This is a genomic window from Oceanicaulis sp. HTCC2633 (assembly GCF_000152745.1).
Lineage (GTDB): Bacteria > Pseudomonadota > Alphaproteobacteria > Caulobacterales > Maricaulaceae > Oceanicaulis.
Map to the genome: position 1 here is coordinate 1813327 of NZ_CH672428.1, position 110951 is coordinate 1924277.

The window sequence follows — 110951 nt, forward strand, 5'->3', positions numbered from 1 at the left end:
GAATGTAACACCGTAGAGCGGTGCGAATACAGAACGCCCTTGGGGTTTCCTGTAGTCCCGGAAGTATAGCAAAGGCTGGATGCATCATTCTCATCGACATCCACCCAATCGGCGTTTTCGTCGCCCGAGGCCAGGAAGTCCTCGTAGAACACAAGTCCGGGGATTTTTCTTGCTGCTTTTTCATCACGCACGGACATAAGAACGAAGGTATCGACAGTCGTCAGCTTCTCCTTGATCCCCTCAATGATCGGCAGGAACGTCTTGTCAAAAAAGATGACCCGATCTTTCGCGTGGTTGATGATATAGACAAGCTGTTCCGGGAAAAGGCGCGGATTGATCGTGTGACATACCATTCCACAGCAGGAAATGCCAAAGTAGCATTCTAGATGCCGCGCATTGTTCCACGCGATCGTCGCCACGCGATCCCCTTTGAAGAGCCCCATCTTTGTCAGCGCCGAGCCGAGCTGCCGGGATCTGTCAGAAATACCTTTCCAGTTCGTCTTAGTCTTTGTGCCATCTGTTTCCACCGACACAATCTCGGTGTCGCCGTGGTAGCGAGCTCCGTGGTCGATCAGTGAATGAATGGTCAGTGGCATAGCCATCATCTGTCCGCGCATTTGGCTTCCTCTTCAGAACTTGAATTTTGGGTTGGAATCGTGCCGTTCTGAAACTGCTCGAAGCTTCTTACAATAAACCCCATCGCCCCCTGACACCGGACTGTTTTTCGCTTTTCATCATAAAGTTCAGGCAACTGAACGACTCCTGTCAAAAATACGCACCTGCCCCAGAATGATCTCGGCCGCATTCTCAGCGATGACCATGGTCGGGGCGTTTGTGTTGCCGGCGACAAGGCTTGGCATGATGGATGCGTCCACCACTCGCAGCCCAGATACACCGCGAACTTTTAGTTCCGGATCTACAACTGAAGCCTCGTCCGCACCCATTCGGCATGTGCCAACCGGGTGATAGATTGTTTCTGCGCTTTCCCGAATGAATGCCGCAATCTCATCGTCGGTCTGTACGGATTTGCCGGGGTGCACTTCGTATTTGCTGTGCGCAGACATTGCCGGAGCTTCGAGGATCCTGCGCCCGGCTTTAAAGGCCGCAATCATCGTTTTCATATCTTCCGGATCCCCAAGATAATTCGGCTGAATCAGAGGATCGTCCATCGGATCCGGGCTTTTGAGGCCAATATAGCCGCGGCTCTTTGGCAAAAGATCGCAGATGTGAAGCGTATAGCCATAACCAAAAGCGATCTTGCGGCCATGATCCTTCAGATATGTGGGCAGGAAGTGAAACTGAACATTCGGCCTATCGCGGTCAGGGGACGACTTAATGAACCCACCGCTTTCCGCAACATTTGACGTGAGAAACCCTTTACGTCTGAAGATGTAGGAAAACAAACCACCAATGCCACGCGGCAGAAAGCTGGGCGCGACACCGATCGGGCGCCGTGAGCTAGCAGCATGCATAATCGTTACATCGAGGTGGTCGGCCATGTTCTTGCCCACCTCGGGAAGGTCGTGAACGACGGCTAGACCATGCCGTTTAATTTCTTGGGCATCCCCGATACCTGACAGAAGGAGAAGTTGAGGCGAATTCACGGCCCCGCCAGACAGGATCACCTCGCCGCCGGCATTGAGACGCAGTTGGCGATATTCGCCGCCCTGCCGCAAGGTGACACCCGTTGCGGACTTTTCTTCCATGACGACGCGGGTCACACGGGCGTCGGTGATGACTTCAAGATTGGAACGGGACTCAGCCCCCCGCAGAAAGGCTTGCGCCGAACTCCAGCGCCTTCCGTCCTTTTGCGTGACCTGGTACATGCCCAGCCCCTCTTGCGAACCGCTATTAAAATCGCCGTTGTGAGGAATCTGCAATTCACGCCCAGCCTGTACGAAATCGCGGCTCAAAGGGTTCACGGTTTTCAGCTCGCTCACGGAAAGCTCGCCGCCCTTACCATGACTATCGGATGCTCCGAACCGATGGTTGTCTTCGATCCGCTTGAACAGGTCTGTCATGCGGTCCCAGCCCCAGACATCCGTGCCTGCCTCGGACGCCCAGTAGTCGTAATCGGCCTTGTGCCCGCGGATATAGACCATGGCGTTGATGGACGACGACCCGCCCAGTGTTTTGCCACGAGGCCAGAACAGTCTACGGCCATTCAAATGTTCTTGTGGTTCGGTATCGAATGCCCAGTTCAGCTTTTTGCTATTGGCCAACAATGCGATCCCCACTGGCATGTGAATCAGGGGGTTCTTATCCTTTGGGCCCGCTTCGATAAGCGCGACGCGTTTTGCCGGGTTTGCAGACAACCGGTTGGCCAGAACGCAACCGGCGGATCCGGCGCCGACGATGATATAGTCGTACATTTCTTATCTCCCTATTGGTTCCGGGCGGCTGTTATCCAAGCACCCGGACCACGATGTTTATGAGGCGGCGTACAAAGCCCGTGTAAGGCGGGAAAAGCATGTGCGTAATCGAATGCTTTTCCTCCAGCACAGCTTTTTCATGCGAAAATGCCTTGAAGCCATATTCCCCATGGGCCGCCCCGATGCCGGAGTTGTTGACGCCGCCAAATGGCAGGTTCGGGTGCAGGAAATGCACAACAGTAAGGTTTACGCCCACCGCGCCCGAAGAGGTGCGCGTGATAATCTGGTCAGCGAAGTCCTTGCTTTTGTCGAAGATATAAAGAGCAAGGGGCTTGGGGTTTGCGTTGATCTTGTCGATAACTTTGTCCAGATCAACATATTCGATGATCGGCAAAATTGGCCCGAACAGCTCTTCCTGAGTGATTTCCATATCATCCGAAACCTCGGAAATCAGCGTCGGGGCAACGAAGTTCTGGCCCGCATCGGTCTGACCGCCCTGAAGGATACTTGCGCCTTTGGCACGGGCATCCTCGATCAGGTTGCGCAGCCGGTCAAAATGCCTATCGTTCACGATCCGGCAATAGTCGGGCGTTGCTTTTTGTGCCTCGGGCGTTTTCCCATAGACCCGACCGATCTCGGCCTGAAGCGCGGTCTTGAACGCGGCCGATACATCGCGGTGCACATACACATGATCGGGGGCGATACAGGTCTGACCGTTGTTTGAGAACTTGCCCCAGACGATGTTTCGCGCGGCCTTTTTGATATTGGCGTTGGGCCCGACGATAGTGGGCGACTTGCCACCAAGTTCCAGAGTGACCGATGTCAGGCTTTTTGCCGCCGCCTCCATCACGACCTTGCCGATCGCCGGGCTGCCCGTGAAGAATATGTGGTCGAAGGGCAGTGACAGAAGCTCCTGGGAAACCAAGGCATCGCCTTCGATGACCTTGACCAGATCCGGTGTGAACGCCTCTTCCACGATGTCGGTGATGACCTGGGCCGCATTCGGTGTCATTTCGGACGGCTTGATAATGGCGCTGTTGCCGGCCGCGATTGCCGAAACCAGCGGCCCGAGCGAAAGATTCACCGGATAATTCCAGGGCGCGATGATCAGGCATACACCCTTGGCCTCGGGGCGAACCCGTGCCTTGGTGCCAAACACCCCCAAAGTGGCGCGCGCCCGTTTGGGGCGCATCCACGACTTCAGATGGTGTTTGGTGTGCCGGATTTCCTGAAGCACAGGAAAGATCTCGGTCAGTTTCACTTCTTCGGCGGGTTTGCGAAAATCAGCCGCGCAAGCCGCGATGATTTTGTCCTCGTTCCGTTTGACGGCCTCTGCCAGGCGGTCCAGCTGTGCGATACGTGCCTTGCGGTCAAAGACCGCCCGCCGGGCAAGTTGTGCTCGAATCTGGGTGTCAAACGCCGCTCGGATGTCATCGGCACCGGCTGTTTTGGCGGGAAATGAGGCAACCTGATTCATGTTCACGCTCTTATTTTTCTTCGTAGAGGACATAGTCCTCTTTCGTGGCACCACAGTCCGGGCAGCACCAATCATCGGGGATCTGGCTGAACAAAGTTCCCGGCGGAAAACCTTCGTGTTCGTCGCCAAGGGCTTCGTCGTAGATATGACCGCATGTGATGCAAAGCCATTTCCGGTAGGCGGTTCCGGCGGCGGGGGCCGCCTGTGCCACCGGAGCAGGCGGCGGTGCGGCGGCAGGAGCGGCAACCGCCACGGGTGCGGGTGCCGGGGCCGGAGCGGATGTCGGTGCCGGTGCCGGGGTTGGTGTAGGCGCTGCGGCTTCTCCGATCAGCAAAAAGTCCTCTTTGTCGCGGACCGCGCAATCGGGGCACGCAAAGTCTTCGGGCACTTGCGACCACGGCGTTCCCGGCGGGAAACCTTCATGCGGGTGGCCCTGGATTTCATCGTAGGTGTATCCGCAATCCGGGCATTGATATTTGGCCATTGTTCATTCCTCCCTTACACACATGAGTTGACAGGCAAGCACATGCGTCGTCCCAGATTTTCTGTCGGTTGTGTCTGCGGCCCCGTCTTCGAGTGCGAGCAAGGGGCTGTTTGTCAGGTCAGGGTTGGCCCCATCGGGGCCAACGCCTTTGTCTGAGATGCCAAGCCTTGGGTTTTATTCGGCGGGCATTGCGGCAGGCTGCGCAGGTGCGACCGACCCGAATTTGCGGTCATAGTAGTCGCGCATACCGGGTTCGATCTGGATCTTGTTCAGATCGCCTTTGGCCCAGTCCAGGACACGATGATCCATGATCGACCGGAACCAGGAGGGGATCAGCGCGGCAAAGAACATCCCGGGATAGCCCGAAGGAAGCGCAGGCAGATCCTTGAAGTCCCGCAGGGATTGATAGGACCGCGTCGGGTGCGCGTGGTGGTCCGAGTGCCGCTGCAGGTGGAACAGGATCAGGTTGGACATGATATGGTTCGAGTTCCACGAATGGTGCGGCTTCTGATGCTCATACTTGCCGTTGGGCAGTTTTTCGCGCAGCAAGCCATAATGCTCGATATAGTTGGCCGAAGTCAGCTGCCACCATCCGTACGCCATCTGAATGGGCAGGAACACAAGCATGATGGGCCCGAAGAATGCCAGCAGCCCGGCGTAAAGAACGACGGTAATGATCAGCGGCTGAAGAATTTCGTTATCCAGGCTCCAGACGCTCTTACCACTCCGCTCAAGGCGCACCTCTTCTAGCTCCCAAGCGCGTTTGAAAGCCCCGGGGATTTCGCGGGTTGCGAAAGAATAGATGTTTTCGCCCATACGCGAGGTTGCCGGGTCTTTCGGGGTGGCCACGTCACGGTGGTGCCCTTTGTTATGTTCGATGAAGAAGTGGCCATAGCCCACCACTGCCAGCACCAGTTTTGCCATCCAGCGATCAAAAGCTTCCTTCTTGTGACCGAGTTCATGGCCGGTGTTCAGCGCCAAACCGTTGACGACCCCCAGCGACAGTGCCAGCGCGACGAATTCGAGCGCATTCAGAGAATGGGTTGCGACCCACCAGCAAGACCCGATCAAAGCCGCATAATGCATGGGCACCGTCAGATAAGTAAGCACGCGATAATATCGGTCTCTTTCAAGATCAGGTACGGCCGATTCGGGGGGATTGGAAAAATCCTCGCCAAACATAGCGTCCAGCATCGGAACCGCCAGATACCATAAAATCAGCACAGTCCCGTACCAGATGCTCCAGCCGGTTACCGAGACCAGATACAGTCCGATTAGCGGCGTTGCCGGCCAGAATACGGACAAAATCCAAAAATACCGTTTCTTATCAACGTATACTTCATCGGCGCCAGCTTGCGCCGTGGACGCTTGGCTTAGATCGCTCATAGTCTACTCCTCCCAAGGAAAAGGCTGTTGTAAGTTTCTGTATTGGCCAGAAGAGCATCTCCTTTTCGTACTTGCTGCTTCTTGCCGCTTGGAATTAAGCTGCCTCTCAATCAGGTCACCCCACAACTACACGTTCGTGTAGTTTAGAGTTTTTGTGCGCTAGGTAAGATGTCGGCACGCCTACGATACATCACTTTCAGGGAGGGAGGGATGATTAAGACCTCCAGCGCAATCCCGAACGACATCTACGATTTTCTGGAACGCATGAATGTCCGTCAAAAGAAATTGACTCAGGGCTGCCTGAGACGTGACAGACTGGATATTGCGGGACACCCCGGCGCGAAATGCCTCCTTTATCAGGCACCTCGCGGCTTCGGCAAATCAGTGCAGATCGCCTTGTGCGCCCAATCGGCTGCCGACCGAGGAGACGATTGTATCTATCTGGACCTGTCGTCGTTCTGGCCAGAGAGCGTCTCTGAAGCGGACCTTATTGCAACCGCGATTGTCGCAATGCTTTCGCCACCGGACCTTCCCGTCACGTCCGGTGATCGCGGCCCAGAGATCATCGCACTGCGCCTTCTTTTCGATTGGAAAAGACCCGTCATGATTTGCTTGGACGGCGTTTCTGACTCTGCCGCCACACAGAGATTTCTGAAAACGATCACCCTGGAAACGCCAGAAGCCGTTCGACTGGTAGTAAGCGGGCACCAACCGGGCACGTTGGTCACCCTGTCGGTAGTTTCGCATGTGGTTACGATCGGTCCAAGAGAGTTAAGCTTCACTCTTGACGAGACATGTTCAATTCTACCGTTGGAAGCCGACCGGGCGACGAAGATATACAACAAGACGGCTGGTTGGCCGCTTCTATGCGCACTGGCTGGCAAATCGAAAGCATCAGGCGACGCGATCGCTGACCTTTCAGAGGTTCAGGCATACTTCGAAACCGACGTACTGGCACAGATTACGCGGCCGCTCCTCGATCACCTGATTAACGCCAGTTGGCTGGAGGAAATCACGGCAGACTGCAGCGATTATGTGTTCAAGATTAACGATTCCAGTTGCAAATTGGCAGAACTAGCATCGCGCCACGGGCTTTTGATATCCAGCGTTGAAAAACCAAAATGCTATGAAATGAACCGGGCCCTGAAAGAGTACCTGCGCAATCGTTTCATCGAAGCAAATGGATCGCGTCGGTCGTATTTCCTAAAACGTATCGCATTCTGGCATTGGCGAAAAAAAGAGTACCGTTTGGTCGTGGATGTTGCTCTTCGCGCACACGATCACAACTGGGCCAAACGGCTAACTGATCAAGCTCTGTTCGATCTAGCCCTGAGACAAGGAGAGATTGAGGCCTTGACGATCTGGTTCACGGGCATTCCCAGAGCCAAACTGCTTCAGATGCCATCCTTGGCTATCGGATATGCTTGGGTGCTGTACTTCAGTCAACGCGCACAGGAAGCACAGGATGTGCTTTCCAGGCTGAACGACCAGAGGGTTTCCGCACCTTCGGAGGAGGAAGATTCGAATGGCTGGGGGAAACTGGTGCATGCCATCGGTCTTGCCACCCACGATGAATTGAAAGAAAGCGATGAAAGATGCGCGGCCTGGGTTGATACCTATGGGTCGGCCAATCCTGTCGGCCATGCCGCGGCACAGACGTGCAGAGCATTCATCGCCGCTTCCGGCAGGCAGTTTGCTGCCCTTTCAGATCAAATAGCCTCCGCCACGGTCGTGAGCGGCGCGGTCCGTCACCGTTATGCGTTTGGCTGGCTTGCTGCTGCTGGGATTCTGGCTAAGCTGCTCAATGGCGACATCTATGGCGCGCGCAGCGAGATTCGTCGCGCACAGAAAAACGAAAACGTCGCCCATGAGCGCACACCCTTTATCAAAGGAATGCTCGCGGCCTTCGAGCTTCAGGTCCAAACAGAAGAAGAGTCGATCACACCCGATGAGCGTCTTGTGCAAGAGGCTCTGGATTTTGCGCTGGAATTCGGGGTGACGGATGTGGTGTGGAACACCGTCCGAAGCGCGGCCGAGATCTATATTCGCCAGGGTGACACATTGCAGGCGTTCTTGTTGCTTGAACGTTGCCGCCTGATGGCAAAGGATCGCGGTCTGAAGCGGCTGGGCATTCTGGTGCGATTGGGCTCCGAAGTCTTTGCTATGGGAACCCGAACCAGCACTCCGCTCTCGACCGAGCCGCTTCCGTCCGACGAAGACCTGCTGTTTCTGCCAAACCAGAATCGCGCCATCCAGGCGGAAATCGCCTTGCTAGAAGCCTCAAGATTTCTGCGAGACGGCAAACTGGGCCTGGCCGAGATGCACGCTCGAAAAGCCCTTTCCAACTTTTCCGCCGTCCGAGACCAACGCGGAGAAATCAGGGCGCAATATACGCTTGCGACTGCAATTTATCTGATGGGCGAAAAAAAGCAGGCGCTGAAAAGAATCGCCGATGCCGATCTGAAGGCACAACAACTGGGCGCTTTCAGGTCCTTGATAAACAGGCGGCATTTTCTGCGTGTCATCAGTCCAGCGGCGAAAGCGTTCTTGGATCAACGGACAACTCAGGTCGCCAGGACCAAAGTACCTGCGCATGATGTGCAGATTACTGAACGCCCCTTTGCATATAGATCGGCCCCCATAAGTCAGAAGCAGGTAATCGTCCTGCAACATGCCGCACTTGGGCTGAGCAACAAGGAAATTGCAGTGCGCATGCATGTCACGGAAGACACCGTGAAGTGGCATTTCAGAAAAATTTTGCGTGGTCTAAACGTCGCCAATCGCACCGAGGCAGTAATGGCTGCGCGCTCGCTTAGCCTCATCTAAACAATCGGTAAACCCGGGGAGGAAAGAAACATGAACACAACTGTGATTATCGGCAATGGAGCGGCCGGAACAAATGCTGCCGCAACCTTGCGCATGAATGGCTACGAAGGTGCGATAAAACTTATTGGCGATGAGGTGTCGCTGCCTTATCAGCGCCCGCCTCTGTCCAAGGCGTGGCTGCAGGGACCGGATAGACCGCAGCCAACTCTGATACGTCCTCTTTCATTCTACGAAGACAATCGCATCGACCTGATGCGGGCGCGCAAGGTCGTCAAGATTGATAGGAATAAGCGTAGAATCCACTTTGCGGACGGGAAGACGATGAAATTCAATACCTTGATCCTTGCCACAGGGGCATCGCCGCGTCGTCTTAATGCGAAGGGCGCGAACCTGAAAGGGATCCACTATCTGAGAGACCTGGGCGATTCGGCAAGGCTTCGCCAAGCCTTGAGCGATCCTGGCTGTCGCGACGTTGCAATCATTGGCGCCGGTGTTATCGGGCTCGAAGTGGCCTCTGCCGCGGTCAATCTTGGGAGAACCGTCACTGTTGTCGAGGCCGCCGCTCGCGCCATGGCCCGCGTTGCCTCACCCGCAACAACCAATTTCGTTACTCAGAAGCTGAAAGATGCCGGTGTTCAGTTTCTCTTCAATCAGAAGATTGAGAGGTTCGGCGCCGCTGATCGCCGCGTTTCCTCGATCCATCTTGGCGATGGATCCCAAATAAAGACCGATCTCGTGTTGGCGGGGATTGGTGCAACACCCAATATTGCGCTTGCCGAAGCCGCGGGCCTGGAATGTGACAATGGTATCTGCGTCGATCAGGACATGCGGACATCTGACTCCGAAATATTTGCAATCGGAGATTGTGCCCGCGGTGAAAACGAATTCGCATCCGGAAAACTGCGTATCGAAACCATTCACAATGCAACCACGCAGGCCCAGATTGCGGCAGCGGCCATTTGCAACAAAGAACGTCCTACCCCAGTTCCCCCACGGTTCTGGTCCGATCTCAAAGACATGAAGGTTCAGGCGGTCGGAATATCGTCCGGTTACGATCTGGTTCGCAGCGATGCTTCTCAGCATCCACCAACTTTGGAAACGCATCTGAAATGCGGCGAACGTCTTATCGCAGCCGAGATCGTAAACCTTCCCAATCGTCAGAGCGCCCTTGCGAGAGCGATTTCTCCGCGCATTCCAGTTGACACTCAATAATCCACAATCAGGTCTGATTTTGGGGCGAGTTCGGCCACTTTTTCTGCTTCGAAGCCGCATCCAGAGTATTGGACAGATTCCACACCTCGTTCTTTGCGCCTGGATTTGAATTTTCAATAGGTTGTCCATTGGGCGATGCCGAAGGAGACTGATGTTCCGACACGTCAACTTCGCCGGAGGAACACCACATGGACATGCATCAGAATGCGCGCACTGACCCGATCCTTTTGGACGCGGCCACGAACAAAGAATCACCTGGCTGCATTCATGGAGGTAAAGCGATTTCGGCCTGAAGAAATCATATCGAAATTGCGCAAGGCGGAGGCAACTGTGCGCATCGCGACGACTGCCACCCTGCTTTCTTCCCACAAAGACAGCTATACTCAACAGGACATTGACAGCTGGCGATCCAGCCCTCCCGCCAGGTTCCTCACAGGCGGTAGCCACCGGAAGGCGAAGCTTTTTTGGTGATTGAACGCTCGATGCCTGGATGGCCGTGATGATGAAGCTTCGGACATCAGGTGATTTGTGGTTCCGACGTTGACCGGGGGGAGTAAGGCGACCGGCCACTTTTTCGAGATTTCGAGAAACCACGATCTGTCGCCATGAACCGCGCCAACATAGGTGCGATAAGCTTTGCGGCTTCGTTCTTCTGTCCGGTCTCACGGGCCAGCACGTCAGCATAGGCAACAAGATCGCGATGCACATCGGCGGGAAGTTCAATACTCAATTTGACAGGTTTATCGTCTGGGATGGCGCCGAGTTTCAATTTGGTCATGGGTCAATTCCGATAGGGTTCGAGGATGAGGTCGCGCGTGACCATCACGCGCACTGGGAATCCGGGGCGAATGGTCAAGGTCGGCGGGATGGAAAGCTGACGACGAACAACCTCCTCACCGGCGCGGCCGATCGTGTCCTGCGTTCCTTCGCGAATGGCGCGGGCGATGTCGTCGTCATCATCGGCGCCAAGCTCCACACCGATATTCAGGACAGTGGCGAGCCCGGCCGCCATGAACAGCCGTCCCCAGTGGTTGTTGACGCCGTCTTCGAGGCCGGCATAGCCGGCCTCGTCGGCGCCGGGCTGGCGTTCGAGAACGATAGAGCGCCCATTGGGCAGAATCAGCCGTGTCCAGGCCAGCAGCACGCGGCTTTGGCCGAAAGCGACGCGGCTATCGTATTCACCGATGAGGCGCGCGCCTTGCGGGATCAGCAGGAAGCGACCGGTCGGGCTGTCATAGACATTGGACGTCACCTGCGCAGTGATCTGACCGGGAAGGTCCGAGCGCAGACCCGTGACCAACGCTGCCGGGATGACTGCGCCTGCCTGGACCACGTAAGGACTGGGCGGATCGGTGAGCCGATCGGCGGCGGTCGTTCGGCGATCAACGGGTTCGTCGAGAAATGCTTGCCGCCTGTCTGTCGCGTCTGGAGCGGTGTCCGTAGCACTCGCGGGAAAGAATGATCCGGTGCCGGACAGCACGGGAGCGACCACCGGCGAAGATTGCGGTTGTTCGCCGATGGCGGTCTTGGCTTCGGCGAAAAGACGACTGAGCCGGGCTGCCTCCAACTCTTGCAACCGGCGCTGTTCTTCCGGATCGACGGCAGGCGCAGTAGCGACCGCCGGCACGGGCTGACCGCGTTGTTGAGCTGACAGGATCGGCCGTCCGAGCTCACCGGGGAGCGGCGGTCCAAGTTGGGGTATGTGTGTGTAGTCGGTCGGAAGGCGCGACAGACCTTCGGCTGCCTGGATGCGCTCGGTCGAATAGAGCTCCGGCGGTCCATCAACGGGTTTGCGGTCTTGTAACGCGACGATCAGTATGGTGCCGAGACCGAGGCCTCCGACCGCGCCAAGCACCGTTAGCGTGCGGCGCGAGAGACGCATGACCCTTGGCGGATCGGCGCGCAGCCGCAAAGAGGCGGCAATCTCTTTGTCCTCACGGGATTCTCTATCCTCGCTCATTTGCGTGGCCCCACGGCGTCGGGGCGTGACGCGGTAGGGGCGTTGCGGCTCACCCCGTCGGTGCGGACGATCCGCACGCGTCTCTGCCTGTCGCCGAGACGCAGTTCGGCGGCGGCGAAGAGCCGATCGACGATCATGTAGTTGCGGGCGATGCGATAGTTGACGAGCTGGCTTTCGCCTTCCGGACCGATGACGAAGAGCGGCGGCATTTCCCCCTGTCCGATCCCGCGTGGGAACTCGATGAAGACCTGCCGCCCATCATCGAAAGCGCGAAGCGGCCGCCAGGGCGCGCGGTCGCCCTCGATCCGGTAGCTGAAGCGCAAGGAGTCGAGCGCCACGTCGCGTCCGATCGGCAAGGCTGCTTCCGCCTCGGCGTTGCGCCGCCTGAGCGCGATCAAGGCATCCTCGGCGTAGGTCCAGGAGACGGAAGCCATATAGGCGGACGGGTTCGCTCTCAGTTCGAGATGATAGGTCCGCCGATCCGTATTGATGACGAGGTTGGTCTGAAGATCAGGCCGCGTCGGTTTGACCAGAATATGGATGCGCCGAGAGCTGTCCGAACCGCTCTGGGTGTCGCCGATGATCCAGCGCGCCGTATCGCCGGCCGCGATAGGACCGGAGCCCACCAGGCTCTCTCCAGGTTGTAGGGCGATGTCGGTGATCTGCCCCGGCGATGCGTAGACCTGATAGAGCGCACCCTCGGTATAGGGATAGAGTTGTACGGCGTTGATGAAGCCGTCGCGCACCGGCTCCATCCGGGCGGCGGCGTTCGCCTCGTTCACCCGTTCGGCGGGATCGGCAGATTCCGGCGCTCGGTCACCCCCATTGATCGGCTTGAGTTGACCTGGCAGCGGCAAGGGACTGTTGCGCTCGACGATCCGTACCGGACGCTCCGGTTCAGAAAGAAGCGTCGCTTCGATCGGAGGGGTGTCATAAGCGATCTCAGGCGGCTTGAAGGTCGCGCATCCCGAGAGCGCCGCGGCGGCGAGAAGCCCTGTCATGGAGGCTTTGTTCAGGCGAAGTGTTTTTGTCATTGGGCAGTCTCCCGAGACCAGTTGATGGCGTTGACGAAGATGCCGAGCGGGTTTTTGCGCAGGTGCTCGGCATCGCGCGGCTGTTGCAGAACGAGGGTGACAATGGCGGTCCAGCGCTCGGTCGCGGCGAGCTGTCCGTTGGCGTAACGGCGCTCGATCCAGGCGATGCGGAAGCTGCTCTCGGACGCGCGGATAACGCTGGAGACTTCGACCGAGATCTGCGTGTCGCCGACCTTGGCGAAGGGATCGTTCACCCGGGCGTAGTCGTTGAGCGCCAGCGCGCCCTTGTCGGTCGTGAAGTCGTAAGCGTGCAGCCAGTTCTGGCGCAGCACGATCGGATCGGCCGGGATTTGGCGCACATTCTCGATGAAGCGCGAGAGGTGGTAAGCGATCTGCGGATCGGTCGGTCGGAAGTCGGCGGTGGCAGGCGTCACGGCTTGCGCCGCGCCAAGCCTGTCCACCTCGACAACATAGGGCGTGATCGTCCCTTGTGTGGACTGCCAGACAAGCGCGGCGCTGAGCCCGCCTGAGAGCAGCAAAGAGCCGAACGCCATCAGTCGCCAGTTCCTGGCTTGCACGCGGGCGGACCCGATGCGTTCGTCCCAGACCTGTGCGGCTTTCTGATAGGGCGTGACGGGCTCTGGGGTCTTGGAATAGCGAACGCTTGGACGACGGAACATCATGATTTCTCCGAAAGGCTGACGGCGGTCCCGCCGCCACCATGGTCGCCAGAGCGAACGGCATGAGCTGCGACGGCGGCGCCGTGGTGAAGGGTTTGCTGTTGTTTCATGCGCCGCGCCCAGGCTGGCGGTACGCCACTGGCTGAGGGCGAGACGTCGGGGCTGTTACTGAACTTGCCGCCGGTCGCTTCGAAGGCTGCGCGCGAACCTGAGCGGTAGCTTTCGCTCATGGAACGGCGAAGCGGGTTCGTTGCGGCGCTGACGCCCGCTTTTCCAACGCTAGAGAGACCGGCGGCGACACCGGAGGCGCCGCCGCCAGCGGCAGCGTTTCCCATGCTGTAGGCGGTCGAGGCGCCACCAGCGACTGCCGCCGCGCCGCGCGCTCCGGCGCCGACTGTTCCGACGGCCATCCGGGCGCCAGCGACCCCGCCGACAGCAAGCCCGCCGGCGGCGAGACCTGCGCCAACCGCAGCGCCTGCGCCGAGTTGCGGGCCGCCCGAAACGATGCCGTTGGCGATGCCCGGACCGAAGATGCCGAGCGCGAGCATGGAAAGCGCGGCGAGAACGATTGCCATGGCGTCTTCAATGGTCGGCTCACCCGTGAACCCCGCGGTGAACTCGCCAAAGATGGTCGAGCCGATGCCGACGATCACGGCGAGCACCAGGACCTTGACCCCGGACGAGATCACCAGCCCCAACACGCGTTCAGCCATGAAGGCGGTTTTGTTGAACAGGCCGAAGGGTACGAGGATGAAGCCGGCCAGCGTGGCGAGCTTGAACTCGATCAGCGTGACGAAGAGCTGGATCGCCAGAATGAAGAAGGACAGGAGAACGACCAGCCAGGCGAAAAGCAGGATGATGATCTGGAGGAAATTCTCGAAGAAGGAGACAAAGCCCATCAGATCGGAAATCGACGCGAGAATCGGACGGCCCGCATCAAGGCCGATCTCTGCGATGCGGCCGGGCTGAAGCAGCTCGCCGGGGCTAAGGCTGCCGCCCGAAGCGATGAGGCCAAGCCCGGCGAAGCTTTCGAAAACGATGCGGGCGAGCGCGTTCCAGTTGCCGATGATGTAGGCGAAGACGCCGACGAAGAGCGTTTTCTTGATGAGCCGGGCGAGGATGTCGTCGTCGGCGCCCCAGGCCCAGAAGAGCGCAGCGAGCGTCACGTCGATGACGATCAGGGTCGTTGCCAGGAAGGCGACGTCGCCGCCGAGCAGGCCGAAGCCGCTGTCGATGTAGGAGGTGAAGACCTGCAGGAACCGGTCAATGACGCCAACACCGCCCATATCCTACTCCTTCTCGGGATCGTCGCCGGGAAGCCCGAGAAATCGGCGGCGTTGCTCTGCCCAGGCGGCGCGACACATCGTGTCGATTTCCAGCTCTTCCGGCGTCACCGTTCGGCAGCGAGAAAGTTCCGCCTGCAAAGGATTGTTGGTCACGGGAGGAACCGATGGCGTTTCCGGAGTGACCGTATTCGCCAGCTCAACCGCGGCGAAGAGCGCAGCGAGCCCGCCCAAGGCGATGGCGACGGGCCTGATGATTTGGTCGGGAGAATTGCGCACGGGTATTACCGGAACATGCTGACGGCGGTTGGCGTGTAGCCGGTCCCGTAGTCGAGGAAGCGATTGAGGTTCTCGCGCCCCTGCGCTTTAGCGGACGCGCGCCGAGCCGCGTCCAGCGCGTCCGCGCGGTTCTGCGCGGTGATGGCGGCGGTTAGGTCCGTCATCTGCTGGCTTTGCAGGGCGAGAAGTTGATTGCCGGCCTGCGCCGCCTGCAAGGTGCCGACCGCACCCTGGCTTTGCGAGACGAGAGTGCTCAATTCCGTGCGCGTCGCTTCAATATTGCCGACGACGCCGGCCTGGACCTTCAACGCGTCTTCATAGCCTGCAACCGAGGTCCGCCAGCGCGCCTCGGCATTGGCGTTCATGGCGGCGAAATCGCCGGTTGCTGCGGCGTCTCCATATTGTTCTGAGAAGACGCGTTCGATTTCGGAGACGACGTATCCAACGCGCTGCGCTTCGCCCAGCAGATCTTCCGTCTGCTGCATGATCGACCGCAGACGCGCCAGCGATGAGTGCGGCAGGTTTGCGAGGTTGCGTCCCTGGTTGATCAACATCTGCGCCTCGTTCTGAAGCTGCGTGATCTGATTGTTGATCATTTCGAGGGTGCGTGCGGCGGTGAGAATATTTTGCGCGAGGTTGGTCGGATCGATGACGACGTCGCCGACGCCGAATAGCGCATAGGCCGGTTGCATCGGCGCCAAAGCGATGGCTCCGGTCAGCATGAGGGCGGCGAGTTTCTTACGCATGAGTAGTCTCCGTGGTTTGAGGGGATGGGATCGGATCAGGTGTTTGGCCGAGCAGTTCGACGGCCCAATCGAGACCGCGACGGGCGAGCCAGGCTGCGGCGAAGCCGTCTCGTCCGTGTTCGGAGAGGATGTCGGTGATGGCGGCGTGATCGGTCTTCGACGATGCGGCCGTGAAGGCGAGCGCGACCTCGCCGAGACCGAGCGAGAAGAGCCGATTGCCGCGGCGCGACTGGCAGTAATAGTCCCGCTTCGGCATGGCCCGCGCGACGATCTCGATCTGGCGTTCATTGAGGCCGAAGCGGCGGTAGATGTCGGCGATCTGCGGCTCGAAGGCACGCTCGTTCGGCAGGAAGATGCGCGTTGGACAGCTCTCGATGATGGCGGGCGCAATCGCGGAATTGTCGATGTCGGCGAGCGATTGCGTGGCGAAGAGGACGGAGGCGTTCTTCTTCCTTAGAGTCTTAAGCCATTCGCGGAGCTGGCCGCCAAATGTCCCGTCATCGAGCGCGAGCCAGCCTTCATCGACGATGATGAGGCTCGGACGTCCATCGAGGCGATCCTCGATCCGGTGGAACAGATAGGCGAGCACGGCCGGCGTCGCGGCCGATCCGATCAGCCCTTCGGTCTCGAAGGCCTGGAAATCGGCTGTTCCGAGTTCTTCTGTTTCGGCGTCGAGCAAACGCCCGAAGGGGCCGCCAAGACAGAATGGCGTGAGCGCCTGTTTGAGTTCGGTCGACTGCAACAGGACGGATAGCCCCGTGAGCGTTCGTTCTGCGACAGGCGCCGAGGCGAGCGAGGTCAGCGCCGACCAGAGATGATCCCGCGCGACCGGATCGATGGTGACGCCTTCTCGCGCGATCAGGCCGGACAGCCAGTCCTGCGCCCAGGCGCGTTCGCCGATATCGTCGATGTTGCGCAGCGGCTGAAGCTGGACGGCGGCTTCGTCATCCGAGAGCGCGCCGGCGAGATCCTGCCAGTCGCCACCACAGGCGACGGTCGCACAGCGGATCGAGCCGCCGAAGTCGAAGGCGAAGATCTGCGCGCCCGCATAGCGACGAAATTGCAGCGCCATCAACGCCAGCAACACGGATTTGCCCGACCCGGTCGGACCGACGACCAGCGTGTGCCCGACATCGCCGACATGGGGTGAAAAGCGGAACGGAGTCGAGCCTTCCGTCTCCGCGTAAAAGAGTGGAGGTCCGTCCAGATGATCATTGCGCGCCGGTCCTGCCCAGACTGCCGATATCGGGATCATGTGGACGAGATTGAGCGTGGAGACCGGCGGTTGACGGACATTGGCGTAGAGATGGCCGGGCAACGAGCCGAGCCACGCCTCGATGGCGTTCAAAGTCTCGGGCATGCAGGTGAAGTCACGACCCTGAATGACTTTTTCCGCCGCCTTTAGCTTGGCGTCCGCGACGGCTTCGTCCTCATCCCAGACGGTCAGCGTAGCGGTGATGTAGGCGGCGCCCGCTATGTCGGCGCCGAGCTCTTGCAAGGCTTCATCGGCGTCGGCGGCCTTGTTCGCCGCGTCGCTATCGAGCAGCGTCGACGCCTCATTGGTCATCACCTCTTTCAGGATCGCGGCGATGGATTTGCGCTTGGCGAACCATTGCCGGCGGATGCGCGTCAGCAGTTTGGTCGCGTCGGTCTTGTCGAGGCAGATAGCGCGCGTGACCCAGCGATATTCGAAGGGTTGGCTATTGAGCTCATCCAGCAGTCCCGGCCATGTGGCCGTGGGGAATCCGATGATGGAGAGGCTGCGCAGATGCGCCCCGCCCAAACTCGGCGCCAACCCGCCGACAAGCGCGCTATCGGCCAGGAGCACATCGAGATGCATCGGCGTTTCGGGCAAGCGCAGGCGTTGACGACGCGTCGACACGGTCGAATGCAGAAAGGTCAGTGTCTCTTCGTCTGAGAGCCAGGCGGCCTCCGGCATGAAGCCGTCGAGGAGATCGAGCAGGCGATCCGTTCGCGCCATAAAACTCTCGACATGCTCTCGCGGGTTGAGGCTGCTGTCGGGCGCGTCCTCATAGAGCCATCGTCCCGCGCGGCTCGTATCGTCGAGCGGCGGCATCCAGACGAAAGTCAGGAAGTAGCTGCTTTCGAAATGTCTGGACGCATCTTCAAACTGGGCGCGTCGTTCCGCGTCCACGAGGGCGGAAACGGCATCGGGAAAATGTGAGAGCGGATAGTCGCGCGCCGGCGCCCGCTGCGCTTCGACGAACACCGCCCAGCCCGATCCGAGCCGGCGAAGGGCGTTGTTGAGCCGGCTGGACACGGCGACGAGTTCTGACGGTGTCGCGGAGTCGAGGTCAGGCCCCCGAAACCGTGCGGTGCGTTGCAGACTGCCATCCTTGTTGAGGATGACGCCCTCCGCGACGAGCGCCGCCCACGGAAGAAAATCTGCCAATAGCGAGGCGGTCGAGCGATATTCGGCGAGGCGCATCATCGCTCAGACTCCGAACCAGGTTGGGAAACGAAGATGCCGGCGCGCAACATCGACGATCTGGGCATCACGTTTTGCGGCCCAGACCGCGAGGAGATGGCCGACAAGCCAGAGTGCGATCCCGACCACCCAGAGCCTAAGGCCAAGTCCGACGGCTGCTGCGAGCGTGCCGTTGGCGATGGCGACCGTGCGGGGCGCGCCGCCGAGCAGGATCGGTTCGACCAGGGCGCGGTGGACGGGCGCGTAAAAGCCCGGAATGTCGGCCAGCTCGCGCATCAGATCAGCGCTCCGCCGCCGAACGAGAAGAAGGACAGGAAGAAGCTCGACGCCGCGAAGGCGATGGAGAGGCCGAAGACGATCTGCACGAGGCGGCGAAAACCGCCGGAGGTGTCGCCGAAGGCGAGCGTCAGTCCTGTGACGATGATGATGATCACCGCGACGATCTTGGCGACCGGCCCTTCAATGGATTCCAGGATTGACTGGAGCGGCGCCTCCCAGGGCATGCCCGAGCCCGCCGCATGGGCGGGCGCGACGAGCAAAAGGCTGAACGCGAGCGCCGTCGCGTAAAGCGGCCAGCGCGGATAGAGAATTGTGGTTTTGGTCATGGATGGTCTCCTGTCCTGGGGTGAAGAAGCGGTTGGATCTGGTAGTCCCCGGTCGCATCGAGGCCCTCGACGCGGGCGAGTTCGGAAAGCCGGCGCGCCGACCCGCGCCCCGAGAGGACGGCGATCAGGTCGATTGTCTCGGCGATCATCGCGCGGGGCACGGTGACGACGGCTTCCTGGATGAGCTGTTCGAGGCGATGCAGCGCGCCGACGGCCGAGCCGGCATGGATGGTGCCGATGCCGCCGGGATGGCCAGTGCCCCAGGCTTTCAGGAGATCAAGCGCTTCGGCGCCGCGGACCTCTCCGATGGGAATGCGGTCAGGACGTAGTCGAAGCGAAGAGCGAACGAGATCGGAGAGCAACGCCACGCCATCCTTGGTCCGCAGCGCGACAAGGTTAGGCGTCAGGCATTGGAGTTCGCGCGTATCCTCGATCAGAACGACGCGGTCGGAGGATTTGGCGACCTCTGCGAGCAGCGCGTTGGTAAGCGTGGTTTTGCCGGTCGAGGTGCCGCCAGCGACAAGGATGTTGGCGCGGGATGTGATGGCGTCGCACAATGCCGCCGCCGCATCGTCTGGCATGATCCCGGCGCGGACATAGTCTTCGAGCGTGAAGACGGCGACGGCCGGCTTGCGGATCGCGAAGACAGGCGCGGCGACGACCGGCGGCAACAGCCCCTCGAACCGCTCCCCTGTTCCTGGCAGCTCCGCAGACACACGCGGGGATCCCGTATGGACCTCTGCGCCGACATGATGCGCGACCAAACGGACGATGCGCTCGCCGTCAGCGGAGGAGAGCTCTACGCCTGTGTCGGCAAGGCCTTCGCTCAGCCGGTCGACCCACAGGCGGCCATCCGGATTGAGCATCACCTCGACAACGGCAGGGTCTTCGAGCCATGCGGCGACGTTGGCGCCCAGCGCAGTCCTGAGCATGCGTGCGCCACGGGCGAGCGCTTCGGATTTGATTATGTGGACGGTCATTGGCGGCCCCGCATTGGATTACGGGGTCGATCAAGAAGACCTTTAAAGGCTGATCGGCAACAGCCTTGAAGGCGTAGTAGTACTACGGCGCGCAACGGCAGGAGAAAGCGAAAAACGGTCGAAACAGTTCACTTCAAAATACCTGGGAAACAGGCTGTAGATTTACTCTTTCGGTGTGAAATCTTGCGACACTTCTTTGGCGAAGGTGTTACCCTTTGCGAGCCGCCGACCGAGCGTTTCTACAAAGCCTTCATACCGCTCGCGGCCTTTCGCCTGCGCGGCATCGCGCATCGTATCTGGCAATGGCGGAGTCGTCGTGAGCCAGAACCGGATGAACAAGGCTATCGCATCGTTGCCGATCGTCACGTCGCGTTCGAGCCGTTCGACGGCGCGGGTCAGCCGGTCGAGACGTCGCGTAATCGCAGCCTCGCGCTGATCCGCAGCGTCGGGGGAAAGGTAGGAGGCAAGCGCCGCTTCCACGATCTGGGATTTCGAAACTTTGCGCCGCGCCGCCAGCGTGTCGAGCTCCGCTGATAAAGCTGGATCGAAATACACATTGAGCCGATCTTTCTTCATGGCGGGCCTCAAAGTTCGATGCCGTCATCGGGATCAAGCGAGGCCTGCCGGGCGATGCTGCGGAATCGGCCCTGCATCTGGCGAGCCCGCTGAGCGTCATCATCCGTTTCATCATCGAGACCCGCGAACTCTTCTCGCGCAGATGGTGCCGGCTCCGGCGCGATGTCTTCATGCTCGGGCAGTTCCGGCTCACGGCGAATGCCGCCGTCTGCATCTTCGCCCGCATCGCTGGAGGCCCTCTTACCTGGCTTCGGCGCAGCGACGGATGCACGGTCACTCCAATCATCTGCCTGCAACTCTTTCGATACGGTCGGTTCGGCCATCAGTTTGGGCGGTGACAGGATGCGTGTCTTGAGCTGTGGGTCGGTATAGTAGCGCGCCTTTTTGCCCCGGACCGGCGGCGCGCCGGAGACGAGCACGATTTCATCATCCGGCGGTAATTGCATGATCTCGCCGGGAGTCAGCAAAGGCCGCGCGGTCTCCTGCCGGGAGACCATGAGATGGCCAAGCCAGGGCGACAATCTGTGCCCGGCATAGTTCTTCATTGCCCGCATCTCGGTCGCCGTGCCGAGGGCATCGGACACGCGCTTGGCAGTACGTTCGTCATTGGTCGCGAAGCTCACCCGGACATGGCAGTTGTCGAGGATGGCGTTGTTCTGGCCATAGGCTTTCTCGATCTGATTGAGGGACTGCGCGATGAGGAAGGCCTTCAATCCATAGCCCGCCATGAACGCGAGCTGGCTTTCGAAGAAGTCGAGCCGCCCGAGCGCCGGAAATTCGTCGAGCATCAGCAACAGGCGATGGCGCTTGCGATTGGCGTTCAACTCTTCTGTCAGCCTACGTCCGATCTGGTTCAGCACAAGCCGGACGAGCGGCTTTGTGCGGCTGATGTCGGAGGGCGGCACGACGAGATAGAGCGTGGTCGGCCGCGCGCCAGAGACCAGATCCTTGATCCGCCAGTCGCAGCGGCTCGTGACCCTGGCGACGACGGGATCGCGATAGAGGCCCAGAAAACTCATCGCCGTAGACAGAACACCGGAGCGTTCGTTTTCCGACTTGTTGAGGAGTTCGCGCGCCACCTGCGCCACGACCGGATGCGGCCGGTCGCCAAGATGCGGTGTGCGCATCATCGCCGCGAGCGTCGCCTCGATCGGCCGGCCCGGATCAGAGAGGAAGGCGGCGACGCCGGCGAGCGTCTTGTCCGCCTCGGCGTAGAGGACATGGAGGATCGCGCCGACGAGCAGCGAATGGCTAGTCTTCTCCCAATGGTTCCGGCGTTCGAGCAGACCTTCCGGATCGACGAGGATGTCGGCGACGTTCTGGACGTCGCGTACTTCGCTGTCGCCGCGCCGGACTTCGAGCAGTGGATTGTAGGCCGCGCTCTTCGCGTCGGTCGGATCGAACAGGATGGTGCGGGTGAACCGCGCCCGCCACCCGGCGGTGAGCAGCCAATTCTCTCCCTTGATGTCATGGACGATGGCCGAGCCCGGCCAGGTCAGGAGACTCGGGACGACGAGGCCGACGCCCTTGCCCGAGCGGGTTGGCGCGAAGCAGAGCACATGCTCCGGGCCGTCATGCCGGAGGTAGTGGTTCTCGAAGCGGCCAAGCACGACGCCGTCCGCGGCAAGCAACCCGGACGATTCAACGTCCTTCCGCTCCGCCCATCGGGCTGAGCCGTAGGTGGTTACGTCGCGCGCCTCGCGAGCCCGGAGGACGGAGAGGAAAATCGCGACACCGATCGCGGCGATCCCGCCGCTGCCGGCAATGATCGCGCCTTCGACGAACACACGCGGCGCATAGGCGTCGTAGAAATACCACCAGACGAAGAAGCTCCAGGGCGGATAGATCGGCCATCCGAGAATGTCCGTCGTCGGCGCGCCGAGCTGAGGCTGAAAGCCGAGCCGCCATGCGGTCCACTGTGTTGCGGTCCAGATGAAACCGACCACAACGAGCGAGACGATGATGATCTGGCCCCAGAGGATTTTGGTGGCCTGTGTTGGCTGTGTCTTGATCGGCATGTCTTTTCCTTCCGGGGTGATGCTCAGATGCCAAGCCCGCGCTTGCGGCCGAGGCTCCAGTCGATCCCACCACCCGGCGTCATCGTTCCCGTCACGGTCTGGCCGAGATGGCGTTCGAGCTGGGGTTTCCACGGGACGAGTTCGAAGCCGAGGCCGCTATCGACCATGGCGAAACGGCCTGAGGCGAGATCGAGACGCCGGCGATAGGTTCCCGAGATGCGATCGCCTTCTGCAGAATTTCTGCGAAGCAAGCCTGTCTCGGTTTCGACACGCGCCGCCGCAGCGTCGAGCTCTCGTTCGCGCAGCGTCTTCAGGAGGTCGCGGGCGAAGGTGACGCGCCGACCATTTCTGGTCGCGAGCCCCTCGGCGACGAGATGATCGGCGCGCCGGTCGAGCGCTTCGCGAACTTCGGCGCCGAAGCCGCCCATGCTGAGCGGCGCCTGGGTCTTGGCGAGTTGCAGCCGATCGAGCCAGGTCGCACCACTCGCGCCGATTTGGGTTTCGAGGTTGAGGTCGGAGCGGCCGACAAGGGCCATGCGCTGACGGCCGCCATTGTCCGAGCGCCAGACCCGCGTCTCGACAATCCCGCCTTCGGGCGTGTCGCCCGTGGCGTCGAGATCGTTGAAGCGCAGATGATGGACGCTGCCGTCCACGGCGTCGATCACGGCATAGGCCTCGCCGCGCAACTCGTCATGCAGCCCGCGCTCGACCAACCGTCCAAGTACTGGGGCAGTCGGTGTGTCCTCAATCGCGAAGTCCGTTTGTGCGCGCCCTGGTCCGCCGGACATGGCGCGGTGCATGGTCTTGATGATGTCGCCACGCTCGGCGAGATCGCGCAGCGTTTCCTGTGCGCCCGGTTTCAGAGACCAAACCGCCGGGGCGAGCCTGTCGGCGAGGCCGAGCCCTTCCAGCGTCTGGGCGCGACCAATAAGGAGTTTGCGCAGCTCCGGATCGCGCGGTTCCGGGGAGCCGGGACGCAGATCAGCAACCCCGGCACCGTCATCGGCGAGCCCCTGGAGCGCGCGGTCAAGACCCGTCCAGCGTTCGGCTTTCACCTCCGCCTGAAGTTCGGATGCGATCTCCTGCTCGGCGCGCGGCCCGAGCTCCAGTTCGACCAGTTGCTCGGCGCGGCTGCGGAACCCTCGGCTGATATAGTCGCGGGCGATGACGAGGTCCTTGCCGTTATCGGCTCGGCCCCGCACGAGAACATGGATGTGCGGATTGTCGGTGTTCCAATGATCGACGCCGATCCAGTCAAGCTTCGTGCCGAGATCGCGCTCGGCCTGGCTCATCAGGTCGCGTGTGTAGGCGCGCAGGTCTTCGAGGCGGTCGGCGTCTTCAGGCGAGACGATGAAGCGGAAATGATGCCGGTCCTCTTCGCATCGCTCTGCGAAAGCGCGATCATCGACGCTGTCTGCTTCGGCGTTGAACATGCCCGCATCACGCCCGTCACGGGTCACGCCTTCACGCTTCAGATAGGCGATGTGTTTGGCGAGCGGGGCGGAACGGAAACGTGCGCCACGATGACGGACGACGCGCGCTTTGATGACGACGCGCCGCTGGGTGCGTGACAGTCCGCGCGCTGCGCCGGCGAAACGGCCCCGGCCGAATTGCGATCCGCGCCCGCGTCCTTTCGAACCGTTCAGCTTGTATCCGGTGTGTCCGGCCTTGCGGGCGGCGCCCATTACCTGGCCGACAAAGCTTTGCGCCTTCCGGGCGCTTGTCCCCTTGTTGCGGATGCGGCCGGGCCGGATGCGCATGTCATTATCGCGGTCGCTCATGACAAAGCGCCCGCTTGAAAGCGCGCGGCACGGTGAAACCCGCATAAAAACAGTGGGTTGAGCCGTGGGGCGGCACTGTGCCCATGACCGCAGCGGGCGAAATACCCAACAACAACAACGACATAGCGCGTATCCGTGCCGCGCCTTTTATCTCGCCCTCCCGTTGTTGTTGCGCCTTCCGTCCCCGTCCTCCCTCCCGGAAACACGCCATCGCGCGACGGACCGCGCGAGAGTGCGATCAGCGGGATCATCGCCGATCCCCGTTTCCAGTTGGCGGGAACAGACCGTCCGATGCGCCGGATGTGTGTGAAGGAAAAGTGCCTGCGCCACTGCTCAGATGCGTTTCATCAGCAGGCGTTTGTCGGTCGGTACGAGCGGAAAAGAGCGGCGCCGCGCGCCAGTCCACGGTCAGAATTGCGCTCGGTTCTCGCCGTTCTGCTGCAACCGACGCGCCGAGGAGCGGCGCCAACGCCGCAACATAATCGCGGGTTTCTCGGGGCAACGGTCGGCCTGTAGCTAGATGCTCGGCATAGCGTGTCGGTCCCGCATTGTAGGCGGCGAGGAAGCCCGGCGATCCGAAGCGGTCATGCAGTTCACGGAGATAAGCGGCGCCCGCCAGAATGTTGTCGCGAGGATCGAACGGGTCGCGCCCCAGACCGTAACGCGCGCGCAGCTCATCCCAGGTATCGGGCATGATCTGCATCAGCCCCATCGCGCCTTTTTCGCTGACGGCGCGCACGTCGCCGGCGCTTTCCCTGCGCATGACAGCGAGGATCCAACGCGCCGGGAAGCCGAAGCGCTGCGCAGCTTCGGCGATATAGGCAGCATAGGAATTGCCGCCTTGTTCCGTCCTGGAGGACGCGGTCTCTGCTGATACGGTGTGAGAGACAACCACGCCGGAGAGCAGACCGCAGAGGAGGAACTTCGCCATAATAGCGCAGCGCCGAGACGGTCTAGCCGCGCTCATCGCGTTTCTCGGGACGCTTTGCAGGGCGGTTCCAATAGAGCGCCCAATGTCCGTCCTCGGTGTCGGTCTTGAAGAGATTGGCGCGGATCGGAAATGCGAAGGTCGGGTCGTCGATCTGCAAAGAGATGTATTCGCCGGCTTTCTCGCCGGTGCGTTTCCAGCCGGCGCCGATCTCCGGTCCGTCGTGATCGCCGTGATGGATGCGATAGTCGGGCGCGTTTTCGCTGTCCGACGATGTTGCCGGGACGAGGGTGAGTTCTCGGTAGAGAATGAGCGTGTGAAGGCGTCCGGTGAAGCCGGTTTCTGTGCGGGTGAATTGACCGATCTGAGCCATGGGGCAGTTCCTTTCATTTGCGGTCGGAAGAATTTTCGAGAGCGTCGGCGTCGTGATCGGCGCGCCAGACATAGTGGCCGTCGCCGTCTTCATCGGTGAGGATCGGAACGGCGCGCCCGATCACGGCGTCTGCCGGGAGTGCGCCGAAATAGCGACCGTCGAGACTGTCGGGATGGCTTGGATTCAGGAGGAAGAGTTCCGTCTTGGCGACGAAGTGGCAGCCCTGCCAAACGGGCAGGTCGCGTCCGAAGCGGTCGCTCGGCTGGGCCTGCGCCAGGGGGATGTCGTCGACAGCGACAGCGGCGCCATCGCGGCAGACACGTTGTCCGGGAAGCGCAGCGACGTGCTTGAGGAGCGGTACGCCCTCGGGCAGATAGCCGCGCTCGGCGAGATAGGTCGCAAGCGATTCCGGCGGATCGACGACGACCAGATCGCCTACGGCAAGATCGTCGTCCGACGCAACGGCGTATAGCCCGATGGGCGCGCTTGCGGACGCGTTCCAGATCAGCTTGGGGCTCACATGAACGAAGGCCAGTCCGCCGATCGCGAGCACCGAGAAATAGGTCGTCATGACGTATCCGAACCGGGTCATGACACGCTCCCCGCCGACGCGGCTCGCAATGTCAGTGGATCGGGTGGACAGGCTTGGCGCAGGAGCCAGGCGCGATGTTGAGCGGCTGTGTAGCCTCGCGGCTCCAGGCCTGCTGACAGCCTGTTGTGAACGTGGCGCCAATAGTCCGGCGCGGCGTCGGCCGGGTCGATGCCGAGCGCTTCGATCGCATCGGCGAACTGAAGAACCCGTTCGACCTTGAGCCAGCCGGACTGGCGCAGCAGGCTATCGCCGCCGGGTGTCACCTGCGGCACGGTCGCATAGGACTCACCCGGTCGGGGCGCACGCAGGATGTCGATCCGGCTTTCCGTAGTCCCGAAGTCGTTCGCCTGCCAGCGGACGAAGGCGAAGACGGCGCCGGGATCGAAAGCGACGGTGCTGCCACTGCGGCTCTGGATCGTTGTCCGCACGATCCGGCCGAAGCGAATCCAGTGCTCGATCTGCTTCTCGATCCAGACGAGTTCGACAGTGGCCCCGCCGCTCATGAGCGGGCCTTCCGTGCATAGGCGGGCGAGATCGCTGCATGCCGCTTGGCGGGCAACACCTCGTCGCCCGTGTCGTCCGAGGTCGAGTTCTTCTCTCCCCGGCTGACCCAGGCTTGCAGATCCTCGATCGCGTAGACGACGCGCCCGCCGATCTTCGAGTAGCGTGGCCCCGTGCCATAGGTCCGGTGTTTTTCGAGCGTCCGCCCCGAAAGGCCGAGAAAATGGGCCGCTTCCGGCGTTCTCAAATAGCGTGGGGGAAGTCCGGCATTGGGATCGGGCATGGGTCGCGTCTCCGGTTAGGCCATCCCGCTTCGGGAAGCGCGGGACTGTCGGAGACGAGAAAAGCGTAAGATGCGCGCCGGGAGGGATGACGATCAGCGCGCGGCGAAAACGTCACTCCCCTTTGGGGGGCATGAGAACGGAGTGTGAAGAGGTATCGTTTGGTGTTAGAAATCTTAAGGTGTAGGACACGGTAATAAGATCGCCCAGTAGGCGCGCATTATGGACGTGAGAAGCATATTTACTGATCAATTTTCCTGCCCCTACCGAGATTGCCCTTTCAGCAAATTCCTGTACCCATGATCGATCATCATTCGTCCGTAGGCAGCAAGGCGGGCGATTTGAGCCTTTAGCGAACTGGTCTTCCATGGCTCAGCGGACACGCGGGCGGCTCCAAAAAAGACTGTGGCGACGGCGCGATAACTGGCCCCGCGCTGGCGGCCGTCGATTGTTCGCAGGGCTCGTTTCAGGCGTTCGCGTCGCTGTCGCGTGATAGGCGGATGCAGGTCGCGCTCCACAAGTTGGTGATATAGGCGATCAGCGGCGGCTAGCCGAACTGCCCAGTCGTCATCTAGCGGAAGTAGCAGGCCAACGGGGCGATCACTGAGCAAATTACCAACGAGATTAACGCCGTTTTTAAGCCGAACCCAAGAAATCCCGTCGTCGTCGATCTTCTGATATGCGATGCGCGCGGCTGGATTGGCAGAGGTCAAGCCCACGTCCGGAAGAGCATCGATCAGTTGAACGACGGCGGGTGCTGCGGTTGGAAGCCAGAAAATCGGAGCGCTGAGTGCGTTGAGCTGTGGGTTTACAGCGAAATCGTAACCCCCAGTCTGCTGGAGCGCCGCCGCCCTCCCGCATTAGCTCGTAGTCATCACGATAGCGCGAGTTCCGACGAAGGCATTCCCAAGCGAGCCCGGAGACACCGAGATCATCGAAGTGATCATACTGCTTGTCGTCGCGCCAATCTGACGGCATTGCGAAATCCTCCCAATCGCAAACTGGCGCATGGAATTGCGTCAGTCAGTCGGGATATTACGCTTTATACCAGCGGTTGCGCTGTGTGGCCACTGGCGTCGTCTTTTACGCATGGTGCCCGCACGCCGATCAACCTGCGGGAAGACCATTCTTGAGAAGATCTCGGTAGCCTTGTTCGGTCATCCAACGAGCGCGGGATAGATGACTGTCGTGGACCTGGCGCGCACGTTCCGGCTCCTTGTTGGCGTCGATACCGAGCAAGAGCGACGCCACATCTTCAAGCGTTGCACCGGCCTCACTTGCATCGAGCAGGCGCATATAGAGCTTCAGGTGATTGCGATCATAGACCGTCACAGCCGCATCGTTCGGTGGCGCGTCGGCGATCCTGTGCTGTCTCGAGGGCATGCGAAATCCTTGCAAGTTGGCCCATATTATTAATGAACTGGAAACCATAACCTAGCAAGCGCAGGCGGCGCAAACGTCGCCGGGTTGGTTGCAGCTTCGTGGCGGCCGCGTCGTTCGCCGCGTATTATAGTGCGTCGCATTAAAATACGCGATCCGCATTTTACTGGCGGATGGATATTCGGGAAGTATTTGGCGCGAACCTTCAGTATTTTAGGGAAAAAGCCGGCCTCAGCCAGGCCGCTCTGGCGGATAGGATGGGCGTTGACCGCGCTCATATAAGCGCGATGGAACGCGGGCAGCAGAACGTCACTATCATCACCCTCTGGCACGTGGCCGAGGCACTTGACGTCAAACCGGCCGAACTCTTGGACGATCAGCGGAAAAGCCGAGAGGCATGATGGCAGCCCCGCCTGGGAAGACCGGGCGGGGCTGTCGGGGCGTCAATCGCCGCTCTGGCGGCGTGACCGCGACCAGATAAGGCTGTAGCTCTCTTCGCCTTCGATGACGGTGTCGTCGAAGAGGTTGGCGTAGATCGGAGCGGTGAAACTCGGATCGTCGAGCTTGAGGCTCAGATAGTCGCGGCCCTCATTCGAGCGCTTGGACCAGGCGGCGCCGATCTCGACTCGGCCGACGAAGACGCGGTGGCTGGGTGCGTTGTCGTTCGCGCGATCCTCTTCCGGGATGATCCTTACATTCTTCGCTTGAACGCTGAGGGTGACGATTTCGCCGACGTACTCGTTGGCGGACTTCTTGAAGGTTCCGATGGTGGCCATGTCAGTTCTCCTTTTGGCTTTCGAGCCCGCGCCCGTCGCGGCCTCGATGGAGATCGACAAGGCCGGGACGACCGCCGACGCAGTCCGGAGGACCCGGAGCGTATGCGGAGGACAGCGGAGACGGAGTTTCTTGTTTCGCGAGGAATGGGCGTAGCCCAGGGGAAGAAAGTTCGGCTCCGCCGTTGCGGCCAAGGCGGTCGAGGCGTCAGCCGATACCGGCCAGATCAGTCCATGAGAGGCCGTGTCGGGCGTGGGTGATGAGGCTCAGGAGAAGTTCGTCACCGGCCAGCGCGACAGTCGAAAAACGCCGGCAACGAGCGTAGGCGATGAGCGATCGACATCGTTTCAGAGAAAAAGTTAAAACCACGCCGGATAGATTTGAACGAGACCGCTCCATTCTGACCTTGCGCGCCAAGGGCCGGATTGGGCATGTTCCTTCAACGCACGAAAGTGGCTGCGGAACGTGTCAAGCACGATCCCGGTTTCCACTTATCTGAACCTTAACCGTGGAGTGAATCCCCATTGACGTGAGCGATTTAGCCGTCTGTGGCTGCGTATCAAGCATGATGCGAATTGACACCGCCGGACTGCGTCTCTGGTCCTGCAAGGGATGCGATGCGCACCCATGCTGTCGCGCCGACGATGATTGCACCGATGCTTGCGAAGATGAGGGTCCACGTCTCGCCCGCGCCGCCGGTCTCAGAGAGACCCTTGACCGCGTGAAAACCGGCCAACCCGGCCGGCAAGGCATAGAGCGCGCCGATCGCCAGGCGGATGGTCGGTGACCGTATCGTGGCGAACGCGACTTGCCCGAGGATAAGAGCGACTGCGCCGGCGAATAGTGCGACAGCGATGGCGCCGATCGGCCCCGCGCCGTTTTCAAACGCATAGTAGCCGACAGTAACGGCGACGAAGAACGGAAGCGCATAGACGGCCAGGCTGAATAACAGCCAGCAGAGAAAGCCGAGGCCGACAACGCTCAGCAATGCGGACAGAAACATGGGCGGTCTCCTTCATGGATGGAGCGCCTCCACCAACCGCCACGGCGCTTTTCGAAGTATAGCGCAAAGCAGCGCACGCCGAAACCTTCCGGCGCGCGCATCAGGTGATGCATCTCAGGCATCACGCTGCCTGCGCTTTGTTGTTCTTCGGCCTGAAATCGAAGAGCGGGACGCCGAGCTTTTTGGCCTTGTCTGCCAGATTGTCCGTAATTCCCGACCCCGGAAAGAGGATGAGGCCGATGGGCATCGCCTCAAGAAGCGCGTCGTTGCGCTTGAACGGCGCCGCCTTGCCGTGGCGCTTCCAGTCCGGCTTGAAGACGATTTGCTGGCATTTGCGGTTATCGGCCCAGCACGCGGCGATCTTCTCGGCGCCTTTGGGCGATCCGCCATGCAGGAGCACCATGTCGGCGTGCTTGGCCTTCACACGGTCCAGCGCATCCCAGATCGCCCGATGGTCGGTGACGTCCAGTCCGCCGGAGAACGCAACCCGTGGTCCGCTTGGCAGGAGGGGTTCGATCTCCGCGCGCCGCTTCGCCGAGAGATAGTCGCGGCTGTCGATCATGGCCGCCGTCAGCGTCCGGTGACTGATCCGTGATCCCGAGTGCGGTCGCCAGGTCTGACCGATATGGGTCTCGAAGTGGTCGGCGGCGATATCGCGCATGAGCTCGTAAGCGTTGCGCCGCTCGATCAGCGTGGTTCCTTGCGCCGTCAGGGCTTCAAGTTCGACCGAGCGAATTTCCGACCCGTCCTGTTCGCGCTGCGAGCGTTTCTGGGCCTGCTCATTGTCGTCCAGGTCGCGGTCGACGCGGGCCGCTGTGCGATGAAACAGGTTGGTCACGGACCAGAGCAGGTCTTCGAGATCCGGTTCGAGACGCGTGTCTTCCAGCGTGGCGGCGAGCGCGTCGAAGATGTCGGCTATCGCACCCTGGAGGGCGTCGGCTTCGGGCAAGGGTCTCGGGTCGGGTTCGTCGGCGAAAGGCCGATAGCCATAAAGCTGCAATTCTTCGAGTACGGCCGCGGTTGCGGAGCTGGCCATTGGTTCGGTGGTCTCGGCGGTCATGGGATCGTCTCCTGTTCGGCATGAGCCGCGCCTCTCGCGGCCTTCCCGAGCGACGGGAAAGCGGGGGCTGTCCGGGACTGCACCGCCACGGCGGCCGAAGCCAGAGGCGGAGGACGGCGAAGGCGGCGCTCTTTTGTTTCGCGATGCAAAGCCGGGCCATTACGCCCGGCGGCGGAAAAGAGTGTCGCCGTAGCCGTTGCCGGCCCGGCCAGTCTCCGCTCCGTCTCGCTCCTCTCGGAAGGCCGAAGGCGAGGCTCTCCAATTAGGAGGTGATCTGACGATAGCGACCAGACTAATGACGGGCCTGCTCAGCCGCTCAGTGTTCGTCGGAAAGCAGCCGTGAGAAATCGGCCGTGGCCAGTTGCTGACCCAGATGCGTCCTTAGGTCGTCCCGTCCGAGCTTGCGGAGGTCTTCGTTGAAGTCGCCGCCAAGAGAAATAAGCCGGATCGTTTCGATACCGACGGCTCCTGCGCGTTTGATCAGATTGGCGGTGGCCATGTCGCCTGCTTCGTCGGCGTCGGCAGCGATGTAGAGACGCTGAAGCCCGGTCGGCAGGATCAGCGCGGCGAGATGATTGGCCGATAACGCGGATATGACGGGCATGTTGGGCAACGCCATGCGCACGGAGAGCGTGCTTTCCAGCCCTTCGCCAGCAGCGAGGATGTCGCTCGCAGTTCCGATCCGCACGCCATGGCCGAGCAGGTTCCCCATCGCCTTGCGTGATGGATCGAGGGGCGCCTTGCGAGCCGTCGCCGGATCGAGCCATGTGCGGTGAACGCCGGTGAGATTGCCGTTCACGTCCGTGACCTTGGCGAGCAATGCAGGCCAGGTCTCCGGTGGGGTGTCCTTGGGCTGACCTTCTCGCCAATAGTAGCAGCACGGATGAAATCGCAGCGCTGGCGCGTCGCCAAGCCCGGAAAGACCGCGTCGACGAAGATAGCGCTCGGCGAGCGTTCCACCGACCGGTCTTCCCATGGCGAAGAGGCGCCGTGCAGCCTCCGGCGATCCGGTGGGCGCGGATTGACGCTCACGTTGTGGCGGTTCGGGGCGTGGCAAGCTCAGGAATCGTCGCGCCTCATCGAGCGTCTCGCCGAAGGATTGCAAATGATGCGCAGCGGCAATGAGGTCTAGCAGGTCGCCATGTTCGCCTGTGGCGGCGTCTGCCCATTTGCCGGCAGCGCCCGGACCGTGGGCTGGTCCCGTCAGGCGAACATAAAGACTGCGTCCGGGCGTGTTCTCGATGTCGCCGACGATCCAGTAGCGGCCCTGCTTGCGACCGTTGGAGAGGTAATGGCGGCAGACGGCCTCCGCCTCGCGGCCGAGCCGTCGTGCGATTTCGGATGCTGCGCTGTTCATTTGCGCCTCCATGGTGAGAGCAAAAAAGAAGGAGCCCGCCACATTGGGCGGGCTCCAGGGGCGGCTGCGGGAGCCGTTGGGGGGCTTGGCTCCCGGTCACTCGGCCGCAGTGGCGAAGGCGTTGCCGGTGACAGGTTCATCATCGGTGATGACGGCGTAATCGCCCATGGCCGGTTCGCCGCCGTTATCCGCCGATTGCGCTTCGCTGTCGGGAAGAGCCGGCATGCGCAGCACTTCGGGCAACCAACCGGTTCCTTCGAGAAGCTCTTCGGCAGCCGCGACCATGTCCGGTTTCTTGAGGCCGGCGATGCGGTCGGATGCATTCTCGCCCTTCGCTTCGCGCACGGCCTCCAGAATGCGGGCCTTGGTGACGCGAGCGAGATAGCTCTCGCCCGTCGGCGCCCAGCCCGTCGCCGCCATGTCGAGCCCGAGCGTCGCCGCCAGCACATCGGCATGGGCGAGCGCCCGCGGACGGCGGTTGTACGGTTCCTGGACGGCGTTGACGGTCATGGCGACGCAATGCGCGAACAGCGCCTCGCGGCTATCGTTGTCGAACCCGACCAGCGCCTCCCACAGATCCTCAGGCGCTTTCGGCAGCGCCCCTAGCCAGCTCGTCGTGCGATCGTCGATGCTGAGCGCGTAAGCCGTGTCGCCAAGGCCCGGCGCCTGGGCGCCGAAACCGGCGCTGTGCGGCGTGATCTCGACGCAGCTATCCAGCGGATAGTGATAGAAGAGCCGGAGCGTCATCGCGTGCAGGGCGGCGAGGAACGCCGTCTGCGGATCGTTGGCGAGCGCGTCGCGAAGGGCGAGCGTGCGATGCGCCGTCAATTCCATGACGAGGCGGTCGGAGAGCGGCTTCAGGCCATCGTCTTCCTCTTCCGCCTCGTCGCTGGCGTCCGGGGGCGTAGCGTCGTCGACGTTCTCCTCGGCAGACGCGTCGATCCCATCGACCTCGTCCTGTTCGTCGGATTCGCCGGAAGGTTCATCCTCGGTACGGACATAGCCACGTTCGACACGCAGGCGGCCGTCATGGCCGATGCTGGCGAAGACGCCGGCCACGGCGATTTCGTCCGGCTCGAAGCGGACGGGCCGCTCCTGCAAGGCTTCCATCGCCGTTTCGATCTCGCCGAGCCGGGTGTCGATCTCTTCCGGGAACTCCTCGGCGTCGGCGTACTCGTCTTCGAGCTTGTCGTATTCGGCCTTCAGCGCGTGGAAGCTCGCGATCTCGTCCTCGCTCATCGGCTCGGTCTCGCCGACGATCCGGCGTAGACCGTAGGTGTGGCCGTAGGGAAAGTCCGTGCCGATCTCGATCCATTTCCAGCCCTCGGCGCGGATCGCTTGCGCCTCTGTTTCGAGCTTTTCATCGACAAGTTTCGCAAGCAGGCCTGCATCCTGCAGCCATCCGCCATCGTCGGACTGGAACAGGTCGCGAAGGATAGCGCCGCCGGCCGCCTCATAGGCGCCGAGCCCGACGAACTGCGCCCGCCGGTCGGAGGCGCGCACGGCGCCTTCGGTCAGCATGCGGCGGATTTCATAGGGCTGTTTCACATAAGTCCGTTTGATCGACTCCCAGACCTGTTCCTGGCGCTCATGGTCGGGATTGACCGTGAAGGCCATGAGCTGGTCGAGGGTCAGTTCCTCCTCGGCGTAGGCGTCGAGAAGCGACGGCGCGATAGCGGCGAGCTTAAGCCGCTGCTTGACGACATTCGCCGAGACGAAGAAGGCCGCCGCGATTTCTTCCTCGTGTCTGCCTTTCTCACGCATCGCCTGGAAGGCGCGGAACTGGTCGAGCGGATGAAGCGGCGCACGCTGAACATTCTCGGCGAGACTGTCTTCTTCGGCGAGGCCGTCCGTGCGCACGATGCAGGGCACGGGTGCTGTGCGGTTCAGCCGCTTCTGCTTGACCAGAAGTTCGAGCGCCCGATAGCGGCGTCCGCCGGCCGGGATCTCGAACATGCCGGTTTCAGCGCCGTCCTCGTCCAGCACCGGCCGGACGGTGATCGAGGACAGAAGTGTGCGCCGGGCGATGTCTTCGGCCAGTTCCTCGATCGAGACGCCAGCCTTGATGCGCCGGACATTGGACTGGCTCAGCACCAGCTTGTTGAAAGGGATGTCGCGCGAGGCGCTGAGGGTGATTTTTTGAGACTTGGTCATGTCAGTTCTCCGCGACGGGCTGGCCGAAAGCCTCTCTCTCGACCTCCAAACCCGTCACGGAGAACCCGGCCCGCCTCTTCCTCTTGAGGAAGCGACGGACCGGAAAGGCGGAGCGCCGGCCGCAGCTACGCCGCGCGCTCGAGGAGCTTCTTCGCCTTGCCCTCCATTTCGAGCCGGGTGTCCTGCTGCGGCTTCGACCGGGCGACGGCGGTGATGCCCTGCACGAAATCGAATACGGACTCCGGCGGCCGACCTTCTTCGGCGAGGACTGTCTCGACGATTCTGGCCGTCTCCGCCTTGGAGAAGCCCCGTTTGCGGAGGAAGTCGGTGCGGTCATCGTCGCTGTGGGCGACGATGCGCTCGCGCGCTGCTCGAATGCCTTCGACGAAGGGTCGCGGCGAGGAGTCAGCGAAGCGGGTCAGCGCCGGCGCCGCCTCGTGCGCGAAGCGATTGGCGGCGTATTTGGAATGTCGGATGCTAATTTCCTGGAAGTCCTCAACGCCCCAGAGATTGCGGTTCTGGCAGACGGCGCGCAGATAGAAACTGGCGATGCCGAGCGTCTTCGCGCCGACTTCAGAATTCCAGCAATAGAAGCCCCGGAAATAGAGATCGGGAGATCCGTCGGACAGCTTGCCCGCCTCGATCGGGTTCATGTCGTCGACCAGGAAGAGGAAGACGTCTCGGTCGGAGGCGTAGAGCGTGGTCGTGTCCTTGGTGATGTCGACCATCGGATTGTAGACGCCGCTCGACCAGTCGAGCGTGCCGGGCACTTTCCAGCGCGTATCGCCAGTTCCGTTCCCCGCGATCTTCTGCACGGCCGCCACGAGTTCGTGGTCGTAGATGCGGCCATAATCCGGGCCGGTGACGGCGCGCAGTTCCGTGCGCCCGTCTTCGGTTTCCAGCGTCTTGATCTGCTCGGCTCGGTGCGAGGTGAGCCCGTATTGCAGGTTGATGCCCGCAAGCGGCGCCGGGAGCTGGCGCAGATAGGCCGCCGGCGCGCTGACTAGGCTGGCGAGCTGGCCGAAGCTCCAATGGGTCGGCGCGACCGGCGCCTCGGCGTCGGGCAGGATGAGCGCCAGGTTTTCCGGATCGTCGCGATGGGCTTCAACGCGGATCGCCGCGCTCTCGACTGTCCGCGTGCGGCTGCGCTCGGCGCGGCCCTTCACCGACGCGTAGAGCTCCGACAGGGACAGATAGCGCTCGTCATTCGGCCGGGAAAACCATTCCGAGGAGACGCGGCCGATCCGCTCTCCGCGCGAGATATCGACTTTGTAGCCGCCGCTCGCGTCGCGCCGGCCGTCCAGGGTTTCAAGGTTGGTCATGGGTCAATCTCCGCGACAGGTCGGCCGAGAGCCTCTCTCTCGACCTCCAAACCCGTCACGGCGAAAGCCGCCGAACTCTTACTCTTTATCGGGGAACATGTTCGTCTTGATTGGCCAGGCATTTGGCGCAGCACCGCCGAACACCTGTCTTCGCCGCCATTGACGCTTCACCCGGATGCGGAGCATTTCTCCGCGTACTACGGGGCGGCACAGTCGCTTCATGTCCAATTCCGTACCCAAACGCCGGCAGCGTTCGCGCGCGGCAAAAATTGATCTTTACGACTACGCGCAGATTCCGGAACCGAAGCCGCGTGGACGTCCCGAACCAGAGTTGACCGACTGGCGCGTCACCGATGAGTGGCTGAAGCGCGTGCCGGTCACTTCGTCCGAAGTGGATGTGTTTGAGGCCTGGTTCGGTGATCTGTTCGACGATTTGTTCGGCCCCTTGGGTTCGGTTGGCTCCTTGACAAAGTTATCATCTAAAGATAACCTAATATGACAGAGGAGACATACGATCCGAGCCTTGACGCCTTGCTCGATCTCGATGGCCAGGTGCTCGTCATCGACCCTGCGGGCAGGCATTGGGTGAAGTTCGTCGTTACGCGCGTGCCCGTTAGCCCGGAGAAGCCCCATGGGCTCGACTATTCGCTGACGCTGCACGGACCTGACGGCGAGCGGCTTGTCGGCTTCGACAATGCTCATCCTGTCGGCCGCCGCAAACGCGGAGAACCGCAGGATCACCGCCACCGGCTCCGGACCGTGCGTCCCTATGACTATCAGGATGCCGCGAGCCTGATCGTCGATTTCTGGGAGACGGTGGATGCAGTGTTAAAGGAGCGAGGCGTACTGCAATGACGACGTTGAAGATCGGCATCGCCGATTATGAGGAGATGAAGGCCCGCACCATGCGGATCGCCCGCGGCGAGCAAAAGCCGGGGCCGGACGATCCGAAGGTATGGTTCACATCGACCGAGTCCTTTGCCCAGGTGCTGTCAGCCGGTAATCGCGAACTGTTGCGGACCATCGCCGAACGCGCACCGGCTTCGCTTGACGAGTTGGCGGAGATGACTGGGCGCGCCAAATCGAACTTGTCGCGAACGCTGAAGAAGATGGCCGAATACGGTTTGGTCGAGATGGAACCGGAAGGGCGCCGGCGGCGTCCGCGAGTCCTCTACGACCGTGTTTCGCTTGATCTGACGTTGACCGGCGAGGAATGGCGAAAGGCAGCGGGAGGCGCATCATGAACGCACCGCAAAACGCCGTGAAGCTCCGCGCCGCGCTTTACCTGCGCGTCTCGACGACGCGGCAGGCCGAGCATGACGTCTCGATCCCTGACCAGAAACGCCAGGGCGAAGCGTGGTGCGAGGCGCGCGGCTACGAACTCGTCGAGACCTATGTGGAGCCAGGAGCGTCAGCAACGAACGACAAGCGCCCCGAATTCCAGCGCATGATCGAGGCGGGTACGTCCAAGCCCTCAGCCTTCGACATCGTGGTCGTCCACTCATTCAGCCGTTTCTTCCGCGACCATTTCGAGCTGGAGTTCTACGTCCGGAAGCTCGCCAAGAACGGCGTCAAGCTCGTCTCCATCACCCAGGAGATGGGCGACGATCCCATGCACGTCATGATGCGCCAGATCATGGCGCTGTTCGATGAATATCAGTCCAAGGAGAACGCCAAGCACGTCCTGCGCGCGCTCAAGGAAAACGCCCGCCAGGGCTTCTGGAACGGCTCGCGCCCGCCCGTCGGCTATCGCGTGGTCGCGGCCGAACAGCGCGGCGCCAAGACCAAGAAGAAACTGGAGATCGATCCGCTGCACGCCGACACGATCCGGCTGATCTATCGCCTCGCCCTGGAAGGGGACGGAACGCGCGGGGCCATGGGCGTCAAAGCGATCGCCACGCATCTCAATGGCAGGGGCATCTTCACGCGAGACGGCGGCCGCTGGGGCATCGGACAGGTTCATCGCATCCTGACCCGGCGGACCTATATCGGCGAGCATCAATGGGGCAAGCATCGCAAGAACAAGGAGCCGACCAAGCCGGAAGACCTGGTGACGGTTCCGGTTCCGCCGATCATAGACCGCAAGACCTTCGACGCCGTGCAGAAGCTGATGCAGGCGCGCAATCCCAAGGTCGCGCCGCCACGCGTAGTGACAGGACCAACCTTGCTGACGGGGATCTGCTTTTGCGGCAAGTGCGGCGGCGCCATGACCATCCGCACTGGCAAGAGCGGGCGTTACCGCTACTACGCCTGCTCGATCAAGGCGCGTCAGGGCGAGACTGGCTGCAAGGGCCGGACAATCCCGATGGATAAGCTCGATACGCTGGTTGCTCAGCATCTGGAGGAGCGTCTGCTGACGTCTGATCGGCTGGAAGAGGTTCTCGTCGATGTGCTCGACCGACGGCAAGAGCGCGCTGAGCGCCGCCGTGAGCACATCGCCGAACTGAACCGGCGGGCAACGGAATCGGAGCTGCGGCTGAAACGCCTTTACGACGCCATCGAGATCGGCGTCGCCGACCTCGACGATCCGGCGCTGAAAGAGCGCATCGCCGGTCTGAAAGTCCTTCGTGATCAGGCGAAAACCGACGCGGAACGCGCCGAAGCCATGCTCGACAGCGCCACTCATCAGGCCGTCACGCCGGAAATGATCGAGAGATTCGCCGCAGCGGCCCGCGAGAAAATGCGGTTGGAGGGCGGCGGCTATCGGCGCGATCATCTGCGCGCGTTAGCTCAGCGCGTCGAGGTCGACGAGCGCGAAGTGCGCATCATGGGATCGAAGAACGAGCTTCTGAGAACCCTAGCCGCCGCAAATAGCGCAGAATCGGCGGCGAACGGCGTGCCCAGTTTTATACCGAAATGGCGGAGAGAGAGTCCGTTAAACTCTCATCCCTGCATTTTCCGCCACGTATAAAAAGACCTATAAAACAAAGGCATTTCCGCCTTTTCATGTCTCGACACATCCCAGCGCGTACCACATAATCCCAGTAATTTGTTGGGGCAGCTATTGGGGCAGGGCGTTGGTCGGAAGCCGGACACTGAACAAGCTGAGCGCGCGCACGGTCGCCTCGCTGATGCGTGATGACGCCAAGCCCGGGCGGCATGGCGACGGGGGCGGTCTTTACCTGAATGTTGGACCGGGCGGGGGGCGGCGCTGGGTGTTCCTGTTCCGCTGGCGCGGCAAGCTGCGAGAGATGGGGCTGGGCTCCGCCCGTTCTATAACCCTCGCCAGAGCCCGTGAGAGGGCCGCAGAAGCGCGCGCGCACGTTGCCGAGGGGGTGAACCCCATCACCGCCAAAAAGGCTTCACAGGCCATTCCTGAGTTCGGGGAGTTCGCCAATGAGGTTATCGACAGCCTCGCGCCCCAGTGGCGAAACCCCAAGCACAAGGACCAATGGAAAAGCACACTGGCCAATGATGCGGCGGCGCTGGGACGCCTGCCCGTCGATAGAATCGAGACTGAAGACGTTCTGGGCGTTCTGAAGCCGATCTGGTCCAGCAAGCCGGAAACCGCCTCACGAGTGCGGGGGCGGATTGAAAAGGTGCTCGATGCCGCGAAGGCCAAAGGCTTTCGAGACGGAGAGAACCCGGCCCGCTGGAAAGGGCATCTGGCGAACCTTTTACCCGCACGACAAAAGCTCACACGTGGGCATCATGCCGCCATGCCCTATGCAGAGCTTCCTGAATTTTCAGACGCCCTAAAAGGACGGGACGGCGTATCGGCGCGCGCCCTTGAGTTTCTCATCCTGACCGCAGCCCGGTCTGGTGAGGTGCGCGGCGCGTGCTGGTCCGAAATCGACCTTGAGGGCAAGGTTTGGACAGTCCCAGCCGAACGCATGAAAGCGGGCAAAGCTCATCGCGTGCCGCTGAGCGATGCCGCCCTTGCCCTTATCGAGAGCTTGCGCCCTTTGAGCGGCGGAGCCCCCAGCGCAATCATTTTCCCCGGTTATCGCGGCAAGCCGTTGTCTGACATGTCGCTTACGGCGGTTTTGCGGCGCATGGGCATTCCCGCCGAGAAAGCCAGCGTTCATGGCTTCCGGTCCAGCTTCAGGGACTGGGCGGGCGAGGCCACGGCCTTCCCGCGTGAGGTTGCAGAAGCGGCGCTCGCGCATGTCGTGGGGGATGCCGTCGAACGCGCTTATCGGCGCGGGGATGCGTTGGATAAGCGGCGGAGACTAATGGAGGCTTGGGCTGACTATCTTTCGCCTTCCACCTTAGAAAAGGTAGTAAAAATTGCCTGAAAACAAAAAACCAAGCCAGCTTGATCTATTCAGGGAATTCTACGCCACTCTGCCGGGCCCGGATGAGTATAAGCCGTTTTCTATGCAGGAGCGCTACCATAAAGCAGGCAATGAAATAGCGTGGTTTGAGGCAATTATTGAAGCTGCAGTTGTAGGGCAACCGCCGCCAGACTGGGCCGTGGAGACAGGAGCGTTGTTCGTAAGGAGGGCTATTGAAAAAGGAGTAGGGGCGGATCGTGGTTATGGAAACACTGTGCTTGGTAGGCACTACTCTCATAAGCGCTGGTGGCAGCGGATACACGCATGCCGTTGCGCGATATTAGCTTACCGAGGACCTGACCCTGTGCTTGTAGGCACGTTTGAGTCAGAGCGCGATGAGGCCGAAAAGCTGAGGCAGGAATGGAAAATCACTGTGGATCCAGATGCACCTATGCGGCGCTGTTTTGAGCTGGCTAGCGAAACACTGAGAGGAACGCCTGACTGGGCTTCAGCGGAAAATCTAGAAAAAGAGTTCAAGAAATTTGACTACAAACGGTTTGAGATGTTGCGGGTCGATATACCAATACGCTTTGCGAAGCTTGCCGATTGGTGGGACGAAGAAAGCTTTGATGTAAAAAAATAGCCGATTTGTTTCTGTAGACCCTAGGCGCACCATGCTTTCTATAGGAGTCCTCCCAAGTCGCTGAAGGGTTCAGCGATGGAGAAAGGAGGGCCTCTATGCCTGATAACGTGCAACGCGCCGCGTATTCCGTTCTCGATGCGGCCAGCTATCTCGGCGTCTCGCGTTCGCAAGTTTACCGCCTGCTCGCGGAAGGTTCGCTCGATAGCCTTAAAATCGGAACACGCCGCTTGATCCGCCGCGATGCGCTCGACGCCTTGATTGAGCGGTCCAGCGAGCCGCGCACCTCCTGAACAAAAGGCCCCAGCGCTGGAGGCACCCAGCGCCAGGGCACGTTCTGACCCCACATAGCGATAGGACTAGAACAATGCGTTTTTTACGCAATCGCGCCCGTGCGCGCAATCATCTCGACCTGCCCCTGTTCCGCTTTGCAGCCCGTCAGGATGACCGGCGTAGGCTGAGCCATGCAGAGCATTTCATGCGCACTCGCATGCCGCTCCGCCCCCCTGCCACGCTGAAGCTCTATGCCGAGCTTGCTGGCCTGAATGTGGAGGGATGAGGCGATGCGTGAGTCTATCTCAGTCAGCTTCCCCAATGAACCCAAGCGACCCGCCATCATCGTATCCGGGCGTAACGCTTGGGCGCTGCTGTCGCTCGACAAGGCCGGAGCCAAAGGGGTGACGCCTTTAACCACACCCGCCCCGCGCTGGTCGGCTTATGTGCACAATCTGCGGTGCATGGGATTCAACATCGAAACCATCACCGAACCCCATGGCGGCCCATTCCCCGGAACCCATGCCCGCTATGTGCTGCGAGACATAATCGCAGTGCGCGCGCTGGCCCCGGAAGGAGGTGGCGCATAGGCGACAATCGGGGCGGGCCTCAGTCCGCCCCAGCGCCTGCCAATGGAGCATGAAAACAAATCAACACACAGGCTCGCGCCGCGAAGCGCCACACGCACGGATTTATTCCAAGTGGTACACCTTGCCCGCATGGCGCACGCTCTGCAGCCGAGGGCGGGATTTGGTGACGCATGTCATGGCGGCCTATCGACCCGACAAGCTGAACGCTTTTGACCTGTCTGACGCCAGCGTTGCGGCCATGCTGGGCTGCTCTGAAAATACAGCCCGGAAAGTGGTCCAGTCTTGCATTGAACGCGGCTGGTTCATTCTGGAAAGGCGCGGCGGCGTGAGGGGACCCAAAAAGGCGCGGGGGCGTGTCGTATCCCTTAGCCGCTTTCCAGCGGAGAACCGGCCTTCCGAACCGGAGCGCTTCGAGCGCTGGCGACCCCAACAAAAACCAACGGCGCAAAATCTGTGGCGTATCGCCCGCCCCTATGATGGGCAATGACGCACGAATAGCGCCATACGCGGCGCATTTTCTGCGGAGCGAAATGGGCGAACGCAACTCGCGGGGAAAGGTGCAAAAACCCCAGCCTGCAAGGGCGTTCGCCCAGCGCCACCAGTTAGTCCGCAAGACACCTTGCACCGCCTATAGTTAGGCGCTCGCTGAGCATGCCGGTTTGTCATGGCTGATTAAGGGGAAGCTGCTGATAGCCAACGGGTCCCATTATGAGCGTTGCCCTGTGCGTTCAGGGTCCCAGCCGAACCTGCCCAATGGGGACCCCCTGCTTTCAAGGCATGACAGGAAATGAAAGGGACCACTCACCCGCACGCGAGCTTATTATGAGAGCAATACGCGCGCGCCAGCCGATCTAAGGGATAGCCCCATATACAGCAAACTACTCGGTTACGGCTGAGAATTCGAACGAATGAACCTCGCCCCCAAGTTCCACTTCAAGGATTATTGTGGCGTTGCCATCATCCATTTCTGGTGCATCTAAAACAATTCGACCACCGTAAGCCGATCCGGGCAGGATAGTTGTCGTCTGCAGAATGTTATTCTGCAAATCTACGCTTACTGCTTCAAGCCGAGCCTCAATCTGATTCAACTGATCAGCAGTTCGGGCCCGATTCTGTGCCTCAAGTGCTTGCGTAACGCCAGGATTATAAGTTGTCGACATGCCAGAGCCGTAGGCGCTCCCTGTTACGATTGTGCTTCCGTAAGGACTCACAGCCGTTGCAGAGCCATATGCAGAGTAAGTGGAGTACGTGTTGCTATACGCCGCTTGAGCATTAGCGTAACTTTGTGCACCAGCAGCCAATGCAACCGCAAACTGCTCCCATGCAGCCGCACGCTCCGCTTCACGCTGCAGCTCCGTGGCAGTGTAAATGCGGTGGCCTTCACCGTTTACAATTGCTTCAATATTTTCCACCCCTAATTGGTGGGCATCGGGGCTGTCATTGAATGCGACAAGCATAAATACAGGTCGCCCCTGAAACGAGTTGGATAGAGGCGTTACCTCAACAACTGACCGCTCAAGTACGCTCGATAGCGTTGGGGTGCCCTTATAATATCGCAAAGCTTGGTTGGTGTTCGTTACTGGCGCAACAGAATACGTGGTCGCGCAACCAGCCAGCAAAATAGTCAACGCTATAAGCGGTATGTATCGGATCATTTTTCTCCCCCTGTGGCGATGCGCTGCAATCAACGCACGCGAGGGGGGAAACATCAAGAGCAACGCTATTGGGGCAGTTGTTAGGGCACACCTCCCAATCAATCCGTCAAGATGCTGATGAAAAAGCCTTAAATCAATCTAAGTGGCGGAGAGAGAGGGATTCGAACCCTCGGTACCCGTAAAGGCACAACGGTTTTCGAGACCGCCCCGTTCGACCACTCCGGCATCTCTCCGAACTCAGGGAAGCGCGGTGTCGCAAACGCGGGGCTCAAAATCAAGCCCTTTGGGCGCCGGGCTCATCCGCAGAGCTGCGTCTGGCATCGAAAGCGCCGCCCCGAGTGTAACGAGATAGGATTATTCCCGTCTTGAGAGGCGCCGCGCCTTGACTCAACCGCCCTGCGCCCCAAAGCTGCAAGGCTAAACCGGGGAGACTGACAATCATGAACATCCATATCGCTCTGGGCGGCGCCGCCGCCCTTCTGATGATCGGCGCCTGCGCCGCACCGAACAATGACCGCGTCGACCTTGAGGCGTCCCGTCTGGCGTCCGCGCAGGCGGGTGAGGAAATTGTCTGCTCGCGTGAACGCACCACCGGCACCCGGCTGGGCGAACTGATCTGCCGCAGCCAGGCTGAAATCGACGCCGAGCGGGAACGCGCCCAGGATTACGCCCGCCAGCGCAATACCAACATGCGCAGTGGTCAGCGCGGGCCGCGCGGCTTCGGTCCGGATTCCTGATTGCTCCCGATCCCTGGATAGGTCCGGACGAGACTCGCCTTTCAGGTCTTTAGATGCTACCTTGGGTGCAATGTGCACGCCTGGACACATCGGGAGACCGTCATGAACCGCAAATGTCTTTGCATCGGAACCGCCACGCTCCTGGCGCTCGGCGCTTGCGCCGCCCCGAACAATGACCGCGTGGACCTCGAGGCGTCTCGCCTCGCTTCCGCGCAGGCGGGGGAGGAAATGGTCTGCGCGCGCGAGCGCACCACCGGCACCCGTCTTGGCGAGCTGATCTGCCGGACCCAGGCCGAGATCGAACAGCGTCGGGAACTCTCCCAGGAGTATGCCCGTCAGCGTCACAGCCAGCGTCGCAGCGGCACGATCACGAATCCGCGGACATTCGGCCCCTCCAGCGAAAGTCCGACCACTGTCCGCCCCTACGATCACTGAGCGGCAGGTCTCCGAGTTTTTGCAGTGACCATGTTCCTGTCGCCCTAGCCGACATCCGGTGGTAATCTAGTTATTCATAATGAATAAATCTGGATCCCAATGGGAGGGTGTCATGAAAGCTGCGTTTTACCTGATTGGCGTCATGGGCGTTCTGGCGGCCGCCGCCTGCGCGCCCACAAAGGTCTCGGGCCTGGATGCGTCTGCGCTCGCCGCGCAGCAGCGCATGTCTGCGCTCTTTGGCGAAGACATGATCTGCCAGTACGAGCAGGAAACCGGCAGTCGCCGGGTCGAACTGGTCTGCCGCTTCGCCGAGGATGTGGAGCTTGAGCGCGAACTCGCCCAGGAATACGCCCGGCGCCGGTTCCAGCCCGACTAGGCTGAACAGGCCGGATCGTCAGGCCTGACGACGATTTCAGGACAGGGACGCATTGACTCTGTCCGCTCGTTTCGCCTATATCCCGCGCTCTGTCCCCGCACGGACTTGTCCGATGCGGGGATTGTGCTTGTGAAACAACGCTGGCTCGCACCAAGAACCGGCGAAGAAAAAGGGCTCCGGTCTCGCGGGTTTCCGCAGATACGGCTCCGGCAAAAAAGGAACATGATCATGTATGCAGTGATCAAGACCGGCGGTAAGCAATACCGCGTCTCCGAAGGCGACATCCTGCGCGTTGAGAAGCTCAGCGCGGAAACCGGCGATGTGGTCGCGTTTGACGAAGTGCTGATGATCGGCGGCGAAGGCGACTCTCTGGTCGGCGCTCCGGCTGTCGATGGCGCGTCTGTGACCGCCAACGTGCTGGACATCCGCAAGGACAAGAAGATCAAGGTCTTCAAGAAGCGCCGCCGTCAGAACTACCGCCGCACCAAAGGCCACCGTCAGTGGATCGCCGTGATCTCTGTCGCTGAAATCCTGAAGCCGGGTTCGAAGTCCAAGCTGGACGCGAAACCCGCCAAGATCGCGGCTGACGAGACCCCGGCTCCGGCCAAGAAAGCCGCTCCGAAAGCGGCCGCCAAGGCCAAGACCGAAGCAGCGGGCTCTGACGATCTGACCCAGCTGACCGGCGTGGGTCCGGCCTTCGCCACCAAGCTGAACGAAGCCGGCGTGACCAGCTTCGCTCAGATCGCCGCCTGGACCGAAGCCGAGATCGAGCGCCTGGACGGCGAGATCTCCGGTCTGAAGACCAAGGCGGAAAAAGGCGACTGGGTCGCTGAAGCCAAGAAACTCGCTGGCAAGTAAGGCCACGCGGCAACAGAACCTGAGAAGGAGAGCACCATGGCTCACAAAAAGGCAGGCGGTTCGTCGCGCAACGGCCGCGACAGTGAAGGCCGGCGCCTCGGCGTCAAGAAGTCCGGCGGTCAGCACGTGATTCCGGGCAACATCATCATTCGTCAGCGCGGCACCAAATACTACGCCGGCGAAAATGTCGGCATGGGCAAGGACCACACCCTGTTCGCGCTGACCGAAGGTCGTGTGACCTTCGCCAAGAAGAAGCTTAACCGGACCTTCGTGTCCGTCGCTCCGCTCGCGGACGCGGCTGAATAGGGCGACGCTGACCTCGTGATCGCCCATCCCGAAGAGGGGCGATCCGGGCCAGACGGCCAAGTTTCAGGGGAGACGGATCGCCGTCTCCCCTTTTGCGTTTGAAGTCTCTCCCCGCCCAGTTCGCGCCCAGAGGAGGCCGATATGAGAGACATGCAGTCCGAACCTGAAGACACGCCCGAGTTCGAAGCGGGCGCAGCGATGAAACCCGTCGTGTTTGCGGACATCCGCACTCCGCGTCTGGTTCTGCGTCCGCTCGAGATTGACGACGCCGCCTGGGTGGGTCCTGAAAGCGCCCGCCCGGAAATCTGCCGCATGACCAGCCGGGTTCCCGCCCAGAACCCGCCCCTGTTTGCGGAGGCCTTCATCCTGATCATGCGCGCCCGCGAGCAGATCAAGGGCGATGTGGTGCGCGCCATCTGCGAAGCCGATACCGGCAGCGCGGTCGGCGTGATCGGACTGCACCCCCATGATGAAGGCTGGGAGCTGGGCTATTGGATCATGCCCGCCGCCTGGGGGCAGGGTTACGCGACCGAGGCCGCACAGGGGCTGTGCGACTGGGCGAGACAGCATGCGATGACGCCGTTCACCGCAAGCCATTATGAAGACAACCCGGCATCCGGCCGGGTGCTGGAAAAATCCGGCTTCGGCTATACCGGCGAAACCGGGACCGCCTTCTCTTTCGGACGCATGGGCTCTGCGCCCATCCGTCAGATGGCGATGGCGGGCTAGCCCAGCTCAACAGACACAGATAAAACCGAGCCATGAAGTTCCTTGATCAAGCCAAAGTGTATGTGAAGTCCGGCTGGGGCGGCCCGGGATGCGTGTCATTCCGGCGCGAGGCCTATGTCGAGTTCGGCGGGCCGGACGGCGGCGATGGCGGCGATGGCGGGGATGTCTGGGTGGAGGCCGTGGAGGGCCTGAACACCCTGATCGATTACCGCTACCAGCAGCACTTCAAGGCCGAGCGCGGCCATAACGGCGCGGGTCGCAACCGCACCGGGCGCGGCGGCGAGGATGTGGTGCTGCGCGTGCCCGTCGGCACCCAGGTGTTTGACGAGGACAAGGAGACGCTGCTGGCCGACCTCACCGAGGTCGGGCAGAAGGCGCTGTTGGCCAAGGGCGGCATTGGCGGCAAGGGCAACGCCCATTTCAAGTCGAGCCGCAACCAGGCGCCGCGCATTTCCCAGCCCGGCGAAGCTGGCGAGGAGCGCGCCATCTGGCTGCGCCTGAAACTGATCGCGGATGCCGGTCTTGTCGGCCTGCCGAACGCCGGCAAGTCCACGCTTCTGTCCGTGGCCAGCAAGGCCCACCCCAAGATCGCCGCCTATCCCTTCACCACGCTGCATCCCAATCTGGGCGTGGTGGAGATGGGCACGGGCAACCGCTTTGTGCTGGCCGATATTCCGGGCCTGATCGAGGGCGCGCATGAGGGCGCCGGCATTGGCGACCGTTTCCTGGGGCATATCGAACGCTGCGCCCTGCTGGTGCACCTCATCGATGCGACGGGCGAAGACCCGATGGGCGCCTATGACACCGTGCGCACCGAGCTTGAGGCCTATGGCGGCGGCATCACCGACAAGCGCGAGATCGTCGTTCTGAACAAGCTCGACGCCGCCGATCCTGAAATCGTCGAGATGCTGGACGCCGAGTTCAAGGACCGTCTGGGCGCTGTTCCCTACCATTTGTCCGGCGCGACCCGCGAGGGCCTCAAGGAGCTTCTGAAGGTGATCTGGGACGCGGTTCACGCCCGTCGCACCGAAGAAAAGCGCCTGAAGGAAGAGGCCGAACGCGAGGAGCGCGGCGAAACCGGCTGGACGCCTGATCTGTGACGCCTGAGGCGCGCATGGCGACGGCCCGGCGGGTCGTCATCAAGGTCGGATCGGCCCAGCTGATCGACCCCGACAGCCTTGCGCCCCGACAGGACCGCTTCCAGGCGCTGGCCGATGACATCAACGCCTTGCGCTCTGAGGGGCGCGAGGTGGTGCTGGTCAGCTCCGCTGCGGTCGCCCTGGGCCGTCCCCGGCTGGGCCTCAAACCGGGCAAGACCCTGACGCTGGAAGAGAAGCAGGCCGCCGCCGCGGCCGGTCAGGCGCTCTTGATCCAGCACTGGAACCAGGCTTTCGCCCGCCATGGCTTTCCCGCCGCCCAGGCGCTGGTCTCTCCCGCCGATATTGAATCGCGCCCGCGCTGGCTGAACGCCCACACCACCCTTGAAACCCTTCTGAAGCTTGGCGCCGTGCCGGTGATCAACGAGAATGACACGGTCGCCACCGAGGAATTGCGCTTTGGCGACAATGACCGGCTGGCGGCGCGCACGGCGCAGCTCGTGGGCGCCCAGCTCCTGATCATCCTGTCCGATGTGGACGGTCTGTATGATCGCGATCCGCGCGAGCCGGGCGCTCTGCACATCCCAGAAATCGAGACCATCACCGCCGAGATCGAGGCGCTGGCCGGCCCGGCTCGCGCCGGCGCCGCCGGGACTGGCGGCATGGCCAGCAAGATCGCCGCTGCGCGCATCGCCAATGCAGCCGGCTGCGCCATGATCATCTGCCGCGGCGATCACGACCATCCCATCGCCGCGATCCGCGCCGGCGCGCGTCACAGCTGGTTCGCCCCGAACGGCAATCCCGAAAGCGCCCGCCGCGCCTGGATCCTGGGGTCTCTGGCGCGTGAGGGCGCCTTGGTGCTGGACCCCGGGGCCGCCGACGCGGTCCGCAAGGGCCGCAGCCTGCTGCCTGCCGGCGTGGTGGACGTGCAGGGCCGGTTCGAACGCGGCGCGACCGTGCGCCTTCTGACTGCGACCGGCGAGCGGCTGGGCGTGGGCGTTGCGGGCTATGACGATCATGAAGCGCGCCAGATCCTGGGATTGAAATCGGAGTCCATCACCGGAGTGCTGGGCTATCGCCGCGGCGTCGCGCTGATCCATGCCGGCGATCTGGTGCTCGATCCGGACAGCTCGGCGTCATGAGCCGGGCGCTGAAATCCGAGCTCCTGCATAACGGCATGCGGGTGGGGATTTACGGCGGCAGCTTTGATCCCGTTCACCGCGCCCACCGTCATGTGGCGCGGACAGCCCTCAATCGGCTTGATCTGGATCGGGTCTGGTGGCTGGTCAGCCCCGGAAATCCGCTGAAAGCCCATGCCCCCGCCAGCCTTGAAAGCCGCGCCAGCGCCATTCGGGGCTGCATGCCCGACCCCCGGCAGGTCGTCTCCACGCTAGAAGCCCGGCTGAACACCCGCACCACCATTGATCTGATCACCCATCTTCAGACCCGCCATCCCCGGGTCCGCTTCGTCTGGATCATGGGCGCGGACGGGCTGGCGAGCTTTCATCGCTGGAAGAACTGGCAGGCGATCGCGCAGCGCATTCCCATCTGCGTCATCGCCCGCCCCGGCGTCGGCCTGAAAGCGCGCTTGTCCCCGGCTGCTCGCTATCTGGCCCGGGCGCGCAAACAGGACAGTCAGGCGAAAACCCTGGCTCTAGGTAGTCCTCCGGGGTGGACTTACCTTACTGAGCCATTACATGCTGAGGCCTCACGCCTGTTGCGTGCAAAAGCCGCATCCTGATCCGCAGCCGCCATCGCCTTGAGACCATGTCGAACGAGACCCTAGTCGAGGCTGGCGCCTTGGCGTTTTTCAAAGACTTGCAGCCCTCCGCCAGCGATTTTCGTGCGGATGTGCTCGCCGGGTTGCGCAAACCGCAAAAAGCGATTTCGCCCAAGTATTTCTACGATGCAGCGGGATCTGCGATCTTTGACCGGATCACCGAGGCGCCCGAATACTATCCCACCCGCACGGAGCTGAGCCTGCTGGACCGGATCGGCCCCGAGCTGAAGGCCCTGGCCGGGTCCGGAGCGGTCGTGCTCGAACCCGGCGCCGGGTCGAGCGTGAAGATCCGCCGGCTTCTCGACGCGCTCGATCATCCCGCCGCCTTTGTGGGCATGGATATCTCGGGCGATCACGTCAAGGCGGCCTGCGCCGATATCGCGTCCGATCACCCCGACCTGACCGTGGGCGCCATCTGTCATGACTTCACCCAGACGCTTGATGTGGACGCGCTGGATCTGCCCGAAGGCCGCCGGATCGTCTTCTTCCCCGGGTCGACCATCGGCAATTTCGAGCTCATCGACGCGCTGAAACTGCTCAAGACCCTGCGCGACTGGCTGCGTCCGGGCGATGCGCTCCTGATCGGGGTGGATCTGCGCAAGGACCCGGCCGTGCTGGAGGCCGCTTATGACGATGCCGGCGGCGCGACGGCGGACTTCAATTTCAACCTTGTCAAACGGATCAATGCGGAGCTCGACGGCGATCTCGATCCGGCGGCGCTTGCCTACCGCGCCTTCTGGAATCCGTACCGGTCACGGGTTGAAATGTACCTGCAGGCCCTGCGCGACCTGGAATTCACCGTGGCGGGCGAAGCCTTCGTGCTGCGTGAGCACGAGACAATCCATACCGAAAACTCCCATAAATTCACGGTCTCCACCTTCCAGGACCTCGCCCGCCAGGCCGGGCTTGTCCCCGCCCATGTGTGGAGCGAAGAGGGCGCCTGCGCCTTCTCCATTCACTGGCTCGAACGCGGCGACAAAACGTGCTAGCATCCTGCTTGGTCAATTAAGGGAGCAAGGACTCTGTCCACCGAATTGCACAGCCGCCCCAATGGCGAGGCTGACAGCGACTCTGGCGAACTCGCCCAGAGCACGCAGGATCTCGAAGCGCTGGTTCTGAACGCGCTGGACGATGACAAGGCGGAAGATGTCGTCGCCATCGATCTTACGGGCAAATCATCCGTCACTGATGTGATGGTAATCGCGTCTGGCCGGTCCAACCGGCATGTGGGCGCCATGGCCGACCATCTGGTGCGCAAGCTCAAGGACGCCGGGCACGGCAAGGTCGCGATCGAGGGCCTGAAGACGTGCGACTGGGTCCTGATCGACGCCGGCGACGTGATCGTTCACCTGTTCCGTCCCGAAGTGCGCAGCTTCTACGATCTGGAAAAGATGTGGTCCGTCTCGCCTGACGGCTCGGCCTGATCCAATCCTCATCCCGAACCGGGGCGCCCCATGCGCGTTGAGATTCGTGCGATCGGCCGCATCAAGGCCGGGCCCGAGCGCGAGCTTGTGGACCAGTACTTGGACCGCGCCAATGGCGTGGGGCGCGGAATCGGGCTGGGTCCGGTCAGTGAGCGTGAGCTCGATCCAAGAACCCTCAAGGACAAGTCGGCCGAAACCCAGGCGCTGATTGCGGATCTCCCCGCCGGCGCCCTGGTCTTCGCGCTGGATGAAACCGGGAAGCCGATGAGCTCGCTCGACTTCTCGCGCGTGATCGAAACCGCGCGCGATGACGGCGCACGCGATCTGGTCTTCCTGATCGGCGGCGCGGATGGCCATGACCGTCCGGCCCTGCCCCAGGGCGCGCGCATGCTCAGCTTCGGCAAGGCCACCTGGCCGCACAAGCTGGTGCGCGTCATGCTGGCCGAACAGATCTATCGCGCCGCCTCGGTTCTGGCGGGCGCGCCGTATCATCGGGAAGGCTGATGGCGTCCCTTCTCTCCCTTCTGGCCCTGAGCCTCGCCCTGCAGGCGCAAGCGGCGCCCGAGCCGGACGAGGTGGAGTCCATGGAACGCGAGGCCGCCGAACTGCGCGACGCGGCCGAAGCCCGGGAAGCCGAGGCCGAAGCCGCCCGTATCGCCATCGCCCGCTTGCAGCAACGCCTTGTGGAAGCGGCAGGACGCGTGGAGAGCCGTGAAGCCGAGGTGGAAGCCGCCACCGAACGCTTGCGGGCGCTGGAGCGTGAGGAATCCGACCTTCTGGCGCGGTTGCGCGCGGAACGGTCTGACCTGGCAAGAGTTCTGGCCGCCCTTCAGCGCATCGAGATGTCGGACCCGCCCGCCTTGGCGGTGACTCCAGACGATGCCGCTTCGGCGGCCCGCGCGGCCGGGCTTCTGGCCCAGATCGCGCCCCAGCTCGACGCCCGTGTCGCGGCTGTGCAGGCCCGTCTCGAGGAACTGGCTGCATTGCGGGAGGCGCTCGCGGCCCAGACCCAGGCTCTGGTGCAGGCCCGTGAGGCCCTGGGGGTGACGCGCGAGGAAGTCACCGCGCTGATCGAGGAACGCCGCGCCGCCGAGGCCGCCCTGCGCGCGCAGGCTGATGATCTGTCCCAACGCGCCGCCCGGATTGCTCGCGAAGCCGGTTCGCTGCGCCAGCTGCTGGCGGATATTCGCCGTTTCGCCGCCGCCGAACCGCGCCTGGCCCCGCGTCCGGAGCCTGCGCCCGAACCGGAACCCGGCGTTCCCGTGCCGCGTCTCAGACCGGAACAGACGCCGGCGGTCGCCATGGCCGCTCTCGTGGATGCACGCCCGGTGGAGGGCCCGGTCGAAACCCTGCGCTTCAGTGATACGCGCGGCCGGTTGAGCCCGCCTGTTCGCGGAGATTTGATCATACGCGCCGGCGAACGCGGTCCGGACGGCGCGCGTCGCGAAGGGGTCTGGTTTGAAACCGCATCCCGCGCCCAGGTCACCGCCCCCTTTGATGGCGTCGTTGTATATGCCGGGCCTTTTCAAGGGTTTGATGGCGTATTGATGATCAACACACCCGATGGTTACACGCTTATCCTCGGGGGCTTAGGTCTTATTTACGCCGTAGAGGGACAATCATTATTGGCCGGAGAACCGGTAGGCGCCATGTCTGACCGTGCAAATCCGCCGCCAATGCTCTATCTGGAGATCAGACGCAGCACTGACGAAGCTGCTGACCCTGAGGATTGGCTTCGGCCCGAATTTCGCAGAGGCTAGAGCCTCGACCGCCGCGCTTTGAGGAAGACCATCATGCGTCTGCACATTATTGCTTCAGCAGTCCTGTTCGGAATTGGCGCCGCCACGCTGGCGGTGTCCGCCGAAGGCGAAGACACCAACAGCCGCGAAGCCACCTTCCGTCAGCTGGAGCTTTTCGGCGATGTGCTCAGCCGGATCGAGTCCGATTATGTCACCGAGCCGGACAAGGCCGAACTGATCGAGAGCGCGATTGACGGCATGATGCAGGCGCTCGATCCGCATTCGAGCTATCTGTCGCCGGATGACTTCCAGGACATGCAGATCACCACCAGCGGCGAATATGGCGGCGTGGGGATCGAGGTGACCATTCGCGACGACCTGATCACCATCATTTCCCCCATCGCCGAGACGCCGGGCGAACGCGCCGGGCTGGAGCCCAATGACCAGATCATCGCCGTCGACGGCGAGAGCATGATCGGCGCAACCATGGATGACGCCGTCGAGCGCATGCGCGGGCCGGCCGGCGAACCGGTGATACTGAGCATTCTGCGCGAGGGCGTGGAGGATCCGTTCGACGTCACGGTCGTGCGCGACCTGATCGAGGTGCGCGCCGCCTATTGGCGCATGGAAGAGGGCGACACCCCCTATCTGCGCATCACCACCTTCAACGAGAACACCACGGCCAACGCCGTCACCGGCATTGAGGACCTGACCGAAGCCTATGGCGGACCGCTGCCAGGCCTCATCCTCGATCTGCGCTCCAATCCGGGCGGCCTCCTGGACCAGTCGGTGTCGATCTCCTCGCTGTTCCTGGACGGCGGAGAGGTCGTCTCGACCCGTGGCCGCGACCCGCGCGACACGCGCCGCTATAACGCCGAACCGGGGGACATCCTCAATGGCGCGCCCATCGTGGTGCTGATCAATTCGGGCTCGGCCTCGGCCTCGGAAATCGTAACCGGCGCGCTGCAGGATCGCGAACGTGCGACGATCGTGGGCATGACCAGCTTCGGGAAGGGCTCCATGCAGACCGTGGTGCCGCTGCGCGGCGGCCGTGACGGCGCCCTGCGGCTGACCACGGCGCGCTATTACACGCCCGCCGGTCGCACCATTCAGGCGACGGGCATCGCGCCTGACATCGCCATCGCCCCGCGCCGCGTCGCCGAGGAAGAGATTGAAAGCGTCAACACCTATGCCGAGGCCGCCCTGCGCAATGCGCTGGAGAACGAGAACGGCGCGGAGCGTGAAGAGCTGCAGAATGAACTCTCGCACACCGAAATGCCGCCCGAGGACTGGGATGCGAGCGAGGATTACCAGCTTCACCGCGGCATCGAGATCCTCAACGCGATGATGAGCCGCGAACAGGCCCAGCTGCAGTAGGCCAGACGCTCGGAAGGCGCGTTCGTTAACGCTTCTTTACCCCGTCTTCACGCAGGGTCAGGGTTCGAATCACCCCTGACCCGGCGTTGAAGAAACGGCACGCGCACCATGGCCCGACTGGACTCCGATCGCTTTCCCCTGAAAGCCCCGCTGCTGGCGGGCCTCGGGGTCGCGGCTGCGCTGATCATCGGGGTCGCCGCCCTGACATGGCTCGCCGGCGGTCCTGCGCCCACCATCAGCGCCAGCGCCGATATCGCGGGCCAACCCGAAGTCCTGGCCTCCGCCCCGATTGAGGGCGATCATGGCGCGCCCTTCAGCGACGGTCAGGCTGACGAGGTGAGCCTGCCGGGCGTGCGCGACACCGCCGATGCGCTCAGCGCTCATGATGCGGGCGGCCACACCACCGCGCAGCCGGCTGCGCCCCAGGCCCCGCCTGCGCCGCTGCCCGGACTTTATGAAAATGGCCCCGGCGGCCCCCTGCCCGTCATCAGCGCCAGCGGGGAACGCCCCGATCAGGCCTACGCCCATGACTTTCCAGGCGCCGAGAACGTGCCCACAGTGTCGGTCATTGTCGGCGGTCTCGGCCTGTCACAAAGCCTGACCGAGCGCGCCATCGAGGTTCTGCCTGCAGAGGTGACCCTCAGCTTCGCCCCCTATGCCGACAATCTGCAGGACTGGATCAATCGCGCCCGGGCGGACGGACACGAGGTGTTGCTCGAGCTTCCCATGGAGCCGTTCGACTACCCCAATAACGATCCTGGTCCGCACACGCTGCTGGTGGACGCCAGCTCCCAGGAGAACACGCGACGACTGGTCTGGCTGCTGTCTCGCGCCGCCGGATATACGGGCGTGGCGAACTATCTCGGGGCGCGACTGGGCGCTGCTGAAGGCCCGCTCAGCGAGATCTTCTCCGAACTGGAAGCCCGCGGCCTGAGCATCTTTCATGATGGCGCAGGTCGCCGCGCCGTTCTGGAGCAGGCCGGACGTCAGGCCCATGCCCGCATGACCATCGCGGACCGGGTGGTGGATTCCGACCCGACACCGCGCGCCATTGATGGCCGACTTCTGGAGCTGGAAGCGCTGGCCTTGCAGAACGGCTCGGCGCTTGGCTCGGGCTTCGCCTATCCCGCTACCGTGGATACGATCGCAGCCTGGGCGGAAGGGCTGGATGGCCGCGGCTACCAGCTGGCGCCGGCGAGCTTCGTCATGCAGATCCGAAGCCCCGTCGAAACCGCTCAGGCCCCGACCACCAACCACGGAGCCAGCGCCGGTGAGGATCACGCCCCCGCGAATGACCATGGCGACGGCCACGGAGACACGCACTAGTCATGTCTGACGCCTATCCCGAACACCGCCCCAATGTGGGCGTCGTGCTGTTCAATGCGGACGGCAAGGTCTGGCTGGGCAAGCGCTATGGCGCAGATGAGCCCTGGTGCTGGCAGTTTCCCCAGGGCGGCATGGATGCAGGCGAGACGCCTGAAGAGGCGGGACTGCGCGAACTCTATGAAGAAACCGGCGTCACTCAAGAGCTCATAGAGCCGCTTGGAAGCATAAACGACTGGCTGGCCTATGACTTCCCGCCTGAAGTCCTCGCGCAGCGCTCGCGCAATCGCTGGCGCGGTCAGAAACAGCGCTGGTTCGCCTATCGCTATCTGGGGACGGACGCCGACTTCGATCTTGAAGCCGTGCCGCCGCAGGAATTTTCCGAGTTCCGTTGGGTCTCGCTGGAAACAACGCCGCAGCTCATCATCCCGTGGAAGCGGGACGTGTATGAGCGTGTAGCTGGGGCCTTCGCGCCCTATGGCGCCTAGCGGTCCGCCGCCAGCTCCACCACTCGGACTGACGACGCGCCACGGCTAAAGAAGCCGAAGGCGAGATTGACGGTGTTGTGGGCGATATTGCGATCCTCGGCGCGCAGCTTCGCCTCGACCTCCCGGACAACGCGCAGATTGTCGTCCTGAGCGCCCATCACACAGACTGTCTCGCCATCGCGCTTGCCCGTCCAGATGGACAGCCCCGCGGCATGGGGCAGGGCCAGAGCCTGATCTGACGCGGTGATGTCATGATCGGCAACGGGAAAATCGAAGGCTTCCAGCGTGACTCCGGCCTCCTGCGCCGCTCCCTCCAGCCCCTGCGGGCCCAGGGCGGCATCACACAGGGCGATCATCTGGTTCGCCAGAGCGTCGATCTCAGCGTCGTCCGCCGCTAGCGCAGGGGCGCTGAGAGCGGTCAGCGACACAGCTGCGGCACAGATCATGGAGACACGCATCATCCTCAGTCCTTGAATGCAAAAACCCTGCGCAAGAGTGCGCAGGGTTCCAGCAAGCCTCAAATGAAAAGGCTTCAATCTTTAGTGAGACAGTTCCGACAGCAGGGCCTGGAACTTCTCGATGCGGGCTTCGGCCTCATGACGTTCTTCGTCATCGCGCGCCTGGCCCAGATCTTCACGGGCTTCAGCGAGCGACTTGGACACGTCTTCAGCGTTCACGTCGGCGAGGTCGATCGCCTCTTCGGCCAGAATGGTCAGGCCGGCAGCCGTCACCTCGGCGAACCCGCCGCGGATGAAGGTGCGAGAGACGTCATTGCCGGAATGAACCGAGATCGCTCCGGTGCGAATGGTCGACATGAAGGGCGCGTGGTTGGCCAGCACGCCGAAATCGCCCTCGGAACCGGGGACCACGACCATGTCCACCTCGCCCGCGAAGACGCGGCGCTCAGGCGAAACGAGGTCAAAGTGCAGCTTGTCAGCCATGGGCCGATCCTTGCTCAGTTACGCCCGACAAGCGGGCAGGCCTTGCTCAGTTACGCCCGCCGGGCGGGCTGGTCGCCGGCGCGCCTGGGGCGCGCCGACTGATCAGGCTTACGCAGCGTCAGCAGCCAGTTTCTCGGCTTTCTTCACGGCGTCTTCGATGGTGCCGACCATGTAGAAGGCCGGTTCCGGCAGATGGTCGTAATCGCCATCGCACAGACCTTTGAAGCCCTTGACGGTTTCCTCAATCGGCACCTGGATGCCCGGAGAACCGGTGAAGACTTCGGCCACGTCGAACGGCTGGGACAGGAAGCGCTCGATCTTACGGGCGCGCGCCACGACCAGCTTGTCCTCTTCGGACAGTTCGTCCATGCCCAGGATGGCGATGATGTCTTGCAGAGCCTTGTAGCGCTGCAGGATTTCCTGCACGCGACGGGCGGTCTGATAGTGCTCTTCACCCACGATGCGCGGCTCGAGGATCCGGGAGGTGGAGTCCAGCGGGTCCACAGCCGGGTAGATGCCTTTTTCCGCGATCGAGCGGTTCAGAACCGTGGTCGCGTCGAGGTGGGCGAAGGTGGTGGCCGGAGCCGGGTCGGTCAGGTCATCGGCCGGCACGTAAACGGCTTGCACGGACGTGATCGAACCCTTCTTGGTCGAGGTGATGCGCTCTTGCAGCGCGCCCATGTCGGTGGACAGGGTCGGCTGATAACCCACCGCGGACGGGATCCGGCCCAGCAGAGCGGACACTTCGGCGCCGGCCTGGGTGAAGCGGAAGATGTTGTCCACGAAGAACAGCACGTCCTTGCCTTCCTCATCGCGGAAGTATTCCGCCTGAGCCAGACCGGACAGAGCCACGCGAGCACGGGCGCCCGGCGGTTCGTTCATCTGGCCGAACACGAGGGCGCAACGCGACCCTTCAGCAGAACCGCCATTTTCCTTGGGGTCCTTGTTCACGCCGGATTCGATCATTTCGTAATAGAGATCGTTGCCTTCGCGGGTCCGCTCGCCGACGCCGGCGAACACGGAATAGCCGCCGAACAGCTTGGCGATGTTGTTGATCAGTTCCTGGATCAGAACCGTCTTGCCAACGCCAGCGCCGCCGAACAGGCCGATCTTGCCGCCTTTGGCGTACGGGCAGAGCAGATCCACGACCTTGATGCCGGTCGGCAGGATTTCAGCCTCGGTGGACTGTTCCTCGAACGCCGGAGCCGGACGGTGGATCGGCGCCATCATGGCGGCCTGCACATCGCCGGCTTCGTCGATCGGCTCACCGGTGACGCTCATGATGCGGCCCAGCGTGCCCGGACCCACCGGAACCATGATCGGAGACCCGGTGTCGGTCACTTCGGAACCGCGCTTCAGACCCTCGGTCGCGTCCATGGCGATCGTGCGGACCATATTCTCGCCCAGGTGCGACGCCACTTCCAGAACCAGCTTCTGGTCGCCGTTCTTGGTCTCCAGAGCGTTGAGGATATCCGGAAGACCGCCCTCGAACTCCACGTCCACGACGGCGCCGGTCACCTGCGCAATACGGCCTTTGAGCTTGCTCATCGTCTCAGCCTCTTTTCCAAACCTTGCAAGGCGCCGCGCCCGGTCGCCTGTCGTTCAAACTTGTTACGCTTACACCGCCTCGGCGCCGGAGATGATCTCGATCAACTCCTTGGTGATTTTCGCCTGGCGGGAGCGGTTGTATTCCAGATTCAGCTTGTCGATCAGCTCGCCGGCATTGCGGGTCGCTGAGTCCATGGCCGCCATCTTGGCGCCCATTTCACCGGCAGCGTTCTCCAGCAGGGCCGAGAGAATGACCGTATCCACATAACGCGGCAGCAGAACCTCGAGGATGCTCTCCTCGTCCGGCTCATAGCTGTAGATCGCGCCTTTGAGGTCGGGACGCTCGACGGTCTCGTCGATGGCGTCACGCGCCGGGATCAGCGTCTGAGCGCGGGGCTTCTGGCTGATCACGGAGACGAATTCCGAGCTGACGACTTCGCAGACATCAAACTCGCCCGCCTCGAACAGGGTGCGGATCTTGTCGCCGATCATCGCCGCGGTCGAACCATCGATGGACTTCACGTCCTTCAGTTCGACCGTGTCCACGATCTTGTCCTTGTGCAGACGCTTGAGGGCTTCATAGCCCTTCTTGCCGACCGTCAGGATCTTGACGGTCTTGCCGGCGCCGACCAGGGCCGCGACACGCTCGCGCGCCAAGCGCGCGATATTGGTGTTGAAGCCGCCGCACAGGCCGCGGTCCGCCGTGGCGACCACGAGCAGGTGGACATCGTCCTTGCCCGTGCCGACCAGCAGACGCGGCGCGTCCGGGCCTTCCATGGCCGATGACAGATTGGCCATAACCGCCGCCATACGCTCAGCGTACGGGCGCGCGGCTTCCGCGGCTTCCTGCGCCTTGCGCAGCTTGGCCGCGGCGACCATTTGCATCGCCTTGGTGATCTTCTTGGTCGATTCGACCGAGTTGATCCGGTTTTTCAGCTCTTTAAGGCTGGCCATTTGTCGTCCTCAGCCCAACCGCTTGATCCTGTCGGGGCAAGCCCCTCCAGAACGAGGAGGTTGGGCGCGCTTTCGCGCGCCCGTCCTTATGCGAAGTTCGCCGTGAAGGTCTCCAGCGTCGCTTTCAGCGCCGCCTCGGACTCGTCCGACAGTTTCTTGGTGTCGCGGATCGCGGCCAGAAGATCGGCTTTCTCGGCGTGCAGGTGACGCAGAAGCTCTTCTTCATAGCGACCGATCGCGGACACTTCGATCTTGTCCAGATAGCCGCGCGTACCGGCGTACATCACGCAGACCTGCTCTTCCATGGAGAGCGGGCTGAACTGCGGCTGCTTGAGCAGCTCGGTCAGACGCTCGCCGCGCGAGAGCAGCTTCTGGGTGGCCGCGTCCAGGTCGGAACCGAACTGGGCGAAGGCCGCCATTTCGCGATACTGAGCCAGCTCGCCCTTGATCTTGCCCGCGGCGGTCTTGGTCGCCTTGGTCTGAGCGGCGGAGCCCACGCGGGACACCGACAGACCCACGTTCACGGCCGGGCGGATACCCTGGTAGAACAGGTCGGTTTCCAGGAAGATCTGGCCATCGGTGATCGAGATCACGTTGGTCGGGATGTAGGCCGACACGTCGTTGGCCTGGGTTTCGATGATCGGCAGGGCCGTCAGCGAGCCCGAACCATGGGTCTCGTTCAGTTTCGCCGCACGCTCCAGCAGACGGGAGTGCAGGTAGAACACGTCGCCCGGATACGCTTCACGTCCCGGCGGACGGCGCAGCAGCAGCGACATCTGGCGGTAAGCCACGGCCTGCTTGGACAGGTCATCATAGATGATCAGGCCGTGCATGCCGTTGTCGCGGAAGTATTCGCCCATGGCGCAGCCGGTGAACGGCGCCAGGAACTGCATCGGCGCCGGGTCGGACGCGGTCGCGGCGACGACGATGGAGTATTCCATCGCGCCGTTTTCCTCGAGCGTCTTGACGACCTGAGCCACGGTGGAGCGCTTCTGGCCGACCACGACATAGACGCAGTACAGCTTCTGGCTCTCGTCATCACCCTGGTTCAGTTGTTTCTGGTTCAGGATGGTGTCGATGGCGATGGCGGTCTTGCCGGTCTGGCGGTCGCCAATGATCAGCTCACGCTGGCCACGGCCGACGGGGATCATGGAGTCGATCGCCTTTATGCCGGTCGCCATCGGCTCGTGCACCGATTTACGCGGCAGGATGCCCGGCGCTTTCACGTCCACGACGCGACGCTCGGCGGCGTCGATCGGGCCCTTGCCGTCGATCGGCTCGCCCAGCGCGTTGACGACGCGGCCCAGAAGGCCCTTGCCGACCGGGGCGTCCACGATGGAGCCCAGACGCTTGACGGTGTCGCCTTCCTTGATGCCCCGGTCGTCGCCGAAGATCACGCAGCCGACATTGTCGCGCTCGAGGTTCAGGGCCATGCCCTTCACGCCGCCCGGGAACTCCACGAGTTCGCCGGCTTGCACTTCGTCAAGACCGTACACACGAGCGATGCCGTCGCCCACGCTCAGCACCTGACCCACGTCGGAGACGTCGGCCTCTGCGCCAAAATTCTTGATCTGCTCTTTCAGGATCGCGGAGATTTCCGCCGCCCGGATATCCATGGCCTACGCCTCTTTCATCGTGTTGCGCAGCCCCTCCAGCTTTGTGCGGAGGGAGGAGTCAAACATGCGCGAACCGACCTTCACGATCAGTCCGCCGAGGATGTCGGGCCGCACTTGCGTACGGATATCCACATCCTGGCCCAATGCGGTTTTCAATGCCGCGGTCAGCTCTTTCAGCTGCGTTGCGGTCAGCTCGTCCGCCGTGGTGACTTCCGCCGAAGTCGCCCCGCGCTTGAGCGCCGCCAGCACCTTGAAGGCGCGCAGCATGTCCTTGATATCGCCCGAGCGGCCGTTATGGGCCGCAACAGCGATGAATTTCTTGGTGAGGTCCTGGGCGCCCAGCTTGTCCGCCAGGGCAGAGAGCACTGCTGATTTTTCAGCCGCGCCATACAGCGGGCTGGTCAGCGCGTCACGCAGATCTGCAGAGTCCGCGAGCACCGCGCCCAGCGCGTCCACGTCCTTCTCGACAGCCTCTGCCGCGCCCGCCTCTTCGGCCAGGTCGAACAAGGCGCGCGCATAGCGCTCGCCGGCCTCGCTCATGATCGCATTATCGACGGTGGTCACCGTTCTGCGCCGCTTTCTTCTCGTGATGCGCGTTTAGACCCCACCAGTGCGGTATTGCCCAAACGCTTGAAGGAACTTGGCTTCTTGCAAGACACACTAGGGTTACTGCCACGTGTGTCTCACAGCCCGGCGCCGAACTAGCACAGGGGTGCGCCCCCGGCAACACCATGGAGTGCGCGAAATAACCTCCTTCTGCGTCCCATGTGCTCCACCGGTCGCCCATTCCTCCGTCAACCCCGTGATCCGGCTCTGGCTGGACAAGGTCAAAAATTAAAGTAAGACTTTATGAACTCGAATTCACGGGACCAGACCAGGCGCAACCTCTAGCGTCCCGCACAACACCAGCCTCCGGCGCGAAAGAACACGGTCATGCAGCTTTGCACACTCTCCGCGATAACGGTCATCGCCGCCGCCAGCCTTGTGCAGGACGTGACGCCGCAAGAGGCTTTTCAGCGCGACATCCGGATCGAACGGCACGCAGAGATGAGCGAGATCGCGTTTGACTGGCGGCTCGACAAGATTTTCATCGCGGCGGAGGTGAATGGCCAGAGCGGCGACTTCATCTTCGACACCGGCTCCCCCACCATTGTGTCGCGCACACTGGCCGACAGGCTCGACCTTCGGATCATCGGGCAGAACACCGGACGGGACGCCCATGGCGCCGATGTGGTGATGGATATCGGCGTGATTGACACAATCAGGCTGGGCGACGTGGTGTTTCACGACGTCCCGGTGATGGTCTTTGATTTTGACGCGCTCGACCAGGGTGGCTGCTTCATCGAGGATGGCGTTATCGGCGCAGAACTCCTCAGCGGCGGCGCCTGGCGAATCGATCTGTCACGACAGACCCTGACGCTCGCCGCCAACGCCGAAGCTCTGCCCGCCCTGCCGGCCGGTCCCGAGAGCGCGCTGCATGATTTCGGCTATCCGCATCTGCCCATTCTCGACTATGCGATCGGTGAGATGCGCGACAAGGCTCTCTTCGACACGGGCTTCGGCGGCGAGCTGGCCCTCTTTGAACGGGCGGCGGAAACACAGGATGTCCAGCACCGCATCGTCCCGGGCACGCTTGAAATCGGTCAGGGCCGGGCCGGAGAATCAGCAGGCGGCTGGTCCGCCCCCGAGCCGCTGACCCGCGCCCGGCTCGAGGGCGTCTCACTGGACGGCCACACCCTGCCCCGCCTCTCCGCCAACCTGCGCCCGCTCGCGCCCACCCTGTTCGGCGCCGGTCTCCTGAACACGTATGTGATCACGCTCGATTATCCTCGAGGCCGGATCCGGTTCAGCCCGCTGGCCGAACCCCTGCCCGCTCACCCCAAGCAGGATTTCTCCATTGCGCTTGTGGACGATCATCCCGAGCTGGTCCGTCTTTATGACAACACCCCGGCGTCGCACGCAGGTCTGGAGGTCGGCGACGCCGTCCTGTCCGTGGATGGACGACGGCTTGAGACCGAGCCCCAGCAGGCGCGGTGCGAGACGGCCCTCTGGCTTGCTGACACGCTGGACGCCCAGTCCGTTCAGACCCTGACGATCTGGCGCGATGGCGAGGCGCGGACCATTACGTTGACTGATGATCACTAGGTCTTTTAACCGGATTAGCTTCAAGACAGGCCTTGTCCAGGAAACCTGCTAGTCCGTAGCGCGGTCTGCCCTGCGCCTCTTCGGTAATCGCTAGCGGGCTAAGGCCCCAGTCTTCGGCGACAAGATATGGAAGATTCTCGGCGTCTTCGCCTGATATCGCTTCTTCAAAGAGGCTGACAGGCAAAGCCTCGTCTCCATCCGCCCAGCGGCCATCCCAGCCCTTGCCCCATCCTTTCGTAGTTTCATTAAACATTCTGACTTCAACAGAGGTAGGCGCACCCACTTGCTGGCATATTCGGTCCAACGCATAGCGGAACGATCTTACGACCGTTCCAGAGCGCGCACGGTCCCAGCCGAAAAACACTGGCAGGTTTCGCTCCGCCGCCCCCATGTATCGGCAAAAATACTGTGCCTCGCCGAACGCTTCGGACAAAACCTCAAGAACAGGCCAAGCTTGATCCGCCTTCACCATGTCTCCGCCGATAAAAATAAAAACCCAACCATTGACGGAAGGCGAGACGAAGCAAGAGCAAAGCCGCTTATTCAAGGTGAAGGCCTTCGTGTCCCGTCCCCATTTCAATCCATTGCGCCAGTTGGAGTACTGGCTGTCAGACAAATTCAGGACCTGCGCAATCTTTCTGTGGTCTTCGCTGGGCACACACACCCATTCGCGCCAACGGTGCGGCTCAGCCGGATAGTCGGGCTCGCCGCCTCTTGGTGGCATGTTGAGAGGGGCAGGGGATTTAGCGCGCTGGATAGCTTTCAGCTCGGCGATAAGCCCCATCACCATGGCGGTGACGAGAATTGCAATCAGGATGACAAGAAAAATGGGGCTGAGCATGACCTGTCACTCTTCAGATCAGGCCGATCTACACGCCAGGGGCGCGTTTCCCAACCGATTTCCCTTTCCAGGGCTCTGGCTACAAAAACGAATACGGCTCGATATCCAGCACCACCCGGACCGCTGAGGGCGGTTTGATGCGGCCCATCCAGGCGCGCATGAAAGCCGACACATCCACATTCCGGGGCGCCTGCACCAGAAAGCGCCGCCGCCAGCGCCCGCGCACCACGCCCAAAGGCGCTTCGGCCGGGCCAAACACCTGCACGCCCTCTGACACCGGCGCGGCGCGGGCGATGGCGAGGCAGGCGTCATCGAGCTGAGCGGGGTCCGGGCCGGAGACGATCAAGGCGGCGAGGCGCCCGAACGGCGGCAGGCCGAGAATTTCGCGCATGCTGCGTTCGGCGGCCAGGAACGCATCCCGATCCCCGTTCGCTAGCGCCTGCAGAGCTTCGTGTTCGGGGTTCCAGGTCTGAAGGATCGCCCGGCCCGGCCGATCCGCACGACCGGCCCGCCCCGCCGCCTGCACCAGGGTCTGATAGGTGCGCTCACCGGCGCGCAGATCCCCGCCCGCAAGACCAAGGTCCGCGTCCACGACGCCCACCAGCGTCAGATGCGGGAAGTTGTGGCCCTTCGCCGCGATCTGGGTGCCCACCAGAATGTCGATCTCGCCGTCCTCCATGCGCTGGACGATGGAGCGGACGTCGTCGCCGGTCTGGGCGGTGTCGGACGAGAACACCTCCACCCGCGCTTCGGGAAAGCGCTGTCGCGCTTCCTCGGCGACGCGCTCGACGCCCGGCCCCACCCCGATCAACGAATCAGCCTCGCCGCATTCAGGGCAATGTTTCGGCTTGGGCATGGAGAAGCCGGTGACATGGCAGACGAGGCGTCCGGTGTAGCGGTGCTCCACCAGCCAGCGGTCGGCCTCGGGGCTTTTCATCTTGTGCCCGCACGCCTTGCACAGCACCAGCGGCGCAAAGCCGCGCCGGTTGAGATAGAGCATGGCCTGCTCGCCACGCGCCAAAGTCTCCGCGACGGCCTTGTGAAGCGGCGGGGACAGCCATTCGCCCTTCTCGGGCGGGCTTACGCGCAGATCCAGGAGCTCGATATCGGGCAATACCGCTCCGCCCGCGCGGCTCGGGAGCACCACATGCACATAACGCCCGGCCTCGGCGTTCACGAGGCTTTCAAGCGACGGCGTGGCGCTGGCGAGAATGCATGCCGCGCCCTGAAGCTTGGCCCGCGCCACCGCAAGGTCGCGGGCGTTATAGGTGAGGTTCTCGTCCTGCTTGTAGGTCGGGTCATGCTCTTCATCGACCACGATGCCGCGCAGATGGGTGAAGGGCAGGAAGATCGAGGAGCGCGCCCCCGCCACGATCCGCGCCCGACCCGACGCCACTTCGCGCCAGGTGCGGCGGCGGTCCTTGTCCGCCAGCCCGGAATGCCACAGCGCAGGCTCCACGCCGAACCGGTCCCTGAAGCGCTTCGTGACGGCCTGGGTCAAAGCGATCTCAGGCAGCAGAACCAGAATCTGCGCCTCGGGCTCGCGCCGCATCAGTTCGGCGATGGCCTCGAAATAGACTTCGGTCTTGCCCGAGCCGGTCACGCCATCCAGCAGCGCCGCCTGAAACCCGCCCGCCGCCACCAGACGCCGCAGGCTCGCGGCCGCTTCCGCCTGCACGGCGTTCAGCTCGACACCCTCGCGATAGGGGTCGGGCGTCTCGAACGGCGGATCGACGGGCGCCTCCTCGGCGCGCAGACCGCCCGCATCCGCCAACCCCTTCACAACCGAGCTCGACACGCCCGCCCGGCGCGCCAGCTCGGCCGCGCTGGCCGGGCCTTCCTGAGCGGCATCCAGCACCGCCCGACGCGCCGGCGTTAAACGCGCGAGGATCTGCCCGGTCGGATGGTAGAGCGTTTCGGTTGGCGAGGGTTTGAGCGCGCCGGGGCTTCTGAGGACCGCCCGCAACACAACGCCCGGCGGCTCCACCAGATAGCGCGCCGCCCAGTCGACAAACTCGCGCATGGGCGCGCTCAAGGGCGGGCCGCCGCGCAGATCATCCAGCGTCTTGAGTTTCCGCGAGCCGTCATCGGGCCCCACATCCCACACCACGCCCGGCGCGCTGCGCTTTCCCAGCGGCGCCAGCACATGATCGCCCGGCTTCACGCGCACGCCTTCGGGAACCGCATAATCGAACGGTTCGGGCAAGGGCATCGGAAACAGGACCGAAGCGCGTTGCGGAGATGAGTCGGGTTCGCTCACGAAAGAGGGCGTCCTGGCGCGGATTGATTCTGGATCAGTGTAACAAAGGGCAGGACGAACGACTCAGGGTTAACGCATTCACAAGCCGGGTCTGGCAGGTAGATCAGGTTGGCATGGAGTTCGATCAATGACCGCCCTTGAAACGCTGGACATGGAATCCCTGCGCGCCGCTTTGCGCGAACGTCCCGAGATCATCACCGGCGACCCGGAGCTGATGGCGCTGGCGCGTGATGCGGACAGCGGCGGCAGCGTGGTCGATCTGGCGCAACGCCGTCAGAAGAAACTCGAGAAAGACCTGCGCAAGGTGCGCGCCACCAATGACGCGCTGATCGCCCTCGCCAAGGCCAATATGGCCGCCCAAGCCCAGACTCATGCCGCCGTGCTCGCCATTCTGGAAGCTGAAGACCTCGCCGCACTCGACCACAAGCTCGCCAGCCGCGTCGCAGGCGCGCTGAGCGTGGACGCCGTGCGGGTGTTCCTCGAAGGCCATTCCCCGTTGAAGGACGCCAGCGCCATTCTGGGCTGTTCGCCCGAATTGACCCAGGCCTTGCTCGATGATGACAGCGAGCGACTGGGCCTTGTGAACGGGCGATTCGCCGACGCGCTCTATGGCCCGCTGGGCCCCAATCTGCGCTCTGAAGCCATCGCCCGCATGGAAATCGGCGGCCATCCGGGCATTCTGTGTCTGGCCAGCCGGGACGCGCGCGCCTTCACGGCGGATCAGGGCGCCGACCTCATTCACTTTCTCGCCCGCGCGCTCGAGCGCCGGATCGCGCCATGGCTGCGCAGCTAGCCGAACCCTCTCTGAGCGCGGACAAGGCCCTGTCCGCCTTTCTGAGCCATCTGGAAGGCGAGCGACGGCTGAGCCCGCGCACGGTCGAAGCCTATGACCGCGATCTGTCGGGCCTGTTCGAATTCCTGACCGGGCATCTGGGCGGACGGCTGACTCTGAAAGCGCTCTCCGACCTCTCCAGCGCGGACTGGCGCGCCTGGCTGGCGGATCGCCGCCGGGACGGGGTGGGCCCGCGCACCCTGCAACGCGGCCTGTCCGCGGCGCGGACCTTTTTCAGCTATGGGCGCAGACGCTGGGGCCTCGACAACCCTGCGCTCGGCCTCGTGGAATCGCCCAAGGCCCAACGCCGCCAACCGCGACCAGTCAGCGAGAGCGCGGCGAAATCCCTGCTCAAGGAAGCCGAAACCGGCGCCAAGGAGCCCTGGATCGGCGCGCGGGACGCCGCGGTGCTGAGCCTGCTCTATGGCTGCGGCCTGCGCATATCCGAAGCGCTGGCCCTGACCGGCCGCGATCATCCTCTGCCCGAGGTGCTGCGCGTTGCAGGCAAGGGCGGAAAGACCCGGATCGTGCCGGTGCTGCCCGCTGTGCGACAGGCGGTAAGCGCCTATGTGGACGCCTGCCCCTACCAGATCGAACGCGATGAACCGCTGTTCCGCGCCAGCCGCGGCGGCCCCTTGCAAGCCCGCGCCATGCAAAGCGCCATGCAGACCATGCGTAGCCGGCTGGGTCTGCCCGCGACCGCCACACCGCACGCCCTGCGGCATGCCTTTGCAACCCATCTTCTGGCCCATGGCGGGGATTTGCGGGCGATCCAAGACCTGCTGGGCCATGCCTCGCTCAGCACCACCCAGATCTATGCCGATATCGAGCAGAGCCGATTGATAGCGATCCACGCCGCCACCCATCCGCGGGCGCGAAAGGCCTAGCCCCGGTCGCGCGCGTAGAGCCGAACGGTTTCTCCGCTCTCGTCCGTCTCTTCGGTGATAAAGGTAAAGCCGGTCTTTTCCAGCACCCGGATCGAAGCCGTCAGGTGCGGCAGGGTGCGCGCGCAGACCTTGCGCACCGCGTCATGGCTGAACGCCCAGCCGACCAGGCCTTCCACCGCTTCGGTGGCGAGGCCCTGTTCGCGGAAGCTAGGCTGCATGGCGTAACCGATTTCCACCACGCCCTCGGCATCAGGCGGGCCGTGAAACCCGCCCACGCCCACAGCGCGATCCAGCCCGTCCGGCGTCCATCCCATGAGGAAGACCCAGCCGCGCCAGCCCGCTTCCTCAGGGGCCCTGTTCAGGATTTCGAGTTTTTCAGCGAGCTTGGGCTCATCATCGGTCACCGGCGGCCAGGCGGCTTCTCGCTCGGCGCCCAGCGCCTTGAAGAAGGCGGGCCGGTCCTCGATCTGGAGCCGGGCGAGCTCAGCGGTGATGGCGACCAGTCGCAAGCGCGCGCCTCGGATTTCGAGGGGCATGCGATCCTCTGTCTGCGCTGATGTGGTCATCGGCAAGCCTCCCGAGACGGTCCGGACGCGTTATGACGCACCGCCACACAAATGTCCTCAGACATTTTCGTGACATAGTCCCAAACGCGCCCGGAGGAAGTCTGGGACAGCCTACATCTGCATGGTCCAGCCTTCGACCCCCATGGCCGCCTGGCGGACGGCCTCGGACAGGGTCGGGTGGGCGTGGCAGGTGCGGGCGATGTCTTCGGACGCCGCCCGGAACTCCATCGCCACCGCCAGCTCGGCGATCAACTCGCCGGCGTTCGGGCCGACGATATGGGCGCCCAGGATCTCGTCGGTTTCCGCATCCGCAAGGATTTTCACGAAACCGTCGGTGGTGTGGTTGGTGCGCCCGCGCGAGTTCGCCATGAACGGGAAGGCGCCGGACTTGTACTTGCGGCCTGCTTCCTTGAGCTGTTCCTCGGTCTGACCGACCGAGGCGATCTCGGGATAGGTGTACACCACGTTGGGAATCACGTCGTAATTGACGTGGCCGGCCTTGCCGGCAATCAGCTCGGCGACCGCCGTGCCTTCATCCTCGGCCTTGTGGGCCAGCATCGGGCCGGAGGTCACATCGCCCACCACCCATACGCCCTCAGCGGACGTCTTGAAGTGATCATTGGCGATCATGCCACGCTTGTCGATCTCGATCCCAACAGTCTCGAGGCCCAGGCCTTCCGTGTACGGACGGCGACCGATGCAGACCAGCACGACATCGGCGTCCAGCACCTCTTCATCGCCGCCCTTGGCGGCTTCAGTGGAGACTTTCAGCTTGGTCTTGAGCTTTTCAACGCCCGTGACCTTGCGCGACAGCTTGAAGGTCATGCCCTGTTTCTCGAACAAACGCTTGGCCTGTTTGGACACCTCGCCATCCATGCCCGGCAGGGCGCGGTCAAGGTATTCGACAACGGTCACTTCGGCGCCCAGGCGACGCCAGACCGAACCCAGCTCCAGCCCGATCACGCCCGCGCCGATCACGATCAGCTTCTTGGGGACTTCCTTGAGCTCCAGAGCGCCGGTGGAAGACACGATACGCTCCTCGTCAATCTCCACGCCCGGAAGCGGGGTGACTTCGGAGCCCGTCGCGATGACGATGTTCTTGGCCGAAAGCTCGGTTTCCTTGCCGTCCTCATCAGTGACGATCACCTTGCCCTTGCCAGCAATACGCCCCTTGCCGCGCACATGATCGACCTTGTTCTTCTTGAACAGGAATTCGATGCCCTTGGTCAGGCCGTCCACAGCGTCGTTCTTCTGGCCCATCATCTTGTCGAGCTTGAGCGAGAGCTTGCCGACCTCGATGCCCATGTCGGCGAAATTCTTGTTTGCCTCTTCATAGAGCTCGGAGGCGTGCAGCATGGCCTTGGACGGGATGCAGCCCACATTCAGGCAGGTGCCGCCCAGCGTCTTGCGGGTTTCGATACACGCCGTCTTCAGACCCAGCTGGCCTGCGCGGATCGCGCAGTTATAGCCGCCGGGGCCGCCGCCGATAATCACCACATCATATTGATCTGCCATGGGTACACCGTCATCGGTAAACGCGCGCTCTGAGCGCGCTGGAGGGAAGTTAGCCGCACCCTACTCCTGACCATCCCCGCGTCAATGCGGCGAAGGACGCAGAGCGGCCATGCATTTACAGGTCGGCGTACCGGAGAAGGCTTTCAACCCCGTTACCGCAGGATTCCCGCCTTTACACCCCAGGCCGCAACCCGCCAGAAGGCGACAAGGCTCAAAAAGATCACGACAGAGAAAATCACCCCGCCCATCCCGTTCATCAGCTCATAGGCCGATGTCAGGCCGTAAAGGTAGGCGGCGCTAATGACGTATGTGGCGATGGAAACCAGAAAGAGCGGCGCGGCGTATTTCGTCCGGATCAGCAAGGCGACGCTGCCAAGCACGGCGCTCCAGACCGCAATGGCCCAGACCGCCTCGTACCAGAGCGGGAACCCCAGATAGAAGGCCAGCTGCTCTTCGGTGAAAGCGGCCAGATACGCCTCATTGCCCATCTGGGTGAGCGTATAGTCCATCGCGCCGAAGCCGTTCCAGATCAGCGCCAGAACGGCCACGATCCAGAACCAGATGGGTGTTTTCGGGCGTTCCGCCCCGGTTTCGATTGCATCGGTCATCAGAGTGCCTCCCCCAAGGTATATCCCTATTCTAGCCCTCAAGCCGCCCTCTCGCCCAGCCCCAAAAGACAAGCCCCGGCCGTTTCCGGCCGGGGCTGATCGCTTGAACCTGAGACGGGTCGACTAGATGTCGAGCAGAAGGCGCTGCGGGTTCTCAAGGCTTTCCTTGACGCGCACGAGGAAGGTCACGGCCTCCTTGCCGTCCACGATGCGGTGATCGTAGCTCAGCGCCAGATACATCATCGGGCGGATCTTCACTTCGCCATTGATGGCCACCGGACGCTCCTGGATCTTGTGCATGCCAAGAATGCCGGACTGGGGCGCGTTCAGGATCGGGCTCGACAGGAGCGAGCCATAGACGCCGCCATTGGAGATGGTGAAGCTCGCGCCCTGCATGTCCTCGATGCCGAGCTTGCCGTCACGGGCGCGCTTGCCGAGATCCATGATGGACTTCTCGATGCCCGCCAGCGACAGGTCGTCGGCATCGCGCACCACCGGCACGACGAGGCCGCGATCGGTGCCGACCGCCACGCCCATATCGTAATAGTTCTTGTAGATGATGTCCGTGCCGTCGATCTCGGCATTGACCGCCGGGACGTCCTTGAGCGCCGCGACGCAGGCTTTCACGAAGAAGCTCATGAAGCCCAGCTTCACGCCGTGCTTGGCAACGAAGTCGTCCTGGATTTCCTTGCGCAGGGACATGATCGCGCTCATGTCCGCTTCGTTATAGGTGGTCAGCATCGCCGCGGTGTTCTGCGCGTCCTTGAGACGGCGGGCGATGGTCTGACGCAGGCGGGTCATCTTCACGCGCTCTTCGCGCGGGCCCGTTTCACGCGGCTTGGACGAAGCGGACGATGCCGAAGACGAGGACGACGGCGCGGTTCCGCCCGACTGGACAGCCTTGAGCGCATCGCCCTTGGTCACGCGGCCATCCTTGCCAGTGCCCTCGACCTTGCTCAGATCGAGATTGTTCTCGGCCGCCACGCGGTTGGCGGAGGGCATGGCCTTGGTGTCGCCCGAAGACGAGGACGAAGACGCCGCCGCTTTCGGCGCGTCATCAGACTTGGACGCCGACCCGCCAGACGCCGAGGCGCCTTCACGGATTTTCGCAATCACCTGATCGGGGGTGACGGTGTCGCCTTCGGCCACGAGCTGTTCTTCCAGAACGCCCGCCGCCGGCGCCGGCACTTCCACCGCCACCTTGTCGGTCTCGATCTCGAGAATCGCCTGGTCCTGCTCGACAGCCTCGCCCGGCTGGACCAGCCATTGGCCAACCTGCCCCTCGGCGACGCTCTCGCCCATGACCGGGACCTTGGCGTCGATCAGCTTGCCGCCGCCGGACGTGCCGTTGGCATCGGATTTCGGATCGGATTTTTTCGCAGGCTTGTCGTCAGAGGCCTTGGAGGCGGACGCGCCCCCGCCTTCGCCCATTTCCGCCAGCGTCGCGCCGATCTCCACGGTGTCGCCTTCCTGGGCGACGATCTTGGAGATGACGCCATCTTCCTCGGCGCGCACTTCCACCGACACCTTGTCGGTTTCCAGCTCCACCAGGATGTCGTCTTTCTTCACGGCGTCGCCTTCGGAAACCTGCCATTCGCCGACAGTGGCTTCGGAAACGGATTCGCCGAGGGTGGGGACGGTAATCTCGGTCATTGGGTGCTCTTTCCTAGAACGGTCTTCGTGCGGGCGAAGGCTTACGAGAGGGCTTCGTCAATGAGGGCGGCCTGCTGGGCCTGGTGCTTGGACAGGAGGCCCGTCGCCGTGGACGCCGAAGCGGCGCGGCCGGCATAGCGGGCGCGCGCGCTCTTGGTATTGGACTTCTCGAGGCAGAATTCCAGATACGGCTCCACAAAGCTCCAGGCGCCCATATTCTTGGGCTCTTCCTGACACCAGACCACATCGGCGTTCTTGAAGCGTTTGAGCTCGTCGATCACCGATTTGGCCGGGAAGGGATAGAACTGCTCCACGCGCAGCAGGTAGACGTCGTCGATCTTACGCTCTTCACGCGCTTCGAGCAGATCGTAATAGACCTTACCCGAGCACAGCACGACGCGGCGGATCTTGTCGTCAGACGTCAGCGGAATCTCGGCGCGGCCGGTGGCCACGTCAGAGCGCCCCTCGCGCACCTTCATGTCCGCATCATCCCACAGCACGCGGTGGAAGCTGGAGCCTTCGGAGAACTCCGCCAGCGGGCTGATGCAGCGCTTGTGGCGCAAAAGGGATTTCGGGGTCATCAGGATCAGCGGCTTGCGGAAGCCCCGGTGAATCTGACGACGCAGGATGTGGAAATAGTTCGCCGGCGTCGAGCAGTTGGCGACCTGCATGTTGTCTTCGGCGCATTGCTGCAGATAGCGCTCGAGGCGGGCGGAGGAGTGCTCCGGACCCTGGCCTTCATAGCCGTGCGGCAGCAGCATCACGAGGCCGGACATGCGCAGCCATTTGCGTTCGGACGAGGAGATGAACTGGTCGATGATGACCTGAGCGCCGTTGGTGAAGTCGCCAAACTGGGCTTCCCACATCACCAGCGAGTTGGGAGCCGACAGGGTGTACCCATACTCGTAACCGAGCACGGCTTCCTCTGAGAGCATGGAGTCGATGACTTCATAGCGCGCCTGATCACCGCCCAGATTGTTCAGCGGGGTGTAGCGCTCTTCCGTCTCCTGGTCGATCACGTGAGAGTGGCGTTGGGAGAAGGTGCCGCGGCCGCAGTCCTGGCCGGACAGACGCACCGGGAAGCCTTCCTTGAGCAGCGACCCGAAGGCCAGATGCTCCGCCGTCGCCCAGTCGATGCCATTCTCGTCCTCGAGCACAGCCTTGCGACGGTTGGCGATCACGCGGTTCAGCGTCTTGTGGATGGCGATATCCTCGGGGATCGTCGTCATCTTGTCAGCGATGTCCTTGAGAACGCTCGCCTCAACAGCCGTCTGGCCGCGGCGGTCATCCTCTTCGGGCAGGCCGAGACCTTGCCAGACGCCATCCAGCCAGTCCGCGCGGTTCGGGCTGTAGGACTTGGCCTTCTCGAACTCGTCATCGAGGAATTGCGCGAACTCCTCGACCCAGCCGTCGATCTCGTCCTGGGTGACCACGCCTTCCTTGATCAGGCGCTCGCCATACTGCTCCAGCGTCGTGGGATGCTTGGCGATGGTCTTGTACATGATCGGCTGGGTGAAGCTCGGATCATCGCCCTCATTGTGGCCGTAACGGCGGTAGCAGAACATGTCCACGACCACATCCTTGCCAAAGCGCTGGCGGTATTCCGCAGCAACTTTCGTGGCGAAGGTCACGGCTTCGGGATCATCGCCGTTCACGTGGAAGATCGGCGACTGCACCATCAGCGCCACATCGGACGGATAGGGCGAGGACCGGCTGTCCTTGGGATCGGTGGTGAAGCCGATCTGGTTGTTCACGACAAAGTGGATCGCGCCGCCTGTGCGATGGCCGCGCAGGCCCGACAGGCCGAAGCATTCCGCCACCACGCCCTGACCGGCGAAGGCCGCATCGCCGTGCAGCAGCAGCGGCAGCACCTTTTCGGCATAGTTCGAGCCATCGCCTTCATCACGGCGGAACTGGGTCTGCTTGGCGCGGGCCTTGCCCAGCACGACCGGGTTCACCGCCTCGAGGTGGGACGGGTTGGCGGTCAGCGACAGGTGAACCTTGTTGCCGTCAAACTCGCGGTCGGAGGATGAGCCCAGGTGATACTTCACGTCGCCCGAGGCGTAATCGACCTGGCCGAGCGTGTCGCCGCCCTGGAACTCGTGGAAGATCACGTGATAGGGCTTGCCCATCACTGCCGCGAGCACGTTGAGACGACCGCGGTGCGGCATGCCCAGGATGATGTCCTTCACCCCCAGCGCGCCGCCGCGCTTGATGATCTGCTCCAGCGCCGGGATCAGGCTTTCGCCGCCGTCAATGCCAAAGCGTTTTGTGCCCGGATAGCGCTTGTGCAGAAAGTTCTCGAAGGCTTGCGTCTCGATGATCTTCTTGAGGATGGCGATCTTGCCTTCCTTGGAGAAGGCGATTTCCTTGTCCGGTCCCTCGATGCGCTCCTGCAGCCAGGCTTTCTCCTCAGGATTGGAGATGTGCTGGAACTCCACGCCGAAGGTGGAGCAATAGGTGCGCTTGAGAATGTCGAGCATCTGACGGACGGTCGCCGTCTCCAGCCCCAGATAGCCGTTGATGAAGATCTCGCGATCGAGATCGTCGGATCCGAAACCATAGGTCGCCGGATCCAGCTCGGGCTGCTGGCCGAAGCTCGTCAGTTTCAGGGGATCAAGATCCGCCGCCAGGTGACCGCGCATGCGATAGGCGCGGATCAGCATGATCGCGGCGATGGAATCCTTGACCGCCTTGTGGACCTCTTCCGGAGACGCGCCGGAGCCCTTGTGCTGGGCGACGGCGTCCGGCAGCGCCATGGTCGCGCTCTCGATGTCGCCGAGCGCGGTGACCAGTTCGCCATTGGCCGGGCGCGGCCAGTCCTTGCGTTTCCAGGACGGGCCCTTGGCGGATTGGCTGGCCTCGGCGGGGGCGTCCCCCACCTCTTCAAAGAAGGCCCGCCAGCTCTCCGGCACGGAAGCCGGGTCGGCAGCATAGTTCGCCGCCATTTGCTCGAGATAGACGGCGTTGCCGCCAAAAAGGAACGAGGTGTCCAGGAAAGTCTGGTTTTGGGGGGAGCGTTCGTCAGCCATGGCGCCATTCAATCGGCATCTAAGGGAAACACGCGCCGGAACGGACGCGTGCATATGGTTTGACCCGACATTTATGCCTGTTAGTTAAGAAATAGAAGACCGAAGCGCCGCAAATCGGTAAAACCACGCCAATTTTACTGCAATCGGGACGTCTGCGGGGCGCGCAAATCCCCATACAACCGCTCAACCCGCCCGCCGATGCGACTTTTGGCTAGGCGCCAAAGAAAACCCCCGCCCGGATCGCCGGGCGGGGGTCTGTCTTTTCAAGCGACCGAAGTCCTAGCCCTTGAGGACCTCGACCAGGGTGTCGCCGAGACGCGCCGGGCTGTCGGAGACGACGATGCCCGCCGCCTTCATGGCCTCGATCTTGTCTTCAGCGCCGCCCTTGCCGCCGGACACGATGGCGCCGGCATGGCCCATGGTGCGGCCCGGAGGCGCGGTGCGGCCCGCGATGAAGCCGACCATCGGCTTCTTGCGGCCCTTCTTGGCTTCGTCCTTGAGGAACTGGGCCGCGTCTTCTTCGGCGGAGCCGCCGATCTCGCCGATCATGATGATCGACTTGGTTTCGTCGTCCGCGAGGAACATCTCCAGCACGTCGATGAACTCGGTGCCCTTGACCGGGTCGCCGCCGATGCCGACAGCCGTGGTCTGGCCCAGGCCCGCATTGGAGGTCTGGAAAACCGCTTCATAGGTCAGGGTGCCGGAGCGCGAGACGACGCCGACCGAGCCCTTCTTGAAGATGGAGCCCGGCATGATGCCGATCTTGCACTCTTCCGGCGTCAGCACGCCCGGGCAGTTCGGGCCCAGAAGGCGCGAGTTGGACTTTTCGAGGCGAGCTTTCACCTTGACCATGTCCATCACCGGAATGCCTTCGGTGATGCAGGTGATCAGCTCGATGCCCGCATCAATGGCTTCGATAATGGCCGCGCCAGCGCCAGCCGGCGGCACATAGATCACGGACGCGGTGGCGCCGGTGGCTTCCTTGGCGTCGCCCACGGTCGCGTAGATCGGCAGGGTTGCGGAGCCGTCCAGACCCGAGGTCCAGCTTTCGCCGCCCTTCTTGGGGTGCACGCCGGCGACCATCTTGGTGCCGTAATAGTTCAGCGCCTGTTCGGTGTGAAAGGTGCCGGTCTTGCCGGTCAGGCCCTGAACGATGACTTTGGTGTCTTTGTTGACGAGAACTGACATGGCTTAGGCCTTCTTCACAGCAGCGGTGATTTTCTTCGCGGCGTCGTCGAGATCGTCAGCCGAAGTGATGTCGAGACCACTTTCGTTGAGGATCTTCTTGCCCAGGTCCACATTGGTGCCTTCAAGGCGCACCACCAGCGGAACCTTCAGGCCGACTTCCTTCACCGCGGCGACCACGCCCTCGGCGATGACGTCGCAGCGCATGATGCCGCCGAAGATGTTCACGAGGATGCCTTTGACGTTCGGATCGGCCGTGATGATCTTGAACGCTGCGGTCACTTTCTCTTTGGAGGCGCCGCCGCCCACATCGAGGAAGTTGGCCGGCTCTGCGCCATAGAGCTTGATGATGTCCATGGTCGCCATGGCGAGGCCCGCGCCGTTCACCATGCAACCGATATCGCCGTCGAGCGCGATATAGGCGAGGTCGTATTTGGACGCCTCGATTTCCTTGTCGTCCTCTTCGGTGAGGTCGCGCAGCTCGCGGATGTCGTCGTGGCGGAACAGGGCGTTGCCGTCAAAGGACACCTTGGCGTCCAGAACGCGCAGACGACCGTTCTCCATGACGATCAGCGGGTTGATCTCCAGAAGGCTCATGTCCTTTTCGGTGAACGCCTTGTACAGGATCGGCGCCAGCGACAGCATGTCGTCGCGCGCCTGACCCTCAAGCTCCAGCGCCTTGGCGATCCTGGAGGCGTCGTCTGCGGTCACGCCCGTGGTCGGGTCGATGTTCACGGTCAGGATCTTCTCGGGGGTCTCTTCGGCGACCTGCTCGATATCCATGCCGCCTTCGGTGGAGACCACGAAGGCCACCTGGCCGGTTTCACGGTTCACCAGAAGCGAGAGATAGAGCTCGGTGGAGATATCCGCGCCGTCTTCGATGTACAGGCGATTGACCTGTTTGCCCTCGGGGCCGGTCTGGTGGGTGACCAGCGTGTTGCCGAGCATTTCCTTGGCGTTCTTGGCCACGTCTTCCTTGGAGAAGGCGAGGCGCACGCCGCCCTTGGCGTCAGCAGGCAGTTCCTTGAACTTGCCCTTGCCGCGGCCGCCGGCGTGGATCTGGGACTTCACCACCCAGAGCGGGCCGGGAAGCTGGTCAGCGGCTTTGGAAGCCTCTTCGACGGAAAACACAGCAACGCCTTCGGCGACAGGCGCGCCGTAGGATTTCAACAGGGCTTTCGCCTGGTGCTCGTGAATGTTCATGGAGCAATATCTCTCGCACAGAGCTGAGGGGGATGCGGGCGAGAAACACCCGCACCTAGGCGGACAGGCGGCGTTATAGCACCCGAGCGGGCTGGCGCAACGCAGCATTCCCCTCTCTTTAGACCTAGATCGTGTCTTTTGCCTTAGCGAAGCGCACGCTGAGGGCGCCTGCGGCCCAGCCGAGCCCTGCGCACAGCCCCGCCGCCAGGGGCAGGACGAAGTAGAGCCCGGCGGTTCTGCAGGCGTCCGGGCCTGCAAACTCACACCCTTCCGCCATGGCGGCCGCCGTGTCCGTCAGCCCCAGGGCGATGACCTGGCCCAGCAGGACCGGAGCGCCGGCCCCGATCATCATCCAGCCCAGCCAGGTCATGAAGCCGAGCGCGGCCAGCCTGCGGCGCAGGGCGAATGCGGCCAGCGCGCCCGCCAGAGCAGGCAGGGCTATGACAAGCGCCATCATCATACGCGATCAAGCTCGTCTTCAGGGGCCTCGATCTCGGCCAGCTCTGCAGAGGTGGCCTGCAGGTTGACGAAGGGCTGGCGCTCATCCTCGCTGACCGGCTTGCGGGCCCGGCGACGCCACATCATGCCGGCGGCCAGGATGCAGCTGACGACAGCGGCGAACAAAAACAGCCCGCGCGGCCCCAGCGGTCCGGAATAGGCGATGCCCGCCACTATGGGTCCCAGCGTCGAGCCCGCGGCCCAGACCAGCAGCATGCCCGATGCGATGGCGGGCAGCTCCTCCACCCGAGACCGGTCCGCCGCATGCGCGACGGCCACGGAATAATAGGCCAGGCTAGCGGCGCCCCACAAACCCACCAGGATCGCGGCCAGCAACAGGTCGGGATTGGGCATGACCACCAGGATCAGGGCGAAACAGCCGCTCATGATCGACAGCGCCGCGATCACCAGGCGCCGGTCCATCTTGTCGGAGATGATCCCGGCCGGCCATTGGGTCACCATCGAGCCCAGATAGATCACCGCCATCAGGAGCGCCGCGCCGCCAGCCGCATTGAGCGGGTCCAGCGATCCCGCCCAGATCGGCATGAAGCCCAGCACGCCCGAATTGAGCAATCCGGCGGTGAAGGCGGCCGCAGCGGCGGCGGGGGCGATGGAGAACAGCCGCGTCACCGGCACGGTCTCGCCCGTGGGCAGGCTGGGCTGGGCGCGCCGGGTGAACACGATTGGCGTCAGCGCAAGCGCCATGGCGGCGCCCGCCATGATGAAGCCGTCGCGCGCGTCAAAACCCGGCAGGGCGATCAGGAAGGGCCCCGCGATCAGACCGGCGCGGCCAATAATCTGATAGACCGAGATCACCGCGCCGCGGCGCTCGCTGGGCGTCGCGTCCGCGATCCAGCTTTCCGCAACGGCGAACAGACCGGCCGCGCAAATCCCGAACCCGAAGCGCGTGATCAGCCACCACAGGAAATGGTCGCCCAGCGACAGCATCAGGGTCAGGGCCGCTGCGCCTCCGGCATAGCCGGCATAGGCGCGAATATGACCCACCGAGCGGATCATGCCCGGCGACAGCCAGGCGCCCAGGGCGAAGCCGGCCCCGAACGCGGCGATCACTGCACCGATGGCCGGACGTCCCCAGCCGGCGCCGCTCATCGCCAGCGGCAAGGCCACGCCCAAAGCGCCCATGGCGGCCTGCAGGAACAGGGTCGCGACCATCACCATGGCGACATTGCGATAGATCAGCATGGGGCGGCCCTTACGGTCTGGATCGGCGCATCTGCGTCAAGGTCATCATGAGGGGCTGCGCAAGGCAAGCCGTGCGGTCAGGCCAGGCGCGCCAGACGCGCAAGCGCCCAGTCCAGAGAGAGCGGCCCGGCGCCGCGCAGGATCAGATACAGCCCCAGCGCCAGATACGCCACCGTGGAGGTGAAGGCTTCGGGCAGAATGAACAGCATGTGCCACAGCGCCCCCAGAAAGACCGCAATCCCGGTCAGGCGCGTCAGAAAACCCAGCGTCAGGCTCAGGCTGGCGAGCGTTGCGAACGCCAGCAGCAGGAAGGCGGCGAAACCGGCGTCCACCTGCCCCATGGTCCAGATCCGGGCCGCGGTTTCCAGCCCGTCACTCGGCGTCACCCAGGCCCGCCAGGACAGGGGATCGTCCACCGCCGCCGCATTCGCCCGCGACCAGCTCCACATCTGAAGGATCAGAACGGCCCGCACCGCGGCGCCCAGCACAGCATCCAGAAGGCTGGCGCCAGCCCCCCGGACCGATCGGGCGACCGGCTCGGGCGGCGCGAGTCCGGCGCCGGGGCCCGCGGCCTCTCCGGCGCCCAGAAACAGGCGTTCAAACTGACTGGCGTCTTTCATGGCGTCCCCCCGACAGCCATTCTGCCCGCATCAGGACCTCGCAGCAATCCGGCGCGGACCGGCGGCCTTCGGGTCAGCGGGCTCCGATGGCGGACAGGCTGACGCTTTCCTGACGCACGGGCGCGCCCTCCATGTCCCGGATCTGGAGGCTGAGGCGTCCCTGATCCCAGTCAATGGCGATGACGCCGTAGTTTTCCGGTGCATACATCGCGCCCAGACGATTGGGGCCAGGCTCGTTGTTCTCGTCCGCGAACGACATGTTCAGCGCCGAGGAGGTGATCTCGTAAAGCGGGTAACTCGCCACATCATCGCGGCGATACAGCCCCGCGGAATGGCGGTCGCCGGAGACGAACACGACGCCTTCCGCGCCGCTTTCATTGATCAGGCGGAACAGGCGGTCACGCTCCAGCGGCATGGTGCGCCAGGCTTCCCAGCCATGACCGTCGGCCAGCACCTGGATGGAGGAGACGATCAGACGCAGATCGGCGGGTTCCGCCAGCTGATCGGCCAGCCAGGCCCATTGCGCCGCGCCCAGCATGTCCTGATCGGGATTGGCGCTGGGGATGTAGCGCTCGCGGCCGACGGCGCCGCGCTCGTCGGTCGGGGTCAGGTCAGAGCGGAAATAGCGCGTATCGAGCAGGATGATCTGGACGCGCTGGCCTTCCGGTCCGAACACGCGCGCATCGTAAATCCCCTCGCGCTGGCGGCGAGGATCGTCCGCCTCAGCCCGCCAGAAGTCGAGAAAGAGCTGCTCTGCGAAGCCCTTGAAGGGAAAATCACGGCCCAGATCATTCATGCCGTAATCATGGTCATCCCAGGTGGCGAGCATGGGCAGGGCCGACCGCAGCAGCCGGAATTCCGGACGGGCGGCCAGCGCGGCGTAATTCTCGCGCAGCTCGGGCAGGTCGGCGTTATAGGAGCGCGCATCGCCATAGACGTTGTCGCCCACATACATGAAGAGGTCGTGGGGCTCCCCCGCAATGGTCGCCAGAATGGGGATTTCGCGCTGGGCGGTATTACAGGACCCGAAGGCGATCGAGGTCAGCACCGCATCTGACCCTGGCAGGGCGGGACCTTCGGGCGCCACAGGCGCAACATAATCAAGCTGGGCGTAATACGGCGCCAGCGCCTCGACCGGCGTGCGCGGCGCATCCGCCGAGACGAGGCTGGGCGCCATGACCGGCTCTGTGGCGTCCGCCGGCACAGGCTCCGAGCAGGCGGTCAGGGCTAACAGGCCAACGCCCAGCATGAGTTTGATCCAGCTTGACGACATTTCATTACCCTCACAGATGCCGGCCCGCTCCAGACCGTGTGAGAGCAGGTGTAGCGCGGCCTTGCGTCAGGTCAATGACAGCTGCGCCGGGTCTAGCCTCCGAAGATGACCGCGTGCATCAGGCGACCCGGGATCAGGGTGGCGGCGCCGGGAATTCCAAGCGCGGAGACCATGAGGACCAGCGCTGCGAACCGATGGCGTCTGACATTCCCGCGGCGCGCCAAGACGGACAGCCAGACCACGCCGATCACCGTTACTGGGATGAGAAGATGCAGCAGGCTGAAATGTCCGCTCGCGCCGCGGATGAAATACGCCGTGCCTGCGACCAGCAGCATTAGGCAGACCCAGACATATCCCAGCGCCCGATGCGGGATCGTGCCCTTGGGCGCAGACAACTGGACCACGCCAAGCCCCAGCGCCCCCAGCGCGGCGAGCGCATGGACCTGGATATGCAGCGGCGCGTTCAGAAAAGCCTCGATATTCATCCTCGAACTCCATGCAGGGTGATCGCCATGTCGCGGGTCTCTCCCGGCGCCAGCACGAAGACAGCCTCATCCCAGTTCGCGCCGCGGAAACGGGGACGGGGGTTATTGGAGAAGCCGTAGCGCTCCCGCGGGATGCCGGCGAAGTTGGTGTCGAAATCCAGATTGCCGTTGGCGTCATGGAACACCTGGACGCCCACTTGCCCGGTCGGCACGCCTTCTAGCCTCACCGTCGCCTGTCCACCGGTGATATCGACCCATTGGGACCTGACTTCCTGCTGCGCATTCCAGGCGTCGGCGCTGTCATAGACTCCGACCCAGACCCGACCGGTTTCCGAATTCAGCCCGTCGATGACCAGAGAGAGGGCGGCGTTCTCGGCGCCCTCCTCGCTCTGGGCTTGCGCGGCGGGGGCGAAGTGCAACGCGAAGAGGGCGGCGCTGGCGAGCGCGACGGTCTTGAGCGTCTTGTGATTCATGGGAGCATCCTTTCCTGCGAGAGGCCGCAGTCGGTGACAACTGGTGCTGCGGCGCGCTCTCTTGCTGGACGGACGGGGAGGCTGCGAAAAGCGGTTCTGCGTGAGCGGACTGGACCTCTTCGCGAGTTGCAGCCAACCTGCCGTTCACGCTTCGCGAACGGGGGTGAGCGCTTCAGTCATGCAGGACAGGGTCAGGACACTCGCAGGCGCGCTCGTGCAGCCCGGACTGATGACTCTGGGGCTGGGGACCTTTCTGGCGATCATGGGCCCGTTCGGCTCCAACACGCTGGGCTGGCCCTGGGTCTGGGTCTACTGGACCAGCTTCATCGCCCTCGGCGCCTGTGTGGGCTTCACGCTGGGACATGTGCTGCCGCGCTTCCTGCCCCGGGCGCCTGAGTGGAGCATCTATGCGCTGACCGCCGCGGGCGTCTCCATACCGGTCACGTTCGGCGTCGCATTCGTCAATGCCGGCTTCAACTTCCGACTGAGTGCGGCTGAGCTGGCGCTGACCTATTTTCTCGTGCTGTTCATTTCGAGCTTCGCCACAGCCGTGGTCTATGTGGTGGACGCGCTGACCGGCAAACGCCGGCATGGAGCCCAAGAGCCGCCCCGGGCTGGCGCCGCCCTGACAGAGAAGCTGCCGCTGCGGCTCAGACAGGCCGAAATCTGGTCCATGACGGCCGAGGATCACTATCTGCGCATCCGCACCGAAAGCGGAGAGGCGCTGATCCTGATGCGCCTGTCTGACGCCGTCGCCGCTTGCGACGCGCTGGAGGGCGCGCGCACGCATCGGTCCTGGTGGGTGGCGCGGGCCGCGGTGACCGAAGTCCGCAAGGGCGATGGCCGGGGCGTTCTGATCCTGAGGGATGGTCTCGAAGCTCCGGTCAGCCGCACCTATTATCCGGCCTTGAGGGAGGCTGGCTGGTTCTAGCGACCCAGGCGATCGCGGTTGACGGCCCAGTCCGCCTGCGACTGCCCCCAGACCTCCGCCTCCATGCCGAAGCCGGGCACCTCCGCCCTGCGGCCCAGATCAACCGAGCCCAGCTTGCGGGCGACAGCCTTGGAATTGACGTTCTCGGGGACGATGAGATGAATGACGCTGTCCCAGCCCAGTTCATCAAAGACGAAGTCCATCGTGGCGACCGCCGCTTCCGGGCCATAGCCCTTGCCCCAGTGCGTGCGGGTGATTGACCAGCCGACCTCAGGCTGGGGCCAGCCATGGGGCGCCCATGGGCCGACCCGGCCGACCCAGTCGCCGGTCGCCTTCTCCTCCACGGAAAAGAACCCGTACCCGCGCACGACCCAGTGCCCGATGATGGCGCACATCTGCCGCCAGATCAGCGGCTCCGTCATCACCCCGCCGATATGACGCGCGGCGACCTCATCACTCATCAGGCTGATGAAGCCCGACAGGTCGCGTTCTTGCGGCACGCGCAGGCGCAGGCGTTCGGTTTCCAGAACAGGTCCGTCGGTCATGGGGCTCTCCTCGGTTCAGCGCCGAGTGTCCCCATTGCGACCCGGGGCGCAAGGCTAGCGCGATTGAACCGCCGCCAGCACATCCTCGGCGGAGATGCGGGTGGCGTAGCCGCGCTGCTGGCCCAGACCGGCTTCGTGCCAGAACTTGGCGACGACAATCCCGTCGCGATCAATGACGAACGTGATGGGGTAAGGCACGCCATGGGCCAGATGATCGGGGTCAGCATAGATCGGGTCGCGCACGCCAAAGGCGTCAATGATTGCGCTGCCCTCATCGGACAGAAGCGTCATGCTCAGCCCGCGACGCTCCGCTGCCTGCGCCAGCGTTTCCGCCGGATCATAGGTCAGCACCGCAACGGGCCAGCCGGCGGCGTCGAAGGCGTCCACATGGGTCTGCAGTTCGAGGGTCTGCCGCAGGCAGATCGGGCACCAGTCGAGCGACCGGTTGAAGTACAGGACAAGGCCATTCTCTCCGGCCAGGTTTGCGAGGGTGCGCGTCTGGCCCTGCGCATCCACCCCCTCTAACGCCGGAACGCGTTCGCCCACAGCCGGGCCAAAATAGGCTGCGGCGTCAGCGGCCGCCTCGACCGGACTTTGCGCCTGGGCGCTAACCAGGAAGGCAGACAGCGCCAGACACAGGGCGAGACCGATACGCAACATGAGTCAGTCCTTGAAGGCTTGGCGGCGTCAGGGCCGGGTTTCACCCCGATCATGCCCCGTCCGCTGCATCAGGCATAGCAGCTGCGTCTCGCCTCAAGCGATTGTGACCTTACAGGGGCGTGGGCGCTTGCACTCTGGCCGGGGACGTAAACCATGCTAGTGTTCAGGGCGTATCCGGACAGGACCGCGCAGAGGAGGCGATCCGTGGCGACGAACATCTTCCGCAAATCCCGTCCCGCGTTTGGCCGTCTGGCCCTGTACCTCTTCATCTTTGTCGGCGCCGCTCTGGCGTTGAACGCCTGGATCTTCACCGGCCCGGCCATTCAGTGGTCGCGCACGCTGGAGAACCCGGACTGGTCGCCCTCAGGCGCGGTGATCGGCTCGGTCTGGGTCGGCCTCTTCGCCCTCATGGCGCTGGCCGCCTTCATTGTGGATCGCTATGGCGATGACCGGCACAAGGATTTCGCCAGGCTCGCCATCATCACCCAGTATGTCGTCTGCATGGGGTGGACGCTGGGCTATTTCGGCCTGCAAAGCGTCGCCAACGGCTTCTATGTGACAGTGGTCTCGCTGCTTCTGTGCATACCGGTGGCCCTGGCCGCCTTCCGCGCCGCATGGCTGGCGGGCGTCCTGATGCTCCCGCTCGTCGCCTGGCAGGCCTTCGCGCTCCTCCTGTCCTGGAGCACCTGGCGGCTTAACCTTTAAAGCCGCGCCAGACCGCGATCCCGAAAACGGCGAGCACCAGAAGTCCCGCGCCCATTTCCGCCAGGCTGATCCCCCAGAGCACCGGTTCGACAAGCGGGGCGAGTCCGCTCATCAGGCGCGCCGCAGCGGCGGTGACCCGCTCGCCGTGAAATCCGGCGCCGACCGCAATCATCACGAGAAAGGCCGCGCCGAACCCCGACAGGCGGATCATTGCGCCCGGATCGGACCCGCCCGAGCGGGGCGCGCGAGACTTAGCGCTTATGAATCTTCGTGTTCTTCGGCTCACCTGTCAGGCCCTAGTCCAGAGCGATCGCACGCTTAGGCTTTGCTTGTGAAGGGGGGCGTTTTCAGGCATAGTATTCGGGCACGAGCGGCTTGAACAAGGCCCGGTGAAGAGTATGGAAGACCCGAGTGCCTATCGCCTCTGACTTTGCCTTCCCCGACCGCAATCCGCACGCTGTGCGCGGGACGCCGTGTGCACTTACTACTGGCGTGGGACGCTGCGCGGACGGACGGGAAAGGACTCCTACCCATGACTACGGGTACCGTTAAATTCTTCAATACCGAGAAGGGCTTCGGCTTCATCACGCCGGATGAAGGCGACAAGGATGTGTTCGTGCACATCACCGCCGTCAAGGATGCCGGCCTGAACGATCTGCGCGACGGCCAACGCATTGAATTTGAAACTGAACCGGATCGCCGCGGCAAAGGCCCCAAAGCGGTCAACCTGAAGGCGATGGACTAATCGCTTTCCCGCCTGAAGCAAGACGCCGCGCGAGGCCTCTCGCGCGGCGTCTTTTTCATGAGAGCGCCTGACGGGCTTTACAGGCAGCGATAGGCCGCCTCGATCAGGGCCTTGGCGCGGGCATCGCCTACCAGCACATCCATCTGCCGGTTCATCACATAGGCGCCGGACACGCCCCGTTCCGGGTCCGCAAAGCCGCATGAGCCGCCAAAGCCGTAATGCCCCACAGCCTTTGGCTCCGGCCCGAATGCGCCGGACTCGCGGTTGATCATCACGCCGGCCGCGAAGGACAGATCAAAGGGCAGAACCCGGTCCGGCCCGTGCACGCGTTCCTTCATCGCCGCCTCGATCACCGCGCTGGACACGAAGGCCGCATCATCAAGGCGCCCCTGAGTGGCGAACGGCGCCATCAGCCGGGCGATGGCGGTCGCCGTGCCATGGCCATTGGCGGCGGGCAGCTCGGCGGAGCGCCAGGCGGCGGTTCCGCGCCGACCGGGCGAGGACCAGGGCTTCAGGAAAGCCGCGGACTTTTCAAGCGTCATGGAGCCCAGATGCGGCGGACGGGGCGGCAGGACATGCTCGGCCGCCCGCTCGTGCTCGCTTTCAGGCACGCCAATATGGAAATCGATGCCGCGCGGACCACAGATTTCCTCGCGCAGGATGGCGCCCACCGTGCGGCCTTTCGCGTCCGCCCGGCGCACCACCGCATCCGCAATCACGCCGTAGCTGATCGGGTGATAGCCGGAGCCTTCCCCCAGCGGCCACATGGGCGCCATCGCGGCGAACCGGCTTTCCATCAGCTCGCGGTCAAACCAGTCGGACGGCTCCATCTCTTCGGGATAGCCCGGCAGACCCGCTTGATGGGACAGGGCCTGGGCCAGGGTGACTTCGCCCTTGCCCGCCTGAGCGAATTCCGGCCAGACCTCTGCGACCGGCGCGTCATAATCGAGCCGCTCCTGATCAACGAGCCAGGCCACGACCAACGCCGTGATCGCCTTGCCGGTGGAGAAGACCGGAACAATTGTCTCCGCCGTCCAGGGCTGCTCGCCCTTGCGGTCTGAGTGACCGGCGTGAATATCAACCAGTATTTCTCCGTCGCGGATCAGCGTGAAGCCAGCGCCCAGCTCGCCGCGTTCGGAAAAATTCTCTTTGAAGGCCTCGGCGACCGGCTCGAAGCCCGACGCGAGATGTCCGTGGATGTCAGTGCTCATGAGCGATCAGGTATAGGCCCGCGCATCGGGTTTCAAGCTTGGACCGCGCGTCTAGGCGTGAATGGCCATGATCAGGCCCTGACTGTCTTCCGGAGGGCTGTCGGGCAGGCGTCGCGCTTCTCCCGCCGCGATTCTCTGGGCCGTCAGAACACACAGTCCCGCATCAACCAGATCATCAGGCGCGCAGAGAGACGACTTGAAGGGATGGGGCTCGAAGAGCGCTTCGGGCAGGCCTTCACGGATCAGTAGGTCCAGCCGCTCCTGCCGGCCCGCGCGGGTTTTCTTGCGATGGACCGCCGGCGCACCGGACAGGACCGCGAAGCTGACCTCGGGATGGGTCTCGAAGACCACGCCGCGTGAGAGATCCGGGGTCATCACCGCATCGATCTCACGAATTTTGGGGAACAGGTTGAACGCCTGCCTGGACAGACCCTGACCGCCTGCGGCGCGATTGAGCTGGTTCGCCTGCGCATAATCCGAGGCGGACAAGGCGATGCGCAGGGGCGAAGGAAAGACCGAGCTGCGCCGGGCGCCCAGAAGCTGACGCGCCTGCCGTTCACATGCCCGCCCGGGCGGGCTGGAGGGATGTTCTTCAAAGCCGATGGGCATGTCCACGGCGATCACTTGTGCGCCCCAGTCATAGGCATCCTGGAAGCGCTCGAACACCGCGCGCCGCGGCGCCTCGATCCCGTTGAGATCGACCATCACCCCGGCCCATCCGGCCTTGCAGCCATCGAGCCCCATCACCCAGGCCGGGCGATGCGCACCGACCCGACGCAGGGCGGGCGCGCGCAAGGCTGTCTGCAGGCTCGCGCGCGTCAGTCGCAAATCCTGTGTTTCACCGGCAAGACGCGTCTCGTCGAGCACATGAGAAATGCGCGCCATGGCCCGGGCCGCCGCATCTCGCCAGCGCGCGCCGGACAGCCGCTCCGCCAGGGCGCTGGCCGCGAACACGTCTCCCGTGCCGAACGGAGCCTGCTCAAGGCGCGGCATGCGGGCGCTGAAGGCGTCATCCGCCGTGACCGTGATGACAGAGATCTCGTTGAGATCTGCAGGCGCTGAGGTGCACAGGACGACCGGCGCAAGCCCTCGGGCGGCCTCCACCGCCTGCTCCGGAGAGTGCACGGGCGTCTGCGCGAGCCAGGCCAGCTCGAACCGGTTGGGCGTGATCACCGACGCCAGCGGCAGCAGCTCATCCCGGATGGCGGCCGCCGTCTGCGCGCTCACATAAAGCCCGGCGTCTCCGCCATCCGCCTCGCCATCGCCCAGGATCGGATCAACCATGACCAGGAGATCGGGACGGCTGGCGCGCGCTTGCGCGATCAGCCCGGCCGTGAGGCGGACCTGATCGGGGTTCTGGAAATAGCCCGTGAAGATGGCGTCCACGGCCTCTAGCGCGCCATTGGCCTTCACTCCGTCCAGGGCGGACCCCATGAGCGCGGTCGTCACAGGACCGCCTCCGGGAGCGCCCAGCGCCGGGTGTCGACCCAATATCACCGTCGGCACGAGGCAGGGTCTGATCGAATGCGCCGCTAGCACCTGCGCCGTCACCCCGCCGCCCACTTCGCTGGTGGCGACCAGCGAGCTGATGACAAGAACGGACGTCTGGGGAGTGGTGTCAGCCATGCGCCTTATGTATGCCTTTGCCTCATGATGGACGATTCCTCTCACACACTTCTGAACGCAAGACTTATGCGATCGGTCCTGTTCGTGCCCGGCGACAAGCCGCGCGCGCTGGAGAAGGCGGCCGGCCTGGGCGCGGATGCGATCATCCTCGACCTTGAAGACGCTGTCGCGCCGGAGCGCAAAAGCGAAGCCCGCGCCAACGCCAGGACCGCCATACCGGGCTTCCGGGCCGAAGACCTGTACACGGTATTGCGCATAGCGGAGCCGGCCTCGTCCGAACTCGGCGCAGACATCGAGACTGCAGCCGCGGCTTCGCCGGATGCCGTGCTGATCGCCAAGATCGAGACGCCTGACCAGCTCAGCGCCGTGCGCAAGCGGCTGGATGACGCCGGATATGCCGGCCCTGTCTGGGCTATGATCGAGACCCCGCTGGGGGTGATGAATGTGGAGGCGATCGCCCGGCAGGCCCGGCTTCATAGCCTGGAGGCGCTGGTGACGGGCTCCAACGACCTCGCCGAAGGCTTGCGTCTTCCCGAGAATGACCAGAGACGACAAACGCTGACGCCCTATCTGTCCCGCCTGGTTCTGGCGGCTCGGGCCATGGGCCTGACGGTCCTGGACGCGGTTTACAACGCCTACAGGGACGAAGCCGGTTTTGAAGCCGAAGCCCGCCAGGGTCGCATCCTGGGATTTGACGGCAAGACCTTGATCCATCCCTCCCAGATCTGTCCTGTACACCGCGCCTACACCCCTTCGGAGGCCGAACAGGCCTGGGCGCAGACCGTGGTGGACGCCTTTGCAGACCCGGCCAATGCCGGCAAGGGCGCTGTCCCGGTTGAAGGCCGAATGGTCGAACACATGCACTTGCGCGCCGCCCGGCTTGTCCTGGCCGCCGCGCACACCAAGGAGTGAGATATGGAATACTGGCACAATCCGCGCTGCTCGAAATCACGCGAGGCCCTGGCTCTGCTCGAACAGCACGGCATGCGCCCGACCATTCGCGAGTATCTCAAGGAGCCGCCGACCCCGGATGAAATCCGCTCCGTGATCTCCAAGCTGCGACTCTCCAGCGCCCGCGAGCTGATGCGCACCAAGGAAGAAGTCTACAAGGAACTGGGCCTCAAATCCGTCGAGGATGAAGACGCCCTGATCCAGGCCATGGCGGACAATCCCAAGCTGATCGAGCGTCCGATCCTGATCCGGGGCGAGCGCGCCGCGCTGGGCCGTCCGGTCGAGCAGATCCTGGATGCGCTCTGACCGCATACGACTTTTGGCGGAGCGTCACCAAGTTGCAAGACTTTTGGGTGCAGCCTGTAGGAGCGTTTCCGCCGGGGTCACACCATGGACACTCTCATCACGCTCGATGCGTATCAAAGCGTCGCAAGAAAACGCGCGCGCGAATTGCCCATGCGTATCGGCACCGCGCTGTTTGGCGCTTTTGTCCTGTTTTTCGCAGGTCTCAAGCTCTTCGCGCTGGGCTATGCCGTGCTGGCGGTCGCCTCACAGTGTCTGGACCACTGGATCGCTTCCAAATTCAGGGATGAGTCACGCACCGCACCGGTGACCCGCCCGGAAAAGATCTCGGCGAACCTGTCCATGCTGCTCGCCTCCATCATTTACTCCTCACTCAGCCTCGGGCTTTGGACGGCTTGGGGGCAGACGGGCGAATCCATTGCGCTTTTGCTGCTCTGCGGCTCTTTGTTCCATATCGCCGTCCACTCCAACGAGAACCTGTCCCTGACCCTGAGCGGAGGCGGACCGGCGGCGGCGTATCTGCTCGGTCTGCCGGCGAGCGCGCTGTTTCGCGATGGCGAGATGAATGTCGAATACTTGCTCGCCCTCATCGCCGCGACCTTGTTCCTGTTGCACTTCTTCATCGCCGCGCGGCGGTTCGGCGACGCCAGCCACCGCATCAAGGACGCCTACAGGCAAGCCGAGAAGGCGAACGCCGCCAAATCCCGCTTCCTGGCCAATATGAGCCATGAAATCCGGACCCCGCTCAACGGCGTCATGGGCATGGCCCAGCTTCTGGAGCAAACCGAGCTGGACGACCGGCAGCGCGATTATGTCCGCATGCTCAATTCCTCGGGCACCGCGCTTCGCGGCCTGATCGACGATGTGCTGGACATCTCCCGCATCGAAGCCGGCGAACTCGAACTCGATGACACCCCCTATCGCCCCGCCGACCTGCTGCGGAACACAGCAGACACAATCGCCAGCCAGGCGGCGAGCAAGAAACTCACGGTTGAACTCGATATCGCCCCCGAACTGGAAGCCCTCGTTGCAGGCGATGCGACTCGTGTGCTGCAGATCCTGACCAATTTCGCCGGCAACGCGGTCAAGTTCACCGATGTCGGCGCGATCGCGATCAGCGGCCGCGTCCTGGAGACCGGCCAGATGGAGCTGAGCGTGTCCGACACCGGTCCCGGCATCGCCCCCGACCAGGTCAAATCCATCTTCGAGCGTTTCAGCCAGCTTGATGACAGCGTGGGTCGCCAGCATGAAGGGGCCGGGCTCGGCCTGACCATCGCGCAGGAGATTGCTGTCCTGGCCGGCGGCGATATCGGCGTGGAGAGCGAGCTGAACGCCGGCAGCCGGTTCTGGGTCCGTCTGCCCCATCGCCCGGTGAAACCGGCGGACGCGGCGCACCCGGGTCTGTCCGATGCGAGCAGGGCGTCTGCCGCCGCACAACGGGCCCATCCCGAGCGCACCGCCCTCGTGGTCGAGGACAACGCCACCAACCGCAATCTGCTCACGTCGTATCTGGAAGGCGCCGGATGGCGCGTGCTCCAGGCCTCAAGCAGCGCCGAAGCGCTGGCTGAAATGGACAAGACCGACACGGATCCGGACGCGGTGCTGCTGGATCTGCACATGCCGGGCCTGTCAGGCGAGGATTTGCTGGTCCATTTCAACGCCGTCTATCCGGACATGCCCGTGGTCATCGTGACGGCTGACGTCACCTCCGGGACGGCCCAGCGCATGCGGGAGAAAGGCGCGGCGGACTGCCTGCCCAAGCCCGTCAATCTCGATCAGCTGGGCGCCCGGCTTGACCAGATGACCCTGAAGTCCGCCTGACGCGTCTAGAGCGGCTTGAAGTCCGGGCCCTGGGTGCGCATGGCGGGCGGCAGCTCGCGCCCATGCCCGGCGCGGAAGTCATCCAGCGCCCATTTCACGCTGGGGAAGGCGAGATCCGGCAGCGGCAGCGCCTCCCACTCGTACAGCGCAACCTCCCGGCTTTCCGGTCCGGCCGCGATGGATGGATCGCTCAACCGTGCGCGGAAGAAGATCTGGACCTGGGAAATGCGGGGGACGGAATAGATTGCCAGAACCCCCTCCAGCTCCAGCCTGGCGCACGCCTCCTCATACGCTTCGCGGCGGGCGGCGTCCTCAACGCTTTCGCCTTCTTCCATATATCCGGCAGGCAGAGTCCAGAAGCCCGAACGCGGCTCGATCGCCCGCCGACACATCAGCACGCGGCCATCCTCCGAGGTCGCCACCACGCCCGCCACAATCTTCGGATTGACGTAGTCAATGAACCCGCAGGTCCGACAGACGCGCCGTTCGCGATCATCGTCCTCGGGGACGACGTGATGGAAATCAGGCTCTTGCGCATTCATGGCGAAACCCTTGCATCATTAGGCGTTTGTTTGCCCCAATCCGTATCAGGAAGGACTTGTTATTGAAACGTCGTCAAACCCGGCTATGGTTGTTTTGTTCCGTCGCCGGAGGGTGAAATATGGCTGACGTACTCGATTTCGACCTCAACGCTTCGCCCGGGCATCTCATGCACCGCGCCCAGCAATTCGCTGCGGAACAGTTTTCCGAAGCCACCGGCGGCGTTCAGATCACTCAACGGCAATTCGCCGTGCTGTGCGCCGTACATGACCAGGAAGGGCTCACCCAGACCCAGCTGGTGCAATCGACCGGGATTGACCGCTCGACACTGGCCGAACTGGTTTCCCGCATGGCGGCCAAGGGCCTGCTGGTTCGGGAAAAGGCGCCGGGGGACGCCCGCGCGAACGCCGTCCGCTTCACCGAGGAAGGCCGCAAGCTGCACGCCACGGTCATCGCGGGCGCCAAGGCCGCAGACGAAGCCATCCTGACAGCCCTGCCCAAGAACAAGCGCGCGAGCTTTGTCGAAGCGCTCAACCGCATCGCCCGCGCCTCCGAGCTGGGCGCGGAAGCGGCGAAGGAAGAGGCCAAGAAGGCCAAACTCGCCGAGAAGGCCGCCAAGGCGAAGGCCAAGGGCGGCGACAAGAAAAAGAAGAAAAAGAAGAAGAAGGCCGCCGCCGAATAGGACGGTCCGACCGCTTACTCCGCCGCGCTCCAGTCAATCGGCTGGCCGCCCGCCGCGGCCCAGGGTCCGGCCATGCGCTGTATCCAGACGATATCGGTCACCGCGCCACGCCAGCGGGCGCGAATGATCCCGTCAGCATCCACGATGAAGGTTTCCGGCGGTCCGGTCACGCCCAGCTCGAACCCGGCGCGTCCTTCAGGGTCGGCCGCCAGCCCGGTGAACGGGTCGCCCAGCTGGTTGAGGAACTGTGCGGTATCCGCTTCGTCATCCTTGTAGACGATGCCGTAGATCGGCACGCCCTGATCGGACATGAACTCAAGATAGGGATGTTCGATCCGGCAGGGCGGACACCAGCTCGCCCACACATTCAGCAGATAGGGGCCTTCCACCGTCTGCGGATCATACCCTGTCTCGGCGAAGCTCACCGCTTCGAGCGGCAGGTCGAGATCACTGACGCGTTGACCGATGATCGGATCGCCGCCGCCCTCGGACGGACGCAGAAGCGCAATGGCGAAAATGGCCAGCAACAGGCCGACCGCCATCACCGGGAACCAAGTCATGATGTTCTTCATGCCGCATCCTCGTCGGCGTTCAAGGCGGCGCCGGGCTTCAGGGCGGCTTCCTGCGCTTCAAGACGCGCCAGACGGGCGCTGGCCGCACGACGACGGCTCACCGCCATGACCACAAGCCCGACGCTGCCCAGAAGGCTGAGCCCGTAAGACACCCAGACATAGACTGCGTAACCGTCCATGGAGAGGAAATCGATGAGGGCGCTCACAGCTCCGCCTCCAGTTCCAGACGCCGCTCGCGGCGGCGTTCCAGCGCTTCGGCCCGGCGCTCCATCATCATGGCGCGCATCTGGGTCAGCACGAGGGCGAGATAGAGCACGGTGAAGCCGAGCGCCATGATCGCCAGCGGCCAGAGCTGGGAGGCGTCAATCGTGGGGCCATCGAACCGGAAGACGCTGGCGCCCTGATGCAGGGTGTTCCACCAGTCTACGGAGAACTTGATCACCGGCAGATTGATCAATCCCGCCATGGCGAGAACGGCTCCCGCACGGGCGGACAGCTTCTCGTCCTCGATGGCGCCGCGCAGGGCCATGTATCCCAGATAGAGCAAGAACAGCACCAGCATCGAGGTCAGGCGCGCATCCCATACCCACCAGGCGCCCCACATGGGACGGCCCCAGAGCGATCCGGTCGCCAGGCAGATGAAGGCGAACACCGCGCCCGCCGGCGCAATGGCGCGGGCGGCGAGATCGGCGAGGTTATGCCGCCAGATGAAATAGACAAAACTCGCCCCGCCCAGCCCCGCATAGGCGAACATGGCGAGCCAGGCCGCCGGCACATGCACATACATGATCCGAACCGTATCGGACTGCTGATAGTCGCCGGGCGAGAAATACAGCGCCCAGGGCAGACCCACGGCGAACAGCACCGCTGCGACGCCCCAGCACCAGGGGATCAGGGCGCGCGCAAGGCGGTCGAACCGTTCAGGATTGGCGAAATAGCTCCACATAAACCGATCACCTAGCCGGGCCGGCCCCAACGGGCAAGCCGATGCGGCGCTGGGCCGCATGAAACCTATTCAAGACGCGCCTTCAAAGCCGCCGCCGCGCCGAAGGGCGCCAGCGCCAGCGCCGCCAGCGATCCCGCGAGCGCCATCATCAGATTGGGGCCTTCCAGCCCCGTCCCGTCCATCGCCGCCCGGCCTGCGCCCGCCGCGAACACCAGAAGCGGCACTTGCAAGGGCGCCGCGATCAGGGCGATCAGCAGCCCCGCCCGCTTCAGCCCCGCCGCCAGCGCGCCCGCAAAGGCGGCGATGAAGGCGAGACCCGGCGCCGCGAACGCCAGTCCCAGCGCCAGCACAAAGGCCGAGCCCACATCCATGCCGTAGGCGAGCCCGCCAATGAAGGCCAGCAAGGGCGTCGTCCAGAACACCGCCAGGATGAAGGCCAGCGTCTTCATGAATAAAGACAGCGCCAGTCCGACGGGTGACAGCGCATAAAGCTCCAGCGTGCCGTCGCTCGCATCTTCGCTGAAGATACGCTCGGCGGGCTGCAAGGTCGCCAGCAGCGCGGCAAACGCGATGACGCCCGGCCCTGCCGCCTGAAGCGTATCCGCATCCGGGCCAATGGCCAGCGGCGCGAGCGCCAGAGCGGCGAGATTGAATGCCGCCGGTCCCGCCGGCCCGCCGCCGCCCGCAAACGCCAGGCGAAGTTCGCGCGTGAAGATCGCTCCCAGCGCGCTCATCCCACACCCGCCGCGGTCTTGGTGGGGGCGGGACGCAAATCCTCGACCCGCGCGCCCGCCCAACCCAGATCCACATGGGTGGCGGCGATGACAATCCCGCCCGCCGCGCAATGCTGACGCACCAGCCGCGCCAGGCGCTCTCGCGAGCGCGCGTCAAGCGGGGCGGCCGGTTCATCGAGCAGCCAGACCGAACGGTTGGAGAGCGCAATCCGCGCCAGCGCGGTGCGCCGTTTCTGCCCCGCTGACAGCGTGCCGCAAGTCCGACGCGCCAGATGCGCCAGCGCCATCTCGGTCATCACCTGATCCAGCGTCTCGAGATCACCTCCATAAAGCCGCGCCCAGAAGGCCAGGGATTGCTCGACCGTCTCGGAGGGTTTGAGCGCGTCGGCATGGCCCAGAAAGGCGACCGACTGCGGATCGAGCGAGATCTCGCCCGCCACAGGCCGCACCAGCCCGCCCATGGCTCGCAGCAGCGTCGTCTTGCCCGACCCGTTCGGGCCCAGCAGCACCAGCGCCTCGCCCGGCTCCACATTCAGGGAAAACCCTGTGAGCAAGGTCTTTCCCCCACGTTCGAGGCGTAGACTGGAAACTGCAATGGGGGAGGGTGAGAAGGCGACGGTGCTCATGGGCTGAGACTTAGCCGCAGTTCGGGCACGGGTCCAAGGCTGAGATGTCGCACTCCCCCTGCATGTCCGGAACAGGTTTCTCGATTTGCGCCGAATCCATGCTTGTCGGCACAACACCCGGTTGCTACCGTTAACGAATAGTTAAACCGGCTCTGCCGTCTCATGATTTGCCATATCCGGGGGGATGATATGCAATCGAGTGACATCTATTCCGTGACGCTGCGCACCACAGGCGCTTTCGGCTTCGAAAGCAGCCATGGCGGCCATATCTACTATTTCGCCGGACCGGACTTTTCCTCCGCTTTCCAGATTGTCGAGAAAATCTATTCCGACATCAGCAATCTTGTGGACCGCGCCAACGTCAAACTGTCCAAGGGGTTTGAGAAGAAGGTCGCGGCCTGTTCGTCAGAAATCCTGATCGACATGGAAAACAAGATCAAAATCCTCAAGAAGACGACCCTGGAGTTTTACCGGTTCTCCCAGTTCACGCGGGATAGTCTGCTGGCGATCATCGAGATGATCCGCAATGGAGAGAACGCAGCCAACCGCATCGGCATCTTCCAGCGCGAATTCCTGCGTCAGCTCGAGAACCTGTATCTGTCCTACATGGACCGGCAAGGCACGATGGAGCTCGAAACCTACGAGCAGAAACGGCACATGCTGCATGACCGGAATCTCGACCCCAAGCATTTGCGCATCGTGGAATGCTTCTACAGCGATTTCACGATCCTGAAGAACAATCTCGGGACATTCTTCAATCACAAGCTCCAGCGCTCCTTCATGACCGACCAGAACGGGATCCATGTGAACTTCATCACCCTGCTGCTCGATTTTGAAGAGATCATCGACGATCTCGCCAGCGTCATTGTCGAGGTGGATCAGGCCTCCCGGGCCTGATCCCGCATCCGCCTCCTCCATCGCCATGCCGTCAGACCGCAACCTCCGCCCTGCGAATGCGTTGCGATAAATGCGTTTGAACCGCTTACGGCCTTCGGCTGCATTGCGGTGCAGCGCAGACAGTATTAAAACCCGCCCGAAACCTTTCCGTCGTGTGATCGCGCACGATACTCCGCCCGGTTCCGCCTGCACCCTCTCACTTGCGGCGGTCCGGCCCGACAACGAGGACCAAACATGGCTTCATTGGACAGCTTCAAGTGCCGTCGCGAAATGACGGTCGCGGGCAAGACCTACACCTATTTCGACCTGAAAGAGGCGGAGAAGAACGGCCTCGATGGCGTCTCCAAGCTGCCCTATACGCTGAAGGTTCTTCTGGAGAACCTGCTGCGCTTTGAAGACGGCCGCACCGTCACCAAACAAGACATTGAAGCCATCGCCGCCTGGACCAAGACCGGCAAGTCCGATCACGAGATCGCCTACCGTCCGGCCCGCGTGCTGATGCAGGACTTCACCGGCGTTCCGGCCGTTGTTGACCTCGCCGCGATGCGCGACGCCACCACCTCGCTCGGCGGCGACCCGAAATCGGTGAACCCGCTGGTGCCGGTCGACCTCGTGATCGACCACTCCGTGATGGTGGACTATTTCGGCAAGGGCGACAGCTTCGCCAAGAATGTCGAGCGCGAATACGAGCGCAATGGCGAGCGCTACAAGTTCCTCAAATGGGGTTCGAGCGCATTTGACAATTTCCGCGTCGTCCCGCCGGGCACCGGCATCTGCCACCAGGTGAACCTTGAAAACCTGGCGCAGACCGTGTGGACCAAGGAAGAAGACGGCGTCACCTACGCCTATCCGGACACCCTCGTCGGCACCGACTCCCACACCACCATGGTCAACGGCCTGGCCGTTCTGGGCTGGGGCGTGGGCGGCATCGAAGCCGAAGCGGCCATGCTGGGCCAGCCGGTCTCCATGCTGATCCCCGAAGTCGTGGGCTTCAAGCTGACCGGCAAGCTGCCCGAAGGCGCAACCGCCACCGACCTGGTGCTGACCGTCGTGGAAATGCTCCGTAAAAAAGGCGTGGTCGGCAAGTTCGTCGAATTCTTCGGCGCCGGCATCGACAATCTGTCGCTGGAAGACGCCGCCACCATCGCCAACATGGCGCCCGAATACGGCGCGACCTGCGGCTTCTTCCCGGTCGACAACGAGGCGCTGGACTATCTGCGCGCCACCGGCCGCGAAGAGGGCCGCGTGCAGCTGGTCGAGGAGTACTCCAAGGCTCAGGGCATGTTCCGCCCCGAGCGCAAGGATGATCCGGTCTACACCGACACGCTGGAGCTCGACCTCTCCACCGTCGTGCCGTCGCTGGCCGGTCCGAAACGCCCGCAGGACCGCGTGGCGCTCAACACCGCCGCCGACGCCTTCGCCAATGTTCTCAAGGACGAGTTCAAGAAGGCCGAGGAAGCGGGCAAGCGCGTGGACGTGGACGGCGAAGACTTCTCCATCGGCCATGGCGATGTGGTGATCGCCGCGATCACCTCGTGCACCAACACCTCCAACCCGTCCGTGATGCTGGGCGCCGGTCTTGTCGCGCGCAACGCGCTCAAGAAAGGCCTGAAGGTCAAGCCGTGGGTGAAAACCTCGCTCGCACCGGGCTCCCAGGTGGTCACCGACTATCTGGAGAAAGCCGGCCTGCAGGACGATCTCGACGCCCTCGGCTTCAACCTGGTGGGCTATGGCTGCACCACCTGTATCGGCAACTCCGGCCCGCTGCCGGCGCCGATCTCCAAGGCCATCAAGGACGGTGACCTCGTCGCGACCTCGGTGCTGTCGGGCAACCGCAACTTTGAAGGCCGTGTGAGCCCGGATGTGCGTGCGAACTATCTCGCCAGCCCGCCGCTGGTGGTCGCCTACGCCATCGCAGGCACCATGAACATCAATGTCGCCGAGGATCCGATCGGCGAGGATGCCGACGGCAACCCGGTCTATCTGAAGGACATCTGGCCGACCTCCGCCGAGATCGCTGAAGCGGTGCGCTCTGCGGTGACCCCGGAGATGTTCGCCAAGCGCTATGCCGACGTCTTCAAGGGCGACGCCATGTGGCAGGGCATCGAGACCTCCGGCGGCCTGACCTACGACTGGCCGGAATCCACCTATGTGGCCAACCCGCCCTTCTTTACCGGCATGACCACCGATGTGACCCCGCCCAAAGACATCGACGGCGCGCGCATCCTGGGCCTGTTCGGCGACTCGATCACGACCGACCACATTTCCCCGGCCGGTTCGATCAAGGCGGACAGCCCGGCGGGTCTGTACCTGCAGGACAAAGGCGTCGAACCGCGGGAGTTCAACTCCTACGGCGCGCGTCGCGGCAACCATGAAGTGATGATGCGCGGCACCTTCGCCAACATCCGCATCAAGAACCAGATGGTTCCGGGCGTGGAAGGCGGCGTCACCAAGCTGCAGCCGTCCGGCGAGGAAATGCCGATCTATGACGCAGCCATGAAGTACGCCGATGCGGACACCCCGCTCGTCGTCTTCGGCGGCAAGGAATACGGCACTGGCTCGTCGCGCGACTGGGCGGCGAAAGGCACCCGTCTTCTGGGCGTCAAAGCCGTGATCTGCGAGAGCTTCGAGCGCATCCACCGCTCCAACCTCGTGGGCATGGGCGTGGTTCCGCTGCAGTTCCAGAACGGTGAAAGCTGGACCTCGCTGGGCCTGACCGGCAAGGAAACCGTCTCGCTGAAGGGTATTGAAGGCATCAAGCCGCGCAGCGAAGTGACGCTTGAGATCACCTTCGAGGACGGCTCCAAGAAGACCACCCAGCTTCTGGCCCGGATCGATACCGAGAACGAGCTTGATTACGTCAACAATGGCGGCATCCTGCACTACGTTCTGCGTCAACGCGCCATGGCGTAAGACGCTCTGGCGTCTCTGACGAAACAAACCCCGGCGGAGCCATCCGCCGGGGTTTTTTCAGGCCGACGCGACTGGCAATCGCCATGCCGCAAGTTATTTCCATATTCTCGACCGACAGACGGGGCATCAGACGGCGGACCGACATGACTTTCACCACACGCCTTGATCATGCCCAACGCCTTGTGGTGTTCCACGGTAAGGAAAAGCTGTCGCAGGAAGAGCTGAGCCAGGCCCTCAAGCTCTTCAGGGATCCCGACTTTCCCAGCGATTACGACATTCTCAATCTCTTCGATGAGGACATACGGGTCGAGATCAATCACGACTCCATCGTCTCGCATGCAATCGAACGCCAGCGCACCCTGATCGAGCGTGAGCCCGGTCGACAGCTCCGGTCCGCCTTTGTCGCTGTGCCGCCGGCGCTGAAAGCGTTGCTGGATCTCTGGCCGCTTTTCTTTCCCGAGACGGATGGAAGCCTGCTGATCCGGTTCTTCGATACGCTGGAAGAGGCGCTGGCCTGGCTGGAGCGGGAACCGTTCGACGTGGCGGCGCTTGAAGACTTTCCGGTTCAGCCCCTCTAGGCCCAGCCGGCATGACCGAAGAACCAGTTCATCGGGGTTTTTCTTTCGCGCTTTCGTTGTAGTATCGAGCGCGAGGCGTAGATCACAACATCCTGACAATCGGGCTGAATCAGCCCATGGCGGCCCAAGCGCATGACATTCACCACTCGCCTCGATCATGGCCAGCGCCTGGCGGTCTTTCACTGGAAGGACACGCTCTCCCAGTACGATCTCAACCAGAATCTGCACGTGCTCAGGGCCCTCGACTTTCCGGCCCATTACGATCTCATCCATCTGTTTGACGAAGAGATTGATGTTCAGATCGATCACAACAACATCGTCGCCCATGCCATCGAGCGTCAACGCACCTTGCAAGAACGCGATATCACCCATCAGCTCCGCTCCGCCTTCGTCGCCGCGCCAGCCAGTTTGACGCTTCTTGTGGAAATCTGGCCGCTTTTCTTTCCAGAAACCGATCGGAGCCTGCTGATCCGGATCTTCGACACGCTCGACGAAGCGCTCGACTGGCTGGGGCGCGCGCCCTTTGACGAGACGACCCTTGAGGCCTATCCGCTTCGCGAGGTCTAGGGCGCACACGCCGGGAGCAAACCGCCCCGGCTGTGCGTTAGGCTCTCAGGCCTTATTGCGGGAGACGCCTTTGACCTATCTCTTTCACCCCGACAACCAGATCGACAGCGACGCCGGCAAGCGGATCTATGCCCTTTACGAGATCGGGTTCACGCTGGTTGATGTGGCCGCCGCCCTGTCCTTTCTTGTGGGATCGATCCTGTTTTTCTGGGCGGAGACAGAAACGGCGGCGATCTGGCTCTTCGTCATCGGTTCGCTGTTTTTCACGGCCAAGCCCATGATCCGGCTGGGGCGGGAAATCCACCTCTACCGCCAAGGTCATACGGACACGCTGGCGAGGGAAGAAGGCGTCTGAGTCCGGCTAGCGCGGCGCGATGACCAGTCCCAGCGTGCGGTTGTCGACAAGCTCGAACCCGGTCAGCACGCCCTCGGGAAACCCCGTGATCCAGGCGCGCTCCATCAGGCGGGTCAGCATGGGCGCCTCACGCCGCACCTCGACAAGGGGAAGAAAACGCCGCTCGCGCGGCGGTTCCGACAGCACGCCGGGCCCCGACACCACCACGCGCCCTCCGGTCATCACGGCGTGCTCCTCAAGGATCAGACGCGGCGGCGGCGCATGCGGATCGCTCAGCTCGAACCGGATCTCGCCCGCGCTTTGCTGGAAATGCTCGCAGATCAGACGGGCATCGCCTTCCAGCTCCACCACGCCGCCCTCATTCCTCAGCCTGTCCAGACGGGCCGGGACCCCCGCCCATTCGCCATGACCCCGACACTCATAGACGCCGCCCGGTCCGAGATGCACAGCAGCGGCATCCACCCCGCGCATGCGGGCCGGCGCATCGGCCTGGCTTGAGCCCAGCACGATCGCGCTGTCACTCTCCAGACGCGCCCGGCCTTGCAGACATTCAAGGCGGCTGTCGTCCTTCAGGGTCAGGCTCTCCACATAGGCGCGCCCGCCCGGCGTCATTGCAATGACGGATCCATGCTCGGCGGTCACGCTCTGATGAATGGCGCAGGGCTGGGCCCCGTCCGGGCACAGGATCAGCCGCGCCTCCCGCAAACCGACAGGCTGGGCGACCCGGAGCACGCCGCCGATCAGCAGCCCGCCCCGGGGCGTGGCGTCGAGGCCCTGGCTGAGCAGGAAATCTGTCCCGGCCGACACGCTCAACCCGCCCTTCTGCACCAGCAGGACGGTGGGCAATTCCGCGCCCGCCTCGGCGACCAGCCGGCCTTCGAAGACCTGATTGAGACCCCGGCCCAGGACGCGCAAGGAGAGCGCCACGACCGTGCTCAATCCCTTGAGCTGGACGCTGGAATAGCCCTGATCCTCGATATAGCTGCCGTTTGACGACGTCAGCCAGGCCGAGCGCAGGAACCAGCCCGCCGCCTTGGTCAGCTTAAACGGCTCGACCACATCAATGACGAAGGCGAGCCCGGAGTTCACCAGCTCGATCGCCCCGGCGTACTCAGCTTCATTGCGTATCGCGATGACGCCGTCATTGATGCGATCGCGCAGCTCGGAGGGTTCTTTTCGAGGTGACCGCATCCGTTCCGCCTTCGCCCTTGCCGGATGAAAGCGAGTATGGTCACCGCGCGGCGATAAGGCTTGAGCGACAGTGTCGCCCAAGCCTGGTCAGCCTTATTGCGCCTGATCCGCGATCCAGGCGCGCATCTTGGTTTCGAGATACCCAAGCGGCACCGCGCCTTCATCAAGGATATGATCGTGGAAGGCGGCGAGGTCGAAGCTTTCGCCCAGCTCGTCTTCCGCATCCGAACGCAGTTCGCGGATCAGCAATTCGCCGGTCTTGTAGGCCAATGCCTGTCCGGGCCAGCTGATATAACGGCTGACCTCATTGGTTATGTTGAGCGGGCTGAGGGCGGAGTTCTCAAGGAAGCAGGCCTCGGCCTCGTCCCGGCTCCAGCCATACCAATGGATGCCGGTGTCCGCGACGAGGCGGCAGGCGCGCCACATCTCATAGGTCAGACGACCGAAATGCTGATAGGGCGTCTCATAGATGCCCATGTCCTGACCGAGGAACTCGGTATAGAGCGCCCAGCCCTCGCCAAAGGCGGTGATATAGCCCTGGGTGCGGAAGTCCGGCACGTTTTCAAGTTCCTGGGCAATGGCGATCTGGTGGTGGTGACCGGGAACCGCCTCGTGCACCGTCAGCGCGGGCAGCTCATAGAGCGGGCGCTGGTCCAGCCGGTAGGTGTTGACCATATAGCCGCCCGCAATGCCCTGCCCTGCGTCGCCGGGCCAATAGCGCGCGGTGGTGTAATTGGGTGCGATGGCGGCGGGCACGGGCCGCACGCCATAGCTCAGCCGCGGCAGATGATGGAAGAAGCGGGGCATCTGGTCATCCGCCTGCTTGGCGAAATAGGACGCCGCCATCATCAGTTCGCGTTCGCTCTCGGCGTAGAACTGCGGATCGGTGCGCAGGAAGACGAGGAAGTCGGCGAAACTGCCTTCAAACCCGGTCTCGGCGATCACCGCTTCCATGTCCGCACGGATGCGAGCCACTTCGTCCTGTCCGCGCTGATGCACCTCTTCGGGCGTCATATCGAGTGTGGTGTGCTGGCGCACCAGCGCCCGATAGAAGTCTTCACCGCCCGGCAGGGAGCGCGCGCCCAGCGTCTCGCGCGCGGCGGGCATATAGCTCTGCGTGAAGAAAGCGTGCAGCTCACGCAGCGCCGGAAGCGCCTCGGTTTCAACTGCTTGCACGGCTTCTGCCATCAGGCGTTCGCGCTCGGACGCTAGGATCGTTTCAGGCAGATTGCGGATCGGGGTGAGCAGCTCGCTCTCCTCGGCGGGGGTGATCTGCGCCTCGATCTGGTCGGCGACACCCTGCAGAATGGCGCGCGGCTGGGTGAAGCCGGTCTCGATGCCGCGCTCCAGCCAGGCCTGCTGCTGGGCGAAGTATTCAGGCAGGGCGTTGAGCTTTTCGATCCACGCTTCGGCCTCCTCCACCGTGCGCACGCGTGTGGTCAGAGCGGCGAAGCTGGCGGTGGTGTGAAAGCCGCTGTCATTGGTGAACGGGATCATCGCCGTGGTCATGGACGGGACGGCGACCGCGCTGTCCAGCTCATAGGCGAGCACGGCGTAATTGGCCTGCTCATCAGCGGGAAGATCATTGGGTTCGATGGCGTCGATGCGGGCGTCAAACCCCGCCATGCCTTCATCCCAGCGCTCGATCGCCTCAATGCTCATATCCGGCCAGGAGGCGGCGGCCTCGAGATCGCCCGCCCGGGCGCGGGCGCCCAGATTGCGCTCGGCGTTGAAGGCTTCATAGTCCGCGATCAGATCACGGAAGTCCTCGACCGGCGTGGCGAAGGCCGGCGCGGCCAAGGCCAGCGCGCTGATGGACGCCAAGGCAATACGCATGAGCGAACTCTCTCCCCTTTGTGTAGGGGAGAGAGTGTCGCCCCTCGTGGTTCAGTTCAAGCCTGCGAGCGCGGCGCGGCAAGCCGCCTCATCGCCAGAAAAGGCGATCTGCTGGACTCGCAGCACCTCGCCATTGGTGGGCCAATAGGCGATGTCGCGCTCCTCGCCCTCAACGGTGCGGATGCGCATGACGCTTTCCACTCTGGCGTCGCCATAGGCGCCGCCCACGCGCTGGACCATGAACATGCCCGGCTCGAAACCGGCCGCTTCCGCACTCGAGTCCGGCTCGACCGCCGTGATGATCCGCTCGCCGTTTTCATTCTCGCCCAGCGTGAAGCCATAGACGAAGACCGGCTCGTCCTGTGTCTCGACCGGGCCGCAACCGCCAAAGGCCTCTTCAGGCAGCCAGATCATCTCGCCATCCATGATGTGTTGCTGATGCAGATGGCTCAGATCGACGCCCGTCACGGCTTGGGCAACCTCGATGAAGCGGGACGGGGCCGGGCCATCTTCGGCGCTGTCGAGCATGGCGTGCATGACGTCATCGAGATCCTGCGCGCCATCGGTCTCTTCCCGAATTCGGGCATCCGCCAGCGCCGCAAACACCTGACCCCGCAGATAGGGCAGTCGCTGGATGTCCGGATTGGTCCAGAAACCGTCCAGAATGGCGTCATTGGATGCGGTCCTCACCGGCGAGCTGGCATAGTCACGCAGGAATTCATTCCATTGCGCCACGCCCTGCTCGGCCGTGAAGCTGCCGCCGCGCACGCCGGCGCGAGTGGTCAGGAAATCCGTGAAGCCTTCGGAGAACCAGTAGCCTGCCGGCTCCTCCGTCTCACCCTCCAGCGGGCCGCCCAGGCGCTTCACATTCCAGGTATGGGTGTGCTCATGGGCGAGGATGCGTTTGACGGTGTCGATCTCGGCATTCGTCGTGATGAACATGGCGAAACTGTCCGCCAGATTGGTGCCGCCAATGCTGATCCAGTCCGGCTCCGCCTCGAGCGGCAGCACGGTGACAAGATAGGGTTCGCCCGAAGCGTCCCAATACTCAAGGTTGGCCTCGATCACATGGGCGAGATTGTCCATCAGGGTCTGGTCATCGATCTCCAGCGCGCCCCGCAGGGCGACCCGCACCGGCGCACCGCTGATCTCCTGGGTCATCACCCGAAAATCGCCCGCGACGATGACACTCGCCATCAGCGCATCCACATCCGCCACGCCGTGCTCGAGATCAGACGCCAGCGCCCAGCCGTCCGGCGCATTGAACGCAAACGAGATCGTCTCATCCTCGCGGCTGTTATCGGGCAGGATGACAAAGGTATTGCCGATCAGGTGGACGAAGTCAGGCTGCACGAAGGGGCGATAGGAATCATCCCCCGCGGCGCTGGGCGCGCCCTCACGATCCTGGATCACCTGATAATCAAGGGCAATCGCCGCCCCCGGCGCATGGGTGAGGGTCCAGCTTTCCGGGCTGTCGCCGGGCGTCAGGACCGCGTCCTCCCCGCTGGCGCTCAAACCGGTTATGCCGGTCCAGAGCTCATCCTCGCCGCCCCAGAAGCTGGGCAGGCCCAGGATCGTCTCGCCATCTTCATCACCCAGAAACGCCACATGGACGTGGACTTCCGGCCCATCCGCCGCCTCTTCAATGGTCAGCGTATACGCCAGTTCCGGACTGGCCGCCTGCAGCGCCAGAGCCGCAATCATTCCCAGAGCCATCAAGCCCTCCCCCGTTAGCCTGTCGCCATAAGAAAGGGCGAAGTGCGGCGGCGCCAGTTACCGTTTGGACAGGCTCAAACCCAAAGCCTTGGCGATAAGTCGGTCCAGACTACGCCGCGGCAGGACTTTCATCAGCGCCATCTCGAACCGGTTTCTGATGACAATTGTGTTGAGCTTGGGCCTTTTGTCGGTCAGCGCTGTGTGAATGGCCTCCGCGACCCGGACCGCGGGCAAGGCCTTGTCCGCTTCAGCCCTGACCGCCTTGAGAATTTTCTGAATGGGTCGCGCATAATCAGTGTGCGCATAGGGCTCGATATCCATTGTCTCCGCCTTGTCCCAAATCGGCGTCTGGATCGGACCCGGATTGATCGCCACCACATCGATCCCATAGAGCATCAGCTCCCGGCGCAGGCCCTCGGTGAAGGCTTCGAGCGCGAATTTCGAACAGGCATAAGGCGTCAACATGGGCGTCGCCTGAAACCCCGCCACCGAGGAGATGTTGACGATCCGGCCCGGCTGTCCGTCAAAATCCGCACGCGCGCCCATGAGCGGGGCGAACGCCTGGGTCACCCGCAACTGACCCGTGACATTCACATCGAGTTGTCGGGTCATCTCTTCGGGCGGCAAGTGAAGGAGCGGGCCCGCAACGGCGATTCCGGCATTGTTCACCAGCCCGTCGAGCGTCTGACCTTGCAGGTCATTTTGCACCTGCTCAGCGGCTGATTTTATTATGCCTGCATCGGTGACATCGCAGAGAACCGGATACACAGACGCGCCCAGCTCGGCGCTCAGACGCTCGGCGTCTTCGGGTTTCCGGACTCCGGCATAAACCCGCCAGCCCTTGTCCGCCAGATACTTGGCGCTCGCATAGCCGATTCCCGTGGATGCGCCCGTGATCATGACGCGCTTCATTTCAGACATGTGACCTCCCCAGTCGCCACGCTCGCAGATCAAGTCCAGTCGCCGCGAGAGGCGCGCAACTGAGAACCGTTTGCAAACACAGCAGCAATCCACACTTTGGTGTGCGTTGACGTTAACCCGGTGCGGATTATTGTCACGCCCGAGTTCCGAGCTGACGGGGCTAATGATTTAATTTAGTGGGGGCCCTTCCATGGCCAAACAATCTGTCGATCCCCGACCGATTTCTCCGCACCTTGAAATCTGGCGCTGGCACGCGACCATGGCGTCGTCCATTTTTCACCGCGCCACCGGCGTCGGCAATTATATCGGCGCCATCTTCCTGACCCTCTGGCTGGTGCTTCTGGCCGCCGGCCCGGACGCTTACGGGGGCTTCGAAGCGCTGATGGCCGGCCCGCTCGGCCTGCTGGTCAAGCTGGTGCTGTTCCTCTTCACCCTGTCCCTGATCTATCACCTCATCAATGGCGTGCGCCATCTGGTCTGGGATGCGGGCAAGGGCTTTGAACCCAAATTCGCCAACACCGCCTCCATGGCGATCATCATCGCCTCCATCCTCGTCACCGTGGCGATCTGGCTTCTGTCCGGAGGGCTGATCTGATGGCTGATTTCCGCACCCCCCTCGCCAAGGCTCGCGGCCTGGGCTCCGCCAAGTCCGGCGTGGGTCACTTCATCGCCCAGCGCGTCTCCGCCCTGGCCCTTGTGATCCTGGTTCCGCTCTTTGTCTGGGCCGTCGCCAGCCTGCCGGGCGCCGATTACGCCAGCGCCTATGCTTTCGTGGGTTCGCCCTATGGCGCGATCCTGACGCTCCTGACGCTCACCGCGGCGCTTTATCACATGCGCCTGGGTCTTCAGGTCGTCATTGAGGACTACATCCACAAACCTATGTCTAAAGCCCTGCTGCTGATCGCGAACACGCTGATCTGCGCAGGTCTGTGGGTCGCCGCCCTGTACGCCGTGCTGGCGATTGCAAGCTGAGAAGGACGACTTGAATGTCCGCATATGAATGGACCGACCATACCTTTGACGTTGTTGTCGTGGGCGCAGGCGGCTCCGGCCTCCGCGCCGCCCTGGGCGCCGCCCAGGAAGGCCTGAAGACGGCCTGCATCTCGAAGGTTTTCCCCACACGCTCGCACACCGTCGCAGCCCAGGGCGGCATTTCCGCCTCGCTGGGCAATATGGGCGAGGATGACTGGCGCTGGCACATGTACGACACCGTGAAGGGGTCGGACTGGCTGGGCGACCAGGACTCCATCGAATATCTCTGCCGCCACGCGCCGAAAGCCGTGTACGAGCTCGAGCACTGGGGCGTGCCCTTCTCGCGCACCGAGGATGGCAAGATCTATCAGCGCGCCTTTGGCGGCATGACCCGCAATTTCGGCGAAGGCCCGGTGCAGCGCACCTGCGCCGCCGCCGACCGCACCGGCCACGCCATCCTGCATACGCTGTACGGCCAGTCCCTGCGCCACGCGACCGAGTTCTTCATCGAGTATTTCGTACTCGACCTGATCATGGATGAGGACGGCGCCTGCCGCGGCGTCACCGCCTGGAAACTCGACGACGGCACCCTGCACCGCTTCCGCGCCCAGAAGACCATTCTGGCCACCGGCGGTTATGGCCGCGCCTATTTCTCCGCCACCTCCGCGCACACCTGCACGGGCGACGGCAACGCCATGGTTCTGCGTGCGGGTCTGCCGCTGCAGGACATGGAGTTCGTCCAGTTCCACCCCACCGGCATTTACGGCGCAGGCTGCCTGATCACTGAGGGCGCACGCGGCGAGGGCGGCTATCTGACCAACTCCAAGGGCGAGCGCTTCATGGAGCGCTATGCCCCGAACGCCAAGGACCTCGCCTCCCGTGACGTGGTCTCGCGCTCCATGACCATGGAGATCCGCGAAGGCCGCGGCGTCGGCGAGCATGGCGACCATATCCACCTGCACCTTGACCACCTTGATCCGGCCATTCTGGCCCAGCGCCTGCCGGGCATTTCGGAAAGCGCGAAGATCTTCGCCGGCGTGGATGTGACCAAGGAGCCGATCCCGGTGATCCCGACCGTCCACTACAATATGGGCGGCATCCCGACGAACTATCATGGCGAAGTGCTCACCAAGGTCGGCGGCAATCCCGACCAGGTCGTGCCCGGCCTGATGGCGGTGGGCGAAGCGGCCTGCGTGTCCGTGCATGGCGCGAACCGTCTGGGCTCGAACTCGCTGATCGACCTCGTGGTGTTCGGCCGCGCGGCCGGCCTGCGCTGCGGCGAGACCGTGGAAGCGGGCGCCAGCCAGCCTGAACTGTCGGAGAAGGCGGGCGCAGACACCCTGTCGCGCTTTGACAAGATGCGTCACGCCGATGGCGGCACCAAGACGGCCACCCTGCGCCTCGACATGCAGCGCGCCATGCAGGAAAACTGCGCGGTGTTCCGCACCCAGGAAGTTCTCGACGAGGGCGTCACCCGCATCGCCGAGGTCTACAAGGGTGCAGCCGATATTCGCGTCAACGACCGCTCGATGATCTGGAACACGGACCTGGTGGAAGCGCTGGAGTTTGAAAACCTCATCGCTCAGGCCTCGGTGACGGTGAACTCCGCCGCCGCCCGGACCGAGAGCCGCGGCGCGCACGCGCGCGAGGATTATCCCGATCGCGATGACGCGAACTGGATGAAGCACACCCTGGCGTGGATCAATGAAGACGGCTCGGTCAAACTCGATGACCGCCCGGTTCACGAATACACCCTGTCCAACGACATCGCCTATATCGAGCCGAAGGCGCGGGTCTACTAAGACCCCGCCCACGCTCACTGGCTACTAGAAAGCGGGAACGACCCCATGGTCCAACTGACGCTGCCGAAAAACTCCCAGGTCAAAAAGGGCAAGGTGTGGCCCAAGCCCGAGGGCGCGGACGAGAAGAATCTGCGCGCCTTCAAGGTCTATCGCTACGACCCTGAAACCGGTGAGAACCCGTCCTGGGACACCTATTACGTCGACACTTCCAAGTGCGGCCCGATGATCCTGGACGCCTTGTTCTTCATCAAGAACGAGATCGACACCACTTTGGCCTTCCGCCGCTCCTGCCGCGAAGGCATTTGCGGGTCCTGCGCCATGAATATTGGCGGCCGGAACACCATCGCCTGCACCAACGGCATTGATGAGCATAACGGGACGATCACCATCGCCCCGCTGCCGCACCAGCCGGTGGTTCGCGACCTCATTCCGGACCTGACCAATTTCTACGCCCAGCTCGAATCCATCAAACCCTACCTCAAGACCGATACGCCGGAGCCCGAGAAGGAATGGAAGCAGAGCCAGGAAGACCGCGAGGAGCTGGATGGCCTGTACGAGTGCATCCTGTGCGCCTCGTGCTCGACGTCCTGCCCGTCCTATTGGTGGAACTCGGACAAGTATCTGGGTCCGGCCGCCCTGCTGCAGGCCTATCGCTGGATCGCCGACAGCCGCGATGAAGCGACCGGCGAGCGCCTTGATGATCTTGAAGACCCCTTCAAGCTCTATCGCTGCCATACCATCATGAACTGCGCCAATGTGTGCCCGAAGGGTCTGAACCCCGCCAAGGCCATCGGCAAGATCAAGGATCTGATGGTCGAGCGTCAGGTCTAGAACCCGCGATCAACCGTCGAACGCAGAACGCCCCGGTCCTCTGGCCGGGGCGTTTTCTTTATTCGTCGCGCTCCCGCACCAGTCTGGGCCCGGTCAGGGTGTCGATCACCCGCTCGCCATCGAGATAGAGGCCCTTGATGACGGCCTCGCCGGTGTCGGAGACCGACAGGATCACGCCGTATTCGGGGATATCCGCCGTAGGTTCGTCAGCAAGGTCGATATCGCCACACCGCCACGCCTGTTCAAACCCTTCAGGATCAGACTGCTGCAGATCCCGGCAATGCTCCCAGTTATCGCGCTGGCCCTGCATCTGGGTCGCGGTCTGAAAGTCATCCTGAAGCGCCAGCGCCGTCTCCGGGTCGGCGAAATACTGACGCGGCAGATCGAACCGTGCGAAGTAGACGTCCGGCGTCTCGCCTTCGGGCACATACGGCGTATGCAGATAGGCCTTCAGAACCGGGCCGCCTTGCGACAGGGCCTCTTCAGGACTCGCAAAGGCCTCGCCGGGTTGATGGAATT

At 63.0% G+C, this 110951-nt stretch carries 119 protein-coding genes and 1 tRNA gene (1 of these 120 running past the window's edge); 48 read left to right on the top strand and 72 right to left on the bottom strand.

The features are described 5' to 3' along the window. From OA2633_RS08560 to OA2633_RS08580, 5 genes are all read right to left on the bottom strand, one after another. Positions 1-617: AMP-binding protein (locus OA2633_RS08560; RefSeq protein ID WP_009802134.1), on the bottom strand; the 617-nt coding region annotated here is incomplete at its 3' end. 126 nt (positions 618-743) lie between these two features. Next, positions 744-2372, bottom strand: coding sequence for a GMC family oxidoreductase (locus OA2633_RS08565; protein ID WP_009802135.1), 1629 nt, complete (start codon positions 2370-2372; stop codon positions 744-746). Between the two features lie 31 nt (positions 2373-2403). Beyond that, on the bottom strand, positions 2404-3849 hold the full coding sequence (locus tag OA2633_RS08570; protein ID WP_040612565.1) for an aldehyde dehydrogenase family protein: 1446 nt from the start codon (positions 3847-3849) through the stop codon (positions 2404-2406). Positions 3850-3859: 10 nt separating this feature from the next. Continuing rightward, a complete protein-coding gene (locus OA2633_RS16715) occupies positions 3860-4333 on the bottom strand; it encodes a rubredoxin (protein ID WP_040612567.1) in 474 nt (157 codons plus the stop codon). Positions 4334-4507: 174 nt separating this feature from the next. Continuing rightward, positions 4508-5719 carry an alkane 1-monooxygenase gene (locus OA2633_RS08580; RefSeq protein ID WP_009802138.1) on the bottom strand — a complete coding sequence of 404 codons (1212 nt, stop codon included), beginning with the start codon at positions 5717-5719 and terminating at the stop codon, positions 4508-4510. A 210-nt stretch (positions 5720-5929) separates the two neighbouring features. On the opposite strand from OA2633_RS08580, the gene OA2633_RS08585 reads away from it, so the two are divergent. Together OA2633_RS08585 and OA2633_RS15855 are read left to right on the top strand one after the other, a co-directional pair. Beyond that, positions 5930-8545, top strand: a complete 2616-nt coding sequence (locus OA2633_RS08585) for a LuxR C-terminal-related transcriptional regulator (RefSeq protein ID WP_009802139.1) — start codon at positions 5930-5932, stop codon at positions 8543-8545. A 30-nt stretch (positions 8546-8575) separates the two neighbouring features. Then, positions 8576-9757, top strand: coding sequence for an NAD(P)/FAD-dependent oxidoreductase (locus OA2633_RS15855; RefSeq protein ID WP_009802140.1), 1182 nt, complete (start codon positions 8576-8578; stop codon positions 9755-9757). Positions 9758-10274: 517 nt separating this feature from the next. Here the strand turns inward: OA2633_RS15855 and OA2633_RS15860 are convergent. The 22 genes from OA2633_RS15860 to OA2633_RS08685 form a co-directional block, all read right to left on the bottom strand. Next, the gene (locus OA2633_RS15860; RefSeq protein WP_009802141.1) at positions 10275-10535 is read right to left on the bottom strand and encodes a DUF2274 domain-containing protein; all 261 of its coding nucleotides are present in this window, start codon (positions 10533-10535) and stop codon (positions 10275-10277) included. Positions 10536-10538: 3 nt separating this feature from the next. Then, positions 10539-11717, bottom strand: a complete 1179-nt coding sequence (locus OA2633_RS08595) for a TrbI/VirB10 family protein (protein ID WP_009802142.1) — start codon at positions 11715-11717, stop codon at positions 10539-10541. Then, the gene (trbG, locus tag OA2633_RS08600; RefSeq protein WP_009802143.1) at positions 11714-12751 is read right to left on the bottom strand and encodes a P-type conjugative transfer protein TrbG; all 1038 of its coding nucleotides are present in this window, start codon (positions 12749-12751) and stop codon (positions 11714-11716) included. The genes OA2633_RS08595 and trbG overlap by 4 nt, the downstream gene beginning before the upstream one ends. Beyond that, entirely contained in the window at positions 12748-13431 is a 684-nt protein-coding gene (gene trbF, locus OA2633_RS08605; RefSeq protein ID WP_009802144.1) for a conjugal transfer protein TrbF, read from the bottom strand. The genes trbG and trbF overlap by 4 nt, the downstream gene beginning before the upstream one ends. Beyond that, on the bottom strand, positions 13431-14717 hold the full coding sequence (trbL, locus tag OA2633_RS08610) for a P-type conjugative transfer protein TrbL (protein ID WP_009802145.1): 1287 nt from the start codon (positions 14715-14717) through the stop codon (positions 13431-13433). Before trbL ends, trbF begins: the two co-directional genes overlap by 1 nt. Positions 14718-14720: 3 nt before the next feature. Further along, the gene (gene trbK-alt, locus OA2633_RS08615) at positions 14721-14993 is read right to left on the bottom strand and encodes a putative entry exclusion protein TrbK-alt (RefSeq protein WP_009802146.1); all 273 of its coding nucleotides are present in this window, start codon (positions 14991-14993) and stop codon (positions 14721-14723) included. 5 nt (positions 14994-14998) lie between these two features. Further along, complete coding sequence (trbJ, locus tag OA2633_RS08620; protein ID WP_009802147.1) at positions 14999-15739, bottom strand: P-type conjugative transfer protein TrbJ; 741 nt, start codon at positions 15737-15739, stop codon at positions 14999-15001. After that, complete coding sequence (trbE, locus tag OA2633_RS08625) at positions 15732-18191, bottom strand: conjugal transfer protein TrbE (protein ID WP_009802148.1); 2460 nt, start codon at positions 18189-18191, stop codon at positions 15732-15734. Before trbE ends, trbJ begins: the two co-directional genes overlap by 8 nt. A gap of 3 nt (positions 18192-18194) precedes the next feature. After that, complete coding sequence (locus OA2633_RS08630; protein WP_009802149.1) at positions 18195-18464, bottom strand: VirB3 family type IV secretion system protein; 270 nt, start codon at positions 18462-18464, stop codon at positions 18195-18197. Beyond that, the gene (locus OA2633_RS08635; protein ID WP_009802150.1) at positions 18464-18793 is read right to left on the bottom strand and encodes a TrbC/VirB2 family protein; all 330 of its coding nucleotides are present in this window, start codon (positions 18791-18793) and stop codon (positions 18464-18466) included. The genes OA2633_RS08630 and OA2633_RS08635 overlap by 1 nt, the downstream gene beginning before the upstream one ends. Further along, positions 18790-19773 carry a P-type conjugative transfer ATPase TrbB gene (gene trbB / locus OA2633_RS08640; RefSeq protein WP_009802151.1) on the bottom strand — a complete coding sequence of 328 codons (984 nt, stop codon included), beginning with the start codon at positions 19771-19773 and terminating at the stop codon, positions 18790-18792. Before trbB ends, OA2633_RS08635 begins: the two co-directional genes overlap by 4 nt. A 162-nt stretch (positions 19774-19935) precedes the next feature. Beyond that, the gene (locus OA2633_RS08645; RefSeq protein WP_009802152.1) at positions 19936-20349 is read right to left on the bottom strand and encodes a CopG family transcriptional regulator; all 414 of its coding nucleotides are present in this window, start codon (positions 20347-20349) and stop codon (positions 19936-19938) included. A gap of 8 nt (positions 20350-20357) precedes the next feature. After that, entirely contained in the window at positions 20358-22367 is a 2010-nt protein-coding gene (locus tag OA2633_RS08650) for a conjugal transfer protein TraG (RefSeq protein ID WP_009802153.1), read from the bottom strand. Positions 22368-22390: 23 nt separating this feature from the next. Beyond that, complete coding sequence (locus tag OA2633_RS08655) at positions 22391-24148, bottom strand: DUF3363 domain-containing protein (protein ID WP_009802154.1); 1758 nt, start codon at positions 24146-24148, stop codon at positions 22391-22393. A 247-nt stretch (positions 24149-24395) separates the two neighbouring features. Next, positions 24396-25079: a lytic transglycosylase domain-containing protein gene (locus OA2633_RS08660; protein ID WP_009802155.1), complete on the bottom strand. Its 684-nt coding sequence runs from the start codon at positions 25077-25079 to the stop codon at positions 24396-24398. A 22-nt stretch (positions 25080-25101) separates the two neighbouring features. Then, positions 25102-25449 carry a DUF736 domain-containing protein gene (locus OA2633_RS08665; RefSeq protein WP_009802156.1) on the bottom strand — a complete coding sequence of 116 codons (348 nt, stop codon included), beginning with the start codon at positions 25447-25449 and terminating at the stop codon, positions 25102-25104. Between the two features lie 13 nt (positions 25450-25462). Continuing rightward, entirely contained in the window at positions 25463-26041 is a 579-nt protein-coding gene (locus OA2633_RS08670; RefSeq protein WP_009802157.1) for a S26 family signal peptidase, read from the bottom strand. Next, positions 26038-26544 (bottom strand): DUF2840 domain-containing protein, encoded by a 507-nt coding sequence (locus OA2633_RS08675; RefSeq protein WP_009802158.1) that lies wholly within the window; start codon positions 26542-26544, stop codon positions 26038-26040. Before OA2633_RS08675 ends, OA2633_RS08670 begins: the two co-directional genes overlap by 4 nt. Further along, positions 26541-26825: an AlpA family transcriptional regulator gene (locus OA2633_RS08680; protein ID WP_009802159.1), complete on the bottom strand. Its 285-nt coding sequence runs from the start codon at positions 26823-26825 to the stop codon at positions 26541-26543. Before OA2633_RS08680 ends, OA2633_RS08675 begins: the two co-directional genes overlap by 4 nt. A gap of 261 nt (positions 26826-27086) precedes the next feature. Beyond that, positions 27087-27536 carry a DUF2285 domain-containing protein gene (locus tag OA2633_RS15865; RefSeq protein ID WP_158085768.1) on the bottom strand — a complete coding sequence of 150 codons (450 nt, stop codon included), beginning with the start codon at positions 27534-27536 and terminating at the stop codon, positions 27087-27089. Beyond that, positions 27460-27801 (bottom strand): transcriptional regulator domain-containing protein, encoded by a 342-nt coding sequence (locus OA2633_RS16720; RefSeq protein WP_366080137.1) that lies wholly within the window; start codon positions 27799-27801, stop codon positions 27460-27462. The genes OA2633_RS15865 and OA2633_RS16720 overlap by 77 nt, the downstream gene beginning before the upstream one ends. A gap of 129 nt (positions 27802-27930) precedes the next feature. Beyond that, the gene (locus tag OA2633_RS08685) at positions 27931-28206 is read right to left on the bottom strand and encodes a DNA -binding domain-containing protein (protein ID WP_009802160.1); all 276 of its coding nucleotides are present in this window, start codon (positions 28204-28206) and stop codon (positions 27931-27933) included. A gap of 170 nt (positions 28207-28376) precedes the next feature. Here OA2633_RS08685 and OA2633_RS08690 point away from each other — a divergent pair, with 170 nt between their 5' ends. Beyond that, positions 28377-28604: a helix-turn-helix domain-containing protein gene (locus tag OA2633_RS08690; protein WP_009802161.1), complete on the top strand. Its 228-nt coding sequence runs from the start codon at positions 28377-28379 to the stop codon at positions 28602-28604. A 42-nt stretch (positions 28605-28646) separates the two neighbouring features. On the opposite strand, the gene OA2633_RS08695 is transcribed toward OA2633_RS08690, so the two are convergent. The 6 genes from OA2633_RS08695 to OA2633_RS08720 all read right to left on the bottom strand — a co-directional run bounded on the left by OA2633_RS08695 (position 28647) and on the right by OA2633_RS08720 (position 35873). Beyond that, the gene (locus tag OA2633_RS08695) at positions 28647-28979 is read right to left on the bottom strand and encodes a DUF736 domain-containing protein (RefSeq protein WP_009802162.1); all 333 of its coding nucleotides are present in this window, start codon (positions 28977-28979) and stop codon (positions 28647-28649) included. 557 nt (positions 28980-29536) lie between these two features. Next, entirely contained in the window at positions 29537-29980 is a 444-nt protein-coding gene (locus tag OA2633_RS08700; protein WP_009802164.1) for a hypothetical protein, read from the bottom strand. A 121-nt stretch (positions 29981-30101) separates the two neighbouring features. Further along, positions 30102-31040 carry a DUF2493 domain-containing protein gene (locus tag OA2633_RS08705; RefSeq protein WP_009802165.1) on the bottom strand — a complete coding sequence of 313 codons (939 nt, stop codon included), beginning with the start codon at positions 31038-31040 and terminating at the stop codon, positions 30102-30104. A 316-nt stretch (positions 31041-31356) separates the two neighbouring features. Further along, positions 31357-32397, bottom strand: coding sequence for a toprim domain-containing protein (locus OA2633_RS08710; protein ID WP_040613343.1), 1041 nt, complete (start codon positions 32395-32397; stop codon positions 31357-31359). A 96-nt stretch (positions 32398-32493) separates the two neighbouring features. Beyond that, a complete protein-coding gene (locus tag OA2633_RS08715) occupies positions 32494-34551 on the bottom strand; it encodes a ParB/RepB/Spo0J family partition protein (RefSeq protein ID WP_009802167.1) in 2058 nt (685 codons plus the stop codon). A 125-nt stretch (positions 34552-34676) separates the two neighbouring features. Next, positions 34677-35873 (bottom strand): hypothetical protein, encoded by a 1197-nt coding sequence (locus OA2633_RS08720; protein ID WP_009802168.1) that lies wholly within the window; start codon positions 35871-35873, stop codon positions 34677-34679. Between the two features lie 220 nt (positions 35874-36093). Here OA2633_RS08720 and OA2633_RS15870 point away from each other — a divergent pair, with 220 nt between their 5' ends. The 10 genes from OA2633_RS15870 (at position 36094) to OA2633_RS08755 (ending at position 42080) form a co-directional block, all read left to right on the top strand. Continuing rightward, positions 36094-36372 carry a hypothetical protein gene (locus tag OA2633_RS15870; protein WP_206740500.1) on the top strand — a complete coding sequence of 93 codons (279 nt, stop codon included), beginning with the start codon at positions 36094-36096 and terminating at the stop codon, positions 36370-36372. Further along, positions 36369-36728, top strand: a complete 360-nt coding sequence (locus tag OA2633_RS08725) for a DUF6516 family protein (protein ID WP_009802169.1) — start codon at positions 36369-36371, stop codon at positions 36726-36728. Before OA2633_RS15870 ends, OA2633_RS08725 begins: the two co-directional genes overlap by 4 nt. Continuing rightward, positions 36725-37117, top strand: coding sequence for a helix-turn-helix domain-containing protein (locus tag OA2633_RS08730; protein ID WP_009802170.1), 393 nt, complete (start codon positions 36725-36727; stop codon positions 37115-37117). The genes OA2633_RS08725 and OA2633_RS08730 overlap by 4 nt, the downstream gene beginning before the upstream one ends. Next, the gene (locus OA2633_RS08735) at positions 37114-38784 is read left to right on the top strand and encodes a recombinase family protein (protein WP_009802171.1); all 1671 of its coding nucleotides are present in this window, start codon (positions 37114-37116) and stop codon (positions 38782-38784) included. The genes OA2633_RS08730 and OA2633_RS08735 overlap by 4 nt, the downstream gene beginning before the upstream one ends. 124 nt (positions 38785-38908) lie before the next feature. Beyond that, the gene (locus tag OA2633_RS08740) at positions 38909-40111 is read left to right on the top strand and encodes a site-specific integrase (protein WP_040613347.1); all 1203 of its coding nucleotides are present in this window, start codon (positions 38909-38911) and stop codon (positions 40109-40111) included. Beyond that, positions 40104-40733, top strand: a complete 630-nt coding sequence (locus OA2633_RS16120; protein ID WP_156776199.1) for a hypothetical protein — start codon at positions 40104-40106, stop codon at positions 40731-40733. Before OA2633_RS08740 ends, OA2633_RS16120 begins: the two co-directional genes overlap by 8 nt. A gap of 95 nt (positions 40734-40828) precedes the next feature. Continuing rightward, a complete protein-coding gene (locus OA2633_RS08745) occupies positions 40829-41023 on the top strand; it encodes an excisionase family DNA-binding protein (RefSeq protein ID WP_009802174.1) in 195 nt (64 codons plus the stop codon). 74 nt (positions 41024-41097) lie between these two features. After that, positions 41098-41289: a hypothetical protein gene (locus OA2633_RS16125; protein WP_156776200.1), complete on the top strand. Its 192-nt coding sequence runs from the start codon at positions 41098-41100 to the stop codon at positions 41287-41289. 4 nt (positions 41290-41293) lie between these two features. Continuing rightward, positions 41294-41593, top strand: coding sequence for a hypothetical protein (locus OA2633_RS15875; RefSeq protein WP_009802176.1), 300 nt, complete (start codon positions 41294-41296; stop codon positions 41591-41593). 175 nt (positions 41594-41768) lie between these two features. After that, the gene (locus OA2633_RS08755) at positions 41769-42080 is read left to right on the top strand and encodes a hypothetical protein (RefSeq protein ID WP_040612572.1); all 312 of its coding nucleotides are present in this window, start codon (positions 41769-41771) and stop codon (positions 42078-42080) included. Positions 42081-42471: 391 nt separating this feature from the next. Here the strand turns inward: OA2633_RS08755 and OA2633_RS16130 are convergent, their stop codons facing one another. Together OA2633_RS16130 and OA2633_RS08760 are read right to left on the bottom strand one after the other, a co-directional pair. Continuing rightward, complete coding sequence (locus tag OA2633_RS16130; protein ID WP_156776201.1) at positions 42472-43248, bottom strand: hypothetical protein; 777 nt, start codon at positions 43246-43248, stop codon at positions 42472-42474. A gap of 143 nt (positions 43249-43391) precedes the next feature. Further along, positions 43392-43481: transfer RNA gene (locus tag OA2633_RS08760), tRNA-Ser, on the bottom strand. 207 nt (positions 43482-43688) lie between these two features. Here OA2633_RS08760 and OA2633_RS08765 point away from each other — a divergent pair. From OA2633_RS08765 to OA2633_RS08840, 16 genes are all read left to right on the top strand, one after another. Then, entirely contained in the window at positions 43689-43985 is a 297-nt protein-coding gene (locus tag OA2633_RS08765) for a hypothetical protein (protein ID WP_009802178.1), read from the top strand. 102 nt (positions 43986-44087) lie between these two features. Then, positions 44088-44420 (top strand): hypothetical protein, encoded by a 333-nt coding sequence (locus tag OA2633_RS08770; RefSeq protein WP_009802179.1) that lies wholly within the window; start codon positions 44088-44090, stop codon positions 44418-44420. A 112-nt stretch (positions 44421-44532) separates the two neighbouring features. Next, complete coding sequence (locus OA2633_RS08775; RefSeq protein ID WP_009802180.1) at positions 44533-44796, top strand: hypothetical protein; 264 nt, start codon at positions 44533-44535, stop codon at positions 44794-44796. Between the two features lie 222 nt (positions 44797-45018). After that, the gene (locus tag OA2633_RS08780; protein WP_009802181.1) at positions 45019-45654 is read left to right on the top strand and encodes a 50S ribosomal protein L21; all 636 of its coding nucleotides are present in this window, start codon (positions 45019-45021) and stop codon (positions 45652-45654) included. 36 nt (positions 45655-45690) lie between these two features. Continuing rightward, positions 45691-45960, top strand: coding sequence for a 50S ribosomal protein L27 (gene rpmA / locus OA2633_RS08785; protein WP_009802182.1), 270 nt, complete (start codon positions 45691-45693; stop codon positions 45958-45960). 141 nt (positions 45961-46101) lie between these two features. After that, positions 46102-46689 (top strand): GNAT family N-acetyltransferase, encoded by a 588-nt coding sequence (locus tag OA2633_RS08790; RefSeq protein WP_009802183.1) that lies wholly within the window; start codon positions 46102-46104, stop codon positions 46687-46689. 32 nt (positions 46690-46721) lie between these two features. Beyond that, on the top strand, positions 46722-47789 hold the full coding sequence (gene obgE / locus OA2633_RS08795; RefSeq protein WP_009802184.1) for a GTPase ObgE: 1068 nt from the start codon (positions 46722-46724) through the stop codon (positions 47787-47789). 14 nt (positions 47790-47803) lie between these two features. Continuing rightward, a complete protein-coding gene (gene proB, locus OA2633_RS08800; RefSeq protein ID WP_040612574.1) occupies positions 47804-48928 on the top strand; it encodes a glutamate 5-kinase in 1125 nt (374 codons plus the stop codon). Then, complete coding sequence (locus OA2633_RS08805; protein WP_009802186.1) at positions 48925-49527, top strand: nicotinate-nucleotide adenylyltransferase; 603 nt, start codon at positions 48925-48927, stop codon at positions 49525-49527. The genes proB and OA2633_RS08805 overlap by 4 nt, the downstream gene beginning before the upstream one ends. Before the next feature lie 59 nt (positions 49528-49586). After that, the gene (egtD, locus tag OA2633_RS08810; RefSeq protein ID WP_040613354.1) at positions 49587-50555 is read left to right on the top strand and encodes an L-histidine N(alpha)-methyltransferase; all 969 of its coding nucleotides are present in this window, start codon (positions 49587-49589) and stop codon (positions 50553-50555) included. Positions 50556-50600: 45 nt separating this feature from the next. Continuing rightward, positions 50601-50990 carry a ribosome silencing factor gene (gene rsfS, locus OA2633_RS08815; protein WP_009802188.1) on the top strand — a complete coding sequence of 130 codons (390 nt, stop codon included), beginning with the start codon at positions 50601-50603 and terminating at the stop codon, positions 50988-50990. 30 nt (positions 50991-51020) lie between these two features. Then, positions 51021-51494 (top strand): 23S rRNA (pseudouridine(1915)-N(3))-methyltransferase RlmH, encoded by a 474-nt coding sequence (gene rlmH, locus OA2633_RS08820; RefSeq protein WP_009802189.1) that lies wholly within the window; start codon positions 51021-51023, stop codon positions 51492-51494. Next, a complete protein-coding gene (locus OA2633_RS08825; RefSeq protein ID WP_009802190.1) occupies positions 51494-52750 on the top strand; it encodes a murein hydrolase activator EnvC in 1257 nt (418 codons plus the stop codon). The genes rlmH and OA2633_RS08825 overlap by 1 nt, the downstream gene beginning before the upstream one ends. 33 nt (positions 52751-52783) lie before the next feature. Then, entirely contained in the window at positions 52784-54106 is a 1323-nt protein-coding gene (locus tag OA2633_RS08830) for a S41 family peptidase (protein WP_009802191.1), read from the top strand. A gap of 108 nt (positions 54107-54214) precedes the next feature. After that, the gene (locus OA2633_RS08835) at positions 54215-55432 is read left to right on the top strand and encodes a divergent polysaccharide deacetylase family protein (RefSeq protein ID WP_009802192.1); all 1218 of its coding nucleotides are present in this window, start codon (positions 54215-54217) and stop codon (positions 55430-55432) included. Positions 55433-55434: 2 nt separating this feature from the next. Continuing rightward, positions 55435-55917 (top strand): RNA pyrophosphohydrolase, encoded by a 483-nt coding sequence (locus OA2633_RS08840; RefSeq protein WP_009802193.1) that lies wholly within the window; start codon positions 55435-55437, stop codon positions 55915-55917. Here OA2633_RS08840 and OA2633_RS08845 read toward each other — a convergent pair. The 6 genes from OA2633_RS08845 to OA2633_RS08870 form a co-directional block, all read right to left on the bottom strand. After that, positions 55914-56363, bottom strand: a complete 450-nt coding sequence (locus OA2633_RS08845; protein ID WP_156776202.1) for a hypothetical protein — start codon at positions 56361-56363, stop codon at positions 55914-55916. The two genes, OA2633_RS08840 and OA2633_RS08845, sit on opposite strands and share 4 nt — an antisense overlap. A gap of 93 nt (positions 56364-56456) precedes the next feature. Next, a complete protein-coding gene (locus OA2633_RS08850) occupies positions 56457-56858 on the bottom strand; it encodes a F0F1 ATP synthase subunit epsilon (protein WP_009802195.1) in 402 nt (133 codons plus the stop codon). A gap of 108 nt (positions 56859-56966) precedes the next feature. Continuing rightward, on the bottom strand, positions 56967-58406 hold the full coding sequence (atpD, locus tag OA2633_RS08855) for a F0F1 ATP synthase subunit beta (protein WP_009802196.1): 1440 nt from the start codon (positions 58404-58406) through the stop codon (positions 56967-56969). Between the two features lie 69 nt (positions 58407-58475). After that, positions 58476-59360 carry a F0F1 ATP synthase subunit gamma gene (locus OA2633_RS08860; protein WP_009802197.1) on the bottom strand — a complete coding sequence of 295 codons (885 nt, stop codon included), beginning with the start codon at positions 59358-59360 and terminating at the stop codon, positions 58476-58478. An 86-nt stretch (positions 59361-59446) separates the two neighbouring features. Beyond that, entirely contained in the window at positions 59447-60976 is a 1530-nt protein-coding gene (atpA, locus tag OA2633_RS08865; RefSeq protein WP_009802198.1) for a F0F1 ATP synthase subunit alpha, read from the bottom strand. Between the two features lie 3 nt (positions 60977-60979). Further along, on the bottom strand, positions 60980-61540 hold the full coding sequence (locus OA2633_RS08870) for a F0F1 ATP synthase subunit delta (RefSeq protein WP_009802199.1): 561 nt from the start codon (positions 61538-61540) through the stop codon (positions 60980-60982). 369 nt (positions 61541-61909) lie between these two features. Here OA2633_RS08870 and OA2633_RS08875 point away from each other — a divergent pair, with 369 nt between their 5' ends. Then, positions 61910-63121 (top strand): aspartyl protease family protein, encoded by a 1212-nt coding sequence (locus tag OA2633_RS08875; RefSeq protein ID WP_009802200.1) that lies wholly within the window; start codon positions 61910-61912, stop codon positions 63119-63121. Here the strand turns inward: OA2633_RS08875 and OA2633_RS08880 are convergent. Beyond that, positions 63099-63962, bottom strand: a complete 864-nt coding sequence (locus OA2633_RS08880) for a hypothetical protein (protein WP_009802201.1) — start codon at positions 63960-63962, stop codon at positions 63099-63101. The two genes, OA2633_RS08875 and OA2633_RS08880, sit on opposite strands and share 23 nt — an antisense overlap. Before the next feature lie 79 nt (positions 63963-64041). Beyond that, positions 64042-66222, bottom strand: coding sequence for a primosomal protein N' (locus OA2633_RS08885; protein ID WP_083783250.1), 2181 nt, complete (start codon positions 66220-66222; stop codon positions 64042-64044). Positions 66223-66349: 127 nt separating this feature from the next. Here OA2633_RS08885 and OA2633_RS08890 point away from each other — a divergent pair, with 127 nt between their 5' ends. Beyond that, positions 66350-67015: a DUF484 family protein gene (locus tag OA2633_RS08890; protein ID WP_009802203.1), complete on the top strand. Its 666-nt coding sequence runs from the start codon at positions 66350-66352 to the stop codon at positions 67013-67015. Next, positions 67000-67941 carry a tyrosine recombinase XerC gene (locus OA2633_RS08895; RefSeq protein ID WP_009802204.1) on the top strand — a complete coding sequence of 314 codons (942 nt, stop codon included), beginning with the start codon at positions 67000-67002 and terminating at the stop codon, positions 67939-67941. Before OA2633_RS08890 ends, OA2633_RS08895 begins: the two co-directional genes overlap by 16 nt. Here OA2633_RS08895 and OA2633_RS08900 read toward each other — a convergent pair. From OA2633_RS08900 to OA2633_RS08960, 13 genes are all read right to left on the bottom strand, one after another. Continuing rightward, positions 67938-68507, bottom strand: coding sequence for a GNAT family N-acetyltransferase (locus OA2633_RS08900; RefSeq protein ID WP_009802205.1), 570 nt, complete (start codon positions 68505-68507; stop codon positions 67938-67940). The two genes, OA2633_RS08895 and OA2633_RS08900, sit on opposite strands and share 4 nt — an antisense overlap. A gap of 111 nt (positions 68508-68618) precedes the next feature. Continuing rightward, positions 68619-70022, bottom strand: a complete 1404-nt coding sequence (gene lpdA, locus OA2633_RS08905) for a dihydrolipoyl dehydrogenase (protein ID WP_009802206.1) — start codon at positions 70020-70022, stop codon at positions 68619-68621. Between the two features lie 152 nt (positions 70023-70174). Further along, a complete protein-coding gene (locus OA2633_RS08910) occupies positions 70175-70630 on the bottom strand; it encodes a hypothetical protein (RefSeq protein WP_009802207.1) in 456 nt (151 codons plus the stop codon). Between the two features lie 123 nt (positions 70631-70753). Then, positions 70754-72283: a 2-oxoglutarate dehydrogenase complex dihydrolipoyllysine-residue succinyltransferase gene (odhB, locus tag OA2633_RS08915; RefSeq protein ID WP_009802208.1), complete on the bottom strand. Its 1530-nt coding sequence runs from the start codon at positions 72281-72283 to the stop codon at positions 70754-70756. Between the two features lie 41 nt (positions 72284-72324). Beyond that, the gene (locus tag OA2633_RS08920) at positions 72325-75315 is read right to left on the bottom strand and encodes a 2-oxoglutarate dehydrogenase E1 component (protein WP_009802209.1); all 2991 of its coding nucleotides are present in this window, start codon (positions 75313-75315) and stop codon (positions 72325-72327) included. A 279-nt stretch (positions 75316-75594) separates the two neighbouring features. After that, on the bottom strand, positions 75595-76503 hold the full coding sequence (gene sucD / locus OA2633_RS08925) for a succinate--CoA ligase subunit alpha (RefSeq protein WP_009802210.1): 909 nt from the start codon (positions 76501-76503) through the stop codon (positions 75595-75597). Positions 76504-76506: 3 nt separating this feature from the next. Next, the gene (sucC, locus tag OA2633_RS08930) at positions 76507-77703 is read right to left on the bottom strand and encodes an ADP-forming succinate--CoA ligase subunit beta (protein WP_009802211.1); all 1197 of its coding nucleotides are present in this window, start codon (positions 77701-77703) and stop codon (positions 76507-76509) included. A gap of 124 nt (positions 77704-77827) precedes the next feature. Further along, complete coding sequence (locus OA2633_RS08935) at positions 77828-78163, bottom strand: hypothetical protein (protein WP_009802212.1); 336 nt, start codon at positions 78161-78163, stop codon at positions 77828-77830. Continuing rightward, on the bottom strand, positions 78160-79404 hold the full coding sequence (locus OA2633_RS08940) for an MFS transporter (RefSeq protein ID WP_009802213.1): 1245 nt from the start codon (positions 79402-79404) through the stop codon (positions 78160-78162). The genes OA2633_RS08935 and OA2633_RS08940 overlap by 4 nt, the downstream gene beginning before the upstream one ends. A gap of 77 nt (positions 79405-79481) precedes the next feature. Further along, positions 79482-80024: a hypothetical protein gene (locus OA2633_RS15375; protein WP_009802214.1), complete on the bottom strand. Its 543-nt coding sequence runs from the start codon at positions 80022-80024 to the stop codon at positions 79482-79484. Between the two features lie 73 nt (positions 80025-80097). Then, on the bottom strand, positions 80098-81297 hold the full coding sequence (locus tag OA2633_RS08950; RefSeq protein ID WP_009802215.1) for an alkaline phosphatase D family protein: 1200 nt from the start codon (positions 81295-81297) through the stop codon (positions 80098-80100). A gap of 92 nt (positions 81298-81389) precedes the next feature. Next, entirely contained in the window at positions 81390-81782 is a 393-nt protein-coding gene (locus tag OA2633_RS08955) for a DUF2306 domain-containing protein (protein WP_009802216.1), read from the bottom strand. Further along, positions 81779-82255, bottom strand: coding sequence for a DUF2141 domain-containing protein (locus tag OA2633_RS08960; protein ID WP_009802217.1), 477 nt, complete (start codon positions 82253-82255; stop codon positions 81779-81781). Before OA2633_RS08960 ends, OA2633_RS08955 begins: the two co-directional genes overlap by 4 nt. Positions 82256-82433: 178 nt before the next feature. Here OA2633_RS08960 and OA2633_RS08965 point away from each other — a divergent pair, with 178 nt between their 5' ends. Further along, on the top strand, positions 82434-83186 hold the full coding sequence (locus OA2633_RS08965) for a LytTR family DNA-binding domain-containing protein (RefSeq protein WP_009802218.1): 753 nt from the start codon (positions 82434-82436) through the stop codon (positions 83184-83186). On the opposite strand, the gene OA2633_RS08970 is transcribed toward OA2633_RS08965, so the two are convergent. Both OA2633_RS08970 and OA2633_RS15380 read right to left on the bottom strand, forming a co-directional pair. Continuing rightward, positions 83183-83731: a GNAT family N-acetyltransferase gene (locus tag OA2633_RS08970; RefSeq protein ID WP_009802219.1), complete on the bottom strand. Its 549-nt coding sequence runs from the start codon at positions 83729-83731 to the stop codon at positions 83183-83185. The genes OA2633_RS08965 and OA2633_RS08970 overlap by 4 nt on opposite strands. A 54-nt stretch (positions 83732-83785) precedes the next feature. Further along, positions 83786-84391: a peroxiredoxin family protein gene (locus OA2633_RS15380; protein WP_009802220.1), complete on the bottom strand. Its 606-nt coding sequence runs from the start codon at positions 84389-84391 to the stop codon at positions 83786-83788. A gap of 204 nt (positions 84392-84595) precedes the next feature. Between OA2633_RS15380 and OA2633_RS08980 the strand changes: the two genes are divergently transcribed. Further along, positions 84596-85096 carry a TspO/MBR family protein gene (locus OA2633_RS08980; protein WP_009802221.1) on the top strand — a complete coding sequence of 167 codons (501 nt, stop codon included), beginning with the start codon at positions 84596-84598 and terminating at the stop codon, positions 85094-85096. Here the strand turns inward: OA2633_RS08980 and OA2633_RS08985 are convergent. Beyond that, the gene (locus OA2633_RS08985) at positions 85086-85307 is read right to left on the bottom strand and encodes a hypothetical protein (protein ID WP_009802222.1); all 222 of its coding nucleotides are present in this window, start codon (positions 85305-85307) and stop codon (positions 85086-85088) included. The two genes, OA2633_RS08980 and OA2633_RS08985, sit on opposite strands and share 11 nt — an antisense overlap. A 321-nt stretch (positions 85308-85628) precedes the next feature. On the opposite strand from OA2633_RS08985, the gene OA2633_RS08990 reads away from it, so the two are divergent. Continuing rightward, positions 85629-85841, top strand: coding sequence for a cold-shock protein (locus OA2633_RS08990; protein WP_009802223.1), 213 nt, complete (start codon positions 85629-85631; stop codon positions 85839-85841). 77 nt (positions 85842-85918) lie between these two features. Here the strand turns inward: OA2633_RS08990 and OA2633_RS08995 are convergent, their stop codons facing one another. Both OA2633_RS08995 and OA2633_RS15385 read right to left on the bottom strand, forming a co-directional pair. Continuing rightward, complete coding sequence (locus OA2633_RS08995; RefSeq protein WP_009802224.1) at positions 85919-87052, bottom strand: serine hydrolase domain-containing protein; 1134 nt, start codon at positions 87050-87052, stop codon at positions 85919-85921. Between the two features lie 51 nt (positions 87053-87103). Further along, positions 87104-88678: a PfkB family carbohydrate kinase gene (locus OA2633_RS15385; RefSeq protein WP_009802225.1), complete on the bottom strand. Its 1575-nt coding sequence runs from the start codon at positions 88676-88678 to the stop codon at positions 87104-87106. A 66-nt stretch (positions 88679-88744) separates the two neighbouring features. Here OA2633_RS15385 and OA2633_RS09010 point away from each other — a divergent pair, with 66 nt between their 5' ends. From OA2633_RS09010 to OA2633_RS15390, 3 genes are all read left to right on the top strand, one after another. Continuing rightward, positions 88745-89590: a CoA ester lyase gene (locus tag OA2633_RS09010; RefSeq protein ID WP_009802226.1), complete on the top strand. Its 846-nt coding sequence runs from the start codon at positions 88745-88747 to the stop codon at positions 89588-89590. A 3-nt stretch (positions 89591-89593) separates the two neighbouring features. Continuing rightward, positions 89594-89935 carry an arsenate reductase (glutaredoxin) gene (gene arsC / locus OA2633_RS09015; protein ID WP_009802227.1) on the top strand — a complete coding sequence of 114 codons (342 nt, stop codon included), beginning with the start codon at positions 89594-89596 and terminating at the stop codon, positions 89933-89935. An 84-nt stretch (positions 89936-90019) separates the two neighbouring features. Further along, positions 90020-91753, top strand: a complete 1734-nt coding sequence (locus tag OA2633_RS15390; protein WP_009802228.1) for an ATP-binding protein — start codon at positions 90020-90022, stop codon at positions 91751-91753. A 5-nt stretch (positions 91754-91758) separates the two neighbouring features. Here OA2633_RS15390 and OA2633_RS09025 read toward each other — a convergent pair whose 3' ends face one another. Further along, complete coding sequence (locus OA2633_RS09025; RefSeq protein ID WP_009802229.1) at positions 91759-92295, bottom strand: NUDIX domain-containing protein; 537 nt, start codon at positions 92293-92295, stop codon at positions 91759-91761. 119 nt (positions 92296-92414) lie between these two features. Here OA2633_RS09025 and OA2633_RS09030 point away from each other — a divergent pair, with 119 nt between their 5' ends. After that, positions 92415-92975, top strand: a complete 561-nt coding sequence (locus tag OA2633_RS09030) for a MarR family winged helix-turn-helix transcriptional regulator (protein WP_009802230.1) — start codon at positions 92415-92417, stop codon at positions 92973-92975. Positions 92976-92989: 14 nt separating this feature from the next. Here the strand turns inward: OA2633_RS09030 and OA2633_RS09035 are convergent, their stop codons facing one another. The 5 genes from OA2633_RS09035 to ccmA form a co-directional block, all read right to left on the bottom strand. Next, the gene (locus OA2633_RS09035) at positions 92990-93535 is read right to left on the bottom strand and encodes a DsbE family thiol:disulfide interchange protein (RefSeq protein ID WP_241760701.1); all 546 of its coding nucleotides are present in this window, start codon (positions 93533-93535) and stop codon (positions 92990-92992) included. Between the two features lie 8 nt (positions 93536-93543). Next, positions 93544-93753: a heme exporter protein CcmD gene (gene ccmD / locus OA2633_RS09040; RefSeq protein WP_009802232.1), complete on the bottom strand. Its 210-nt coding sequence runs from the start codon at positions 93751-93753 to the stop codon at positions 93544-93546. Next, complete coding sequence (locus OA2633_RS09045; RefSeq protein WP_009802233.1) at positions 93750-94493, bottom strand: heme ABC transporter permease; 744 nt, start codon at positions 94491-94493, stop codon at positions 93750-93752. Before OA2633_RS09045 ends, ccmD begins: the two co-directional genes overlap by 4 nt. Positions 94494-94558: 65 nt before the next feature. Further along, positions 94559-95227 (bottom strand): heme exporter protein CcmB, encoded by a 669-nt coding sequence (locus OA2633_RS09050; protein ID WP_009802234.1) that lies wholly within the window; start codon positions 95225-95227, stop codon positions 94559-94561. Next, positions 95224-95853, bottom strand: a complete 630-nt coding sequence (gene ccmA / locus OA2633_RS09055; protein ID WP_040612581.1) for a heme ABC exporter ATP-binding protein CcmA — start codon at positions 95851-95853, stop codon at positions 95224-95226. Before ccmA ends, OA2633_RS09050 begins: the two co-directional genes overlap by 4 nt. Positions 95854-96042: 189 nt before the next feature. Between ccmA and OA2633_RS09060 the strand changes: the two genes are divergently transcribed. From OA2633_RS09060 to OA2633_RS09080, 5 genes are all read left to right on the top strand, one after another. After that, positions 96043-96750 carry a hypothetical protein gene (locus tag OA2633_RS09060; protein WP_009802236.1) on the top strand — a complete coding sequence of 236 codons (708 nt, stop codon included), beginning with the start codon at positions 96043-96045 and terminating at the stop codon, positions 96748-96750. A gap of 234 nt (positions 96751-96984) precedes the next feature. Further along, a complete protein-coding gene (gene acnA, locus OA2633_RS09065; protein ID WP_009802237.1) occupies positions 96985-99663 on the top strand; it encodes an aconitate hydratase AcnA in 2679 nt (892 codons plus the stop codon). Between the two features lie 143 nt (positions 99664-99806). Further along, positions 99807-100241 (top strand): hypothetical protein, encoded by a 435-nt coding sequence (locus tag OA2633_RS09070; protein ID WP_009802238.1) that lies wholly within the window; start codon positions 99807-99809, stop codon positions 100239-100241. Positions 100242-100373: 132 nt separating this feature from the next. Continuing rightward, positions 100374-100808 (top strand): hypothetical protein, encoded by a 435-nt coding sequence (locus OA2633_RS09075; protein WP_009802239.1) that lies wholly within the window; start codon positions 100374-100376, stop codon positions 100806-100808. A 70-nt stretch (positions 100809-100878) separates the two neighbouring features. Next, positions 100879-101163 carry a YrhK family protein gene (locus OA2633_RS09080; RefSeq protein WP_009802240.1) on the top strand — a complete coding sequence of 95 codons (285 nt, stop codon included), beginning with the start codon at positions 100879-100881 and terminating at the stop codon, positions 101161-101163. A gap of 6 nt (positions 101164-101169) precedes the next feature. Here OA2633_RS09080 and OA2633_RS09085 read toward each other — a convergent pair whose 3' ends face one another. The 4 genes from OA2633_RS09085 to OA2633_RS09100 all read right to left on the bottom strand — a co-directional run bounded on the left by OA2633_RS09085 (position 101170) and on the right by OA2633_RS09100 (position 106827). Then, entirely contained in the window at positions 101170-102354 is a 1185-nt protein-coding gene (locus tag OA2633_RS09085; RefSeq protein WP_009802241.1) for a hypothetical protein, read from the bottom strand. A 93-nt stretch (positions 102355-102447) separates the two neighbouring features. Further along, positions 102448-104190, bottom strand: coding sequence for a DUF885 family protein (locus OA2633_RS09090; protein ID WP_009802242.1), 1743 nt, complete (start codon positions 104188-104190; stop codon positions 102448-102450). A 51-nt stretch (positions 104191-104241) separates the two neighbouring features. Then, positions 104242-105906 (bottom strand): hypothetical protein, encoded by a 1665-nt coding sequence (locus tag OA2633_RS09095; protein WP_040612583.1) that lies wholly within the window; start codon positions 105904-105906, stop codon positions 104242-104244. Between the two features lie 57 nt (positions 105907-105963). Beyond that, positions 105964-106827 carry an SDR family oxidoreductase gene (locus OA2633_RS09100; protein ID WP_009802244.1) on the bottom strand — a complete coding sequence of 288 codons (864 nt, stop codon included), beginning with the start codon at positions 106825-106827 and terminating at the stop codon, positions 105964-105966. 190 nt (positions 106828-107017) lie between these two features. Between OA2633_RS09100 and sdhC the strand changes: the two genes are divergently transcribed. From sdhC to OA2633_RS09120, 4 genes are read left to right on the top strand one after another with little or no spacing between them, the layout of a single operon-like run. Continuing rightward, a complete protein-coding gene (gene sdhC / locus OA2633_RS09105) occupies positions 107018-107422 on the top strand; it encodes a succinate dehydrogenase, cytochrome b556 subunit (RefSeq protein WP_009802245.1) in 405 nt (134 codons plus the stop codon). Beyond that, on the top strand, positions 107422-107799 hold the full coding sequence (gene sdhD, locus OA2633_RS09110) for a succinate dehydrogenase, hydrophobic membrane anchor protein (protein WP_009802246.1): 378 nt from the start codon (positions 107422-107424) through the stop codon (positions 107797-107799). The genes sdhC and sdhD overlap by 1 nt, the downstream gene beginning before the upstream one ends. Before the next feature lie 14 nt (positions 107800-107813). After that, on the top strand, positions 107814-109601 hold the full coding sequence (sdhA, locus tag OA2633_RS09115) for a succinate dehydrogenase flavoprotein subunit (RefSeq protein WP_009802247.1): 1788 nt from the start codon (positions 107814-107816) through the stop codon (positions 109599-109601). 45 nt (positions 109602-109646) lie between these two features. Then, positions 109647-110432, top strand: a complete 786-nt coding sequence (locus tag OA2633_RS09120; RefSeq protein WP_009802248.1) for a succinate dehydrogenase iron-sulfur subunit — start codon at positions 109647-109649, stop codon at positions 110430-110432. A gap of 58 nt (positions 110433-110490) precedes the next feature. On the opposite strand, the gene OA2633_RS09125 is transcribed toward OA2633_RS09120, so the two are convergent. Then, on the bottom strand, positions 110491-110951 hold the 3' portion of the coding sequence (locus OA2633_RS09125) for a GDYXXLXY domain-containing protein (protein ID WP_009802249.1). 277 nt of this gene lie beyond the right edge of the window; only the last 461 of its 738 coding nucleotides appear in the window; the start codon falls outside the window, past its right edge; the stop codon is at positions 110491-110493.

Bases quoted from the DNA above. Each gene is read 5' to 3' on its own strand.
- OA2633_RS08900 (WP_009802205.1), bottom strand. From the start codon at position 68,507: ATGACCACATCAGCGCAGACAGAGGATCGCATGCCCCTCGAAATCCGA.
- OA2633_RS08725 (WP_009802169.1), top strand. From the start codon at position 36,369: ATGACAGAGGAGACATACGATCCGAGCCTTGACGCCTTGCTCGATCTC.
- OA2633_RS08700 (WP_009802164.1), bottom strand. From the start codon at position 29,980: ATGTTTCTGTCCGCATTGCTGAGCGTTGTCGGCCTCGGCTTTCTCTGC.
- OA2633_RS08960 (WP_009802217.1), bottom strand. From the start codon at position 82,255: ATGAATCACAAGACGCTCAAGACCGTCGCGCTCGCCAGCGCCGCCCTC.
- OA2633_RS08990 (WP_009802223.1), top strand. From the start codon at position 85,629: ATGACTACGGGTACCGTTAAATTCTTCAATACCGAGAAGGGCTTCGGC.
- OA2633_RS08910 (WP_009802207.1), bottom strand. From the start codon at position 70,630: ATGACCGATGCAATCGAAACCGGGGCGGAACGCCCGAAAACACCCATC.
- OA2633_RS08890 (WP_009802203.1), top strand. From the start codon at position 66,350: ATGACCGCCCTTGAAACGCTGGACATGGAATCCCTGCGCGCCGCTTTG.
- OA2633_RS08715 (WP_009802167.1), bottom strand. From the start codon at position 34,551: ATGACCAAGTCTCAAAAAATCACCCTCAGCGCCTCGCGCGACATCCCT.
- OA2633_RS08565 (WP_009802135.1), bottom strand. From the start codon at position 2,372: ATGTACGACTATATCATCGTCGGCGCCGGATCCGCCGGTTGCGTTCTG.
- OA2633_RS09120 (WP_009802248.1), top strand. From the start codon at position 109,647: ATGGTCCAACTGACGCTGCCGAAAAACTCCCAGGTCAAAAAGGGCAAG.
- trbJ (WP_009802147.1), bottom strand. From the start codon at position 15,739: ATGCGTAAGAAACTCGCCGCCCTCATGCTGACCGGAGCCATCGCTTTG.
- OA2633_RS08745 (WP_009802174.1), top strand. From the start codon at position 40,829: ATGCCTGATAACGTGCAACGCGCCGCGTATTCCGTTCTCGATGCGGCC.
- OA2633_RS09045 (WP_009802233.1), bottom strand. From the start codon at position 94,493: ATGTGGAGCTATTTCGCCAATCCTGAACGGTTCGACCGCCTTGCGCGC.
- OA2633_RS08775 (WP_009802180.1), top strand. From the start codon at position 44,533: ATGAAAGCTGCGTTTTACCTGATTGGCGTCATGGGCGTTCTGGCGGCC.
- OA2633_RS16715 (WP_040612567.1), bottom strand. From the start codon at position 4,333: ATGGCCAAATATCAATGCCCGGATTGCGGATACACCTACGATGAAATC.
- OA2633_RS08705 (WP_009802165.1), bottom strand. From the start codon at position 31,040: ATGACCGCCGAGACCACCGAACCAATGGCCAGCTCCGCAACCGCGGCC.
- OA2633_RS08670 (WP_009802157.1), bottom strand. From the start codon at position 26,041: ATGACCCGGTTCGGATACGTCATGACGACCTATTTCTCGGTGCTCGCG.
- sucD (WP_009802210.1), bottom strand. From the start codon at position 76,503: ATGTCAGTTCTCGTCAACAAAGACACCAAAGTCATCGTTCAGGGCCTG.
- OA2633_RS08690 (WP_009802161.1), top strand. From the start codon at position 28,377: ATGGATATTCGGGAAGTATTTGGCGCGAACCTTCAGTATTTTAGGGAA.
- OA2633_RS08875 (WP_009802200.1), top strand. From the start codon at position 61,910: ATGCAGCTTTGCACACTCTCCGCGATAACGGTCATCGCCGCCGCCAGC.
- rpmA (WP_009802182.1), top strand. From the start codon at position 45,691: ATGGCTCACAAAAAGGCAGGCGGTTCGTCGCGCAACGGCCGCGACAGT.
- OA2633_RS08830 (WP_009802191.1), top strand. From the start codon at position 52,784: ATGCGTCTGCACATTATTGCTTCAGCAGTCCTGTTCGGAATTGGCGCC.
- sdhA (WP_009802247.1), top strand. From the start codon at position 107,814: ATGTCCGCATATGAATGGACCGACCATACCTTTGACGTTGTTGTCGTG.
- OA2633_RS08955 (WP_009802216.1), bottom strand. From the start codon at position 81,782: ATGAATATCGAGGCTTTTCTGAACGCGCCGCTGCATATCCAGGTCCAT.
- OA2633_RS08845 (WP_156776202.1), bottom strand. From the start codon at position 56,363: ATGATCTGTGCCGCAGCTGTGTCGCTGACCGCTCTCAGCGCCCCTGCG.
- OA2633_RS08710 (WP_040613343.1), bottom strand. From the start codon at position 32,397: ATGAACAGCGCAGCATCCGAAATCGCACGACGGCTCGGCCGCGAGGCG.
- OA2633_RS08850 (WP_009802195.1), bottom strand. From the start codon at position 56,858: ATGGCTGACAAGCTGCACTTTGACCTCGTTTCGCCTGAGCGCCGCGTC.
- OA2633_RS08780 (WP_009802181.1), top strand. From the start codon at position 45,019: ATGATCATGTATGCAGTGATCAAGACCGGCGGTAAGCAATACCGCGTC.
- OA2633_RS08665 (WP_009802156.1), bottom strand. From the start codon at position 25,449: ATGGCTCAGATCGGTCAATTCACCCGCACAGAAACCGGCTTCACCGGA.
- sdhD (WP_009802246.1), top strand. From the start codon at position 107,422: ATGGCTGATTTCCGCACCCCCCTCGCCAAGGCTCGCGGCCTGGGCTCC.
- OA2633_RS08630 (WP_009802149.1), bottom strand. From the start codon at position 18,464: ATGCGCGAGCTGGCCGACATTCCGGGCTTTTACGCGCCCGTCCACCGC.
- OA2633_RS15855 (WP_009802140.1), top strand. From the start codon at position 8,576: ATGAACACAACTGTGATTATCGGCAATGGAGCGGCCGGAACAAATGCT.
- OA2633_RS08685 (WP_009802160.1), bottom strand. From the start codon at position 28,206: ATGCCCTCGAGACAGCACAGGATCGCCGACGCGCCACCGAACGATGCG.
- trbB (WP_009802151.1), bottom strand. From the start codon at position 19,773: ATGACCGTCCACATAATCAAATCCGAAGCGCTCGCCCGTGGCGCACGC.
- OA2633_RS09025 (WP_009802229.1), bottom strand. From the start codon at position 92,295: ATGAATGCGCAAGAGCCTGATTTCCATCACGTCGTCCCCGAGGACGAT.
- OA2633_RS15860 (WP_009802141.1), bottom strand. From the start codon at position 10,535: ATGACCAAATTGAAACTCGGCGCCATCCCAGACGATAAACCTGTCAAA.
- lpdA (WP_009802206.1), bottom strand. From the start codon at position 70,022: ATGGCAGATCAATATGATGTGGTGATTATCGGCGGCGGCCCCGGCGGC.
- OA2633_RS08825 (WP_009802190.1), top strand. From the start codon at position 51,494: ATGGCGTCCCTTCTCTCCCTTCTGGCCCTGAGCCTCGCCCTGCAGGCG.
- OA2633_RS08840 (WP_009802193.1), top strand. From the start codon at position 55,435: ATGTCTGACGCCTATCCCGAACACCGCCCCAATGTGGGCGTCGTGCTG.
- OA2633_RS08965 (WP_009802218.1), top strand. From the start codon at position 82,434: ATGCAGGACAGGGTCAGGACACTCGCAGGCGCGCTCGTGCAGCCCGGA.
- obgE (WP_009802184.1), top strand. From the start codon at position 46,722: ATGAAGTTCCTTGATCAAGCCAAAGTGTATGTGAAGTCCGGCTGGGGC.
- OA2633_RS08920 (WP_009802209.1), bottom strand. From the start codon at position 75,315: ATGGCTGACGAACGCTCCCCCCAAAACCAGACTTTCCTGGACACCTCG.
- atpD (WP_009802196.1), bottom strand. From the start codon at position 58,406: ATGAGCAAGCTCAAAGGCCGTATTGCGCAGGTGACCGGCGCCGTCGTG.
- OA2633_RS08950 (WP_009802215.1), bottom strand. From the start codon at position 81,297: ATGTCGTCAAGCTGGATCAAACTCATGCTGGGCGTTGGCCTGTTAGCC.
- OA2633_RS15385 (WP_009802225.1), bottom strand. From the start codon at position 88,678: ATGGCTGACACCACTCCCCAGACGTCCGTTCTTGTCATCAGCTCGCTG.
- OA2633_RS09050 (WP_009802234.1), bottom strand. From the start codon at position 95,227: ATGAGCGCGCTGGGAGCGATCTTCACGCGCGAACTTCGCCTGGCGTTT.
- OA2633_RS08735 (WP_009802171.1), top strand. From the start codon at position 37,114: ATGAACGCACCGCAAAACGCCGTGAAGCTCCGCGCCGCGCTTTACCTG.
- OA2633_RS09030 (WP_009802230.1), top strand. From the start codon at position 92,415: ATGGCTGACGTACTCGATTTCGACCTCAACGCTTCGCCCGGGCATCTC.
- acnA (WP_009802237.1), top strand. From the start codon at position 96,985: ATGGCTTCATTGGACAGCTTCAAGTGCCGTCGCGAAATGACGGTCGCG.
- odhB (WP_009802208.1), bottom strand. From the start codon at position 72,283: ATGACCGAGATTACCGTCCCCACCCTCGGCGAATCCGTTTCCGAAGCC.
- OA2633_RS09085 (WP_009802241.1), bottom strand. From the start codon at position 102,354: ATGCGGTCACCTCGAAAAGAACCCTCCGAGCTGCGCGATCGCATCAAT.
- trbE (WP_009802148.1), bottom strand. From the start codon at position 18,191: ATGATGCGCCTCGCCGAATATCGCTCGACCGCCTCGCTATTGGCAGAT.
- OA2633_RS08940 (WP_009802213.1), bottom strand. From the start codon at position 79,404: ATGCTGATCTATCGCAATGTCGCCATGGTGATGGTCGCGACCCTGTTC.
- OA2633_RS08895 (WP_009802204.1), top strand. From the start codon at position 67,000: ATGGCTGCGCAGCTAGCCGAACCCTCTCTGAGCGCGGACAAGGCCCTG.
- sdhC (WP_009802245.1), top strand. From the start codon at position 107,018: ATGGCCAAACAATCTGTCGATCCCCGACCGATTTCTCCGCACCTTGAA.
- OA2633_RS08995 (WP_009802224.1), bottom strand. From the start codon at position 87,052: ATGAGCACTGACATCCACGGACATCTCGCGTCGGGCTTCGAGCCGGTC.
- OA2633_RS08595 (WP_009802142.1), bottom strand. From the start codon at position 11,717: ATGAGCGAGGATAGAGAATCCCGTGAGGACAAAGAGATTGCCGCCTCT.
- OA2633_RS08935 (WP_009802212.1), bottom strand. From the start codon at position 78,163: ATGATGATGGCGCTTGTCATAGCCCTGCCTGCTCTGGCGGGCGCGCTG.
- atpA (WP_009802198.1), bottom strand. From the start codon at position 60,976: ATGGATATCCGGGCGGCGGAAATCTCCGCGATCCTGAAAGAGCAGATC.
- OA2633_RS08570 (WP_040612565.1), bottom strand. From the start codon at position 3,849: ATGAATCAGGTTGCCTCATTTCCCGCCAAAACAGCCGGTGCCGATGAC.
- OA2633_RS08585 (WP_009802139.1), top strand. From the start codon at position 5,930: ATGATTAAGACCTCCAGCGCAATCCCGAACGACATCTACGATTTTCTG.
- OA2633_RS08660 (WP_009802155.1), bottom strand. From the start codon at position 25,079: ATGGCGAAGTTCCTCCTCTGCGGTCTGCTCTCCGGCGTGGTTGTCTCT.
- OA2633_RS08655 (WP_009802154.1), bottom strand. From the start codon at position 24,148: ATGAGCGACCGCGATAATGACATGCGCATCCGGCCCGGCCGCATCCGC.
- sucC (WP_009802211.1), bottom strand. From the start codon at position 77,703: ATGAACATTCACGAGCACCAGGCGAAAGCCCTGTTGAAATCCTACGGC.
- OA2633_RS15870 (WP_206740500.1), top strand. From the start codon at position 36,094: ATGTCCAATTCCGTACCCAAACGCCGGCAGCGTTCGCGCGCGGCAAAA.
- OA2633_RS16720 (WP_366080137.1), bottom strand. From the start codon at position 27,801: ATGCCGTCAGATTGGCGCGACGACAAGCAGTATGATCACTTCGATGAT.
- OA2633_RS09090 (WP_009802242.1), bottom strand. From the start codon at position 104,190: ATGCGTATTGCCTTGGCGTCCATCAGCGCGCTGGCCTTGGCCGCGCCG.
- rlmH (WP_009802189.1), top strand. From the start codon at position 51,021: ATGCGCGTTGAGATTCGTGCGATCGGCCGCATCAAGGCCGGGCCCGAG.
- OA2633_RS15875 (WP_009802176.1), top strand. From the start codon at position 41,294: ATGCGTGAGTCTATCTCAGTCAGCTTCCCCAATGAACCCAAGCGACCC.
- OA2633_RS15390 (WP_009802228.1), top strand. From the start codon at position 90,020: ATGGACACTCTCATCACGCTCGATGCGTATCAAAGCGTCGCAAGAAAA.
- OA2633_RS08765 (WP_009802178.1), top strand. From the start codon at position 43,689: ATGAACATCCATATCGCTCTGGGCGGCGCCGCCGCCCTTCTGATGATC.
- proB (WP_040612574.1), top strand. From the start codon at position 47,804: ATGGCGACGGCCCGGCGGGTCGTCATCAAGGTCGGATCGGCCCAGCTG.
- OA2633_RS09035 (WP_241760701.1), bottom strand. From the start codon at position 93,535: ATGACTTGGTTCCCGGTGATGGCGGTCGGCCTGTTGCTGGCCATTTTC.
- OA2633_RS08970 (WP_009802219.1), bottom strand. From the start codon at position 83,731: ATGACCGACGGACCTGTTCTGGAAACCGAACGCCTGCGCCTGCGCGTG.
- OA2633_RS09010 (WP_009802226.1), top strand. From the start codon at position 88,745: ATGCGATCGGTCCTGTTCGTGCCCGGCGACAAGCCGCGCGCGCTGGAG.
- OA2633_RS08695 (WP_009802162.1), bottom strand. From the start codon at position 28,979: ATGGCCACCATCGGAACCTTCAAGAAGTCCGCCAACGAGTACGTCGGC.
- OA2633_RS08755 (WP_040612572.1), top strand. From the start codon at position 41,769: ATGGCGGCCTATCGACCCGACAAGCTGAACGCTTTTGACCTGTCTGAC.
- OA2633_RS09095 (WP_040612583.1), bottom strand. From the start codon at position 105,906: ATGGCTCTGGGAATGATTGCGGCTCTGGCGCTGCAGGCGGCCAGTCCG.
- OA2633_RS08835 (WP_009802192.1), top strand. From the start codon at position 54,215: ATGGCCCGACTGGACTCCGATCGCTTTCCCCTGAAAGCCCCGCTGCTG.
- OA2633_RS08985 (WP_009802222.1), bottom strand. From the start codon at position 85,307: ATGATCCGCCTGTCGGGGTTCGGCGCGGCCTTTCTCGTGATGATTGCG.
- OA2633_RS08790 (WP_009802183.1), top strand. From the start codon at position 46,102: ATGAGAGACATGCAGTCCGAACCTGAAGACACGCCCGAGTTCGAAGCG.
- OA2633_RS15380 (WP_009802220.1), bottom strand. From the start codon at position 84,391: ATGTTGCGTATCGGTCTCGCCCTGTGTCTGGCGCTGTCTGCCTTCCTG.
- OA2633_RS08580 (WP_009802138.1), bottom strand. From the start codon at position 5,719: ATGAGCGATCTAAGCCAAGCGTCCACGGCGCAAGCTGGCGCCGATGAA.
- OA2633_RS08675 (WP_009802158.1), bottom strand. From the start codon at position 26,544: ATGAGCGGCGGGGCCACTGTCGAACTCGTCTGGATCGAGAAGCAGATC.
- arsC (WP_009802227.1), top strand. From the start codon at position 89,594: ATGGAATACTGGCACAATCCGCGCTGCTCGAAATCACGCGAGGCCCTG.
- OA2633_RS08650 (WP_009802153.1), bottom strand. From the start codon at position 22,367: ATGCCGATCAAGACACAGCCAACACAGGCCACCAAAATCCTCTGGGGC.
- OA2633_RS09060 (WP_009802236.1), top strand. From the start codon at position 96,043: ATGCAATCGAGTGACATCTATTCCGTGACGCTGCGCACCACAGGCGCT.
- OA2633_RS08770 (WP_009802179.1), top strand. From the start codon at position 44,088: ATGAACCGCAAATGTCTTTGCATCGGAACCGCCACGCTCCTGGCGCTC.
- OA2633_RS08730 (WP_009802170.1), top strand. From the start codon at position 36,725: ATGACGACGTTGAAGATCGGCATCGCCGATTATGAGGAGATGAAGGCC.
- OA2633_RS08645 (WP_009802152.1), bottom strand. From the start codon at position 20,349: ATGAAGAAAGATCGGCTCAATGTGTATTTCGATCCAGCTTTATCAGCG.
- OA2633_RS09070 (WP_009802238.1), top strand. From the start codon at position 99,807: ATGACTTTCACCACACGCCTTGATCATGCCCAACGCCTTGTGGTGTTC.
- OA2633_RS09100 (WP_009802244.1), bottom strand. From the start codon at position 106,827: ATGTCTGAAATGAAGCGCGTCATGATCACGGGCGCATCCACGGGAATC.
- OA2633_RS16125 (WP_156776200.1), top strand. From the start codon at position 41,098: ATGCGTTTTTTACGCAATCGCGCCCGTGCGCGCAATCATCTCGACCTG.
- OA2633_RS09075 (WP_009802239.1), top strand. From the start codon at position 100,374: ATGACATTCACCACTCGCCTCGATCATGGCCAGCGCCTGGCGGTCTTT.
- OA2633_RS08720 (WP_009802168.1), bottom strand. From the start codon at position 35,873: ATGACCAACCTTGAAACCCTGGACGGCCGGCGCGACGCGAGCGGCGGC.
- OA2633_RS08805 (WP_009802186.1), top strand. From the start codon at position 48,925: ATGAGCCGGGCGCTGAAATCCGAGCTCCTGCATAACGGCATGCGGGTG.
- OA2633_RS08680 (WP_009802159.1), bottom strand. From the start codon at position 26,825: ATGCCCGATCCCAATGCCGGACTTCCCCCACGCTATTTGAGAACGCCG.
- trbL (WP_009802145.1), bottom strand. From the start codon at position 14,717: ATGGGCGGTGTTGGCGTCATTGACCGGTTCCTGCAGGTCTTCACCTCC.
- OA2633_RS15375 (WP_009802214.1), bottom strand. From the start codon at position 80,024: ATGAAAGACGCCAGTCAGTTTGAACGCCTGTTTCTGGGCGCCGGAGAG.
- OA2633_RS08860 (WP_009802197.1), bottom strand. From the start codon at position 59,360: ATGGCCAGCCTTAAAGAGCTGAAAAACCGGATCAACTCGGTCGAATCG.
- OA2633_RS08635 (WP_009802150.1), bottom strand. From the start codon at position 18,793: ATGACCAAAACCACAATTCTCTATCCGCGCTGGCCGCTTTACGCGACG.
- trbG (WP_009802143.1), bottom strand. From the start codon at position 12,751: ATGACAAAAACACTTCGCCTGAACAAAGCCTCCATGACAGGGCTTCTC.
- trbF (WP_009802144.1), bottom strand. From the start codon at position 13,431: ATGTTCCGTCGTCCAAGCGTTCGCTATTCCAAGACCCCAGAGCCCGTC.
- OA2633_RS16130 (WP_156776201.1), bottom strand. From the start codon at position 43,248: ATGATCCGATACATACCGCTTATAGCGTTGACTATTTTGCTGGCTGGT.
- OA2633_RS08880 (WP_009802201.1), bottom strand. From the start codon at position 63,962: ATGCTCAGCCCCATTTTTCTTGTCATCCTGATTGCAATTCTCGTCACC.
- ccmA (WP_040612581.1), bottom strand. From the start codon at position 95,853: ATGAGCACCGTCGCCTTCTCACCCTCCCCCATTGCAGTTTCCAGTCTA.